Here is a 94,401-nt window from a genome sequence, read left to right as displayed (position 1 = left end):
ATCAGTGCGGTGAGGGGTCCCGCGGGGGCTTGCGGTGGGGGGCGCCATCAGTGCGGTGAGGGGTCCCGCGGGGGCTTGCGGTGGGGGGCGCCATCAGTGCGGTGAGGGGTCCCGCGGGGGTGGGCCTGCGGGTGGGGGCCTGTAGGGGGTCGGTGATGGTGGGGGCTAAGGCACGGGGGTGAGGGACGGGGTGTCCTCCTTTGAGGCGGGGGTGGGGGTCGGGGTGGTGCGGGACGGGAGGAGGAGGGCTGCTGCCAGGGCGGCGGTCAGGATGGCGGCGCCGACCCAGAGGGCCGGGGTCAGGCCGTTGACGAACTGGGTGCCGGAGCCGTAGCCGCCCTGGGCGGCGAAGATCGAGCCGAGGACGGCGACGCCGAGCGAGCCGCCGACCTCGCGGAGTGCGTTGTTCGCGCCGGAGGCGATGCCCTGCTCGCGGGGGGCGACGCTGGACATGACCACGCTGGTCGCCGGTGCGATGAAGAGCGCCATGCCGGCCCCGGAGATGATCAGCGCGGGCAGCTGGGCGGCGTAGGAGACGTCGGGCGACAGGATCGTCGCGAACCACCCGAGGCCGATGGCCTGGAAGGCGAGTCCCGCGGCGACGACGGGCCGGCCGCCGATGCGGTCGGACAGGAACCCGGCGATCGGCGCGACGATCATCGGCATACCGGTCCAGGGCAGCATGCGCAGCCCCGCCTCGGTCGGGCTGTAGCCGAGCACCGTCTGCAGGAACTGGCTGAGCAGGAAGATCGACCCGAACATCCCGGCGAACATCAGCGAGCTGGAGATGTTGATCGCGCTGAACTGCCGGCCCCGGAAGAGCCGCATGGGCAGGATCGCGTTGCGGGCGGTCATACCGTGCCGGACGAAGGCCGCCACCAGGATCGCGCCGCCGATCAGCCCGGACAGGACGCGCGCACTGGTCCAGCCGTGGGCGGTCGCGTTGACCAGGGCGAAGACGATGCCGAACAGGCCGAGGCTGATCAGTACGGTGCCGCGGCCGTCGAGCCGCGCGCCGGGCGCGGTGGACTCGGCAAGGCGCAGCCGGGCGAGCGGGATCAGGGCCAGGCCGAGCGGGACGTTCAGCCAGAAGATCCACTGCCAGGAGATGTGCTCGGTCAGGCTGCCGCCGATGAGCGGGCCTGAGGCGACCGCGAGGCCGTTGACCGCGCCCCATATGCCGAAGGCGGCACCGCGGCGTTCCGCCGGGACGGCCGCGCTGAGCAGGGTGAGGGTCAGCGGCATCATGATGGCCGCGCCGACGCCCTGGACGGCCCGGAAGGCGATGAGTTCGTTGATGCCGGGCGCGAGGGCCGCGGCGGCGGAGGCACCGGTGAAGATCGACAGGCCGGTGATGAAGAGCTTGCGGCGGCCGAAGCGGTCGCCGAGTGACGCGCCGAACATCAGGAGCACGGCGAAGGTGAGTGTGTAGGCGTTCACCGTCCATTCGAGGTCGGAGAGCGCGCCGCCGAGGTCCTTCCTGATCGACGGCAGTGCGGTCGTCACGACGAGGTTGTCGAGTGCCGCCATGAATCCGGCGACACTGGTGATCACGAGCGCCCATGCCGCGGTGGCGGGCCTGCGGGCCGCGGCTGTTGTGGGCGTGGCTTGCTTGTCCAGCTTGGCCATTGCCTTGCTCTCCCTACTCCCCATGGTGGGTCTTCTCTGGGACCCTTGGTTAGTTATTGATGACTAACTTCGACGGGCAAAAAAACGGCCGGCCGCCGGGAACGGCCGGCGCTCGCTCACTCCGGCCTGGAGGACTCGTAGAAGCCCTCCCAGACGCGGTGGTCTGCGGGAAAACCCAGCGACACCAGGGTGTTGATGAGCATCCCGTAGGCCAGGAACGTCGTGGTCTCGTCGGCGTCCGCGGACAGCTCGACCTGGACGGTGTCCCACAGCTGCATCCAGGACGCCCTGATCGCCTCCCCGAAGGCCCGGTCGCCCGACGCCTCCGCGGCGGCCACGGCGACGTAGGTCTGCATCTGCATCAGCAGCTTCTCGGGGTCCTCGTGGATCATCCGCTGGTACGCGTTCCCCATCGCGTGCAGCCTCTCCTCCGCCGGCACACCCTCGGCCGCCTCGGCGAACAGCCGGCGTGTGGTGTCGATGCAGCGCTGCGAGGCCGCAAGGAAAATGGCCTGCTTGTTCGGGAAGAGCCGGAAGAGGTACGGCTGCGAGACGCCGACCCGGCGGGCGATCGCCTCGGTGGACGTCCCCTCGTAGCCGCCGTGTGCGAACTCGCTCAACGCCGCACGGATGACGCTCTCGCGTCGCTCTTCTGCGCTCATCCTGACCATGGGTCTTAAGTTAGTGGTCAATCACTACCTTGTCAACCTGGGGGCGGGTTCTCGTGGGTGAGGAAAGTCGTAAGGACCGCCCGTCTTTGTGGGCGGTCCTTACAGGGGGGTGTTCCGGCGGGCGGGCTCAGGCGAGGCGGACCACTGCCCGGGACATGCCGAGCACCTTCTGGCCCGCGGACATGGCGACCAGGTCGACGCGGACCTGGTTGTCGTCCATCTTCACCGCGACCTTCGCCGTGACCTCGATCAGCGCGCCCTCGTCGTCGTTCGGCACGACGACCGGCTTGATGAAGCGCACCCCGTAGTCGACGACCGCACCCGGGTCGCCGACCCAGTCGGTCACCACACGGGCCGCGGACGCCATCGTGAACATGCCGTGCGCGATCACGTCGGGCAGCCCGACCTCGCGGGCGAACTTCTCGTTCCAGTGGATCGGGTTGAAGTCGCCGGACGCGCCCGCGTACTGCACCAGCGTCGCCCGGGTGACCGGGAAGCTCTGTGCGGGCAGCTCGGTGCCGACCTCGACCTCGTCGTACGCCACGGTCGCCGCCATCACGCGTCTCCGTCCTGCTCGGGGTCGGCCGCGCGGGCCACCAGCTTCGTCCAGGCCGTCACCACGTGCTCGCCCGAGGCGTCGTGGACCTCGCCGCGGACTTCGAGGACGTCGTTGCCCGCCAGGGACTTCACCGACTCGATGGTGGACGTCACGGTGAGCCGGTCGCCGGCGCGCACCGGGCGCGTGTAGGAGAACTTCTGGTCGCCGTGCACCACCCGGCTGTAGTCAAGACCCAGTTCGGGGTCGGCGATGACCAGGCCGGCCGCCTTGTACGTGATCGCGAAGGCGAAGGTCGGCGGCGCGACCACGTCCGGGTGGCCGAGCGCCTTGGCGGCCTCGGGGTCCGTGTACGCCGGGTTCGGGTCGCCGATCGCCTCGGCGAACTCGCGGATCTTCTCCCGGCCCACCTCGTAGGCGGGAGTGGGCGGGTAACTCCGCCCGACGAAGGACTGGTCCAGAGCCATCGGCACCTCGGGTGTTTCGGGTGAAGGGGAAAGCACCGCGAGGCCGTCCCCGGTGTGGACGGGGACGGCCTCGCGGTTACGGCCTGGTACTGCTGGTGCTGCGAAGGGGCGTCAGCGCGTCTCGCGGTGCGCGGTGTGCGCGTTGCAACGCGGGCAGTGCTTCTTCATCTCAAGACGGTCCGGGTCGTTGCGCCGGTTCTTCTTGGTGATGTAATTCCGCTCCTTGCACTCCACGCAGGCCAGCGTGATCTTCGGGCGGACGTCGGTGGCGGCCACGTGAGTGCTCCTTGACGAACGGGTTGATGAACACAGAAAGAGTAGCCGATCGAGGGACCGATCCCGCAATCGGCTACGCAGAGTAGCGGCGACCGGACTTGAACCGGTGACACAGCGATTATGAGCCGCTTGCTCTACCGACTGAGCTACGCCGCTGCGACGAACCGACCCCCGCCGGCGAGGCGGGGACCCGATCCATCAGAGCCCCAATACGGAATCGAACCGTAGACCTTCTCCTTACCATGGAGACGCTCTACCGACTGAGCTATTGGGGCGAGCGAGGAAGACATTACACGGTCCGCTGCGATACGTGAAATCCGTATCCGGCAGGGCACATCGGGCTCAGCGGACACCCGCACCACCCGGCGCATCAGTACGACTAATGCACTCCTCCCGGGTGTCCTGCCGCGACCTGCCGGACGTGCGCGCGGCCGACCCCTAGGCTCGACCATGCGTGACCGGCCGGTGACTCCCCCGGCTCCCGGACGGTCCCGTTTCAGGCAGCCGGAGACTCCCCACCTGCACGTATTCGCCGCCTGTACCTGTTTCGTCGTCTGTACCTGTTCGCCGCCTGTATCTGCTTGCCAGCCCACCCGCCCGAACCTCCACTGCCTCCCACGCCCGTTCCGCACCCGTCCCCCCGGGCGGGAGGCACCCCAGCACCGGAGGAGCGCGATGACCGACAGCCCGCGCGGTACCGCCGCCGAGACCGCCACCCTGCTGCTGTGCAGCGCCCGCCTCACCGACGGGCGGACCGTCGACGTCCGGCTGAGCGGACCGCGGATCGAGGCCGTCGGCACCGCGGGCAGCCTCGCCGCACCCGGCTCCGCCGCCCGCCAGGGCGGCGGCACCCGTATCGACCTGCGCGGCTACCTGCTGCTGCCCGCGCCCGCCGAGCCGCACGCTCACCTCGACCTCGCCCTGACCGCTGCCGCGGCCGCCGGCGGCCCGCCGCCCTCCGACGCCGCCGACGTCCAGCGCCGCGCCACCGAGGCAGCCCTGCTGCAACTCGGCCACGGCGCCACGGCCGTACGCAGCCACGTACGCGTCGGCGACGTCCACGGGCTGCGCGCACTCGAAGCGGTGCTCCAGGCCCGGCGGGCGCTGCGCGGCCTGGTCGACGTCCACGCCGTCGCCGTACCGCGGCTGCTCACCGGGACCGCGGGCGCCGACGGGCTCAGCATGCTGCGGGACGCCCTCAAGATGGGCGCGTCCGCGGTCGGCGGCTGCCCCGACCTCGACCCCGACCCCAGCGGGCACGCCGAGGCCGTCATCGGCCTCGCCGCGGAGTTCGGCGTCCCCGTCGACCTGCACACCGCCGCGGCCGACCCGGCCCGCCTCGCCCGGCTCGCCGCCATGGCCGGCGGCCTGCGCCCCGGGGTCACCCTCGGCCCGTGCCACGGGCTCGGCACGCTGCGGCCCGACGCGGCCGTGTCCGCCGCGGAACGGCTCGCCGCCGCCGGGATCTCCGTCGTCGCCCTCCCGCAGGGCGGCTGCGGCGGCCTGGAGACCGTCCGGCGCGGCGCCGCGGGCCTGCACACCCCCGTACGGCTGCTGCGCCGCGCCGGCGTCCCCGTCGCGGCGGGCAGCGGCGCACTCGCCGACCTGGCCAACCCCGTCGGCCGCGGCGACCCCCTGGAGGCCGCGTTCCTGCTCGCCTCCCACGGCGAGGCCGAGCCGCTGCGGGCCTACGACCTGATCAGCACTCAGGCCCGCGCCGTCCTCGGCCTGCCCGAGGTACGCGTCGAGGCCGGCTTCCCCGCGGAGCTGCTCGCCGTACGCGGCGACACCGTCGAGGGCGTGCTCGCCCTCGCCTACAGCCGCATCGTCATCCACCACGGGCGGGTCGTGTCCCGCACCAGTGCGGTACGCGAATACTGCGACACCTCCTCCGACCCGGCCTTCGACCTCCCCCGCCAATCCCACCGCGAACCCTGAACTTCCCCCCGGGCACGGCCGGGTGACCCCCCTCCCCGCCGAGGGCGCGCGTCTTCCGGGTGCCCCCGATGCGCGGGGTGCCCCCGCGCGCAGCGGTGCGGCCCCCTTGCGCAGGGCGGCGAGCGTTCGGGGGACTTCCTGTCTGAGACGGACCACCCGCCGGTGGGGGCTGAGCGCGCAGTTCCCCGCGCCCCCAGATGGGCACCCCCACCGCGCACGGTGAGCGTTTTTCAGGGGCGCCCCCTAGGTAAAAGCCCCCCGGCCGCGGGGGTTGAGGGGGCGCCCCTTCGGTAGGACGGCAACCCATAGGGGCGCGGGGAACTGCGCGGCCAACCCCCACCGGGGGCGCGGGGCGTCACCGGCCGAGAGGGGCAACTCCTGTCGGAGACGGACCACCGGCCGGTGGGGGCGCGGTCTTGCGCCAGGGGCACCCGGACGGCGTGGTTCGGGGCCGGGGTGGGCGGGAGGACGTACCGTCGGGGGATGCGGACCGTAATTGCCGGCGGGCACGGACAGATCGCGCTGCGCCTCGAACGCCTCCTCGCCGCCCGGGGCGACACCGTGGCGGGGCTGATCAGAAATCCGGCCCAGGCGGACGACCTGGCGAAGGCCGGCGCCGAGCCGATCGTGCTGGACCTGGAGTCGGCGTCAGCCGACAGCGTGGCGCAGGCCCTGCGGGGCGCGGACGCCGCCGTGTTCGCGGCGGGCGCGGGGCCGGGCAGCGGGGTGGACCGCAAGCAGACCGTCGACCGCGACGCGGCCGTACTCCTCGCCGACGCCGCAGAACGCGCCGGCGTGCGCCGCTTCCTGGTCGTGTCGTCGATGGGCGCGGACGCCGGGTCCACGTACAGCGAACCGGTGTTCGCGGCGTATCTGCGGGCGAAGGGCGCGGCCGACGACGCGGTCCGGGCGCGTACGTCCCTGGACTGGACGATCCTGCGCCCGGGCGCGCTGACCGACGAGCCGGGGACGGGGAAGGTGCGGCTGGCGGAGCGTACGGGGCGCGGGTCCGTGCCGCGGGACGACGTCGCCGCCGTCCTGGTCGCGCTGCTGGACACCCCGGCGACCGCGGGCATGACGCTGGAGCTGGTCTCCGGCGACACCGCCGTCGCCTCGGCGGTCAGCGGCCTCGGCTGAAGAGGTCGTGGGCGGCCCTGAGCACCACCTCGGGCCGCTCCTCGTGGACGAAGTGCCCGCAGCCGGGGACGACTTCGACGGTGAGGTCGTCGGCGTACCGCTCGTACCCCGGCATCAGGCTCGGCGGCAGGACGAAGTCCTTCTCCCCCGCGAGGATGTGCGCCGGCGTGCTGAGCCGCAGCTTCTTGTAGCTGCCGAGCACCAGGCGGCGGATGTCGCGCAGCGCGTACGCACGGTGCATGGCCTCGCCGGCCCGTGCGCGGCGCGGCTCCGCGGTGGAGCGGGTGAACTCGGCCATGGCGGCCGCGTCCCGGGCGGCCGGGTCGACGATGCCCTTGCGCAGCAGAAGCCGCGTCAGACCTGGTACGTGGCGGAGCACGAAGCGGCCGACCAGCGGGGCCTCCAGCGGTGAGGTGTACCAGTAGCGCCAGGCCTGCGGGATGGCGCGGCGGTGCAGCGGCCAGGGGTGGACGGCGTTGACGGCGAGCAGGTGGGTGACGCGTTCGGGGGCGCGCAGGCAGAGCATGAAGGCGGTCCAGGCACCGAATTCGTGCGCAATGAGCCGCGCCTTGTCGACGCCGAGCGCGTCCATGACGGCGAGGATGTCCGCCACGCGGGTGTCGGTGTCGTAGCCCTTGGCGGGGGTGTCGGACCAGCCGAAGCCGCGCAGGTCGATGCACAGGACGCGGTGGTCCGCGGCCAGTTGCGGGATGACGCGGCGCCAGGCGTACCAGTGCTGGGGAAAGCCGTGCACCAGGACGACGGTGCCGCCCGGTGCGTCCTGCCGGCCGGCCTCCGCAACGTGCAGGGCGACGCCGTCGCCTATGTCCACGCGGCGGTGCCGTATCGCCGGCATGCCGGCGACCTCGGGCATCGGGGGGCGTTCTGCGAGTGCGCTGCTCATGGGCGCTCCTTGGGCTGCGATGTGGTGTCGCTTTCCGGAGGGGGCGGGGGGCGGAAAGGTTCCACCGGCCGCGGGCGGACACACATTCGGGTGATCCGCCCGGCGTGTCACGCCCGGCTCGGCCATGGCGCCGCCACTGTGAGAATCAGGCGGGTGGTCTGTCACGACAGCGTGGGACATCCGCGGCGTGGTGGGAGGTGTGCCGTGGTCTTCAACGGCTTGTGGCAGACGGTGCAGCGGGCGATCGAGTCCCAGGAGAAGACGGCCCGGCTGATCGCCATCCTGATCACGATGGGTGCCTGCGCGGCTCTCTTCGCCTGGCTGTGGCGGGCCTGAAGCTCGCGCACTGCGTATACGAGTGGGCCGGGCGGGTGAAAGGCCTGGTGCCTTCAGGCACCCCGCGCGGCTTTCGCGCATCCTTGCGGCGCTTTCCGGATACACAGTGCGCGCCATGTCAGCCCGAGTGTGAGGCCCGACCATGTTCAAAGCCGCGCTGCGGATCGCCTGCGCCACCACCCTTGCCGCCGCCTCGTTGACCTTCGCCTCGTCCGCCGGGGCCACGACGGAGCCGCTGCCCGGCACCCCGGAGCAGATCCGGGACACCGGAGCGTGCGGCCCCACCGGCGGGTACAGCCCGTCGGACTGGCGGCAGACGACGACGGACCGCTCGATCCAGTCCAAGGTGGAGGTCGCCGCGGTCCGCGAGGACTGGTACTGGCGGCACGACGTCAACACCCTCTGGCGCGGCGACACCCGTCCCGACCCGCAGGCCATCTTCCAGAGCGGCTTCACGGCCAAGGGCACCGACCTCAGCCCCCTGGCCAAGTGGATCATCGGCGGCGGCGGCCAGAACACCGCCCACCTGAGCACCAGTTGCGACCGCTGGGTCGCCCAGGGCTTCGCCACCGGCGGCGGCAAGGACGGCTGGGTCTACGCGATCCAGGCGCCCGGCGGCATCGACGTGAACGAGACCGCCCGGATGACCGGCATCCAGTCCCAGTACCTGTGGAACAAGGAGATCGACTTCCCCGGCGGCATCCAGTCCCGCTTCATCGAGGGCGCCTGCCAATACCACTGGGCAGGCGCGGACCCCGAGACGAACGTGAACATCTACAAGAACCTCGGCTGCGTCACCAACCCGGCCTTCCGCCCGGTCTCCCAACGCCAGCCCCTCGCGAGCTAGCCCACCCGCCCACGCGGGAAGGTCCCCGAGAGGCCTAAAACAAAGGTCCCCGGCCTGCATCGATGCAGGTCGGGGACCTTTTCCATGTGGCGGCACGTGGATTCGAACCACGGTAGGCTAAGCCGACGGATTTACAGTCCGCTCCCATTGGCCACTCGGGCATACCGCCATGGGATGACGCCCCGGGCAGGGTCCGCTGTGGGCGGTGGTCCGTGGCGACGACGTAAACGATACCTGATGCGCGGGGGTGGTTCGCCACTGGATTGATCAGCGCGCTGAGGGGGGTGCGGTGGCTAGGGTGGTGGGTGACGGGTCGGCGACGGGCCGTGGGAAAGATTGATCGATGGAACGCTGATGGAACACAGTCAAGGAGCCCACTGAAGATGGCCGACTCCAGTTTCGACATCGTCTCGAAGGTCGAGCGGCAGGAGGTCGACAACGCCCTCAACCAGGCCGCGAAGGAGATCTCGCAGCGCTACGACTTCAAGAACGTCGGGGCGTCGATCGCGTGGTCGGGCGAGAAGATCCTCATGGAGGCGAACTCCGAGGAGCGCGTGAAGGCGATCCTGGACGTCTTCGAGACGAAGCTGGTCAAGCGCGGGATCTCGCTCAAGGCGCTGGACGCGGGTGAGCCGCAGCTGTCCGGCAAGGAGTACAAGATCTTCGCGTCGATCGAGGAAGGCATCTCGCAGGAGAACGCCAAGAAGGTCGCGAAGATCATCCGCGACGAGGGGCCGAAGGGCGTCAAGGCCCAGGTGCAGGGTGACGAGCTGCGGGTCAGCTCGAAGAGCCGGGACGACCTGCAGGCTGTGCAGGCGCTGCTGAAGGGCAAGGACCTGGACTTCGCGCTGCAGTTCGTGAACTACCGCTGAGCCGCCAGGGCCGCTCGGGGCCGTCGGGGCGCTCGTGGCGCACCGGCGGCCCCTCCTGGCGCGGCCGCTCGCAGAGGGCTACTGGGCGGCCTGGAGCTGCTTGACCACGGCGAGTGCGTCGTCGATGTGGCCGCCGATGTTCGTCATCGAGGAGAAGGCATGCCGGATGACGCCCTCGCGGTCGATGACGTAGGTGATGCGGCCGGGCACGACGCCGCCCAGGGTCGCGGCGCCGTACTGCTTGCGTACGGCGCGGCCGGCGTCGGAGAGCAGGGTGAAAGGCAGCTCGTGGCGGCCGGCGAACTTCTCGTGGGAGGCGACCGAGTCGGAGCTGACGCCGATGACGACGGCTCCTGCGTCGGTGAAGCTCTCGTAGCTGTCGCGGAAACTGCACGCCTCGGCGGTGCAGCCGCGGGTGTTGTCCTTGGGGTAGAAGTAGAGCACCACGACCTTCTCGCCCAGGAAGTCGCTGAGGGCCACCCGCTGCCCCGACTGGTCGGGGAGGGTGAAGTCCGGTGCCTTGTCGCCGACTTGCAGGGTGCCCATGGGTCATCTCCTTGACGTCTCGGCATCTTTGCCGGTCGGCGTCCATCCTCGCTCAGCCCGGGGCGCGGCGGACCAGGGCGTCGGCTGCGCCGGGCGGGGCCGGGCAGGCCCCGGCGGGCTCAGCGGGTCGCGAAGGGCTGGTCGCTGGGGACGATCTCGCGGCCGAGCGGCATCAGCGACAGCGGGATGAGCTTGAAGTTGGGGATCGCCAGCGGGATGCCGATGATCGTGATCGCCAGGGCGATGCCGGTGACGATGTGGCCCAGGGCCAGCCACCAGCCGGCCAGGATCAGCCACAGCACGTTGCCGACCAGGGAGCCCGCGCCGGCGTCGCGGCGCTCGACCGTGGTGTAGCCGAACGGCCAGAGCGCGTACACACCGATACGGAATGCGGCGATGCCGAAGGGGATGCCGATGATGGTGATGCACAGGATGAGCCCGGCCAGGAAGTAGCCGAGGCACATCCACAGTCCGCAGAGCACCAGCCAGATGATGTTCAGAATCGTCTTCATCAGGGACGGCCTGCCATCTGTTCGAGGCGGGAGATGCGCTCAGCCATCGGGGGGTGGGTCGAGAACAGCTTGGACGCGTCACCCGGGCGGAAGGGGTTTGCGATCATCATATGACTGGCGGTCTCCAGGCGCGGCTCGGGAGGAAGCGGGAGCTGCTTGGTGCCCGCGTCGAGCTTGCGGAGAGCGGAGGCCAGGGCCAGCGGGTCGCCGGTGAGCCGGGCGCCTGAGGCGTCGGCCTCGTACTCCCGGGAGCGGGAGACGGCGAGCTGGATCATGGAGGCGGCGATCGGGCCGAGGATCATCATCAGCAGCAGGCCGAGGATGCCGGGGCCCTCGTCGTCGTCGGAGCGGCCGATCGGGATCAGCCATGCGAAGTTGACCAGGAACATCACCACGGAGGCGAGGGCGCCGGCGACCGAGGAGATGAGGATGTCCCGGTTGTAGACGTGGCTCAGCTCGTGGCCGATGACACCGCGCAGCTCGCGCTCGTCGAGTATGCGCATGATGCCCTCGGTGCAGCAGACCGCGGCATTGCGCGGGTTGCGGCCGGTGGCGAAGGCGTTGGGCGCCTCGGTCGGCGAGATGTACAGCCGCGGCATGGGCTGCCGGGCGGCCGTCGACAGCTCCCGTACGATCCGGTAGAGCGCGGGTGCCTCGAACTCGCTGACCGGGCGGGCACGCATCGCGCGTAGAGCCAGCTTGTCGCTGTTCCAGTACGCGTACGCGTTGGTGCCCAGGGCGATGACGAGCGCCACGATGAGCCCGGTCCGGCCGAAGAAGCTGCCGATGACCAGGATGAGTGCGGACAGAACGCCGAGAAGAACGGCGGTCTTCAACCCGTTGTGCCGGCGGTGCACGTGCGCCCTCCAGATTCTGCGGTGTGGCGGGTGGGGGTGCTCCCCCAAGGAAAACCTCCCGCTCTTCTCAACGCCACCCGGGCGGCGCTAGTTCCCTTGTGCGTTTCGGCGCGCACGGACAGCTACGGGTGCACAAGTGCCCCGAAAACCGGCGAAGAACCCCCGACGGACCCCGGGGCGGACCCTGTGACGGACCCTGGAAGGGTCAGAGCAGGGCGCCCTGGGCATAGCGCAGGATCAGCTGCGGTGCGCCCGACAGAGCGACGCCCGCCACCGCCGTGACCGCGACGGCAAGGCCGAGCCCCGCGGGCGTACGGACCGCGGCAGCGCCCGCGCCCGCACCCGTGTCCGCATCCGCCGCCACCGCGGGCTCGGGCGCCGCGGTGAAGAGCAGTGCCGTCCAGCGCAGGTAGTAGACCAGCGCGATGACGACGTTCACGGCCATGATCACGGCGAGCCAGCCGTGCTGCGCGCCGACCGCGGAGGAGAAGACGGCGACCTTGGCGAAGAGCCCGATGACGCCGGGCGGGAGCCCGGCCAGGCACAGCAGGAAGAAGGCCAGCGCAAGGGCGGCGGCGGGGCGGGAGGCGTACAGGCCCCGGTAGTCGGTGAGGCGGCTGTGCGGGGCCGTGCGCTCGACCAGGGCGACGACGGCGAAGGCGCCGAGGTTGACCACCGCGTACATCAGCGCGTACGCCACGGTGGTGCCGATCTCGTGCGCCGGGTCGTCGGCGGAGCCCGCGGCGGCCATCGGGACCAGCAGGTAGCCCGCCTGGCCGATGGAGGACCAGGCCAGCAGCCTTACCGCGCCGCGGGGCACGTCGGGGCGCTGGCGCAGGGCGCCGACATTGCCGACGGTCATGGTCAGCGCGGCCAGTACCCCGATCGCGGGACCCCACACATGGGCGTACGGGCGGAAGGCGACGACGGTGACCAGGATCAGCCCGGAGAAGCCGGCCGCCTTGCCGACGACCGACAGGTACGCGGCGACCGGCAGCGGGGCGCCCGCATAGGTGTCGGGCACCCAGAACTGGAAGGGCGCGACGGCGAGCTTGAAGGCGAAGCCGACCAGGGTGAGGGCGACGCCCGCCCTGGCCAGGGTGTGCAGCTGGTCGGGGGTGTGGGTGAGGCCTTCCGCGACGGCGGTCAGCTGCAGGGTGCCGGTGGCGGCGTAGACGAAGCTGATGCCGAGCAGCGAGACCGCGGTGGCGGTCACCGAGGTCAGGAAGAACTTCAGCGCGGCCTCGCCGGCCAGCCGGTCGTCCCGGCGCAGGCCCACCAGGGCGAAGGCTGGCAGCGTCGTCACTTCGAGGGCCACGATGAGGGTGGCCAGGTCGCGGGAGGCGGGCAGGAGGGCGGCGCCGGCCGCGGAGGACAGCAGCAGGAACCAGTACTCGCCCGCCGGGATCTTCTCCCGCGTGTTGATCGACAGCAGCGCGGTGAGGGCGGCGCCGCCCAGCACCAGCACCTGGACGACGAGGGTGAAGTGGTCGGCCGCGTACGAGCAGCCGCCGCCGGTCTCCGGCTGGCAGAAGGTCGTGCGGTGGCCGTCGCGCAGCGGGATGACGGTGAGGGCCGCGGCGGCGAGCCCGGCGGCGGTGACCCAGCCGAGCAGCGGTTTGCGCCCCTGCGGCAGGAAGAGGTCGGCGACCAGGACGGCCACGGCGAGCGCGGCCGGGACGATGACGGGGGTGAGCGCCGTCCAGTCGACGGGCTGCACGAGGGATGCCATCAGTGGCCTCCGAGCAGGGAGCGTACGGCCGGTTCTGTGAGCCCGAGCAGGGCGGCGGGCCACAGGCCGGCCAGGACGGTGAGGGCGGCCAGCGGTGTCCAGGCGGCGAACTCGTACGCCTTTACGTCGGCGAGCGCGGGCTGCAGCTCGCTGGTCTCCCGGTCGCCCATGCAGACCCTGCGGACCACGGTGAGCAGGTAGCCGGCGGTCAGCAGGGTGCCGAAGGCGGCCAGCGCGGTGAAGGTGAGGTAGGCGGGGCGGCTGAGGTCCGCGCCGGGCTTGAAGGCGCCGAACATCGCGAGCATCTCGCCCCAGAACCCGGCCAGGCCCGGCAGGCCGAGCGAGGCGACGGCGGCGAAGGCGAGCAGGCCGCCGAGCCGGGGGGCGCGGCCGTAGAGGGCGGCGCCGCCGCGTCCTGCGAGCTGGTCGAGGTCGCTGGAGCCGTAGCGGTCCTTGATCGCGCCGACCAGGAAGAAGAGCAGGCCGGTGATCAGGCCGTGGGCGATGTTGGCGAAGAGCGCGCCGTTGACGCCCGTGGGGTTGAGCGAGGCGATGCCGAGCAGCACGAAGCCCATGTGGCCGACGGAAGAGTAGGCGATGAGGCGCTTGAGGTCGCCGCCGTTGCCGCGGCGGGCGAGGGCGAGGCAGGCGAGCGAGCCGTAGATGATGCCGACGACGGCGAAGGCGGCCAGGTAGGGGGCGAAGGTCTGTATGCCGCCCGGGGTGTCGGGCAGCACGATCCGCACCAGGCCGTAGGTGCCCATCTTCAGCAGCACACCGGCGAGCAGCACCGAGCCGACCGTGGGGGCGGCGGTGTGGGCGTCCGGGAGCCAGCTGTGCAGCGGCCACATCGGGGCCTTGACCGCCAGGCCGAGGCCGATGGCGAGGACCGCGATCAGTTGCGTGGAGTGACTGAGGTGTGACCCGTTGTCAGTGGCGAGTGTCACCATGTCGAATGTGCCCGCCTTCACGCCGATGAGGAGCAGGCCGAGCAGCATGATCACGGAGCCGAGGAGGGTGTAGACGATGAAGCGCAGGGCGGATCGTTCCCGGTCGCCGCCGCCCCAGCGGGCGATCAGGAAATACATCGGGATGAGGACCGTCTCGAAGGCCAGGAAGAACAGCATCAGGTCGAGGACGGAGAAGGTGGCCAGCGTGCCCCCTTCCAGCAGGAGCAGCAGCGCCACGAAGGACTTGGCCGAGCCGCCGGCCGGCAGGTGGAAGTAGGAGTAGAGCGCGCACAGGAAGGTCAGCAGCGCGGTCAGTACCAGGAGGGGGAGCGAGATGCCGTCGATGCCGAGGTGGAGGTGGATCCTCAGTGCGGGGATCCAGTTGAGGTCGGTGCTCGCCTGCATCGTGGCCGGGTGGTCGTGGTCGAAGCCGGCCGCGAGCACGACGGAGAGGACCAGGACGGCGCCGGTCACGGTCACCCCGTGCCGCAGCACGGCCTGGTCGGGGCCGCGGCCGCGCAGACCGGGGGGCGGCGGGAGCAGGGCGCCGACGGCGCCGAGCAGCGGCAGCACCACGATCGCCGCGAGGACGTACTGGAGGGCGGTGTCGTTCACTGGTTCTCAGCCTCCGACGGCGACGAGGACGGCGAGCACCACGGCGCCGGCCAGCAGCGCGCTGAGGTAGGTCTGGACGTTTCCGTTCTGCGCCCTGCGGACGGCGGCGCCGAGCAGTCGCGGGGTGCCGCCGGCGGCGCGGACGTAGGTCTCGACGACCTCGCGGTCCAGGAAGCGGACCAGGTTCGCGGCGGCGAGCACCGGGCGGACGAAGAGCGCGCTGTAGACGGCGTCCAGGCGGAAGCCGTGGGCGGCGAGCGGGTGCAGTCTGCCCAGCAGCAGCCGGCCCGGGTCGCCGGGGTCGTCGGCGGCGGCGATGTCGCCGTAGACCTCCTGGTGGGTCGCGGTCGCCTCGGCCTCGACCAGGGCGGGTTCCGCGTCCGGGTCGGCGGTGACCACGGCGCCCACCGGTACGGCCATGCGGGTCGCCGACGACGCCGACCAGGCGCCGTAGGTGACCAGGACGCCGACGAGGGCCAGGCCCGTGCCGAGGACGGAGGTGAGCAGGGTCGGGCCGAGCGGGGCGCCGCCGAACCAGTCGGGCAGCTCGCGGTAGGTCAGGCCGCCGAAGGCCAGGGTGGGGACGGCCAGCACCCACAGCACGGTGGTCATCACGACCGGCTGCCTGCCGTGGTCGGGGGCGTCGGGGCCGCTGCCGCGGAAGGCCAGCAGGAAGAGCCGGGCCGCGTAGCCGGCGGTGAGCAGGGCCGCGGTCAGTCCGGCGACGAGCACGGTCCAGCCGACGGCGGACGGCACGTGGGCCGCGTCGCCGGAGGAGGCGTGCTCGGCGGCGCGCAGCACCGACTCCTTGGAGAAGAAGCCGGTCAGCGGAGGGAGGGCGGCGAGTGCGGCGAGGGCCAGGCCCATCGTCCACATGGCGTCGGGGACGCGCTTGCCGAGCGAGCCCATGCGGGACATCGCGGTGAGCGAGTTGGTGCCGGCGGCGTGGATGACGACGCCCGCGCCCAGGAAGAGCAGCGCCTTGAAGGCGCCGTGCGACAGGAGGTGGAAGACGGCGGCGTCGCGGTCGCCGACGGCCAGCGCCCCGGCCATGTAGCCGAGCTGCCCGATCGTGGAGTAGGCCAGCACGCGTTTGATGTCGTCCTGCGCGAGGGCGGCAAGGCCCGAGCCGACCATCGTGACCGCGGCCATCGCGGCGAGCACGGCCAGCGCGGCGGCCGACGCGGTGAAGACCGGCAGCAGCCTGGCGACCAGGTAGATGCCGGCCGCGACCATCGTGGCCGCGTGGATCAGCGCGGACACCGGGGTGGGTCCCGCCATCGCGTCGGGCAGCCAGGTGTGCAGCGGGAACTGCGCGGACTTGCCTGCGACACCGGCGAGCAGCAGCAGTGCGACCACGGTCGGGTGGTGCAGCCGGCCCTCGGCGGCGGCGGCCAGGATGCCGTCGATACGGAAGGTGTGCGCGTCGGAGGCGAGCGCGAACACCCCGATCAGGAAGGGGACGTCGCCGAGCTTGGTGACCAGGAAGGCCTTGATCGAGGCGGCGCGGGCGGCCTCGGTCTCCCAGTGGTGCCCGACCAGGAAGTAGGAGCAGATGCCCATGACCTCCCAGCCCACCAGCAGCACCATCAGGTCGCCGGTGTAGACGACCAGCAGCATCGCGGAGGTGAAGAGCGAGACCAGGGCGGCGTAGGAGGGGTAGCGGGGGTCGTCGCGCAGGTAGGAGACGGAGTAGAGCTGCACGCAGGTCGCGACCAGGCCGACCAGGACGGCGATCAGGACCGAGAAGCCGTCCAGGTGCAGGGCGAGGTCGATCGGTACGGACCCGGTGGCGGTCAGCCGGTGGGCCGCGTCGGTGGGGGCGCCGGTGCCCTGCCGGGCGGCGGTGACCGCAGCGAGCACGAAGGATGCCGCGGTGGGCAGGACGGCCAGCGGGCGTACGAAGCCGGGTGCGCGCCGGCCGAGCAGCAGTCCTGCGGCCGCGCCCAGGAAGGGCAGGAGGGGTACGAGCGCGGCAAGGGCGGTCAGGGTCACGCGGAGGCCTCGGCCTTCTCGTCGTCGGCCGCCGGTGTCGGCGTGGCGTCGGATGCGTCGGGTGCGTGCGGTGCGCCGGGGCCGCCGTGCGGTTCCGCGAGGCCGGTGAGCCGGTCGACGTCGGAGCTGCCGCGGTGGCGGAAGACCAGCAGCACGATCGCCAGGCCGAGGCCGATCTCGGCGGCGGCGATGGTGATGGTGAAGAGGGTCAGCGCCTGGCCCGCGTGCACGGTGTCGCGCAGCCAGACGTCGAAGGCGACCAGGTTGAGGTTGACGGCGTTGAGCATCAGCTCGACGGACATCAGGACGAGGATCGCGTTGCGGCGGGCGAGCACACCGTAGAGGCCGACGCAGAAGAGGAGGACGGCCAGGACGGCGGGATAGGCGAGGTGCATCAGCTCTGCTCCTTGCCGGTGGCGGAGTCGGCCGGGGAGCCGGCGCCCGTCGTGGCCCCGCCCGGGGAGCCGGCGTCGCGGCGGGAGAGCACGATCGCGCCGACCAGGGCGGCGAGCAGCAGCACCGACAGGGCCTCGAAGGGCAGCACCCAGTGCCGGAAGAGGCTCTCGCCGGTGGCGTGCGAGGAGCCCTGCGCGACCCCGTGGAGGTCGACCCAGGTGGTGCGGAAGGCGTCCACCACCACCCACACCAGGGCGGCAGCGGCGGCGAGCGCGACACCGAGGGCGACCAGCCGGTTCTCGGAGTCGGCGTCCGGGGAGCGGCCGATGGGCGCCTTGGTCAGCATCAGGCCGAAGAGGAGGAGGACGACGACGGAGCCCACGTAGATCAGCACCTGCACCCAGGCGATGAACTCGGCGGTGAGCAGCAGGTACTCCACGGCCAGGCCGCCGAGCGCGACGACCAGCCACAGGGCGGCGTGCACCAGCTGCCGGGTGGTGACGGTCAGCAGGGCCGCGCCGAGGGTGGCAAGGCCGATCAGCACGAAGGTGATCTCGACGCCGGTCGGGGACAGGAAGCCGGGGTGGGCGGCGGCGCTGAGGTTCACGCGTCTCCCTCGTCCTGGTCGTCCCTGCTGCCCTGGTCCCTGCGGGCCGCCTCGGCGGCTGCCGCGGCCTTCTCTGCCGCCTTGCGGGCGGCGGCGATCTCCTTCGGCTCCTCGGCCGCCGGGTCGAGCGCGGGCGGAGCGGGCACCGTCCACATCCAGTCGCGCAGTTTGTCGCGTTCGTGGGTGAGGTCGAGGATGTCGGTCTCGGCGTACTCGAACTCCGGTGACCAGAACAGCGCGTCGAAGGGGCACACCTCGATACAGATACCGCAGTACATGCACAGAGAGAAGTCGATGGCGAAACGGTCCAGGACGTTCCTGCTGCGCTCGCGCCCGCCGGGGGCGGCCGGCGGCGCGGTCTCCTTGTGCGAGTCGATGTAGATGCACCAGTCGGGGCACTCGCGCGCGCACAGCATGCAGACCGTGCAGTTCTCCTCGAACAGCGCGATCACCCCGCGGCTGCGGGGCGGCAGTTCGGGAAGCGCGTCCGGGTACTGGGCGGTGACCGTGCGCTTGGTCATGGTCCGCAGCGTGACGGCCAGGCCCTTGGCCAGGCCGGAGCCGGGAATGCCGGGAATTCCGGGAAGGGGTGCCATGGCTAGGAGATCACCACCTTGACGACGCCGGTCAGGGCGATCTGGGCGAGGGACAGCGGGATGAGCACGGTCCAGGCGAGCTTCTGCAGCTGGTCCTCGCGCAGCCGCGGGTAGCTGACCCGCAGCCAGATCACCACGAAGGCCAGCAGCGCGGTCTTGACCAGCGTCCACACCCACCCGGCGCTGCCCGACCAGGGGCCGTGCCAGCCGCCGAGGAAGAGCACGGTGGTCAGCGCGCAGAGCACGACGATGCCGGCGTACTCGGCGAGCAGGAACAGCGCGAAGCGCAGCCCGGTGTACTCGGTGTAGGCGCCGAAGATGATCTCGGAGTCGGCCACCGGCATGTCGAAGGGCGGGCGCTGGAGCTCGGCGAGCCCGGCGGTGAAGAAGACGACGCCGCCGACCAGCTGCCAGGGCGTCCACCACCAGTGGTAGCCGTCGAGGATGCCGGGCAGCGACAGGGTGCCTGCGGCCATCGCGACCGAGGCGGCGGTCAGCAGCATCGGCAGCTCGTACGCCATCAGCTGGGCGGCCGTGCGCAGGCCGCCGAGCAGCGAGAACTTGTTCGCCGACGCCCAGCCGGCCATCAGCGAGCCGAGCACGCCGACGCCCATCACGGCCAGGACGAAGATCAGCCCGGCGTCCAGGGTCTGCCCGACGAAGCCGTCGGGGCCGACCGGGATCGCGATGAGCACCAGCAGGTACGGCAGCAGGGCCACGGCGGGCGCGAGCTGGAAGACCCGGCGGTCGGCGTCGGCCGGGACGATGTCCTCCTTCTGGGCGAACTTCACCCCGTCCGCGACGAGCTGCGCCCAGCCGTGGAAGCCGCCGGCGTACATGGGGCCGAGCCGGCCCTGCATGTGCGCCATGACCTTGTGCTCGGTCTGCCCGACCAGCAGCGGGAAGACCAGGAAGACGACGAGGACGGCGACCAGCCGCAGGACGACGTCGAGCGTGTCGTTCATGCGGTGTCGCCTCCTTCAGCGGGCGGTTCCTCAGGGGTGGGCGGCTCGGCGGCGGGCGGCTCTTTCGGGGCCGGCGGCTCCTTGGGGGCCGGCGGCTCGGCAGAGGCAGGGCGCTGCTGCCAGGGGGCGTCCGGGGTCTGGCTCGCGGAGCCCTCCGTGACGCTGCGGTTGCGGCGGGCGGGGCGCTCGCCGGGGGCCGCGGCGCCGCGGGCGGCACGCGCCGGGCGGGCGGGGGCCGGCGGGAGCTGGCCCTTGAGCGGACCCCACTCGTTCGGGTCCGGCACTCCCGGCGGCTGCATCTGCCGGCGCTTGGGGCCGCCGTCGTGCGACTCGCCCGGCTCCTTCGCGCCCGGCCAGGCCTTCGCGACCCGGGCGGCGAGCACGAAGTCCTTGCGCAGCGGGTGCCCCTCGAACTCCTCGGGCAGCAGCAGCGGCGCCAGCCCGGGGTGCCCGGTGAAGGCGACGCCGAACATCTCGTACGTCTCGCGCTCGTGCCAGGCCGCGCCCGGATAGACGCCGGTGGCGCTGGGCAGGGCGGGGTCGTCGTGGCCGACGGTCGTCCGCAGCAGCAGCCGCCGCACGGCCGTACGCGTACCCGCCGCAGGACCCGTATCCGCAGCCGCCGCCGGACCCGTGCCCGTAGCGGCCGAGCCCAGCGCCGCCACGTGCGCGCACACCCGGAAACCCGTGCCCGGCTCGTCGACCGCGCTGAGCCAGTCGAAGAAGGTGCAGCCCAGCTCGTCGCGGGCGGCGGTCAGCGCGTCCAGCCACGCCTCGGGCGGCACGTCGACCGTCAGCAGGCCGTACGCCTCCTCGGCCGTGGCGCCCGCGCCGAAGATGTCCGCGGCCTCGCGCGGCAGCCACCCGGTCACTTGGTGTCCCCGGAACCGGAACCGGAACCCGGGGCGGGGGCCGGCGGGGTGACGAGCCCGCTGGTGAGCGCCTGCACCGACGGCTTCGCGGGCGCGTACCGCTCCCCCGTCGACTCGCGGGCGATCTTCTCCTGGAGCTTGAGGATGCCCTGCAGCAGCGCCTCGGGCCGCGGCGGGCAGCCGGGCACGTACACGTCGACCGGGATGATCTGGTCGACGCCCTTGGTCACCGAGTACGAGTCCCAGTACGGGCCGCCGCAGTTGGAGCAGGCGCCGAAGGAGATGACGTACTTGGGCTCGGGCATCTGCTCGTAGAGCCGCTTGACGGCCGGCGCCATCTTGTCGGTCACCGTGCCCGACACGATCATCAGGTCGGCCTGCCGCGGCCCGGGCGCGAAGGGGATCACGCCGAGCCGGATGAAGTCGTGCCGGGACATGGACGCGGCGATGAACTCGATGGCGCAGCACGCGAGACCGAAGTTGAAGACCCACAGGCTGTAGCGGCGGCCCCAGTTCAGGACCACCTTCATCGGCTCCGGCGCGAGGCGGGCCAGCGGGCCGAGCCGGCGCGGCTCGGGGAGCGGCTGGGCCGGTGGGGCGGGGTCCGGGGTCATGTCCATTCCAGGACGCCCTTCTTCCAGGCGTAGAGCAGCCCGACCGCCAGGAAGCCGATGAAGACGAACATCTCGACCAGCGTCGCGCCCCCGTAGCCGGGTGCGGCGAAGACCGTGGCCCAGGGGAAGAGGAAGATCGCGTCGACCGCGAAGATCACGTACAGGAAGGAGTACACGTAGTAGCGGATCTGGGTGTGCGCCCAGTCACCGCCGACCGGGTCGACCCCGCACTCGTAGGTGAGCATCTTCTCCGGCGTCGGCACGACCGGCCGCAGCAGGCGGCCGGAGGCGAAGGCGACGCCGACGAAGAGCACACCGACGACCGCGACAAGGCCGACGACCGAGTAGCCGTGGAAGTAGTCCACGTCCGTCCGCCCCTCGTTGACTCGTTCGCTCGTTCACTCATCGACCGGTGGTGTCCAGCGGTCCGGTGGATCTTTAGCCGATCTATACGGAGGGAGTCTAGGCCCTGGCCTGATCGGCACCGCCCGCCGCGTCCCGTCCGCGCCCGACCTGGGGATAACCCCACCCAGGTCCGGCCCACTCCCCCCATGGCGCGGCACACCCCTTCTTCGGCAGGCTGGGGGCCATGAACGCCTCGCCGCCCTCCCGCCACCCCGGCGCCACGGCCGCGGCGGCCCACCCGGCCGACCCGGCCGGCAGTGCCGCCCTCCCGCCGCCGCGTTTCGCCTTCGACGCCGTGACGTGGAAGGAGATCCTCAACCTGCTGCTGAACCTGCCGCTGACGATCGCCGGCTTCGTCTACGTCGTGACCACGATGTCGGTCGGTGCGGGGCTGTCCGTCACCGTCGTCGGACTGCCCGTGCTCGCCTTCAGCCTGCTCGGCTGCCGCCTGCTGGGCAGGCTGGAGCGGGCCAGGGCGCGGGCGCTGCTGGGCGTGCAGGTGGAGGAGCCGCGCCCGCTGCGGCCCGGCACCTTCGGCTTCCTGCCCTGGCTGTGGATGACGCTCAAGGACCCGGTGGCCTGGCGGACCGCGCTGTACCTGGCGATCGGTCTCCCCTGGGGGATCTTCACCTTCACCGTGACGCTGACCTCGCTGTTCGTGGCCTGGCCGGTGCTGCCGTGGCTCGCCCGCGGCATGTCGTCGGTGGACCGGGCGCTGGTGCGCGGGCTGCTGCAGCCCTCGGACGAGCTGGAGAGGCGGATCGCCGAGCTGGAGTCCGACCGCGGTGTCGTCGTCGACACCGCCGCCGCCGACCTGCGGCGCATCGAACGCGACCTGCACGACGGCGCCCAGGCCCGGCTGGTCGCCCTCGCCATGGACCTGGGCCTGGCCAAGGAGAAGCTGCTCGAAGACCCCGAGGCCGCGGCCCGCATGGTCGGCGAGGCGCACGGTGAGGTCAAGATCGCCCTGCAGGAGCTGCGCGACCTCGCCCGCGGCATCCACCCGGCGATCCTCACCGACCGCGGCCTGGACGCGGCCCTGTCGTCGGTCGCCACCCGCTGCACGGTCCCCGTCGCGGTCACCGTCGACCTGGTTGCAAGACCCGCGGAGGCGATCGAGGGCATCGCGTACTTCACCGTCTCCGAGCTGCTGCAGAACGTCAGCAAACACAGCGGCGCCGCCCGCGCATCGGTGGACGTGTGGCGCACCGACGACCGGCTGATGATCCAGGTGCGCGACGACGGGCGCGGCGGGGCCGACGTGTCGGCCGGGTCGGGGCTCGCGGGCCTGGCGGAACGGCTCGACTCCGTCGACGGGCTCTTCGTCGTGGCCTCCCCGGTCGGCGGGCCGACCGTCGTCACCGCGGAACTCCCCTGGCGGGACCGCGACTTCCGGCGCTGACCGTCCTGTCCGCCGCGTTCTTCCAGGGGCGCCCTCCACCGCGGAGGGCGCCCCTGCACGCGCCGGGCCGACGGTGGGCGTCAGGGCAGGTAGGGATAGCCCCACCCCCAAGAGACCGATCCGCACCATGGGGGCGGCGGCGGGGAGACGCCAAGGTGGTGGGTATGACGAGCAGTGCGGAAAGGACGGTCCCGACCATGGCGTACGGCTACCAGCCCGAGGAGCAGCCGCGGCACCGCGTCCCGGCCGCGGTTCGCGCCCCCTTCGAGGCCAGGACATGGCGCGAGTTCGGGTACGCGCTGCTCAACCTGCCGATGGCGATCACCGGCTTCGTGTGGACCGTCACGATGCTCTCGCTCAGCGCGGGCCTGCTCATCACCTTCGTCGGCCTGCCCCTGCTGGTGCTGACCCTCGGCGGCTGCCGGGCCATCGGCCGGGTCGAACGCGGGCGGGCGCGCTCGCTGCTCTTCCTCGACGTGGACGAGCCCGGCCCGGTCCGCAGCAAGGGCCGCGGCTTCCTCGCCCGGATGGGCGCGCAGCTCGGCAGCGGCGTCAACTGGCGGCACGTGGTCTACACACTGCTGCACTTCCCCTGGGGCATCGCCACCTTCTCCCTGTCCCTCAGCCTGTTCACCTACGGCTGGGGCCTGTTCACCTACCCGCTGTGGCGGTGGATCTTCCCCGTCTACTTCGGGCAGGACGGCCTGCAGATCTACGGCAGCGACGACGGCCACCACGGCTGGTGGCTGCACACCCCCGCGGACATGGCGCTCGCCGTCACCGTCGGCGGGCTGCTGGTCCTGCTCACCCCCTGGGTGATCCGCGGCATGGCGCACGTGGACCGCATTCTCGTCACCGGCCTGCTCGGCCCCTCCCGGCTCGACGACCGCGTCACCGAGCTGGAGTCCGACCGCGGCATCGTCGTCGACACCGCGGCCGCGGACCTGCGGCGCATCGAGCGCGACCTGCACGACGGTGCCCAGGCCCGGCTGGTCGCCCTCGCGATGGACCTCGGCCTGGCCAAGGAGAAGCTGCTGGAGGACCCGGCGGTCGGCGCGGCCATGGTCGAGGAGGCGCACGGCGAGGTCAAGATCGCGCTCCAGGAGCTGCGCGACCTCGCCCGCGGCATCCACCCGGCGATCCTCACCGACCGCGGGCTCGGGCCCGCGCTCTCCGCGGTCGCGGCACGGTGCACCGTGCCGGTGGAGGTCACCGTCGACCTGCCGGCCAGGCCGGTGCCCGCGATCGAGGGGATCGCGTACTTCACGGTGTCGGAGCTGCTGCAGAACGTCAGCAAGCACAGCGGCGCCGCGCGCGCTTCTGTCGACGTGTGGCAGGTCGAGGACCGCCTGATGCTCTACGTGTACGACAACGGGCGAGGCGGCGCCTCGCTCTCCGCCGGGTCCGGGCTGGCCGGCCTGGCCGAACGGCTCGACTCCGTCGACGGGGTCCTCGCCGTCGACTCCCCCGCGGGTGGCCCCACCCGCATCACCGCCGAGCTCCCCTGGCGAGCCTGACCACTCGCCGGCCGCGGCGGCTCGGGCGGTTCTCCTCCCGCAGGGGGGTGCGCTTCCGCGGGCCGCGGCGGCTGTACGGCTCCCCTCCGGTGAGGGGGCAACCCCAGGGGCGCGACGCCCGCTACTACCGGGGGTCGACGGCGAGCAGCGTCTTGCCGACGGTGCTCCCTGCGGCCATGGCGGCGAGTGCGTCGCCGGCCTGCGCGAGCGGGACCTCGGCGGTGACGTCGAGCCGTATCGCGCCGGAGGTGAGGAGGGCGAAGGCGGACAGGGCGTGGCCGCGGACGGTGCGGGGGGCGCGGCGGGCGAGGTCGCCGATGTTGTAGCCGGTCAGTGAGCGGTTGCTCTTCCAGAAGGGCAGCACTGGCAGGGTGAGGTCGGGTTCGCGGGCGGCCTCCCCGTAGACGGCGAGCCGTCCGAAGGGCGCCAGCAGGGCGAGGCTGGCGAGCCGGGTCCTGCCGCCGACGGGGTCGAGGACGACGTCGAGGTCGCGCAGCCGGTCGGCGAAGGCGTCCCTGAGGTGGACGGCGTCGTAGCCGAAGCGCTTGGCGTAGGCGGCCTTCTCGGCGGAGCCGACGGTGCCGTAGACGGCGGTGGCGCCCAGTGCGCGGGCGATCTGTGCGGCGGCGGAGCCGACGCCGCCGGCCGCCGCGTGGATGAGGACGGTGTCGCCGGCCCGCAGCCTGGCGGCGCCGACCAGGACACCGTAGGCGGTGGTCAGGACGAGCGCGGCGCCGCCGGCGTCCCGCAGGGACGTCCCGTCGAGCGGGAAGGTGAATTCGGCGGGCGCGACGGCGTACTCGGCGTATCCGCCGCCGTCCGGCAGGTAGGCGGCGACGGGGTCGCCGACCGCGAGCGAGCTGACGCCGGGGCCGAGCGCCGCGACCTCGCCGGAGACTTCGAGGCCCGGCACGTCGATGCCGCGCGGTCCTTGGGGCGGCCCGAAGTCGCCCAGCACGTGCTGGAGTTCGCCGTAGTTGACGCCCGCGTAGGCGACCCGGACGAGGACCTGCCCGGCGCCGGGCACGGGGGCCGGCAGGTCGAGCGACCGCAGCACCCCGGGGTCGCCGTTGACGTCGAATCCGACCGCGTGCACGCGCACTCCTCTCCCTGGCCGCCGCGAGGGATCGCGGCGCCCACCCGGCTGCCGGGCGCAACCTTGCCCACGGCAACCGTATTCCCCATTCGCCTGCCGTTGCTGGGATGCTGGTCGGGACAGTCGACACGGGGGAGCTCGGACGGGTGGAGGACAAGGTGCGCGTGGTCATCGCCGAGGATTCGGTCCTGCTGCGGGAGGGCCTGACGCGGTTGCTGACCGACCGCGGCCACGACGTGGTGGCCGGGGTAGGCGACGCGGTCGGGCTGATCAAGGCGGTGGACGAGCTGGCCTCGCAGGGCGCGGCGCCGGACGTGGTCGTCGCGGACGTGCGGATGCCGCCCACCCACACGGACGAGGGCGTGCGCGCGGCCGTACAGCTGCGCAGGGACCATCCGGAGGTCGGCGTCCTCGTTCTGTCTCAGTATGTGGAGGAGCAGTACGCGACGGAGCTGATCGCGGGGAGCAGCAGGGGGGTCGGATACCTGCTGAAAGACCGGGTCGCGGACGTTCGGGAATTCGTGGATGCCGTGGTCAGAGTGGCTGAGGGCGGTACGGCCCTGGACCCGGAGGTGGTGGCGCAGCTGCTGGGCCGCAGCCGTAAGCAGCATGTCCTCGCCAATCTCACTCCGCGAGAACGGGAGGTGCTGGGCCTGATGGCTGAAGGACGCACGAATTCAGCCGTCGCCAAGCAGCTTGTGGTAAGCGATGGGGCGGTGGAGAAGCACGTCAGCAACATCTTCCTGAAACTGGGACTCGCCCCGAGTGACGGGGATCACCGTCGCGTACTGGCGGTGCTCACGTACCTCAACTCCTGAGGTACGCGGCCTCCGTCGGGGATTTTGTCTCAGTGGATGGGACGGCATCTCACATCACAAGACAATTGATCGTACGCGCGGCTCCCAGATCGCGGGACGTCCGGGGAAGGCGACCCTTACCGCCGTACGATGACCGATGAGCCGCCGCCTCGAAGGAGGTCCGTTTCCGTGACCAGCCAGGTCAGCAGCCCCATCACCGCGGGCACCGCGGATGAGCCGCACGTCGTCGTCGACGTACTCGGTGAACAGCGCAAACCGGCCAAGGAGACCAGGCAACTGGACCGGGTGATCATCAGGTTCGCCGGTGACTCCGGTGACGGCATGCAGCTCACCGGCGACCGTTTCACCTCAGAGACGGCGTCCTTCGGCAATGACCTGTCGACCCTGCCGAACTTCCCGGCCGAGATCAGGGCGCCCGCAGGCACCCTCCCCGGGGTGTCGTCCTTCCAGCTGCACTTCGCCGACCACGACATCCTCACGCCGGGCGACGCGCCCAACGTGCTGGTCGCGATGAACCCGGCCGCGCTCAAGGCGAATCTGGGCGACCTGCCGCGCGGCGCGGAGATCATCGTCGACACCGACGAGTTCACCAAGCGCGCGATGGCCAAGGTCGGCTGGGCGGCCAGCCCCCTGGAGGACGGCTCGCTCGGCGCCTTCGCCGTGCACCCGGTGCCGCTCACGACCCTGACGCTGGAGGCCCTGAAAGACTCCGGGCTGGCCCGCAAGGACGCCGAGCGGGCGAAGAACATGTTCGCGCTCGGCCTGCTGTCGTGGATGTACCACCGCCCGACGGAGAACACCGAGGCCTTCCTGCTGCGGAAGTTCGCCAAGAAGCCGGACATCGCGGCGGCCAACGTCGCGGCCTTCCGCGCCGGGTGGAACTTCGGCGAGACCACCGAGGACTTCGCCGTCTCCTACGAGGTCGCCCCTGCCTCCGCGGCCTTCCCCAAGGGCACCTACCGCAACATCTCCGGCAACCTCGCCCTGTCCTACGGGCTGATCGCCGCGTCCAAGCAGGCGCAGCTGCCGCTCTTCCTCGGCTCGTACCCGATCACCCCGGCCTCCGACATCCTGCACGAGCTGTCCCGGCACAAGAACTTCGGTGTGCGCACCTTCCAGGCCGAGGACGAGATCGCCGCGATCGGGGCGGCGCTCGGCGCCTCCTTCGGCGGGGCGCTCGCCGTCACCACGACCTCGGGACCCGGTGTGGCGCTCAAGTCCGAGACGATCGGGCTCGCGGTGTCGCTTGAACTCCCGCTGCTGGTGGTCGACATCCAGCGCGGCGGCCCCTCCACGGGCCTGCCCACCAAGACCGAGCAGGCCGACCTGCTCCAGGCGATGTACGGGCGCAACGGCGAGGCGCCGGTCCCGGTGGTCGCACCCGCGACCGCGGCCGACTGCTTCACCGCCGCGCTGGAGGCCGCCAGGATCGCCCTGACCTACCGCACCCCGGTCTTCCTGCTCTCCGACGGCTACCTGGCCAACGGCTCCGAGCCGTGGCGCATCCCGCAGCTCGACGAACTGCCCGACCTGCGGGTCGAGTTCGCCTCGGGACCCAACCACACCGACGCCGACGGCACCGAGACGTTCTGGCCCTACCTGCGCGACCCGCAGACCCTGGCCAGGCCCTGGGCGGTGCCCGGCACCCCCGGGCTCGAACACCGCATCGGCGGCATCGAGAAGCAGGACGGCACCGGAAACATCTCCTACGACCCGGCCAACCACGACCTCATGGTCCGCACGCGCCAGGCGAAGGTCGACGGCATCGCCGTACCCGACATCGAGGTGGACGACCCCTCGGGAACCGCCCGCACCCTCGTCCTGGGCTGGGGCTCGACCTACGGCCCGATCACCGCGGCGGTGAGGCGTATCCGCCGCGAGGGCGGTCAGGTCGCGCAGGCCCACCTGCGGCACCTCAACCCCTTCCCCGGCAACCTGGGCCAGGTCCTCAAGGCCTACGACCGGGTCGTCGTCCCGGAGATGAACCTCGGTCAGCTGGCGCATCTGCTGCGCGCCAAGTACCTGGTCGACGCACGGTCGTTCACGCAGGTGACAGGGCTGCCGTTCAAGGCCGAGCAGCTCGCTGCGGCAGTCACAGCGATCATGGAGGAGAACGCTGATGTCGACGTCTGAGGCGTTGTCGCTGGTGCCCAAGGCGGCCGGCAAGCAGACGATGAAGGACTTCAAGTCCGACCAGGAAGTGCGCTGGTGCCCCGGCTGCGGGGACTACGCCGTCCTGGCCGCCGTCCAGTCCTTCATGCCCGAACTAGGCCTGGCCCGCGAGAACGTGGTCTTCGTCTCCGGGATCGGCTGCTCCTCGCGCTTCCCGTACTACATGAACACGTACGGCATGCACTCCATCCACGGCCGCGCCCCCGCCATCGCCACCGGCCTGGCCACCTCGCGCCGCGACCTGTCCGTGTGGGTCGTCACCGGTGACGGCGACGCGCTGTCCATCGGCGGCAACCACCTCATCCACGCGCTGCGGCGGAACGTCAACCTCAAGATCCTGCTGTTCAACAACAGGATCTACGGGCTGACCAAGGGGCAGTACTCGCCGACGTCCGAGACCGGGAAGATCACCAAGTCCACGCCGATGGGCTCCCTGGAGGCGCCCTTCAACCCGGTGTCGCTGGCGATCGGCGCGGAAGCCTCCTTCGTGGCCCGCACCATCGACTCCGACCGCAAGCACCTGCAGTCCGTGCTGCGGGCCGCCGCGGACCACCCGGGGACCGCGCTGGTGGAGATCTACCAGAACTGCAACATCTTCAACGACGGCGCGTTCGAGGCGCTCAAGGACTCCGCGACCGCGCAGGAGGCGGTCATCCGCCTCGAACACGGCGAGCCCATCCGCTTCGGTGCGCCCGCCGAGGACGGGCTCGGGTCCAAGGGCGTCGTCCGCGACCCCGCCACGGGTGAGCTGTCCGTCGCGGACGTCGCGGAGGTCGGTACGGACCGCGTCCTGGTCCACGACGCGCACACCCCCAACCCGGCCGCCGCCTTCGCCCTCTCCCGCCTCGCCGACCCCGACACGCTGCACCACACGCCGATCGGTGTGCTGCGCAACGTGGCCCGGCCGGTCTACGACACGGACATGGCCGATCAGCTGGATCGGGCCGTCTCCCTTCACGGCGAGGGCGACCTCGCCGGCCTCCTCTCCGGCACCGACACCTGGACGGTGCCGTAGCCTCCCTCTCCGCCACCCCCCGCCGGCCGGTGGTCCGTCTCCGAACCGAAGAGCCCCTTCGCGCCGGTGACGACCCGCGCGCCCGGTGGGGGCTTGTCGCGCAGTTCCCCGCGCCCCTTATGGCTTGCCCTCTGCGCGAGAGGGTGAGCGTTTTTCAGGGGCGCGGGGAACTGCGCGACAAGCCCACCACTCGCCGCGGGTCCGGAGTGGACCGGACCGCCCCTTTGGGGCGGTGACGGCCGGCGCCCCGGCGGAAGGGGTACGTCAGGGTGGCCAGGAGGAGGAAGGGCGGGAGGAAGAGCGCTGCGAGGAAGGGCATCGGGGGCTCCCGGGGGACTGGGGGGAACCACCGTGCGGGGGGCCGGGGTTGTACCGGGTTGGCCCGGGGGAGGTGGGCCGGTGAACGCCGGACAACGAGGGGTTGGCCCGGGACAATGGCGGGGTGGGGCAGGACAGGGGCGGGCGGCCGTTCGGGCCGATACGGGCGGAGACCCGGGAGGCACAGGCGCTGGCCGAGTTCCTGCGGGAGCTGGTCCGCGGAAGCGGCAGGTCGCTGGAGAGCCTGACCGGCCCGCTGGGGGTGTCGACCACCACGATCGGCGTGTACCTGGGCGGCAAGGTGCCCAGGGAGCGCTTCGTCACGTCACTGGTCGCGGCGACCAGCGGCCGGCACGCGGACCGCGTACGGGCGCTGTCCCTGCTGCGGGCGGCCCTGTCGCCCGCCCCGGTGCGGCCGCCGGAGCAGTCGGCGCCGGCGCAGGTCGCCGAGTTGCAGGGGCAGTTGATCGAGGCGTACCAGCGGCTGACTCGGGCGCAGGACCAGCGGGACGAGCTGCGGGAGGCCGCGGACAACTACGGCCGGCTGGTCATGGTGCTGTGGACGATGGTGCACTTCCTGCGGCGCCGGGTCGACGGCCTGACCCGGGAGCGCGAGGAGCTGCGCAACAGGGCCGCGGACTCACCCTGGTTGGAGCAGTCCGCGCGTGAACTCGCCCGCGCCCAGGGCCAGGAGAGCCGGGCGGTGGCCCGGCTCGACGGTGCTCAGGAGATGCGGCGCCGCGCCGAGGACATGCTCGCCCGGGTCATCGACCAGGTGGGGCGGCTGAGCCAGGAGCTGGAGGAGCTGCGGGCGGGCGCGGGGCTCGGCCCCGGCGAGGTAAGGGACCCGGAGCGCCCGCCCGTACCGGTGGAGGTGGCGCCGGTGACCGAGGACATCGACCGCGCCCTGAACAGGGCCGACGAGATCAGCGCGGAGAGCGCCCGCACCCTGGAACGTATCGGCCGGGAACTGGACGCACCGGTCGGGGCCGAGACGGCGCCCGCAGTCCCCGCGGTGTCCGCGGTGCCCGCGCGCGAGCAGATCGCGGTGGTCCACGCGGCGGAGGACACCCTGTGGGCCGAGTGGGTGGGCTGGCTGCTCACCGCCGCGGGCTTCGACGTGCTGTCCCGGCAGCTCGGCGGCACGCCGGATCCGTACGGGCCGCAGCCGGCCGTCCTGGTCTGGTCCGCGGCCACGCAGCGGCACCGGGCGGCGGCGCCGACCTACGTACCGCGGCTGGTCGTCCTGCAGGTGGCCGGCGCGTCCCCCGTCCGGTGGGGGGCGTCCGCGGTGAACCTGGCCACGCTGGGCGAGACCGCGGCGAGCGAGGCGGTGCACCAGGCACTGGGCCTGGAGCCGCCGGAGCAGCTGCCGCAGCCCGGGCGCGGCGGGCGGCGCCCGGCCTTTCCCGGGGACTTGCCGAGGATCTTCAACCTCCCGTCGCGCAACGCGGAGTTCACCGGCCGCGCCGGGCAACTGGCCGAGCTGCGCGAGCGGTTGCGCCCGCAGCTCTTCCCGGACGACCAGCCGTCGTACGAGCCGCCGCGGTACACGACCATGCCGCAGGCGGTGTGCGGGCTGAGCGGTGTCGGCAAGACGCAGCTGGCCCTGGAGTACGCGCACCGGTTCGCCGCCGAGTACGCCGTGGTCTGGTGGATCTCCGCAGAGCAGTCCGAGTCGATCGCGGCCTCGCTCGCCGAACTCGCCTTCCGCCTGGGCGAGTCGCCCGAGGAGACGCAGAACCTGGCGGAGGCCGCGCAGTCCGCCCTCGACGCGCTGCGCCGGGAGCCGCAGGGCCGCTGGCTGGTGGTGCTGGACAATGCCGACGACCCCGACGCCGTCATGCCCTACCTCCCCTCGGGCCCCGGCGACGTCCTGGTCACCAGCCGCAACAGGACCTGGAATCTGCGCACGGGTGTCCTGGAGCTGGACGTCTTCACCGTCGAGGAGGCGGTGGACCACCTGCTGCGGCGCCTTCCCGGTGTCGGACGTGAGGACGCGTCCGAACTCGCCGCCGAGGTGGGCCACATACCCCTGGCCGTGGAACTGGCCGCGTCCTGGCTGTACGAGACGGCGACGCCGGTCGGCACGTACATCGAGCAGCTGCGGGAGCAGACCGTCCTGGCGCTGAGCGCCGTCACGCCGGCCGATTCGCCCGTGGCGTTCGGCGCCCCGTGGCAGGTGGCCTTCATGCGGCTGCTGCGCGACATGCCGGCAGCCGCGCGGCTGCTCCAGCTGTGCTCGTTGATGTCCGCCGAGCCCGTGTCGGTGCAGCTCCTGTACGGCGACCGGATGGTCGAGGCGCTGCTGCCCTACGACGAGCGGCTGCGGGACCGGCTGATGATGGGCCAGGTGCTGCAGAGCCTGCGGCGGTACGGACTTGCGGTCTTCGACAGCGCCAAGGGCACCGTCCAGGTGCACCGGCTGGTCCAGGCGGTGGTCAGGAACGACATGGGCGACCAGGAGCTCGAAGACGTACGGCACACCGTCCACCGCGTCCTGGCGGGGGCGCGTCCCGCGTTCGGCGGCACCGACGACCGCGCCAACTGGCCGCTCTACGCCCGTGTCTGGCCGCACCTGGGCGCGTCAGGGGCGGCGGCCTGCCCCGACCCGGAGACCAGGGAGCTGTTCATCGACCGGGTGCACTACCTGTGGCAGCGCGGCGAGTTGTCCATGGCCGAGCAACTCGCCCGCGAACTGACCCGGCGGTGGGAGGAGTTGTTCGGCGAGCGGGACCGGCAGTTGCTGCGGCTGCGCTCACAGCTGGCCGCGGTCCTGCGCAGCCAGGGGCGTTTCACGGAGTGCCTGCCCCTGGACGAGGACGTGCTCGCCCGTATGCGCGAGGAACTGGGCGAGGACCATCCGCAGACGCTGCGGACCGCGGGTGCCGTCGCCGCCGACCTGCGGGTGCTCGGCCGCTTCCGCGAGGCCCTGGAACTCGTCGTGGACGCCCGGGCGAGGATGCAGGAGATGATGGGCGAGGACCACCCGGACGCACTGGCCCTCAGCCACAGCCACGCCGTGGACCTGCACATCGCCGGGAGCTACCAGGCGGCCCGGCGGCTGAACGAGGAGGTGGCCCGGTCGTCCACCACGGTCCTGGGCCAGTGGCACCCGCAGACCTTCGACGCACTCGCCGCCCTGGGCGCGGACCTGCGGGCGCTCGGCGAATACGCCGAGTCGGTGGCGCTGCTGCGCGACCTGGCGGAGGCGCCGGAGGAGGACCCGCAGGGTCCTGCCGCGCTGGCCCGGGCCACCTCACTGGCCCTGTCGCTGCGCCGGGCCGGGCAGGACGAGGAGGCACGCGAACTGCTGCGGCAGACCCACACGGCCTACCGGGAGCGCTACGACGACGCCCTGCCCGGCGCCCTGGCGTGTGCGCTGGCCCTGGCGTCGGCCCGTGCGGATGCAGGCGAAACGGAGGCGGCGCTGGAGCTCGGCCGGGCCGTCCACGAGCGCGTGACGGCCTCGCTGGGCGCCGACCACCCCTCGGCCCTGGTGTGCGCCCACAACCTCGCCGTGCACCTTCGGCAGGGCGGCCAGGCCTTGCAGGCGGTGGAGCTGAGCCGTACCGCCGCGGAGGGGCTGCGGGCCGCGCTCGGGGAGCATCCGTACGCCATGATCGCCCAGGTGACGCTGGCGAACGCGACGGCCGAGGCCGGCGACCCGGGCGCGGCGGTCCCGCTCACCCGCGAGAGCCTCGACTGGCTGAGCTGGCGGCTGTCCCCCGAGCACCCCGACGTCATGGTGGTCAGCGCCGACCTGGCGGTCGCCGTACGCGAGGCGGGCGTCTTCGGTGAGGCGATGGTGCTGCGGGACGACGCGGTGGCGGACCTGGCCCGCGTCCTGCCCGACGGGCACCGCTGGCTGTCGGCGGCCAGGGCGGGGCGCAGGATCGACCGGGACCTGGAGATGTTCCCGCAGTGACACGTACACGGGTCACGGCCAGGCGGCGGTCCTCCCGGCGTCAGACGCGTGCCGCGTCGTAGGCCGACTGGGCCTCGGCCACTGCCGCGACCCGGGACTCGGTCCACACCGCGAGCGCCCGCACCTTGCCTGCGGCCTCGCGGCCGAGGTCGGTCAGGTCGTAGTCGACGTGCGGCGGTATGACGGGGCGGGCGCGGCGGCGTACGAAACCGTCGCGCTCCAGGGTCCGCAGCGTCTGCGTCAGCATCTTCTCGCTCACGTCCCCGATGCCGTCGCGCAGTTCGCTGAACCGCAGGCTCTCGGCGTCGAGCAGGGCGGCGAGCACCAGGACGCCCCACCGGCTGGTGACGTGTTCGAGAATGGCCCGCTCAGGGCAGCTCACCTTCATGTATGTACCGTACGTCAAGGTGGGTACTTTCCATAAGTTAGCGTGCCGGTTACGGTGATCACGACCGCAAGGAACGCCACCCCCTGGAGATCCACCGTGAGCATCGTCGTCACCGGAGCCACCGGCCACCTCGGCCGCCTCGTCATCGCCGACCTGCTGGAGCGCGGGGTCGAGCCCGCCGGCATCGCCGCCGTCGTGCGGCGGGCGGACAAGGCCGCCGACCTCGCCGCGGGCGGCGTGCAGGTGCGGGTGGCCGACTACGACAACCCCGCGAGCCTCAAGGGCGCCTTCGCCGCGGGCGACCGCGTCCTGCTGGTCTCGGGCAACGAGGTCGGCCGCCGCATCCCGCAGCACACCGCCGTCGTGGACGCGGCAGCCGAGGCCGGCGTGGCGCTGCTGGCGTACACCGGCGTGCTGGGCGGCCCCGCGGCCGACTTCGTCCTGGCCGACGAGCACAAGGCCACCGAGGAGCACATCCTCGCCTCGGGCCTGCCGTACGTCTTCCTGCGCAACGGCTGGTACACCGAGGTCTACACCGCGAACCTGCCCGCCGTACTCGAACACGGCGTCGTGATCGGCAACGCGGGCGACGGCCGGGTCTCCTCCGCCGCGCGGGCGGACTACGCTGCGGCGGCAGCGGCCGTGCTGGCCGGCGAGGGCCACGAGAACAAGGCGTACGACCTGAGCGGCGACACCGCCTGGAGCTTCCCCGAGTACGCGGCCACCGTCGCCGAGGTCGCCGGCCGCGAGGTCGCCTACCACGACGTGAGCGCCGAGGAGCGGCAGGAGATCCTGGTCGGCGTCGGGGTGCCGGCCGACTTCGCCGCGGTGCTGGTCGACGTGGACCGGGCGATCGGGCGCGGCCTGCTGGCCGGCACGAGCGGCGAGCTGGCCCGGCTGATCGGCCGCCCGACCACGCCGCTGCGGGAGACCGTCGCGGTGGAGGTGCGCGCACTCGGCGCCTGAGCGCCCCGGCGGCTGAATGCCCGAGCGCATCTGCTCCCACCGAGTCGTCAGGACCAATACGCGATACGGGCCTGGCAGTGCGGTCGTCCTGCCGCTACCGTCGGACTGCCGCCCGTACCCGCACCGCGTACGGCGGGTGTGGGGAGGACGAGGCGATGGGCGAGAACCGGGCAGGGCTGGTCTACGGTTTCGCGGCCTACGGGCTGTGGGGGCTGTTCCCGCTGTACTGGCCGCTGCTCGAACCCGCGGGCGCGGGCGAGATCCTGGCCCACCGGATGGTGTGGTCGCTGGTGGTGGTCGCCGTCATCCTGCTGGCGCTGCGCCGGTGGGCCTGGATCGCCGACGTCGTGCGCGAGCCGCGCCGGCTCGCCCTGCTCGCGCTCGCCGCGACCGTGGTGTCGGTGAACTGGGGCATGTACATCTGGGCGGTCAACGCCGGCCACGTCGTGGAGACCTCGCTCGGCTACTTCATCAACCCGCTGGTGACCATCGCGCTCGCCGTCCTCGTCCTGCACGAGCGGCTGCGGCGCGTGCAGTGGGCGGCCGTCGGCATCGGCGCCGTCGCGGTCGCGGTGCTCGCGGTCGGCTACGGGCGGCTGCCGTGGATCGCGCTCACCCTTGCGCTGTCCTTCGGCACCTACGGCCTGGTCAAGAAGAAGGTCGCCATGGGCGGCCTGGAGTCGCTGGCCGCGGAGACCTCCGTGCAGTTCCTGCCCGCGCTGGCCTTCCTGCTGGTCCTCGGCTCCCGCGGCGACTCGACCTTCACCCACCACGGGCCCGGCCACGCGGGCCTGCTCGCACTGTCCGGCCTGGTCACCGCGGTGCCGCTGGTCTGCTTCGGCATGTCGGCGAACCGGCTGCCGCTGTCCACGCTCGGCCTGCTGCAGTACCTGGCGCCGGTCTTCCAGTTCCTGATCGGCATCCTGCACTTCCACGAGACGATGTCGACCGAGCAGTGGATCGGCTTCCTGCTGGTCTGGTCGGCGCTGGTCCTGCTGACCGCCGACGCCGTACGCAACGCCCGCCGCACCCGTGCCGCCGCCCCGCTCCCGGCGACCGCCCCCGCGGCGGACGCCGCCGACCCGGCCGCGGCCCCCGCGGGCACCCCGTAGACCCTGCGGGCGGGGCGGTGTGATCCGGATCGCTTGACGGTGCTTTGGATGCGCGCGCAATATATGCACATGCATGACTTCACGGGGCGACGCTTCCTCTTCCTCCTCGGCAGCACCCGCAGCGGCGGCAACACCGAGGCCCTGGCCCAGCAGGCGGCGGCGCAGCTGCCCTCCGACGTCGAGCAGCACTGGGTGCGGCTCGCGGAGATGCGGCTGCCGGACTTCGCCGACCTGCGGCACGACGGCGACGGCTCCTACCCCGCGCCCACGGGCCACGCCCGCACTTTGCTCGACGCCACCCTGGAGGCGACCGACGTGGTCGTCGCCTCGCCGCTGTACTGGTACTCGGTCTCGACGCCGACCAAGCAGTACCTCGACCACTGGTCGGGCTGGATGCGCGTACCCGGGGTCGACTTCCGCTCCCGGATGGCAGGCCGCACCCTGTGGGGCGTCACCGCACTGGCCGGCACCGACTACTCCGACGCGGACCCGCTGGTCGGCACCCTGGAGAAGACCGCCCGCTACATGCGGATGGACTTCCGCGGTGTGCTGCTGGCCAGCGCCACCCGCCCCGGCCAGGTCGCCGACGACCACGACGCGGCGCTGCGCGCGAAGACCTTCTTCACCCCCTGACGCTCCACCCCCCGGCAGGCGCCGCCCCCGCATACGTCCGCCCCGCACGGCCACCGGGCCTTGCGGGGCGGACGCCGGCTACGGCACGTCAGGAGAACGTGCAGGTGATGGAGCCGTTGGGCAGGTTGATACCGGACGAGGAGTTGGCGGTGAAGCCGAACGTGGTGTTGCCGTCCGGTGCGATCGTCCCGTTGTAGGCGGCGTTGGTGACGCTCGCATTGCCGTTGCTGGTGGTCAGCACGCCGTTCCACAGACTGGATATCTGTGTCCCGTCACCTGGCTTCCAGGTCACGGTCCAGTGGCTCGACGGTGAGGTGCCGTGGTTCATGACCTCGACCGATCCCTGGAAGCCGCCGCTCCAGGAGTTGGTCACCGAGTACATGGCCATGCAGTCGCCGTCGACCGGCGGCATGGAGGTCGGGGGCTGGGACGTCGGCGGCTGCGAGGTGGGCGGCTGCGACGTCGGGGGCTGGGACGTGGGGGGCTGGGAGGTCGGGGGCTGGGAGGTGGGCGGCGTGGTGGAGCCGTTGTGGATGCCGGTCACCTCGCCGTGGCCGCCGTCGAAGGCGATGTCGGAGCAGGAGAAGAAGTTCTCGTTGCTGTCCGAGCGCACCCACTGGATGAACAGCAGGGCATCGCCGGTACGACCCGAGGGCAGCGCCTGGTCCCAGTAGTAGTGGCCGCCGTCAGCACCCGGCGAGCCCACCGCGGGCGGGTTGGTGCTGCTGCCGATGTCCACCAGGTCGGCCCACGCCAGCGGAGTGGTCGGGGACCAGCCCTGCTTGGTCACGTAGACATGGAAGGTGCCCGGGTGCGCGGCCCAGTTGCTGTACTGCAGCTGGATCGTCGACCCGGAGGTCAGGTGCGTCCTGGGCCAGTCGTCCCGGGCCGCGTTGTAGGCGGAGAAGTCGTACGGCGACTTGTTGCCCGCGCTGCAGATCGTCCCGTCGGGCACATAGCCCACGTTGCGGCCGCCCGCATTGGAGTCGAGCACCGCGAACCAGTTGTACAGCGGTGTCGTCCCGCTCTGGGCGACGGCCGCGGCACACGCCGGGTTGGTGGGCACGAGCGCGCCCGTCGAGGTCTTGGCGTCCTCGTAGCACAGATACGTCCGCGAGCCCGGCGACATGGCCACGCCGTGCGCCTGCGCGGAGCCCTGAGTGAGGAAAACGATGCCGAGCGCCGAGACCAGCGTGGCCAGCACGGCCATTAAGGAGAGCTGTCTGTTTCTCTTCAAGGTGGTGACCTTTCCGGCAACGTCCCCGAGGCCGTGGTCCACCGCAGCCGGGTCCTCAGGGGCGGAGTGGGGGGAATGTCATGGGCACGCACATGGGAGCGCTCCCATGCCGTGAAGCTAACAGCCCAACCAGGGCCTGTAAACAGCCGCGGGCCAGGTCGGTGGCCCGGGGCCGTTCAGGACGTGATGTCGCGGGTCGTGAAGCGCGCCCAGGCGGCGGAGCCGAAGACGGCGGCGTAGAGGGCCTGGAGGGCGAGGTTCTTGACGATGCCGTCCCATATGACGGGTGCGCGCATCACGTCGGCGAAGCTCAGCCAGTAGTGCGGGAAGAGATAGGGCTGCAGTGCGTGCAGCTGCGGGATGTTGTTGACGATCTGGATGGTGATCAGCAGGCCGACCGTCGCCGCCATCGCGCCGATGCCGCTGTCGGTGAGGGTTGAGATGAACAGCCCCAGCGCGGCCAGCCCGATCAGCGACGACGCCACCAGCAGCGCGATCAGCAGCCCGCGCAGGATGCCGTCGGACAGCGAGACGGTGTTGCCCGACAGCAGGGTGACGTCCCCGACCGGGAAGAGGGAGAAGCCCACGACCACCGCCGACAGCACCACCACCAGTGTCGCCGCCACGCAGAAGGTCAGCACCGAGGCGTACTTGGCCAGCAGCAGCCGGGTGCGGCCGGCCGGGGCGACCAGCAGATAGCGCAGGGTGCCGGTGCTGGCCTCGCCGGCCACCGCGTCGCCCGCCACCACGCCGATGGCCATCGGCAGGAAGAACGGCAGGGTCGCGGCGAGCGAGGCGAAGGCCAGGAACAGCCCGTTGTTGCTGATCTGTTCGAGGAACGCCGGGCCTCCCCCGTCACCGCCCCCGACCGAACTCCCGTCCCTGGTCTCGATCCTGACCGCGATGCCGACAAGCAGCGGCACCCCCGCCAGCACGGCCAGCAGCGCCAGGGTCCGCACCCGGCGGAAGACGATCAGCAGCTCGGAGCCGAACAGCCCGAGCGTCCACACCGCCCGGCCCGCCCGGGGTGCGGGTGGCGCGGGAAGGCGCTCCCGCCCGCTGTCCTGCCGCCCCACCAGGGGCTGCCCCTGCTCGCCGTCCTGCAGGCCGGGGCCTGCGGTGGTCTCAGCCCGCGACATCGAAACCCTCCCCCGTCAGTGCCACAAACGCATCCTCCAGCGACGCCCGCTGCACCCCGAAGCCGCGCACCCGCACCCCCGCGGCGACCAGGGCGGCATTCAGCTCCGCCAGGTCGGGCGGCTCCGCGGGCAGCTCGCCGGTGACCTCGCCGGTGTGCGGGTCGGTCACCAGGTCCGTCACCCCGTGGCCGGCCAGCACCTCAGTGGCCCGCGCCGGGTCGGGGGTGGTGACCGCCAGCCGGCCGCGGGTGCCCGCGGACAGGTCGGCCACCGGCCCCTGGGTGATCAGCCGGCCGCGGGCCATCACCGCGGCATGCGAGCAGACCTGCTCGATCTCGTCCAGCAGATGCGACGACAGGAAGACCGTGGTGCCGTCGCCGGCCAGCTCCCTGACCAGTGCCCTGATCTCCCGCATGCCCTGCGGGTCCAGGCCGTTGGTCGGCTCGTCCAGCACCAGCAGCTCGCGCGGCTGGAGCAGGGCGGACGCCAGCCCGAGCCGCTGCTTCATGCCGAGCGAATACGCCTTGGCCTTCTTCCTCGCCGCCGCGGTGAGCCCGACCCGGTCGAGCGCGGAGCCCACCCTGGCCTTCCGGGTGCGCGGGTCGGCCGTCGGGTCGGCGGCGTCGATACGGATCAGGTTGTCCTGGCCGGACAGGAAGCCGTAGAGCGCCGGCCCCTCGATCAGCGCGCCGACCTTGGGCAGCACGCTGCGGGTCGAGCGGGGCATGGGGCGGCCGAGGACGCGGGCGCTGCCCGCGGTCGGCTCGATCAGGCCCATCAGCATGCGGATCGTGGTCGTCTTGCCCGAGCCGTTGGGGCCCAGGAAGCCGAACACGCTGCCGCGCGGCACCTGGAGGTCCAGGCCGTCCACGGCCAGGGTGCCCCGGTACTGCTTGGCCAGACCGCGGGTCTCGATCACCACGTCGGCGCCCTGGCCGTCCGCGGCGGGCGGCTGGTCCATCGCACTCCTTCGTCAGCGGTCGATACGTCAGCGGTCAGGTCGGTCAGAGGTCGGGGCGGGCAGCGGCCGGAATCGTCAGCCGCCAGGTCCCGTCAGCGGTCGGGCCGGTGAGGGACGCCCCCGGGGGTGGTGGCCCCGCCGGGTGGCGGGGCCACCGGGGTCATCGTGCGGCGCCGCTCGCGGCTGCGGTCAGCGCGGACTGGTCGACCGCACCGGCGTAGACCGTGCCGTCCTGCGTGAGCAGGACGTTGACCAGCCGGGTGTGGAAGAGCGTGCCGGTGCCGAAGGAGCCGCTGACCTGCTTGCCGAAGCCGCCGAGCAGCGAGGCGGCCCCGCCCTTGGCGTTCTTCTCCGGGGCCGCGGGCAGCGCGCCCTTGGCCTTGAAGACGGCGACGGTGTCCCAGCCGGACCCGATGAAGGTCGGCTCGCCGAGGCCCGACATCCCCTCGGGCGACTTCTGCTCGCGGGCGGTGTCACGGCCCTCGGTGACCTTCGCGCCCTTGGGCGGGGTGAAGGAGAAGGTGCTCGCCGACGGCTTGTCGAAGCTCACCTTCGTGTAGCCGATGTCGATGGCCGCCTTGCCCTTGCCCTTGGGCTGGAGGCTGAACTTCAGCGGCACCCCGGTCTTGGAGTCGACCGCGATCCTTATCGAGTCGACCGTGGTCGCCGACGCGTGCTGCGGGCGGATCAGCAGCTCGTAGGCGCTGCGGCCGGCCACCCTCGCGGTGCCGTCGGGGGTGATGGTCGCGGTGCCCTGCGCTGCTTTGAGGACCTGCTGTGCCGCGGCCTGCGGTGTCGCGGGGAAGGCGTCGGACGGCGCCTGCCGCGGGTGCGCCCGGTCCTCGCCCGCCTCGGCCGGCGCGGTGGCGTGGTAGGCCTCGTTGGACGCGCTGTCGTACGCCCACACCTGCGAGCCGTTGTGGATCAGGCTGTACTCGGCGGCGGACTCGATGATCGAGACCTTCTGCCGGTCCTGGCCGTCCACCGCCACATGCAGGGTGTGGCTGCCGATGAGCAGCTGGGTGAACTGCCGCTGCGGGTCGGCCCGCGAGCCGTCGCGCGAGCCCGTCGAGGGCGGTGCCACAGCGCCGCCGAACAGCGAGCTGCCGCTGCCCCCTGACAGCACCGAGGGCAGGCCCAGGTCGGTGCTGATCTTGACCGTGCCGTCCACCGTCTGGGTGTCGGACGCCGCGATCTTGGTGATGATCTGTTCGGCCGTGAGCGACGGCAGGGACGGGTCGCCGCTGTCCGCGAGCGCCGGAACCAGTCCGATGGTCGCCGCGGTCACACCCACGACCGCCACCGGGACGGCATAGCGCACCGCCTTGCGCCCCCGCCGCCCTCCTCCGGGCTCGTGCGCCTCCGGCTGTGCCGGTTGGATCAGTGCCATTACGTCTCTACCTCCGTCGTCAGCGGCGGTTTGCTGTACTGCACTCGTCCACTCCCCAGGCCATTGTCGCCCGGTCCGCCCCGAAGTGGTCTGTATCCATCTCACCAAATCGGTCGCCCCGCCACATCAGCCCCCGGGGCCAACTCCGTGTACAACCGCGGGATGACGGACTCCGCGTCCCGTACACGTTCCGGCGTAACAGCCCTGACCCCTTCTCAGGGTCGCCGGGGCGCTGCGAGCAGGCAGCGGGCGGGCCGGCGAGCCGTCGACGGGCCCGGCCCGGCCCGGCCCGGCCGGAGGAGTCAGCCGGCCCGGTGCACCACGGCGTCGCACAGCCCGGCGAGCGCCTGCTTGGCCGGCCCTTCGGGCAGCGGCGCCAGCGCGGTGCGCGCCTCCTCGGCGTACCGCAGCGAGTCGCGGCGGGCCTGGTCGAGGGCCGGGTGGGCGCGCAGCATGCCGAGCGCCTCCGCGTGCAGGCGGTCGTCGGTGAGGTCGCCGTCGAGCAGTTCGATCAGCCGCCGGTCGTCGGCCGAGACGGCGCCGCCGGCCAGGGCGTACTGCTTGCGCACGTGCAGCACCGGCAGCGTCGGGATGCCCTCGCGCAGGTCGGTGCCGGGGGTCTTGCCCGACTCGTGGCTGTCGCTCGCGATGTCCAGGACGTCGTCGGCGAGTTGGAAGGCGATGCCGATGCGCTCGCCGAACTGGGTCAGGGTGTGCACGACCGCCTCGTCGGCGCCCGACATCATCGCGCCGAACCGCGCGGAGACCGCCATCAGGGAGCTGGTCTTGCCGGCCAGCACCTCCAGGTAGTGGTCCAGCGGGTCGCGGCCGTCGCGCGGGCCGACGGTCTCCAGGATCTGCCCGGTCACCAGGCGTTCGAAGGCCTCGGCCTGCACCCGGACGGCCTCGGGGCCGAGGTCGGCCAGGATGTGCGAGGCGCGCGAGAAGAGGAAGTCGCCGGTCAGCACCGCGACCGAGTTGCCCCAGCGGGTGTTGGCGCTGGGCACACCGCGGCGGGCGTCCGCCTCGTCCATGACGTCGTCGTGGTAGAGCGTGGCCAGGTGGGTCAGCTCGACGACCACCGCGGCCGGCACGACGCCGGGTGCGAAGGGGTCGCCGAACTGGGCGCCGAGCATCACCAGGAGTGGCCGGAAGCGCTTACCGCCGGCCTGGAGCAGATGCCGGGCGGCGTCGGTGATGAACGGGACGTCGCTCTTGGTGGCCTCCAGGAGGCCTTCTTCCACCGCCGCGAGTCCGGCGCCGATGTCGGCGTCCAGAGCGGGGTCCCACACGCTCAGCCCGAAGGGTGGCCCGACGACGTTCACGAGGGGTGCTCCTGTCGCTGATCTGGCTTCTGGCGGGGTTCTGGGACGGCGCTTCGCGGGCGGCTCCGCTGGCGCTGACGTGGTGCTCGGCTCGTATTGCGTACACGGGCAGCGTAGCCGGTCGGCTGTGGATCACCGCCGGGGCATCGCCCTACGCCGGGGCGCACGGGGCTGCGGCGGGGGCAGCGGGGCAGGCGGCGCCCGGCGGCGTACGGGAGGCCGTGCACCGTCGCTCCGCGTATGATCCTGATCGCGGTGTTTCGAGGCGGTACGACCCACCTGCGGTACGGCCACCGGGTGAACGCCGGGCGGCATCCCGCCGACCGGTGAACGTTCACCGACACGTAAGACCATCTCGTCACACGGCCAACTAAAATCGCCGCAGCACCATGTGACATGTCCTCTCATCGGGGTAGACCTCAACGGGAAAAAATCCCGCCGGAATCCCCGAGGGAAATCGAAGAGGAGGTGGATCGATGACAGCCGAACTGCCGGAGGACGAGGCAGAGGCGCATGTGCGCGGCGTCTGTTTCAAGACCGGGCCGCCCATGCGGACCGGGGTGGAACTTGAGTGGCTTGTACATGACCGCTCTGATCCCCGAAAGCTGATAACCGCCGACCGGCTGGACGCGGCACTCGCCCCGGTCGAAGTGCCCGGTGCAATGCCACGGGGCAGCAGGATCACCCGCGAACCGGGTGGCCAGGTGGAGCTGAGCTCCCCGCCCGCAGGTTCGCTCGCCGAATGCGTCGAGGCGATGGCCGCCGATGTCGCGGCCCTGCGCGAGGCCATGGACCGCGCGGGCCTGGTCCTGACGGGCCTGGGCCTCGACCCCTACCGGACCCCGCCGAGGATTCTGGACGACCCCCGCTACACGGCGATGGAGTGCTTCTTCGACCGTGAAGGCCCCTGGGGCCGCACCATGATGCGCCGTACGGCGTCGCTCCAGGTCAACCTGGACAGCGGGGACGACTCCGGCGGGATCACCGGCTACCGGCAGCGCTGGGAGCTGGCGCACCGCATAGGCCCCGTCCTGGTGGCGGCCTTCGCGAACTCGCCGCTGAGCGACGGGCGCCCCACCGGCTGGGTCTCCACCCGGCAGGCGACCTGGGGCGCGATGGACGCGGGCCGCACCCGCCCGCCCGACCACGACCCCGACCCGCGCGCCGCCTGGGCGCGTTACGCGCTGGACGCGCATGTGCTGTGCATACGCGGCGCCGGCGCCGACTGGACCGCACCCCCAGGGCTCACTTTCCGCGACTGGGTGCGCGGCAAGGCCCCTGGGCTGCGCCGGCCGACCGCCGCCGACCTCGACTACCACCTCAGTACGCTCTTCCCGCCCGTCAGACCGCGCGGCTGGCTGGAACTGCGGATGACCGACGCCCAGGCAGGCGACGCCTGGGTGGTGCCGACCGCGCTCGCGGCGGCCCTGCTGGACGACCCGGTCGCCGCCGACGCCGCATATGCGGCCACGGAACCGCTGTGCCCTGACGGGCAGCCCCTTCCACCCGACGACATCTGGCGGCGAGCCGCCCGGATCGGCCCCGCCGACCCGGACCTCGGCAAGGCCGTCCGCGCCTGCTTCACCGCCGCGGAGAGCGCCCTCGCGCGCACCGACAGCCCCGCGGCACTGCGAGCGGCGGTCGCCGCATTCGCCGAGCGCTACGCAGAGCGTGGCCGATGTCCCGCACACGACCAGTTGGACGCGCTGTCGCGCGTCTGACCTTCCGGAAGGTATGTCGTGACAAACCCCCGCACCACCAGTACCAGCAGTACGTCCCCCGACGCGGCCACTCCTGCCGCACCGGGCTCTTCCGCCGCAGCAGCCACCCAGGCACCGTCCGCAAGGGCGCTCGCGGCCCTGGAGACCGCACGGCGGCGCACCGAGTCGCTCACCGACTGCGTCGACGAGCACGACCTCACCGCCCAGCACTCCCCCCTGATGTCGCCGCTGGTCTGGGATCTCGCCCACATCGGCAACCAGGAGGAGCTGTGGCTCGTCCGGGAGGCCGGCGGGCGCCCCGGGCTGCGCCCCGACCTCGACCACGTCTACGACGCGTTCAGGACCCCGCGCGCGGACCGCCCGGCCCTGCCGCTGCTCGGCCCGGCGGAGGCCCGCGCGTACATCGCCGCGGTGCGCGAGCAGACCGCGGAGGTGCTCGCCGCCGTCGACACCGGCCACGACCAGCCCGAGCGGCTGCTGGCCGACGCCTTCGTCTTCGGCATGCTCGCCCAGCACGAGCAGCAGCACGACGAGACGATGCTCGCCACCCACCAGCTGCGCGTCGGCCCGCCGGTCCTCGACGCCCCCGAGCCGCCGCCCGCGCCCGCCGACGTGGCCCTGCTGCCGCCCGAGGTCCACATACCCGGCGGCCCCTTCACCATGGGCACCAGCACCGAGCCGTGGGCGCTGGACAACGAACTGCCCGCGCACGCCGTCGACGTGCCCGGCTTCTGGCTGGACACCGTGCCGGTCACCAACGGCGCCTATGCAGAGTTCATCGCCGCGGGCGGCTACGACGACCCTGCCTGGTGGACGCCGGAGGGCTGGCGGCACGTCCGCGAGGCCGGCCTGGTCGCGCCGCTGTTCTGGGAGCAGGACGGCGAGGGCTGGACCCGGCGCCGCTTCGGCCGCACCGAGCCCGTACCGGCCGACGAGCCGGTGCTGCACGTGTGCTGGTACGAGGCGGACGCGTACGCCCGCTGGGCGGGCCGCAGGCTGCCCACGGAGGCCGAGTGGGAGAAGGCCGCCCGGCACGACCCGGCGACCGGGCGCTCGCGCCGCTACCCCTGGGGCGACGCGGACCCGGGTCCGGAACACGCCAACCTCGGCCAGCGCCACCTGCGCCCCGCCCCCGCCGGCAGCTACCCGCAGGGCGCCGCCCCCAGCGGCGCGCGTCAGCTCATCGGCGACGTGTGGGAGTGGACCGCGTCGGACTTCCTGCCCTACCCGGGCTTCACGGCCTTCCCCTACAAGGAGTACTCCGACGTCTTCTTCGGCCCCGACTACAAGGTCCTGCGCGGCGGCGCCTTCGGCGTCTCCCCGGTGGCGGCCCGCGGCACCTTCCGCAACTGGGACTACCCGATCCGCCGGCAGATCTTCGCGGGCTTCCGCACCGCGAGGGACGACGGGGACAGCGGCACGGCGGCACAAGGCGGCGGGCGCGGCTGATGTGCCGCCACCTCGCCTACGTCGGGCCGCCCGCCACCCTCGAACGGCTGCTCGTCAGACCCGCGCACGGCCTGTACGAGCAGTCGTGGCAGCCGCGGCGGCAGCGCTACGGCACGGTCAACGCCGACGGTTTCGGCGTCGGCTGGTACCCCCTGGACCAGGAGGACGACACCGGCTTCACCTTGCCGGTGCGCTACCGGCGGGCCGTGCCCGTGTGGGCGGACGCCAATTTCGCCGGTATGGCCGCGGCCATACGCAGCGGCGCCGTCCTCGCCGCGGTGCGGTCGGCCACCGCGGGCACCACGCAGGACGAGTCGGCCGCCGCGCCCTTCACCGACGGCCGCTGGCTCTTCAGCCACAACGGGGCCGTCAGGGACTGGACGCGGCTTCCCACCGGCCTTGCCGAGTCGGAACTGCTCGGCATGGAGGCGCGCAGCGACTCGGCGGCGCTGTGGGCCATGCTCAAGGCCCTGCTGCGGCAGGGCCAGCCACCAGGCGGCGCCCTGGCGTCGGTCGTCCGCAGGGTCGCGGCGGCCCGCCCTGACGCACGGCTCAACCTGCTGCTCACCGACGGCCGCACGATCGCCGCCACCGCATGGGGCGACACCCTCTGGTACCGCACAGGCCCGGGAGCGGCGCTGGTCGCCTCCGAGCCGGACGAGGAGCCCGCACGGGCCGCCGGCAGCGAGGACGCCGGGGACGCCGGTACGGACGCCGGCAAGCCAGCCGGTTCGGACACCCAAGGCACGGACACCGCGAGCCCGCCCGGGCTCGGCGAGTGGCGGGAAGTCCCCGACCGCTCGCTGCTGCTGGCCACCACCGCAGGAGTACGGATCATCCCGCTGCGCCCCCCGGGGGCCGCCGACCGCAAGGAGCGACACCGCATGGCAGAGAGCCGCTTCACCCTCGACGACCGGCTGCCCGCCGGCTACTTCACCGACTCGCTGCACGCCGACGTCCGCAAGGGCCTGAGCGAGCCGCCCCGCACCCTGCCGCCGAAGTGGTTCTACGACAAGCGCGGCAGCGACCTCTTCGAGGAGATCACCCGGCTCCCCGAGTACTATCCGACCCGCGCCGAGCAGGAGATCCTCACCCGCCGCGCCCCCGAGATCGCCGCACTGACCCGGGCGAGCACCCTGATCGAGCTGGGTTCCGGCTCCTCCCGCAAGACCCGGCTGCTGCTCGACGCGCTCACCGCCGGCGGCAGCCTCGTACGCTACGCACCCCTCGACGTGAGCAGTTCCGCACTGGCGGAGGCGGGCGAGGCGATCTGCCGCGACTACCCCGGGCTGGCCGTCACCGCGACCGTCGCCGACTTCGAGGGCGGGCTGCCGCTGTCGGACGAGCCCGGTCCGCGGCTGCTGGCCTTCCTCGGCAGCACCATCGGCAACTTCGACGCCGACCAGCGCCGCGCCTTCTACCGCACCCTGGCGCTCGCGCTGAGCAGCGACGACGTGCTGCTGCTCGGCGCGGACCTGGTCAAGGACCCGGACGTGCTGGTCCGCGCCTACGACGACGCGCAGGGCGTCACCGCCGACTTCAACAAGAACGTCCTGTACGTGCTCAACCGCGAACTGGGCGCCGACTTCGACCCCGATGCCTTCGAGCACGTCGCGCTGTGGAACGCCGAGGAGGAGCGCATCGAGATGCGGCTGCGCTCCCGCACCGCACAGACCGTCAAGATCCCCGACCTCGACCTGAGCCTGGACCTCGCGGCGGGCGAGGACCTGCGCACCGAGCTGTCCTGCAAGTTCCGCCGCGAGTCCCTCACGGCGGAACTGCACGAGGGCGGCTTCACCGTCCGCCAGTGGTGGACCGACCCCGACCGCCGCTTCGCCCTCCTCCTGGCGGTCCCCAACTAGCCGCCGCCTCCGATACGGCTGACCCCTGGCGCACTGCGGGCGCCGGGGGTCAGCTCCGTCCGGGGCGCCTTTCGTCCAGGACCTGGATTGCCGCCGCCAGGTCGCGGGTCAGCGGGTGGGCGTCGCCGAGGTGCTGGCGGCACCACTCCAGGCCGAGCCGCGGCCCGGCCGACGGCAGCGGGCCGCCCCGGGCGACGGCCGCCATCAGGCTCTGGAGCCACTCCAAGTCGCGGTCATCGTCGATGACCCCCTCGGCGTTGCCGTACGCGGTCAGCGAGGCGGGCGACAGCGCGACGAAGGCCTCGATGCCCGACTCCATCGCCGCCGACGTGAGCCGCACCCGCAGGCCCTCCGAGTCGGGCGTCGCCTCACAGGCCCGCTCGCCGAGCCGCACACCGGCCTCACCGCGGCCCTGCCCCAGCAGCTGAAACGCTGCCCGGGCGAAGAGCTGGGCCGTCGGCCCGGTCACGTCCGCGAGCGGGACCTGCCGCGACAGCGCGAGCACATGCCGGACGAACTCGTCCGGGTCGGGCACGGACCGCCCGCCGACTCCTTCGGCGTACGCGGTCAGCAGCAGAACGGCCAGATCCCGGCCGTCAGCCGCAGTCGCGTGGGAGCCGTCCGCCATGTGGACGCGGCGCCCCCTCCAGTCGATCCGGAAGGCCCCTTCGACGGCGGGCTGCCGGAAGACGTCGGTCAGCAGGTTCGGCGCCCACAGTGCCCCCAGCACCTCGAAGCTCACCGGGGAGTCCAGCCAGGGCAGGACGCTGAGCAGTTGGACCGTCGCGGCGCCGACGGCGTCAGAGACGCTGCCCGTGGCCTCCTGGGGGTGCGGGCCGGTCACTGCGGTCTGGTTCCACTCCCGGCCCTGCTCGACGCGGATCGACCGGTGGTGCAGGTTGCCGTACGGGCCGTCGAGCAGCAGGATCCGCGCGCCGATGCCGGTCAGCTCGTCCAGCACGCGCTGCTTCTCCGGTCCCGTCACCTCGGCGGCCCGGCCGTCGAGCACAACGAGCCACCGGGTGACCGAGGCGCCGGGGGCGGACCTGCGCAGGCGTACGTAGTCGTACGAGTCCATGAACCTGGGCAGTTCCCGTACGTCGAGCCAGACGACCCGTTGCAGGCTCGGACGGTTGCGGTGGACGTACTCGGCCGCGACCTTGACGGGGCCGTCCGCCAGCCCCTTCACCACGACGGTCCCGATCGCCGGCTCGGACTGGATGAGCTGTTCGAGCCGGGCCAGCGCGTAGTCCTGGTCGAAGGTCAGGAAACCGGGGCGTGGCGGTGCGGGCCACCCAACTGTGGTCGGCGGCTCGGCGGTGAGCGGCGGACCGGCGTACGCGGCCGGGGAGAACAGGGTGAGCAGGCCCGCGACGGGCTCCATGGCGCGGTCGGACCGCCGGCCGCCGGCCGCGGCAGGCGTGACCAGTCCGACCAGCGTTCCGTCGTGGAAGACCGCGCCGCCCTGGTCGGAGACGCCGGAGGTCAGCCGGTAGGGGGCTCCGTCCGCGCCGCCCGGCCGCAGGACCGCGGCCACGAGCGGACCGCCGCGCCCGAAACGGGTCTCCCAGATCTCCAGGAGGCCGCGCCCCGCAGGTGTTCCGTGGGGCTCCACGACCGCCAGCACTGTGGCCAGGGTGACGGTGGCGGCATCGGGTCCGCCCGCGAAGGTCCCCCACGGGCAGGGGGGAGTGGGCGGTGGGGACCACAGGTCGGTGATCGAGAGCAGCCGCACAGGACCGTCGCTCTCCAGCTGCCGGGCGGGCACCCAGCTGCCCCCACCGAGGTCGGGGTGGAGGTGGACGTGGAAGTCGATGGCGCCCGCGGGTACGGAGTCCGGGGCGATGGTGAGGACAAGCCCTTCGTCCACCAGGTAACCGCAGGTGGCGACATCCGTGCCGTGCGCGCGTACCGCCACCACGTACTCGGCGGCCGGGTGCGCGCTCATCTCCACGGGAGCGGGAGCGGGAGCCGGGCCGGGCGCGGGCGCGGGGCGCGGGACCTCCGCGAAGGGCGTGCCGCCGACCGGCAGGGACAGCGTGCCGGTCGCGGACGCGATCACCGCGGGGAAGTCGCCGGAGCGGCCCAGGCGCGGGGTGATGAAGTCGGACACGGCGTCCACCGTGCGGCGGGCGTCGTCGGCGGGGACGACCATGCGCAGCAGCGGGCGGAGCTCGGGGGCGAAGGTGTAGACGTCGAAGCCGGCCAGCGGCCGGTCCACGTGCATCACGCCGCTGAGCAGCACCTCGGCGAGGCAGGACGGGCCGCTGCCGGGCAGGGCCGCGGCCTGGACGACGCGCATCACCGGGAGGGTGAGCGGGTCGACGGCGGCCAGGTGGGCGGCGAGTTCGTAGGCCTCGGGGCTGACCGCCTCCTGGAAGGCGACGAGCCGGGCCGCCGCGGTGCCGGGCGGGGCGGCGGGCAGGGGCGGTACGGGCGGGGCGGCGGCGTCCACGACGCGCAGGGTGGCCGAGCCGCCGTGTGCGCCGATCAGTTCGGCCCAGGGGGCCAGTGACCAGTCGGCGAGTTCCAGTACGGGGACGGGCAGCCGGAGCGGCTCTGCCAGGTGCGGCGGCAGCCACGGGTCGTAGGCGCGCAGGTGGTGGTTGGCGGGGGCGGGGCGGCCGGCGCGGACCCGCAGGCGTTCCGCGGGCAGTGCGGTGCCGGGCCACAGGCGTACGGGAAGGGGGTCGAGGACCGCGGTGGGCGCCTTGCGCGCCCAGCGGGCCAGGACGCGCTGGGCCTCGCCCGAGCGCCAGGCCGGTCCCACGCCGTCGGTGACGGCGAGCACGACGGTGCGGTCGCCGTCCACGACGGCGGAGTTGACGGGTGTGGTCGCGAAGCCGCAGCGGCGGACGGTACGGAAGATGCCGGACGTGCCCAGCACCCGGGTGAGTTCGGCGAGGGTGTCCTGCCACACCCGCAGCGACAGGCCGTCGTCCACGGCGAGGACGAGGTCGAGCCAGCGGGCGCGTTCCGGGCGCAGGACGACGTCGAGGCCGCCGGTCTCGGCGATGGCCTCCGCGGTGGCGGCCTCGTCCAGCTCGTAGCGGTGCTGCGAGGACACCCGCCGCTTGAGCGGGCGCAGGGCGCGTACGACCGACAGCGGGTCGGGCAGCCCCGGCACACCGGGGATGCGGACGGCAGCGGCGCCGGTGCCGGGCCGCGGGTCGGCGAGCGCGTAGACCGGGGTCCTGGCGGCGCCGGGCGGGGGCTGTGGCGGGCGCGGGGCCGGTGGGGGCTCCGGGTCCCCCTGCGGGGGCTGCGCGGGCGTCTGCGGCGGCTGTACGGGCTCGGGCCGGCGTCCGGGTGCGGTGTCGCTGCCGGGAGGGGCAGGGGGCGGCGCCGCGAGGGCCAGCCACAGGGCGTCGGCCAACTCCTCAGCGTTCAGGTCGAGTCCTGCACCCGCCAGGGCGGTGTGCAGCCGCCCCACGCTCGTCGTCCCGGGCCTACCGCCCTCCCCCGTCGTGGAGTTCACGCAGCACCGCCTCCCGCACGTGCCGGGTGTCGGGGTGGACGCCCTGCTGCAGCAGGTGGACGGCGTGCAGCAACTGGTCGGTGGCCAGGCCCCCCAGCTCGCGGCGGACGACGAAGGCCGCGATCAGCTCCTCGACCTTCGGCCAGTGCTCGGCCAGTGCGTCGGCGCCGGACGCGGCGAAGTGGGCGCGGACGATGTCCTGGAGCTGGCCGGCGTCCGGCTCGGGCAGTTCGAGGCGGACGCAGCGGCGCAGGAAGGCGGCGGGGAAATCGCGTTCGCCGTTGCTGGTGATGACCACGAGCGGGAAGTCGGCGCACCGCACCGAGCCGTTGTGGACGGTCACGCGCTCCCGGGAGCCCTCGGTGAAGACGGGAACGCCCTCGGGGCCGTCCGGCAGCCGGGCCAGTTCCGGGATGGTGAACTCGCCCTCCTCCAGCACGTGCAGCAAGTCGTTGGGCAGGTCGACGTCGCTCTTGTCCAGCTCGTCGATCAGCAGCAGCCGCGGCCGGCCCCGGTGCCGGGTGGCGAGCGCGGTGCCGAGCGGGCCGAGCCGGACGTAACTGCCCACGCCCGCCTGCCCGTCGGGGGCCTGCGGCCCGGGCGCCTCGTTGCGGAGCCGGCCGATGGCGTCGTAGCGGTAGAGCGCGTCGGTCAGCGTGGAGCGGGTGTTGACCGGCCACACCAGGACCGGGCCGAGGCCGAGTTCGTCGGCGACGGCGTAGGCCAGCGAGGACTTGCCCGTGCCGGGGTTGCCGGTGACCAGCAGCGGGCGGCGCAGCCGCAGGGCCGCGTTGACGACGTCCACCTGCTCGGCGCCGATCAGGTACGGGCGCCGCTCGCGGGCCGTGCGGCCGCCTGCCGCCGGGCGCCGCCAGGGCGGGGCCTCGGGCAGTGCGACACCGTCCGGGTAGTGCTCGCCGGTGCCGCGGAAGAGGCGTTCCGGGCGCGGCTCGGGGTCGCCGCTCACACGGCACCGCCTTTCGTCGTCTGGGTCGTCGCCCTCGGGGCCACCGGGGTGTTCACGGGAGCGGCGCCGGTTCCGCCAGGCCCGCGGTGCGCGGGTCCCAGCGCGGGTCCTCCCACAGCAGCGCCAGGTGGGCGCCGAGCATCCTGTCGTCCTTGCGGGCGGTGAAACGCTGCCGCCTGACCGCCTCACGCAGGTCGCGCCGCCAGTCGCCGCCGGTCAGTTCCAGCAGCGCGCCGGTGGTGCCGTCGCCCGCGCCCTGCCGGTGCCAGAGCATCACCGGCACCCCGTAGTGGCGGCACAGCCGCACCATCGGGTCGATCTCGCCCGGCGCGCACGCGGCGATCACCAGGGCCGCGTCCCGGTCCTCGCCGAGCAGGTCGTCGGCGTGGTCCACGTCCTGCACCACGCTGGCCGCAGAGCCCGCGCAGCCCCAGCGGCGCTCCCACGGGCCGCGCGAGGGCTGCCGCTGGCCGCGCAGCACCACCACGTGGTCCATGCCCAGCAGCCGCGGGCCCAGGTCGGGCACCGGGATCGGCCAGCGGTCGAAGGGCAGGCCGAACGAGCCGTGCTCCAACAGGAATTCGACCCCGGCGTTGTCGCCGTGCTCGGCCAGCATGCGCACCGCCTCGGCCAACTGGCCGCACAACTCCTCGTGGCCGCGCGGGGTGTCCACCGCCGACCACGTCGACAGCGGCTGGTCGTCGCCGTCGTAGAGCCGGATGACGTAGCAGAAGGCGTCGCCCTTGCCGCGGTCCCACAGCCACACCCGCACCACCGGGCGGCCCGCGGCCCGGCTGCCCGCACGGGCCTTGGCGTCGGCCCGCACCTGGTCCAGGGCGCCCGGCAGCACCCGGAGCCGCGCCGCCACCCGGTCGTCCAGCTCGCGCAGCTCCTCGCGCACGCCCGCCCGCAGGGCCGCGACCTCCTCCGCGACCTGCAGCAGCGGCGGCATCACGCCCGGCTCGGCCGTACGGTTCTCCAGGCAGTCCAGCAGGGCCGCGGTGTCCGGCACCCGCTCCGAATGCAGCGGCAGATACGGGACGGCCGCCCGTGCCGCCGCCAGCAGTTCCGGCAGCGGCACACCCGCGAGCAGCCCGGCCAGCCGGGCGTGGTCCTCGGGGCCGAGCAGCCGTACCGGGCAGGCCCGCGCCACCACCGCAGCCAACCGGGCCTCGGTGTAGCCCGGTTCGCCCGCGGCGGGCCTGGCGGCCGGCTCGGTGAACGCGTCCCGCAGCGCGGGCAGGCCGCGGGGGTGTGCCAGGGCCGCGTCGGCGGCGTCCTCGGGGCGCGCGGGTGGGCGGGACAGGCCCAGCGACCAGGCCAACCGGTTCGCGCCGCGCCGGAAACGCTCCTCGGGCAGCGCCGCCAGCGCCTCGGCCGCCTGCTGGTGCAGCCACTCCTGGCGGGGGTCACGCGGCCCCGCCGCGGCCAGGCCCGCGGCGGCCAGCGCCTCGCGCACCGCGGCGGGGGCGAGGGCGTAGTAGCGGCGCACCTCGGGCTCGACGCTCACCATGAGGCCGACGGCCGCGCCGGACGCGGAATCCCACAAGGGGCTTCCGCTGTAGCCGTGCCGGACCGGGACCTCCGAGCTGCCCGGGTCGAGCAGCAGCCACGGGCCGAGCGGTTTCTGCACCAGGACGTCGACGGCGGTGCGGCCGTCGCCGCTGGCGTACCAGACCCAGGCGGTGCTGCCCATCGCCGCGTCGGCGAACCGTACGGGGGTCGGGCGCGGGGCGCCCTCCGGCAACCGCAGCAAGGCCAGGTCGCCTTCCCAGCGGCCAGGCCGGGCGCTCGGCCGCGCCGGGGTCCAGCTCAGCAAGGTGGGGCGGTACGTCTCCGCCCCTGTCCCGTGCGCCGGGAGTGTCAGGGTGAGACCTGCGAGGTCGGCGTCCGAGGGCTCCTCGGCGGCGAAGCGGTCGCGGCCCAGGGCCGCGTTCACGACGTGCGCGCACGTCAGGACGATGCCGTCGCCCACGACGACGCCGGCCCCCGCCGGGGCGCCTCCGGCTGGGCGCACCACAACCCATGCGGCTTGCACCGCGGCATCCGGGTCCCGCTCCCCCATCCCCCCACTCTGCCAGAAGTCCCCTTGCTCGCAAGGGGACTTCCCCCTGAGGGGGCGCCCTTGCGCAGGGCGGCGAGCGTTTTTCAGGGGCGCGGGGAACGGCGCGACCAACCCCCCACCGGGCGCGCGGGTCGTCACCGGCGCAAAGGGGCTGTTCCTGTCGGAGACGGACCACCCGCCGGTGGCGGGCTGAGCGCGCAGTTCCCCGCGCCCCTATATGGCGCCCTCCCAGGCAAGGGCACCCCCCGCCGGTGAGGCGGTGCCGCTGCGGCCGGCGATGCCTTTCAGGGGCGCGGGGAACGGCGCGACCAACCCCCACCGGGCGCGCGGGTCGTCACCGACCCGAAGGGGCTGTTCCTGTCGGAGACGGACCACCCGCCGGTGGTGGGTTGCGCGCGCAGTTCCCCGCGCCCCTATATGGCGCCCTCCCAGGCAAGGGCGCCCCCCCGCCGGTGAGGCGGTGCCGCTGCGGTCGGCGGTGCCTTTCAGGGGCGCGGGGAACGGCGCGACCGACCCCCACCGGGCGCGCGGGTCGTCACCGGCGCAAAGGGGCTGTTCCTGTCGGAGACGGACCACCGGCCGGTGGTGGGTTGCGCGCGCCCACATGGCGGCAGCCGCAGATGCGGCCACCCCTGCCGGTGGGCCGGCGGGGAAAGGGGACCCCCCGGGTGCGGGTCGGGGGACCTGCAGCCGGGGGGACGGGGGGAAGCAGCCCGCAGGGGCTAGCGGACGAAGATGCCCGCCTTGTCGGCCAGGTCGAGGAAGTACTGGGGGGCCAGGCCCAGGACGAGGGTGACGGCTACTCCGACGGCGATGGCCGTCGAGGTCATCAGGGAGGGGACCGCGACGGTCGGACCGTCGGGCTTGGGCTCCGAGAAGAACATGAGCACGATCACCCGGATATAGAAGAACGCGGCGATCGCCGACGAGATGACGCCGACGATGACCAGCGGCATGGCCCCGCCTTGTGCCGCCGCGGTGAAGACCGCGAACTTCCCCGCGAAGCCGGACGTGAGCGGGATGCCCGCGAAGGCGAGGAGGAAGACCGCGAAGACCGCGGCGACGAGCGGGGAGCGGCGGCCGAGCCCGGCCCACCGCGACAGGTGCGTGGCCTCGCCTCCGGCGTCGCGGACCAGCGTGACGACGGCGAAGGCGCCGAGCGTCACGAAGGAGTAGGCCGCGAGGTAGAACAGGACGGAGGAGATCCCGTCAGGGGTGGTGGCGATGACGCCGGCGAGGATGAAGCCGGCGTGGGCGATCGAGGAGTACGCCAGGAGCCGCTTGACGTCGGTCTGGGTGACCGCGATGACCGCACCGGCCAGCATCGTGAGGATCGCGACGCCCCACATGACGGGACGCCAGTCCCAGCGCATGCCGGGGAGCACGACGTACAGCAGCCGCAGCAGCGCCCCGAAGGCGGCGACCTTGGTGGCGGACGCCATGAAGCCGGTGACCGGGGTGGGCGCGCCCTGGTAGACGTCGGGCGTCCACATGTGGAAGGGCACGGCTCCGACCTTGAAGAGCAGGCCCATGGCGACCATGGCGAGGCCGATGAGCAGCAGCGCGTCGTTGCCTGTGGTGTCGGCGAGCGCCGGGTTCATCGGGGCGGTGCCGTCGATGACCGACGAGATGCCGGAGTACGAGACGGTGCCGGCGTATCCGTAGAGCAGGGCGATGCCGAACAGCAGGAAGGCCGAGGAGAAGGCGCCGAGCAGGAAGTACTTGACGGCGGCTTCCTGGGACATCAGGCGGTTGCGGCGGGCCAGCGCGCACAGGATGTACAGCGGCAGCGAGAAGACCTCCAGGGCCACGAACAGCGTCAGCAGGTCGTTGGCGGCCGGGAAGATCAGCATGCCGCCGACGGCGAACATCAGCAGCGGGAAGACCTCGGTGCTGGTGAAGCCGGCCCGCACGGCCGCCTTCTCCTGGTCGCTGCCGGGCACGGCGGAGCCCTGCGCGGCGAAGGAGTCGACCTGGTTGCCGTGCGCCCGGGGGTCGAGCCGGCGTTCGGCGAAGGTGAAGATCGCGACGAAGCCGACCAGCAGGATGGTGCCCTGGAGGAAGAGCGCGGGGCCGTCGACGGCGACCGCCCCCATGGCCGCGATGTGCGCCTTGGTGGTGCCGTAGCCCTTGTCGGCCAGTGCCACGATCGCCGCGAAGGCGGCGGCGAGGCCGAGCGCGGCCAGGGCGACCTGGGCGGTGTAGCGGGACCTGCGGGGCAGGAAGGCCTCGACCAGCACGCCGAGCGCCGCGGCCCCCAGGACGATCAGGACCGGCGACAGCTGGGCGTACTCGATGTGCGGCGTGGGGAACTTGTCGGCGACTGGCGCCGCCGTTGTCCACAGGCTGTGGACGGAGGATGCGCTCACTTCTTCGCCTCCAGCGCGGGCTTGGGGTCGGTCTTGTGCACGTCGGAGAGCGTGTGGTGCACCGAGGGGTTGACGATGTCGGTGACCGGCTTGGGGTAGACGCCCAGGAAGAGCAGCAGGGCGATCAGCGGGGTGACCACCAGCAGTTCACGGGCCTTGAGGTCGGTCATGCCCTCGATGCCGGCCTTGACGGGGCCTGTCATGGTGCGCTGGTAGAGCACCAGGACGTACAGCGCGGCCAGCACGATGCCCAGCGTCGCGATGATGCCGAGGACGGGGTAGCGGCTGAAGGTGCCGACCAGGACCAGGAACTCGCTGACGAAGGGCGCGAGGCCCGGCAGCGAGAGGGTGGCGAGGCCGCCGATCAGGAAGGTGCCGGCCAGGATCGGGGCGACCTTCTGCACACCGCCGAAGTCGGCGATGAGCCGGGAGCCGCGCCGGGTGATCAGGAAGCCGGCGACCAGCATGAGCGCGGCCGTCGAGATGCCGTGGTTGACCATGTAGAGCGTGGCGCCGGACTGGCCCTGGCTGGTCATCGCGAAGATGCCCAGGATGATGAAGCCGAAGTGCGACACGGACGCGTAGGCGATCAGCCGCTTGATGTCGCGCTGGCCGACGGCGAGCAGGGCGCCGTAGATGATGCTGATCAGCGCGAGCACCAGGATCACCGGGGCCGCCCACTTGGACGCCTCGGGGAAGAGCTGGAGGCAGAAGCGCAGCATCGCGAAGGTGCCGACCTTGTCGACGACCGCGGTGATCAGCACGGCGACCGGTGCGGTGGACTCGCCCATGGCGTTGGGCAGCCAGGTGTGCAGCGGCCACAGCGGGGCCTTGACCGCGAAGGCGAAGAAGAAGCCGAGGAAGAGCCAGCGCTCGGTGGACGTCTCGATGTCCAGCTTGCCGCTGGCGCGGGCCGACAGGATCTCCTGCAGGGAGAAGGTGCCGGTGCCCAGCTGGTGGGCGGTCACGACGTACAGGCCGATGACCGCGGCCAGCATGATCAGGCCGCCGGCGAGGTTGTAGAGCAGGAACTTCACGGCCGCGTAGGACCGCTGCCGTGCCGCCTCCTCCTCGCCTCCCGCGTGGGCGCGGTCGCCGAAGCCGCCGATGAGGAAGTACATCGGGATGAGCATGGCTTCGAAGAAGATGTAGAAGAGGAAGACGTCGGTGGCCTCGAAGGAGAGCACCACCATGGCCTCGACCAGCAGGATCAGCGCGAAGAAGCCCTGGGTGGGCCGCCACCGCCGGTTGGGGTTGGCGTCTTCGAGCGGGTCGGCGTCGTGCCAGCCGGCCAGCATCACGAACGGGATCAGCAGGGCGGTCAGCGCGACCATGACGACGGCGATGCCGTCGACGCCGAGGTCGTAGCGCAGCCCGAAGTCCTTGATCCAGGCGTGCGACTCGGTCAGCTGGTAGCGGTCGCCGTCCGGGTCGAACCTGACCAGGGCGACGGCCGCGAAGACCAGCGTGGCGAGCGAGAACAGCAGCGCCGTGTACTTGGCGGTGGTCCGCTGGGCGGCGGGCACCGCAGCGGTGACGACCGCACCCACGGCGGGCACCGCGGCGGTCACGGTGAGCAGGGGAAAGGACATGATCAGACCGCCCTCATCAGGAGAGTCGCGGCGACCAGTACCGCGGTGCCGCCGAGCATCGAGACGGCGTACGAGCGGACGTAGCCGTTCTGCAGCTTGCGGAGCCGCCCTGACAGGCCGCCGACCGAGGCGGCGGTGCCGTTGACGACGCCGTCGACCAGGGAGTGGTCGAGGTAGACCAGCGAGCGGGTGAGGTGCTCACCGCCGCGGACCAGCACGACGTGGTTGAAGTCGTCCTGGTAGAGGTCGCGGCGGGCCGCCCTGGTGGCGAGCGAGCCGCGCGGCGCGACCGCGGGGACGGGCCGGCGGCCGTAGATCAGCCAGGCGATGCCGACGCCGACGACCAGGCACACCATCGTGGCGCCGGTGACGGTGCCGGCGCTGACCGGCGAGTCGCCCTCGGAGTGCCCGGTGACCGGCTCCAGCCACTTCAGGAAGCGGTCGTTGATGCTGAAGAAGGCGCCGGCGAAGACCGAGCCGAAGGCCAGGATGATCATCGGGATGGTCATCGAGGACGGCGACTCGTGCGGGTGCGGCTCGTGGCCCTCTGCGTCCGGCTGCCAGCGCTTCTCGCCGAAGAAGGTCATCAGCATCACGCGCGTCATGTAGAAGGCGGTGATGGCCGCGCCCAGCAGGGCCGCGCCGCCGAGGATCCAGCCCTCGGTGCCGCCCTTGGCGAAGGCGGCTTCGATGATCTTGTCCTTGGAGAAGAAGCCGGACAGGCCGGGGAAGCCGATGATGGCCAGGTAGCCGAGGCCGAAGGTGACGAAGGTGACCGGCATGTACTTGCGCAGGCCGCCGTAGCGGCGCATGTCCACCTCGTCGTTCATGCCGTGCATGACCGAGCCGGCGCCGAGGAACAGCCCGGCCTTGAAGAAGCCGTGGGTGACCAGGTGCATGATCGCGAAGACGTAGCCGATCGGGCCGAGCCCGGCCGCCATGATCATGTAGCCGATCTGCGACATCGTGGAGCCGGCCAGCGCCTTCTTGATGTCGTCCTTCGCGCAACCGACGATCGCACCGAAGAGCAGCGTGACCGCGCCGACGGTGACCACCGCGGTCTGCGCGTCGGGCGCCGCGTTGAAGATCGCACCCGAGCGGGTGATGAGGTAGACGCCCGCGGTCACCATGGTCGCCGCGTGGATGAGGGCCGAGACCGGGGTCGGGCCCTCCATCGCGTCGCCGAGCCAGGACTGCAGCGGCACCTGCGCGGACTTGCCGCACGCGGCGAGCAGCAGCATGAAGCCGATGCCGGTGATCGTGGCGTGCTGCGTGGTGGACGCCTGCTGCGCCTGCGGCAGCACCTGGTTGAAGGCGAAGGAGCCGAAGGTGGTGAACATCAGCATGATCGCCACCGACAGGCCGATGTCGCCGACCCGGTTGACGATGAAGGCCTTCTTCGCCGCGGTCGCCGCGCTCGGCTTGTGCTGCCAGAAGCCGATCAGCAGGTACGAGGCCAGGCCCACGCCCTCCCAGCCGGCGTACAGCAGGAAGTAGTTGTCGGCCACGACCAGCAGCAGCATCGCCGCGAGGAAGAGGTTGAGGTAGCCGAAGAAGCGGCGGCGGCGCTCGTCGTGCGCCATGTAGCCGATCGAGTAGATGTGGATCAGGGTGCCCACACCGGTGATCAGCAGCACGAACGTCATCGACAGCTGGTCGAGCTGGAAGCCGACGTCGGCCTGGAAGCCGTCGACGGGGACCCAGGTGAACAGGTGCGAGTTCAGGGTCCGCGCGTCGGCGTCCTTGCCCAGCATGTTGGTGAACAGGACCGCGCCGAACACGAAGGACAGCAGCGCGAGCAGCGTGCCGATCCAGTGGCCGACGCGGTCGAGCCGCTTGCCGCCGGTCAGCAGGACGCCCGCGCCGAGCAGCGGCGCCGCGACGAGCAGTCCGATCAGGGTTTCCACTGTCGCAGCCCCTCTACAGCTTCATGAGATTGGCGTCGTCGACCGAGGCCGAGTGGCGGGAACGGAAGATCGACACGATGATCGCGAGCCCGACCACGACCTCGGCGGCGGCCACGACCATCGTGAAGAAGGCGATGACCTGCCCGTCGAGGTTGCCGTGCAGCCGGGAGAAGGTGACGAACGCCAGGTTGCAGGCGTTCAGCATCAGCTCGACGCACATGAAGACGACGATCGCGTTGCGCCGGATCAGGACACCGGCGGCGCCGATGGTGAACAGCAGCGCCGACAGGTACAGGTAGTTGGCCGGATTCACTTGGCGCCCTCCTCGGCCCGGTCGTTGTTCTCGGCCCGGCCGGCGGAACCGACCGCGGGGCGCGGCTCGTCGCGGCCGAGCCAGCGGTCGGAACTCTGCTCCAGTTCGGCCAGCCGCCGCATGGCGTCACCCGACACGTCGCGGACCTGGCCGCGCTCGCGCAGGGTGGAGCTGACCGACAGCTCGGAGATCGTGCCGTCGGGCAGCAGTGCGGGGATGTCGACCGCGTTGTGCCGGGCGTAGGTGCCGGGCGCGGGCAGCGGGGTGACCTGGCGGCCCTCGCGCACCCGGGTCTCGGACAGCTCGCGCTGGGTGCGGCGCTCCTCGGTGCGCTCCCGGTGGGTGAGCACCATCGCGCCGACGGCCGCGGTGATCAGCAGGGCGCCGGTGATCTCGAAGGCCCACACGTACTTGGTGAACAGCAGGTGCGCCAGGCCCTGGACGTTGCCGCCGTCGGCCGCGTTGGCGGCGCCGGTGCCGGCGAAGGTGTCCAGCGAGGCGTTGGCGATACCGGCGATCAGCAGGATGCCGAAGCCGAACCCGCACACGGCGGCCATGATGCGCTGGCCCTTGAGCGTCTCCTTGAGGGAGTCCGCCGCGGTGATGCCGACCAGCATGACCACGAAGAGGAACAGCATCATGATCGCGCCGGTGTAGACGACGATCTGGACGACGCCCAGGAAGTACGCGCCCTGCGCCAGGTAGAAGACCGCCAGGATGATCATCGTGCCGGCCAGCGACAGGGCGCTGTGGATGGACTTCTTCATCAGGACCGTGCCCAGGGCGCCGAGCACGGCGACCGTGCCCAGGATCCAGAACTGCACGGCCTCACCGGTGGAGGTCTGGGAGGCGGCGGCTGCCGCGAGCGGCATCATGCCTCGGCCCCCGTTCCCGCCGGAGCAGAACCGCCGGGGGCGGTGATCTCGGCGTCCTCCTGGACCGCTGCTGACTCGTCGGCGTTCTCGACGGTCTCGTCGGGCTTCTCGCCCTTGGAGACCGCGACCTGCCGTACGGTGCCGGGCGCGGCCTCGGTGACCAGGCCGCGGTAGTAGTCGCCCTCGTCCATGCCGGGGAAGATCGAGTGCGGCGACTCGACCATGCCCTCCTCAAGCCCCGCCAGCAGCTGCTCCTTGGTGAAGATCAGCGACTCGCGGGTCCTGTCGGCGAGTTCGTACTCGTTGGTCATGGTCAGCGCGCGGGTCGGGCACGCCTCGATGCACAGCCCGCACAGGATGCAGCGGGCGTAGTTGATCTGGTAGACGCGGCCGTAGCGCTCACCCGGGGAGTAGCGCTCCTCGTCGGTGTTGTCCGCGCCCTCCACGTAGATCGCGTCCGCCGGGCACGCCCAGGCGCACAGCTCGCAGCCGACGCACTTCTCCAGGCCGTCCGGGTGCCGGTTGAGCTGGTGGCGGCCGTGGAAGCGCGGGGCTGTGGGCTTCTTGTACTCGGGGTACTGCTCGGTCAGCCGCTTCTTGAACATGGCCTTGAAGGTCACGCCGAAGCCTGCGACCGGGCCGAGGAACTCAGGCATCGCCGTCCTCCTGCTTCTCCTGCTCCGGGGCGTCCTGGCCGGATGCGCCGACGAGTTGGGGCTCCGCCCGGCTGGGGCGGCGCGGCACCCGCTGCACCTGCTGCCCTGGCAGCGGCGGTACGGGGTAGCCGCCGGCCATCGGGTCGAACCTGTCCGGCGGGGCCAGCAGCCCGCCCTCGCCGGGCTTCTTCTTGTCCTCGCGGTCCCTGAGCAGGTCCGCGAGCAGCGAGATCAGCAGCAGTACGAGCACCGCGCCGGCGATGTAGAGCACGATCTTGCTGAAGTCGTAGCCCTCGTTGCGCATCGCGCGGACCGCGGCGACCAGCATCAGCCAGACCATCGAGATCGGGATGAGCACCTTCCAGCCGAGCTTCATCAGCTGGTCGTAGCGCACCCGGGGCAGGGTGCCGCGCAGCCAGATGAAGAAGAACAGCAGCAGCTGGACCTTGACGACGAACCAGAGCATCGGCCACCAGCCGTGGTTCGCGCCCTCCCAGAAGGTGCTGATCGGCCAGGGGGCACGCCAGCCGCCGAGGAAGATCGTGGTGGCGACCGCGGAGACCGTCACCATGTTGACGTACTCGGCGAGCATGAACAGCGCGAACTTGATCGAGCTGTACTCGGTGTTGAAGCCGCCGACCAGGTCGCCCTCGGACTCGGGCATGTCGAAGGGCGCCCGGTTGGTCTCGCCGATCATCGTGCAGATGTAGACCAGGAAGGAGACCGGCAGCAGGATCACGTACCAGCGGTTGTGCTGGGCGCCGACGATCGTCGAGGTCGACATCGACCCGGAGTAGAGGAAGACCGCCGCGAAGGACAGGCCCATCGCGATCTCGTAGGAGATCATCTGGGCCGACGCGCGCAGGCCGCCGAGCAGCGGGTAGGTCGAGCCGGACGACCAGCCGGCCAGCACGATGCCGTAGATGCCGACCGACGCCGTGGCCAGGATGTAGAGCAGGCCGATCGGCAGGTCGGTCAGCTGCAGCGCGGTGCGCTGCCCGAAGATCGACACCTCGTTGTCCGCGGGGCCGAAAGGCACCACGGCGAAGGCCATGAAGGCGGGGATCGCCGCCACGATCGGGGCGAGGATGAACACCACCTTGTCGGCCCGCTTGACGGTGATGTCCTCCTTGAGCATCAGCTTCACACCGTCGGCGAGCGACTGGAGCATGCCCCAGGGGCCGTGCCGGTTGGGGCCGATGCGCAGCTGCATCCACGCGACGACCTTGCGCTCCCAGACGATCGAGAACAGCACGGTCAGCATCGCGAAGGCGAAGCAGAACACCGCCTTGAGGAGGATCAGCCACCAGACGTCGTTGCCGAAGAAGGACAGGTTCTCCGTGGTGGCGGCCAGCTGGGTGCCGCCGAGCACTGATGCGCTCATGAGGACGCCTCCGCAGAGATCGCTACGACCTGGCCCGGGCGGGCACCGACGTCGGAGCCGACGCCGGAGCCCGTCGAGTTGAGCGGGAGCCAGACCACGTGGTCGGGCATCGGGGTGACGGCCAGCGGCAGCGTGGTGGTGCCCGCCGGGCCGGTCACGGTGAGCGGTGCGCCGTCCTTGGCGCCCAGCTCCTCCGCGGTCGCCGCGGACAGCCGGGCGACCGCCGCGTGCCGGGTGGCGGCCAGCGCGTCGTCGCCGTCCTGCAGCCGGCCCTGGTCGAGCAGCAGCCGGTGCCCGGCGAGCACCGCCTGGCCCGGCTCGGGCCTGGGCAGCGGCACCGCGGACTCCAGCGGCGCGGGGCCGTAGGAGCCCGACCACCCGGAGAGGCTGTCCAGTTCGGCGCGCGCGGACCTGACGTCGGACAGGCCGAGCTTGACGTCGAGGGCGTCGGCCAGCATGGTCAGCACCCTCGCGTCGGGCAGCTGGTGCCTGCTGGTGGCCTGGTCGGGCTTGATGGCCGCCTCGAACATCCGCAGGCGGCCCTCCCAGTTGAGGAAGGTGCCGGCCTTCTCGGCGACCGCTGCGACCGGGAGCACCACGTCGGCGCGGTCGGTGACCTCGCTGGGGCGCTGCTCCAGGCTGACGACGAAGCCGACCGCGTCCAGGGCCGCGCGGGCGCGGGCCGGGTCGGGCAGGTCGGCGACCTCGACGCCGCCGACGAGCAGCGCACCGATCTCGCCGGTGGCGGCCGCCTCCAGGATGTCGCCCGTGTCGCGGCCGAAGCGGCCGGGCAGCGTGGGCAGTCCCCACACCCGGGACACCTCGTCGCGGGCGCGCGGGTCGGTGACCGGGCGGCCGCCGGGCAGCAGCCCGGGCAGTGCGCCGGCCTCGACCGCGCCGCGCTCGCCGGCCCGGCGCGGGATCCACGCCAGGGCGGCGCCGGTGGCGGTGGCCAGCCGGATCGCCGCGGTGAGCCCGCCGGGTACGGCCGCGAGCCGCTCGCCGACCAGGATGACGGCGCCTTCGGTACGCAGCGCGTCCGCGGCCTGCCGCCCCGCCTCGTCCAGGCCGACTCCGCCGGCGAGGGCGTCCATCCACTCGGCTTCGGTGCCGGGTGCGGCCGGCAGCAGGATGCCGCCCGCCTTCTCCAGGCCGCGGGTGGTGTGGGTGGCGAGCGCGTACGCCTGCTGCTTCCGCTTGCGGTGCGCCTTGCGGAGCCGCAGGAAGACCCCGGGGGCCTCCTCCTCGGCTTCGAGCCCGGCGAGCAGCACCGCGGGTGCGGCCTCCAGCTTGGCGTTGGTGACGCCGCTGGAGTCCAGGTCAAGGCCTCGGCCCGCGACGGCGGCGGCCAGGAAGTCGGCCTCCTCGGCGGAGTGGGCGCGGGCGCGGAAGTCCACGTCGTTCGTGCCGAGCACAACCCGGGCGAACTTGGCGTAGGCGTAGGCGTCCTCGACGGTGAGCCGCCCGCCGGGCAGGACCGCGGCCCTGCCGTGCGCCGCGGTCAGGCCGGCCGCGGCGGCGGCGAGCGCCTCGGGCCAGGAGGCCGGGGCCAGTTCACCGTCGGCGCCGCGGACCAGCGGGTGGGTCAGCCGCTCGGGCCGCTGGGCGTAGCGGAAGCCGAAGCGGCCCTTGTCGCACAGCCACTCCTCGTTGACCTCGGGGTCGTTCGAGGCGAGCCGCCGCATGACCTTGCCGCGCCGGTGGTCGGTGCGGGTGGCGCAGCCGCCCGCGCAGTGCTCGCACACCGAGGGCGACGACACCAGGTCGAAGGGCCGGGAGCGGAAGCGGTACGCGGCCGAGGTCAGCGCGCCGACCGGGCAGATCTGGATGGTGTTGCCGGAGAAGTACGACTCGAAGGGGTCGCCCGCGCCGATGCCGACCTGCTGCAGCGCCCCGCGCTCCAGCAGCTCGATCATCGGGTCGCCCGCGACCTGGTTGCTGAAGCGGGTGCAGCGCGCGCACAGCACGCAGCGCTCGCGGTCGAGCAGCACCTGCGCCGAGATCGGCACGGGCTTTTCGAAGGTGCGCTTCTTGCCCTCGAAGCGCGAGTCGGGGTCGCCGACCTGCATCGCCTGGTTCTGCAGCGGGCACTCGCCGCCCTTGTCGCAGACCGGGCAGTCCAGCGGGTGGTTGATGAGCAGCAGCTCCATCACCCCGCGCTGCGCCTTCTGCGCGACCGGCGAGGACAGCTGGGTGCTGATGACCATGCCGTCGGTGCAGGTGATGGTGCAGGAGGCGACCGGCTTGCGCTGGCCCTCGATCTCCACGATGCACTGCCGGCAGGCGCCGACCGGGTCGAGCAGCGGGTGGTCGCAGAAGCGCGGGATCTCGATGCCGAGCATCTCGGCGGCCCTGATCACCAGGGTGCCCTTGGGCACCGAGATCGGGTTGCCGTCGACGGTGACGGAGACCAGGTCCTCCGGCGGCACCGCGGGCTGCCCCGCGCCGGAGGACGCACTGCTTGTGGTGACGGTCACGCGTGGGCCTCCGTACGGTACTTGTCGGCCCAGGCGGTGGAGCGGGCCGGGTCGAAGGGGCAGCCCTTGCGCTCGATGTGCTCCTCGTACTCCTCGCGGAAGTACTTGAGCGAGGAGAAGATCGGCGCGGCGGCGCCGTCGCCGAGTGCGCAGAAGGACTTGCCGTTGATGTTGTCGGCGATGTCGTTGAGCTTGTCCAGGTCCGAGATGTGCCCCTTGCCGGCTTCGATGTCCCGGAGCAGCTGGACGAGCCAGTAGGTGCCCTCGCGGCAGGGGGTGCACTTGCCGCACGACTCGTGGGCGTAGAACTCGGTCCACCGGGTGACCGCCCGCACCACGCAGGTGGTCTCGTCGAAGCACTGCAGCGCCTTGGTGCCGAGCATCGAGCCGGCGGCGCCGACGCCCTCGTAGTCCAGCGGCACGTCGAGGTGCTCGTCGGTGAACATCGGGGTCGACGAGCCGCCCGGCGTCCAGAACTTCAGCCGGTGGCCCGGGCGCATCCCGCCGCCCATGTCGAGCAGCTGGCGCAGGGTGATACCGAGCGGCCCCTCGTACTGGCCGGGGCGGGCGACGTGCCCGGACAGCGAGTAGAGCGTGAAGCCCGGGGACTTCTCGCTGCCCATCGACTTGAACCAGTCCTTGCCGCGCTGCAGGATCGCGGGAACCGACGCGATGGACTCGACGTTGTTCACCACAGTGGGGCAGGCGTAGAGCCCCTCGACAGCGGGGAAGGGCGGCCGCAGCCTGGGCTGGCCGCGCCGCCCCTCAAGGGAGTCGAGCAGCGCGGTCTCCTCACCGCAGATGTAGGCGCCGGCGCCTGCGTGCACGGTGAGTTCGAGGTCGAAGCCGCTGCCCTGGATGTTCGTGCCCAGATAGCCGGCCGCGTAGGCCTCGCGGACGGCTTCGTGCAGCCGGCGCAGCACCGGCACGGTCTCACCGCGGAGGTAGATGAAGGCGTGATGCGAGCGGATCGCGTAGCACGCGATGATCATGCCCTCGATGAGGGAGTGCGGGTTGGCGAAGAGCAGCGGGATGTCCTTGCAGGTCCCGGGCTCCGACTCGTCCGCGTTGACCACCAGGTAGTGCGGCTTGCCGTCGCCCTGCGGGATGAACTGCCACTTCATGCCGGTGGGGAAACCCGCGCCGCCGCGGCCGCGCAGACCGGAGTCCTTGACGTAGGCGATGACGTCGTCGGGCGCCATCGCGAAGGCCTTGGACAGCGCCTGGTAGCCGTCGTGCCTGCGGTAGGTCTCCAGCGTCCATGAGCGCGGGTCGTCCCAGAAGGCGGACAGTACGGGCGCGAGCAGCTTCTCGGCCGGTTCCACGGTCATCACTCGCCGTCCTCCACACTCGCGTCGCCGGTGTCGGTCGGGGACTCGGCGCGCTGGCCGACCACCCGGGCCGGGGCCTCGCCGCGGTGCAGCCGCAGGCCCGCGAGCGACGCGGGACCCGCGCCGCCGCTCGCCTCGACGGCGCCCTCGCGGGTGTCGGGGAAGCCGGCCAGGATGCGGGCAGTCTCCTTGTACGTGCACAGGGGGGCGCCGCGGGTGGGGCGCACCTCGCGTCCTGCGATGAGGTCGTCGACCAGCTGGCGGGCCGACTCGGGGGTCTGGTTGTCGAAGAACTCCCAGTTGACCATCACCACGGGAGCGAAGTCGCAGGCCGCGTTGCACTCGATGTGTTCGAGGGTGACCTTGCCGTCCTCGGTGGTCTCGTCGTTGCCGACGCCCAGGTGCTGCTTGAGCTCGTCGAAGATGGCGTCGCCGCCCATGACCGCGCACAGCGTGTTGGTGCAGACCCCGACCTGGTAGTCGCCGCTCGGCTTGCGGCGGTACATGGTGTAGAAGGTCGACACCGCCGTGACCTCGGCGGTGGTCAGGCCGAGCATCTCGGCGCAGAAGCGGATGCCGGTACGGGTGACGTGGCCGTCCTCGGACTGCACCAGGTGCAGCAGCGGCAGCAGGGCGCTGCGCGAACCGGGGTAGCGGGCGATCACCTCCCGGGCGTCGCTCTCCAGCCGGGCGCGCACGTCGGCCGGGTAGTCGGGCGCGGGCATCTGCGGGATGCCCAGTGACACGTCGGTCATCGGTCGACGCCTCCCATCACGGGGTCGATGGACGCCACCGCGACGATGACGTCGGCGACCTGGCCGCCCTCGCACATCGCCGCCATGGACTGGAGATTGGTGAAGGACGGGTCGCGGAAGTGCACCCGGTAGGGCCGGGTCCCGCCGTCGCTGACGGCGTGCACGCCCAGTTCGCCCTTCGCGGACTCCACGGCCGCGTAGGCCTGGCCTGCCGGCACCCGGAAGCCCTCGGTGACCAGCTTGAAGTGGTGGATCAGGGCCTCCATCGAGGTGCCCATGATCTTCTTGATGTGGTCCAGGCTGTTGCCCATGCCGTCCGGGCCGAGCGCGAGCTGCGCGGGCCAGGCGATCTTCTTGTCCTCGACCATGACCGGGCCGGGGGCGAGCCGGTCCAGGCACTGCTCGACGATCCGCAGGCTCTCGTGCATCTCGGCCAGCCGCACCAGGAAGCGCCCGTAGGAGTCGCAGGTGTCGGCGGTGGGGATGTCGAAGTCGTAGGTCTCGTAACCGCAGTAGGGGTCGGACTTGCGCAGGTCGTGCGGCAGGCCCGCGGCCCGCAGGATCGGCCCCGTCGCGCCGAGCGCCATGCAGCCGGTCAGGTCGAGGTAGCCGACGTCCTGCATCCGGCCCTTGAAGATCGGGTTGCCGGTGGCGAGCTTGTCGTACTCGGGCAGGTTCTTGCGGAAGGTCTTCACGAACTCCCGCACCTGGTCGATCGCGCCGGGCGGCAGGTCCTGCGCGAGGCCGCCGACGCGGACGTAGGCGTGGTTCATCCGGAGCCCGGTGATCAGCTCCAGGATGTCCAGGATCATCTCGCGGTCCCGGAAGCCGTAGATCATGATCGTGGTGGCACCCAGCTCCATGCCGCCGGTGGCGATGCACACCAGGTGCGAGGAGATCCGGTTCAGCTCCATGAGCAGCACCCGGATGACGGTCGCCCGGTCCGGCACCTGGTCGGTGATGCCGAGCAGCTTCTCGACGGCCATGCAGTACGCGGTCTCGTTGAACAGCGGCGTCAGGTAGTCCATCCGCGTCACGAAGGTGGAGCCCTGGACCCAGGTCCTGTACTCCATGTTCTTCTCGATACCGGTGTGCAGGTAGCCGATGCCGGAGCGCGCCTCGGTGACCGTCTCGCCGTCGATCTCCAGGATCAGCCGCAGCACCCCGTGGGTGGAGGGGTGCTGGGGACCCATGTTGACGATGATCCGCTCGTCGTCGGACTTGCCGACGGTCTCGGCCAGCTCGTCCCAGTCGCCGCCGGTGACGGTGAAGACCTTGCCCTCTGTCGTCTCGCGCTCTTCCGCCTGCTGCGGTGAGGCGTAGCCGTTCGTCATGAGTACGACCTCCGCTGGTCGGGAGCCGGGATCTGGGCACCCTTGTACTCGACGGGGATGCCGCCGAGCGGGTAGTCCTTGCGCTGCGGGTGGCCGGGCCAGTCGTCCGGCATCATGATCCGGGTGAGCGCCGGGTGGCCGTCGAAGACGATGCCGAAGAAGTCGAAGGTCTCGCGCTCGTGCCAGTCGTTGGTGGGGTAGACGCTCACCAGCGACGGCAGGTGCGGGTCGGCGTCGGGGACGCCCACTTCGAGCCGGATCAGCCGCCCGTGGGTGAGCGAGCGCAGGTGGTAGACGGCGTGCAGCTCGCGGCCCTCGTCGCCGGGGTAGTGCACCCCGCTGACGCCGGTGCACAGCTCGAAGCGCAGCGCCGGGTCGTCGCGCAGCGTGCGGGCGACCCGCACCAGGTGCTCGCGGGCGATGTGGAAGGTCAGCTCGCCGCGGTCCACGACGGTCTTCTCGATCGCGTCGGCCGGCGGCAGGCCCTGCTCGTCCAGGGCGCCTTCCAGCTCGTCGGCGATCTCGTCGAAGACGCCGTCCTTGCCGCCGTACGGCCGGGTGCTCGCGCCGGGCAGCCGCACGGTGCGGACCAGGCCGCCGTAACCGGAGGTGTCGCCGCCGTTGTTGGCGCCGAACATGCCCTTGCGGACGCCGATGACCTCGCCCGCGCCCTGCTCGCGGGGGGCGGGGACGGCCCCGTTGCCCTGCTGCCCGTTCGGTTGGTCGGTCATCGCAGGAGCCCCTTCATCTCGATCGTGGGGAGCGCCTTGCGCGCGGCTTCCTCCGCCTCGCGGGCGGCCTCCTCGCGGTTCACGCCGAGCTTGCCGCCCTGGATCTTCTCGTGCAGCTTGAGGATCGCGTCGAGCAGCATCTCGGGGCGCGGCGGGCAGCCGGGCAGGTAGATGTCGACCGGCACGATGTGGTCGACGCCCTGCACGATGGCGTAGTTGTTGAACATGCCGCCGCTCGATGCGCACACGCCCATCGAGATGACCCACTTGGGATTCGGCATCTGGTCGTAGACCTGCCGCAGCACCGGCGCCATCTTCTGGCTCACCCGGCCCGCGACGATCATCAGGTCGGCCTGCCGCGGCGACCCGCGGAAGACCTCCATGCCGAAGCGGGCCATGTCGTAGCGGCCGGCTCCCGTGGTCATCATCTCGATGGCGCAGCAGGCCAGGCCGAAGGTGGCCGGGAAGACCGACGCCTTACGTACCCAGCCCGCCGCGGTCTCCACCGTCGTGAGCAGGAATCCGCTCGGCAGTTTCTCTTCGATACCCATGCGTAGGCTCCCTGGTCCCCTCGGTCCCTAGTCCCATTCCAGGCCGCCGCGCCGCCATACGTACGCGTAGGCGACGAAGACGGTGAGCACGAAGAGGAGCATCTCCACGAGCCCGAACATCCCCAGGCGGTCGAAGGTGACGGCCCAGGGGTAGAGGAAGACGATCTCGATGTCGAAGACGATGAACAGCATCGCCGTCAGGTAGTACTTGATCGGGAAGCGTCCGCCGCCGGCCGGCTGCGGTGTCGGCTCGATGCCGCACTCGTACGCTTCCAACTTGGCCCGGTTGTACCGTTTCGGCCCGATGATCGAGGCCATGAAAACGGAGAAGATCGCGAAGCCGGCCGCGATGCCCCCCAGGACGAAAATGGGCGCGTAGGCGTTCACCGTCCCCCGCTCCTTCCAGTCGGCAGTGACTGACATGTTCGGACCGTGACTCGTGGTGTGGTCCGCATCACCTTCGGCGACCAAGATCGCGTCCATGTGAGGCAGTTCACAAGCCCAAGTCGCCTGCATCCTATGCCTCCCGGTCTGTGATCTGCGACACGGGGTACGAGCGGACCTTTGTGATCTCCACCACCTGACCAATGATCATGAAGTCGGATGAGCGGTGATCATGGGGTGGATCGCCCGCAAACGATCACTTCACATCACATCCATGTTAATTCTCGCTGGTCAGAGACGTGCGCTCATTATCAAGCGACCTGGGCGGCGGGCAAATTGGAGTTGGACGCGGCCTCGTGATAGCAGCGCACCGGATCGCCAACAGCCCCTCGCCGTCGAGGAATCGCACGCGTGAATGCGTGCACGAGCACATAGGTGACCTGCCATATGAAAATGCATCAAACCGCCCGATCAGCAAGATCATGAAACGGGCATTTGAGCCGTGAGCACGTCAACTGTGGCGCATCACACCTTTGTTGAACGGAACCTTTCATTCCTGATAGCCAGAGACGCATGCCCCAGAACAGACCGCGGACCCCCGCGTCCGCCTCCCGTACCCCCGCCGGTTCGCATACCGGCCGCCGGCGGCACGCCGCACCGTCGAGTCCCAACTGGACGCGCCGGGCCGGAATCGTCGGCGGTGTCGTCAGCGCGATCGCACTCAGCGGTGCGGCCGCTCCGGCCATAGCCGACAACCACTCCGGCGGCTCGCACGGCCGCTCCTCCGAGACCGGCAACGTCTCGGCCCGTACGCTGTCCACCTCGCTGTCCACTCCCGTCACAGGGGAGCAGGCCGCCGACGCGATCGCGCAGGACGCGATCGAGATGTCGATCGCCGCGGACCGCCAGGAAGCAGCCGACCGCGCCGCCGCGCAGGCCAAGGCGGCAGCCGCCGCCGCAGCCGCCAAGCACAAGGCCGCCGTCGCGGCCAAGGCCGCCAAGGCGCGGGCGACCGCCAGCGCGCTGGCCGCCTCCCGCTCGGCCAAGCGGGCCGCGCTCTCCGCTTCCGCCTCGCCGGCGTCCACCTCTTCCACCGCGGCTGCGGTCGCGCCCTCCGGCACCAAGGTCGAGAAGCTGATCGCCTTCCTCAAGGCGCAGATCGGCAAGCCGTACGTGTACGGGGCGACAGGACCCGACTCCTACGACTGCTCCGGCCTGACCCAGGTCGCCTACGCCACCGTCGGCGTCGAACTCCCCCGCACCTCGCAGGAGCAGTCGACGGTCGGCACCCCGGTGTCGCTGAACAGCCTCAAGGCCGGCGACCTGATCTTCTGGGGCGGCGAGGGCAGCGCCTTCCACGTCGGCGTCTACATAGGCAACGGCCAGTACCTCGACGCGGCGAACCCGTCGTCGCCGGTCGGCATCAAGCAGATGGTGGACTACGAGCCCGACTGGGCGGTCCGCGTCCTCTGAGGCCCCGGCTCTCCTTGTTTGTGTCCCCGGTCCGGTCCTGCCGGACCGGGGGCACCGCTCGCGTCCGGCTCAGACGAGCCAGCGGCCCGCCTTCATCAGCAGGCGGCCCTTCAGCTCGGGAACCGTGCCCCAGGCACGCAGCTGCTCCAGGTCGACGCGGTAGAAGTCGTAGCCCTGCTCCTTGCGCGGGTCCCAGCCGTCCTTGGCGGCGAAGGCGTCACCCACGCCGTCGGGCAGCTCCTCGGCGGTGAAAGCGGTGGCCGAGCCCTCGATGTGCACGACGTCGCGCGTCGTCCCGAGGCACAGCCGCACCATGCCGGACGCGGCGAGGTTCGCGCCGGTCGGGTTCTCCGGCCGGGTCGACAGCCACACCGCCTCCCCGTCCCACAGGTACGTCAGCGGCACCAGCGTCGGCACCCCGCCCGCGTCGGCCGTCGCGACCCACACGTCGAGCTCGGTCTCCAGCAGACGCACGGCATTGCGCCTGCGCTCCTCACGACTGCGCGGCCCGGCAGGCTGTTCGTTCTCCGTCATGCCACCCGACGCTATCCCCGCCCGGCCCGGGCCACATCGGCCCGCAGACGTAGGTCCCCCCTAGGCTGCGGTTCATGGCCGCACGCATCGACCTCACTCTTGACGCCGTGCACGCACCGACGCTCGCCGCCTTCTGGAAGACGGCACTCGGTTACGTGGACGAGCCGCCGCCCGCGCCCTTCGCGACCCGCGAGGAGTGGCACGCCAGCTTCGGCCTCCCCGAGGACGACTCCGTGGACGACGGCGCCTGGCTCTGCGACCCCGCCGGGGTCGGTCCGCGGCTGTCCATCCTGGCGGTGCCCGAGCCCAAGACCGCCAAGAACCGCCTCCACCTGGACATCCGCGTCCCCGGCCACGGCACCGCCGCCGAGCGCTGGCAGCGCGTCGAGTCCGAAGCCACCCGCCTCACCACCGCCGGCGCCCACGTCCTGGCCCGCTTCGAGGGCCACCACATCGTGATGACGGACCCGGAGGGCAACGAATTCTGCGTGGCAGCCGGCCCTTCGACCTGACCGAGGCCACCGGCGGCCGGTGGCGTCAGCGCGTTTCCCAGGTATGCGCTCCCGGGTGGGCGAGGAAGTGGGCGCAGGCGTCGGAATGGGGGGAGGTCGTGGGGCAGTCGGGGCGGATCCAGAAGGAATCCGGGAGTTCGTCGTCCTGCCAGCGGGTCCAGAGGGCGCCCATTATCGGGGCCGGGAAATGGTCGTACAGGAGGGCGTAGTGCTCTCCGTCGGTGTGCGGCGCCAGAACGCACGCCAGGTCCTCCTCGACCAGCCTGCGGTCGATCGACGGATACGTCTGGAGCACTTCCCTGCGCATCTGCGGCGGCAGAATACTCGCCGACTCGCACTGCTGCCCAAGCGAATTCACTGCTCCACCTCTCCCCACACGGCCTTTCCCTCGGACGTCACGTCCACCCCCCAATTCCGCCGCGTGCAGGCGTTCACAATCCGTAACCCCCGGCCGCGCAGGTCGTCGCAGTCCGTGGCCGGGCTCATCCGCGGCAACCGCGCAGCGTCGGCGTCATGCACCTCGATCCGTACTCCGCACCCGCCGGCGAGCCTGCGGAAGCGCGTCCCAACGGTGCCGTCACCGTTCCGCGAGTGCTCCACGGCGTTCGACAGCAGCTCCGACAGCACGAGGGTCGAGTCATCGACCAGCTCCACCAACCCCCAGAGCTGCAACGTCTCCCGCAACTGCCCGCGCGCACTACGCACCGACGCCGCACTCTGCGGCCACTGCTGAGCGACCGTTTCGCCGTCGCACACCGCGTGCCTCAGCCTCTCACTGCTCACCGCATGACTCCCTTCCGTAGCATTGCCACTACCCAGAGCCCACAGAGTGACCTACAGTCGGTTACCACTCAACGTGTGGAAACTGGCGGGAGAGTCGGTGGCGGCATGGTCAACATCAAGGAACTGCACCCGGACAGCAGCCCGCAGGCCGCGTTCGGCGCGCGCTTACGCAGTTCGCGCGAGGCACGGGGCTGGACCCAGGACGACCTGGCCGACCGCATGGACTATTCCAGCAAGCACATATCGGCCATCGAAACTGCCCGCAGGGAATCAACTCTTCGCTTCGCGCGCAGCGCCGATGCCGCCTTCGGCCTGGCGGGTACCGCCGACTCCTTCGAGCGGGAGTGGCGCGAGCTGCGCAGCGGCAGCCTGCTGGAGGGCTTCCCCGAGTACGTGGAGTACGAGGGCCGCGCCGTGGAGATCCGGCTCTACGAAGTCGGGATCATTCCGGGGTTGCTCCAAACCCCCGAGTATGCCGCGACCTTGGCGGAGGCTGACCTTGCGCGCGGGATGATCACGCCTGAACAGGCGAGCGAACGCATAACGCTCGTTGCTGACCGGCAGGCCGCACTGGCTCGGAACCCGCTGCCCCAGGTCTTCGTCGTGCTGGACGAAAGCTGCATCCGGCGACCGATCGGCCCGCCAGAGGTCATGGACGCCCAGTTCTCTCGCTTGATCCAGTTCGCGGGCATGCCGAACAGCGTGCTGCACGTAGCACCGTTCAGCATGGGGGTGCGGCGGCCGCTGAACTATCCGGTCACGGTGCTGACCTTGCCCAACCGTTCACTCATGTCGTACGCGGAGTCTGCCCAGCACGGGCACCTGGAGCGGGAAATGACGTTCGTACTTCCCATGTTGGCGGCCTACCATCAACTGCAGGCCGAGGCCTTGTCCCAGGCAGAGTCCGTGACCATGATCGAGCAGTTGCGAAAGGGCATCCCGTGACGATCGAATCTCCCCGCTGGTTCAAGTCCACCTACAGCGACCACGGCGGCCAGTGCGTCGAGGTCGCCACCAACCTCGCAACCCTTCACGGCACTGTCGCCGTGCGCGACTCCAAGGACCCCATTGGGCCGGAACTCAGCTTTCCCGCCGACTCGTTCGGCGCTTTCATAGCAGGCGTGAAGGCCGGGCAGTTCGGCACGGTCTGACCCACCCCGAGGCGAAGGGGCACGCCGTGACCGAAACCCCCCGCTGGTTCACGTCCTCCTACAGCGACAACGGCGGCGCTTGCGTCGAGATCGCCACCAACCTCGCACCTACCCACGGCGTGGTCGCCGTGCGCGACTCCAAGGACCCCGCCGGTCCGACCCTCCGCTTCCCGGTGGCGGCCTTCGGCGCCTTCGTCGCGGGCCTCAAGACCGGCGGCCTCCGAGGGGGCGCGTCGTGACCGACGAGACAACCCGCTGGGTCACGTCGTCCTACAGCCAGAACGGCGGGCAGTGCGTCGAGGTGGCCGTACCTACAGGCCGCCTCGACACCGTTCCCGTACGGGACTCAAAAGACCCGGACGGACCGGCGCTAACCTTCTCGCTGGCGGCGTGGGCCGCCTTCGTTTCCGGCGTGCGGAATGGTGACTTTCCGGGCGTCTGAAGGATCGCCGGGAGGGTGAATGACCGTCTTTGATCTGGCCGAGCGGCGGGGGTGGGCCGGGAAAGCCGGGGTCTTTGCCGGGAGTTTCGGGAAATTGTGCGGGTATGCCGTAGGGCCGCTGCTCGATGCCGCCGGGGTCGGGGGCGGGGTGCGGGTGCTGGACGTCGGGACGGGGGGTGGGGCCGCGGCCCGGGCCGCCTGGGCGCGCGGGGCCGGGGTGGTGGCCGTGGACGCGGAGAGCAGCATGGTCGAGCGGGCCTCCCGCGCCGTGCCGGAGGCCGATGTGCGGCTGGGGACGCTGCCGGAGCTGCCCTTCGAGGACGGGGAGTTCGACGCCGTCGTCGCCAACTTCGTGGTCAACCACGTAGGCCAACCGCGGCGCGCCCTCGCGGAGTTGCGGCGGGTGGCGCGGCCCGGCGGCCGGGTGGCCGTCACGATCTGGACGGCGCCGCCTGCCGCGGGGCAGGCCCTGCTGGGGCGGGCCGTGCAGGCCGCGGGGGCCACCAGGCCGGACCACCTGCCCGCGCTGGACCCGGCGGACGACTTCCCCCGGACCGAGCAGGGCTTCGCCGGCCTGCTCACCGAAGCGGGCCTCACGAACGTCAACTGCCGCACCCTGGCCTGGAATCACCGGACCACTCCCGAGGAGTGGTGGGGCGGCGCGATCGGCGGGGTCGGGACGATCGGGCAGATCATCAGCAGCCAGCCCCCGGAGCTGATATCCGCGATAGCCGAACAGTTCGCCGTCCTGAGCAAGGAGTTCGCCGCCGACGACGGCACCCTCGTCCTGCCCCACACCGCCCTCCTGGCCCACGGCCTGGCGTAGCAACCGAGTTGCGGTCGAGCCCCCTGGACTCCCAGGGGGCTCACCCTTTTCCCACAAGGCTCACATTCGCCGATCACCGCCGAACAGAATACGCAGAACCCTTATGGCACGGTGCCGCACATCCGCGTCCGCGTGCGCAACAGCAACAATTGCCAACGCGCTGACAAGTGCCGCCAGAGTCTGCATCGCCAATGATCCGGGTTGAATGTTCTCCACCGCCAGACAGTAACCCGCCGTACAGAGCACTCCCCGCCCGAAGTGCCAATTAACAGAAGTTGTTCACGCTGGACCGCGCCGCGTGTTATGGACCCCCGCCCCGCGGGATCGCGCACCGCTACGATGCGGAAGATGTTCGAGTTCCTGCGCCGGGGCGACCGCCTGGCGGCCCGCGACCGGGTCGCGCGGCGGCTGCGTGAGGCCAACGAGCTGCTCGCTCCCGAGCACGGTTACGGGGCAGTCGCCGTCGACACGTATCTCGTGCACTACCGGCTGGGCGAGGCCTTCGACTGCCTGGTCGAGATCTCCGGCGACGAGGAACCGCCGCGCTTCTGGTCGCTGTTGGGCGACTCGCTCGCCGACCTCACCGCCTTCCCCGCCCTCGGGGTGCCGAAGGCGGGCAACGCCGAGGAGTGCCGCAGGCGTCGGCATCTGTCCGAGGGGTGACATTCGCCGGGGGGACGCCCGCTGTTCACCAGGGAAGCCCGCCGGATTTCATCTGGCGGGCAAAGTTTTTAGCCATGAAACTTCGTACGCTGACCCAGCGCTCCACCACCGCGTCGCTCGGCATAGCCGCCGCCGTGGCCACAACGATCCTGGTCGCGCCGCAGGCGCAAGCCGCCCCGACCTACTGGCAGTTCAAGTCCGCAGCCACCGGCACGTGCCTGTCCGCGGGGACGACCGGCGTCACCTTCGCGTCGACCTGCACGGGTGCCACCAACCAGCAGTGGGACTTCGTCACCAACGACCCGAGCGGCTACAACGAGCTGAAGAACCGGCTCACCGGGCAGTGCCTCGACACCTACAACGGGTCGTCGGTGAACGGCACGACGATGGACCCGTGCACCTGGAAGGGCGGGCAGCGCTGGCACTTCGACTACACCACCGGGTCGTTCACCTCGGCGCTCACCTGGGGTGGCGTCAACCTGAAGCTGCGCGCCGAAGGCACCCGCATCTTCGCGGGACAGGAGCCGGCCGCCTGGGACGGCTGGCACAACTGACGCCGCCACTCGTACGAACCGGTCCCCTGGACGTCCGCACCGCGTCACCGCCGGGTGCCCGTCACGGCACAAGTGGGCGACAGGGGAACGGTTCCGCCTCCACTGCCGGTAGTCTCCATGCCGCCAGCAGCAACGACGGGGACGAGGCGGTCGAAGATGAGTGGGGCGGGGTCCAGCGAGGTGTTCCAGCCGCTTGAGGCGGACGATCCGGCATCGGTCGGGACGTACCGGATCGCGGCGAAGCTCGGGGCCGGCGGGATGGGCAAGGTCTACCTGTCGCACACCCCGGCCGGGCGGCCGGTCGCCATCAAGGTGATCAGGCCCGAGTTCGCCGAGGACCCGGAGTTCCGCCGGCGCTTCAAACAGGAGGTGCAGGCCGCGCAGCGGGTGCAGGGGCTGTACACCGCCCCGGTCATCGACAGCGACGCGGACGGGGCGCGCCCGTGGCTGGCCACGGCCTTCGTGCCGGGGCCGACGCTGTCGTCGGCGGTCTCCGGGCACGGGCCGCTGCCCGTGCCGACCGTCCTGCTGCTGGTCGCGGGCATCGCCGAGGCGCTGGAGGCCGTGCACGGGGCGGGACTTGTGCACCGCGACCTCAAGCCGTCGAACGTGCTGCTCGCCTCCGACGGCCCCCGGGTCATCGACTTCGGCATCGCCCGCGCGGCCGACGCCACCGCCCTGACCGGCAGCGGCGTCACCATCGGGACACCGGCCTTCATGTCGCCCGAGCAGGCCGCGGGGCGCGAGATCACCCCGGCGACCGACGTGTTCGCGCTCGGCCAGGTGGCGGCGTACGCGGCGCTGGGCTCGCCCGCGTACGGCGACGGGCCGTCGCACGCGGTGCTCTACCGCATCGTCCACGAGGAGCCCGACCTCGCCACCCTCCCCGCCGAACTGCGGCCCCTGGTGAGCCGGTGCCTGGCCAAGGAGCCGGGTGAGCGTCCTTCGCTGGCCGAGGTCGTGCGGCTGTGCCAGGCCGCGTCGCAGCAGACGGAGCTGCGCAGGCCCGAGCAGTGGCTGCCGGGTGCGCTGGCCGCGGAGATCCCGGCCCGGCACGCGGCCCCGGGCTCGCCGGCCGGGACGCCCGCGCCCGCCGCGGCGGCCCCGCAGACCCCGCCGCCGCCGGTGACCCGGCCCGACGTGGCCCAGCCGGCGCAGCCGCCCACGCCGCCGCCGGCTCAGCCTCCCGCCCAGCCGGCGACTCAGCCCGCCGCCGCGGCCCAGCAGACACCGCCGCCCGCCGCGCAGCCCCCGGTGCACCCGCCGACGCAGCCCGCGTCGACACCGCCCCAGGGCCAGCCGCAGGTGCAGCCGGTGCAGCCGCCGTACGCCCAGCAGCCCCCGGTCCAGCAGCCCCCCGTCCAGCAGCAGCAGCCCGCCCAGCACCCGGCGTACGGCTACCCGCAGCAGCACCAGCAGCAGGGCTTCGGCGCCCCGCCCGCGATGCAGCAGCACGCGATGCACCAGCCCCCGCCCGGCCCGCAGCAGCCGAAGCGCAAGACCAAGCGCAACGTCCTGCTGGCCTCGGTGGCGGCCCTGGTGCTCATCGCCGGTGCGGTGGCCGGCACGCTCGCGCTGACCGGCGGCAAGGACGACCCGGAGGCCAAGGGGACGACCCCGCCGGTCACTTCGGGTGCGCCGGTGGACAACCCGACAGACGCGCCCACCTCGGACGCCCCGACGTCGGAGGCGCCGACCAGTGCCGCCCCGCCCTCTCCCGAGTCGCACCCCGGCATCCAACTGGCGGACGGCTACCACCTCGTGCTCGGCGACCCGGACCTCAAGCCTCTCCATGGCATGGACGAGGACATGTACTACTACTGCAGCTCGATGGAGAACGAGTGCCACTTCGCCACGGACTTCACCAAGTTCGTGCTGCTCGACAAGGGTGAGGAAGGCTCGCTCGACACCTGCCTGAAAGACACCCGCTACACGACGGAGATCGTCCTGGCCCGCCTGTCGACCGGTTCGCAGTTCTGCGCCACCACCGACAGCACGGTCGCGCTGATCACCTTCCAGCGCGCCTCGAAGAGCACCGAGGCGAGCACGTACGTGGTGATCGACGTGACGATCTGGCGCAACGCGATCCCGCCGTCGAACGACGAGTGACGGCGGACGGCGAGTGACGACCGACGACTGACGACGGGCCGCGGGCGGTGAAGTCCGCGGCCCGTCCGCGTGTCAGGCGCGCGGGGCGATCTTGGTGAGGCCGTTGATGACGCGGTCCATCGCGTCGCCGCCCGTCGGGTCGGTCAGGTTGGCCAGCAGCTTGAGGGCGAAGCGCATCAGCATCGGGTGCGTCAGGCCGCGCTCGGTGCACAGCTGCAGCACCTTGGGGTTGCCGATGAGCTTCACGAAGGCGCGGCCGAGCGTGTAGTAGCCGCCGTAGGTGTCCTTGAGGACCTTCGGGTAGCGCTGCAGGGCCAGTTCGCGCTGCGCCGGGTTGGCGCGGGCGTGCGCCTGCACGATCACGTCGGCGGCGAGCTGGCCGGATTCCATCGCATAGGCGATGCCCTCGCCGTTGAAGGGGTTGACCAGGCCGCCCGCGTCGCCGACCAGCAGCAGGCCGCGGGTGTAGTGCGGCTGGCGGTTGAAGGCCATCGGGAGCGCGGCGCCGCGGATCGGCTGCGTCATGTTCTCCTCGGTGTAGCCCCAGTCCTCGGGCATGCCGGCGACCCACGCCTTCAGCACCTCGCGCCAGTCCAGCTCGCGGAAGGCGGCGGAGGAGTTGAGGATGCCCAGGCCCACGTTGGACGTGCCGTCGCCGAGGCCGAAGATCCAGCCGTAGCCGGGCAGTTGGCGGGGCTGGGCGCCGCGCCGGTCCCACAGTTCGAGCCAGGACTCCAGGTAGTCGTCGTCGTGCCGCGGCGAGGTGAAGTACGTACGCACGGCGACGCCCATCGGCCGGTCCTCGCGCCGGTGCAGGCCCATCGCGAGCGACAGCCGGGTGGAGTTGCCGTCGGCGGCGACGACCAGGGGCGCGTTGAAGACCACCGGGGTCTTCTCCTCGCCGAGCTTGGCCTGCACGCCGGTGATACGCCCGGTGCGCTCGTCGGTGATCGGGGCGCCGACGTTGCACCGCTCGTACAGCCGGGCGCCCGCCTTGACCGCCTGCTGCGCGAGCAGGTCGTCGAAGTCCTCGCGCTTGCGGACGAGTCCGTAGTCCGGGTACGCGGCCAGCTCCGGCCAGTCCATCTCCAGGCGCAGGCCGCCGCTGATGATGCGCAGGCCCTTGTTGCGCAGCCAGCCCGCCTCCTCGGAGACGTCGATGCCCATCGACACCAGCTGCTTGGTCGCGCGGGGCGTGAGCCCGTCGCCGCAGACCTTCTCGCGCGGGAAGGCGGTCTTCTCCAGCAGCAGGACGTCGAGGCCCGCCTTGGCCAGGTAGTACGCGGTCGTCGAACCGGCGGGGCCCGCGCCGACGACGATGACGTCGGCGGTGCGCTCGGACAGGGCGGTGTCGGGCACGGTGGCACTCCCGTTCGGGGCGAGGACGGCTATCCGGTGCCCGGGCCGCGGCCCGGGCTGCCCAAGAGTCTATGAGCAGCCCCGGCCGCCCGGCTCCGGCGGGGCGTCCGCGCGTCCTACAGGTGGCGCCCGCCGCCCTCTTCGCGCCGGGTCCTGTCGTCGTCCTTGGCGAGCCGGTCCGGCTGGACGACGCCCAGGTCGTGCACCTCCTGCTGCTGCGGCGGCGCCTGCTGCGGCACGTACGGGGACGGCGCCGGATACGGGTACGCGGACGGGGGCGCGTACCCGTACGGCGACGGCTGCGGCGGGACCGTACCGGCCGCCCCTGGCGGTGCCATGCCCAGGGCGCGGCGGACGTACGGCGCGAGCAGCACGCCGCCCGCGGACCACAGCGCCGCGAACAGCAGCGACTCCGGCATCGCCGAGCCCACGGAAGAACCGGCGGACCCGAAGTCGCCCCCGACGGCGCCCGCGACACTGCTGCCCCCGCTGGCGATGCCGCCGACGGTGACCAGGGCGGCGAACATCACCGTGAAGACGCCCGCCACCGCGAACTGTTCGGCCCGCTCCCTGCTGCGGGCGCTCGCGATCACCCCGATCGCCAGCGCGCACAGCAGCCCGCCGAGCAGCGCGAGCACCGTCGACCAGCCGTGCCAGATGTGGCCCAACTGCGACAGGCCGAAGGGCTGGTGATGGTAGTCGCGCCCACTGGCACTGGTCTCGTGGAAGCGCAAGGGTGCGCCCCAGCCCAGCGCGAGCGCGGACAGGCCCAGGTTGGGCAGGACGACACCGAGGACGACCAGGGCGTTGCCGTTGACGCCGTTGTCCATGTTGGCCAGGGCGATGACGAGGACGACGGCGCTCGCGAACAGCACCGTCACCAGCAGCGCCACCGACGCGGCGCCGACCACCCGCCAGGCGGCGGCGAAACGCGCCCGCAAGGCGGGGCCGTGGAGCACGGCAAGCGCCGTCACCAGGCTGATCACGAACGACCACAGCAGCACCCGGAAGGGGCCGCTGTGCAGCGTCCTGCCCTCGATGCTCGGCTGCGCCACGAAGGCCAGCACGGTCGCCGCCGCCGCGCCGAGCAGCGCGACCCGCACCGCCGCCTCGGGTCCTGCCCCGCCGGGGCGGCGGCGCACCTGGCGCAGCACCAGGACCAGGGCGAGCACCCACAGCAGGGTGAAGGTCAGCGGCAGCACCGACAGCGACGCGGAACCCGCGTCGGACGAGCAGGCGTCGCTGTAGTCGGTGCCGTCGTAGAAGTCGGAGTCGTCGCCGTAGTCGGAGTCGTCGCCGTAGTAGTCCGAGCAGTCCGAGCCGCCCGAGCCGAACGCCGTGTCGCGGGCGTCGACGCTCACATGGCCGCCCAGGCCCTGCACGGCCAGCGTCAGCGCGATACGGCTGCGCTTGAACCAGCTGACCGCCGAACCGCGGAAGGCGTGCTGCGACCACGTCCCCAGAACGCCCGCCAGCACCAGCAGCACCAGCGCGGGCACCACCGCAGCCAGCAGCGCCCCGTCCCAGCGGCCCGCGAAGACCCGCCGCACGAACTGCGCGGCGGGCGAGGGCCGCGAGGGGGCGGGCGCGGGAGGCGCTGGCGGCGGATACGCCGGTCCCGCGCCGGGATACGTCGCCGTGGGCGCGTAGGCGGGCGGCGGGACGGGAGGCGGCGGGGCCGCATAGGTGGGAGTCGGCGGCGCCGCGGGCGGCGGGGGCGCGGCGGGAAGCTCCCGGCCGCACTTCGCGCAGAAGCGCGCGGCGGGGTCGGACACCGGATTCCCGCACGCGGGACAGAACGACATGGGCCACTCCGGGAGTCGGGGGGATCGGGACTCCCCAGCACAGACACCGCAGACTAGGGGGCAGTTCCCCTCCGCCGCACCGGAATACCGCAGTCCACCACGGCTCAACTGCCGTCGGCGGCCGCCTTCTTCGCCCGGTGCAGCGCCACGATCCCGCCGGTCAGGTTCCGCCAGGCCACCGAGGACCAGCCGGCGCCGCGCAGCCGCCCGGCCAGGGCACGCTGGTCGGGCCACTCGCGGATGGACTCGGCCAGGTAGACGTACGCGTCCGGGTTGCTGCTCACCGACTTGGCGACCGGCGGCAGCGCGCGCATCAGGTACTCGGTGTAGACCGTGCGGAAGGGGGCGAAGGTGGGGTGGCTGAACTCGCAGATCACCAGCCGCCCGCCGGGCCTGACCACCCGCAGCATCTCGCGCAGCGCCGCGTCGGTGTCGTGCACATTGCGCAGCGCGAAGGAGATGGTGACGGCGTCGAAGGCGCCGTCGGCGAAGGGCAGCCGGGTCGCGTCGCCGGCCGTCAGCGGCAGCTCCGGGTGCCGCTTCTTGCCCTCGCGGAGCATGCCGAGGGAGAAGTCGCACGGGACGACCGCGGCGCCCGCCGCGGCGAAGGGCAGCGAGGACGTGGCGGTCCCCGCGCCCAGGTCGAGCACCCGCTCCCCCGGCGCCACCTCCAGCGCCTGCGCGACGGCCCGCCGCCACAGCCGGGTCTGCCCCAGCGACAGCACGTCGTTGGTCAGGTCGTACTTGGCGGCGACGTCGTCGAACATCGCGGCCACTGCCTGCGGCTGCTTCTCCAGGGATGCACGTGTCACCCTCCCGACCTTACGCCCCCGTGGGGGCGCCCCCGCGTTCGGGCGATGCGCATCCCCCTTGCGCAGGGTGAGCGTTTTCAGGGGCGCGGGGAACTGCGCGCCCAGCCCCCACCGCGCGCGCGGGTCGTCACCGTCCGAAAGGGGCTGTTCCTGTCGGAGCCGGACCACCGGCCGGTGGGTGGTTGCGCGCGCAGTTCCCCGCGCCCCTGGTGGTTGCCCCCTTGCACAAGGGGCAGGCAGGGGTCAGCGGTCGGCCAGGAGCTTGAGTTCGGGGTGGGCGGTGCCGCCCGGGATGGCGGTGCTGGAGAGGTGGGAGACCACGTGGTCGTCCACGGGGTCGTCGGCCGGGTCGTCGTGGACGACGAGGTGCTCGTAGGTCGTCGCGCGCTGCGCCGGCACGCGGCCGGCCGCCCGGATGAGATGGATCAGCTCCATCCGGTTGGAGCGGTGCTTGGCCCCGGCCGACGAGACGACGTTCTCCTCCAGCATCACCGAGCCGAGGTCGTCCGCCCCGTAGTGCAGCGACAACTGCCCCACCTCCTTGCCCGTGGTGAGCCACGAGCCCTGGATGTGGGCGACGTTGTCGAGGAAGAGCCGGGCGATCGCGATCATCCGCAGGTACTCGAACAGCGTGGCCTGCGTCTGGCCCTTGAGGTGGTTGTTCTCCGGCTGGTACGTGTACGGGATGAACGCCCGGAAGCCGCCCGTGCGGTCCTGGACGTCGCGGATCATCCGCAGGTGCTCGATGCGCTCGGCGTTGGTCTCGCCCGTGCCCATCAGCATGGTCGATGTCGACTCGACGCCCAGCCCGTGCGCGGTCTCCATGATCTCCAGCCACCGCTCGCCCGACTCCTTGAGCGGCGCGATGGCCTTGCGGGGCCGCTCCGGCAGGAGTTCGGCCCCGGCGCCTGCGAAGGAGTCCAGGCCGGCCGCGTGGATACGGCGGATGGCCTCCTCCGCGCTGACCCCGGAGATCCGCGCCATGTGCTCGACCTCGGACGCGCCCAGCGAGTGGATCACCAGCTGCGGGAACTCCCGCTTGATCGCGGCGAAGTGCTCCTCGTAGTACTCGACGCCGTAGTCGGGGTGGTGGCCGCCCTGGAACATGATCTGGGTGCCGCCGAGTTCGACGGTCTCCGCGCACCGGCGCAGGATGTCGTCCAGGCCGCGGCTCCAGCCCTTCTCCGCGTCCTTGGGAGCCGCGTAGAAGGCGCAGAACTTGCACGCGGTGACGCACACGTTCGTGTAGTTGATGTTCCGCTCGATGATGTACGTCGCGATGTGCTCGGTCCCGGCGTACCGGCGGCGGCGTACGGCGTCCGCCGCGGCCCCCAGCGCGTGCAGCGGGGCGTCGCGGTAGAGGTCGAGGGCCTCTTCCGGGGTGATGCGGCCGCCGTCGGCGGCGCGTTCGAGGACGGCTGCGATGTCGCTCACCAGGGAGGTCCCTTCCGGACGGGGCATGACGAGGGGCGTGACCACGGACCAGGCCAGCGTACGCCGACCGCGGGGTCAGGCCGGTGGGAGGAGGTCGACCCGGGCCTCGGGCGGGAAGCCGACCCGGCGGGCGAACTCGTGCAGGCCCGCCAACTGCTCTGCCCCGAGCGAGAAGTCCAGGGTCGTGAAGTAGCGGCGCAGCAGGTCGGCGTCGAAGGCCTCCCAGTGCGCGGCCTGCTCGGCGATCTTCTCGACCTCCTCCAGCGACAGGTCGCGCGAGGCCAGGAAGGCGCGGTGCACGTCGTGCACGGCCTCGGGGTGCGCGGCCAGGTAGTCGCGGCGCACCGCCCAGATCGCGAAGACGAAGGGGAGCCCCGTCCAGTCCTTCCACATCTGGCCGAGATCGTGCACCGCAAGGCCCAGCCGGGGGGCGTCGTGCAGCGAGGCGCGCAGCGCGGCGTCGCCGATGAGGACGGCGGCCTGCGCCTCCTGCATCATCAGCGCCAGGTCGGGCGGGCAGCGGAAGTAGTCGGGCGCGACCCCGTAACGCTCCGTGAGCAGCAGTTCGGCGAGGCGTACCGACGTACGGCTGGTGGAGCCCAGGGCGACCCGCTCGCCGTCGAGCCGGTCGAGCGGCAGCTGGCTGACGATCACGCACGACATGACGGGGCCGTCGCAGCCGACCGCGATGTCGGGCAGTGCGACCAGTTCGTCGGCGTGCCGCAGGTACTCCATGAGGGTGACGGGACCGATGTCCAGGTCACCGTCTATGAGCTGCTTGCTCAGCTTCTCCGGGGTGTCCTTGGTGAGCTGGATGTCGAGCAGCGTTCCGGTTCTGGCCAGGCCCCAGTAGAGCGGGACGCAGTTGAGGAACTGGATGTGGCCGACCCTGGGCCGGGTCGGGCCGCCGCCGTCGGTACGCGCAGAAGTGTCCACCTGGTGGACGCTACTCCTGGTGTCTGCGCCACCCGTGCACGGCCCCCCGGGCGTCACCTTTCGGACACCCGGGCGACCCCCAAAAACGGATCTTGGGACCCTTCCCCGGCCGAGACCCACCGTGCTAGGCTCATCGCAAGTTGCAGTTTGGTTTCCCTTGCAGTACAGAGCCTGCGGAGCATGTAACCCGCAGGCTTTTGTAGTTTTCAGACTTCGCAGTTGCAGGTTCTGGAGCAGGGCAACCCTTTGGGCCCAAGGAGGGCTTTATGGCTACCGGAACCGTGAAGTGGTTCAACGCTGAAAAGGGCTTCGGCTTCATCGCCCAGGACGGCGGCGGCCCGGATGTCTTCGTCCACTACTCCGCGATCAACGCCTCCGGCTTCCGCTCCCTCGAGGAGAACCAGCCGGTGACCTTCGACGTCACGCAGGGCCCGAAGGGTCCGCAGGCGGAGAACGTCACCCCGAACTAGTCCTCACTAGTCCGGCCGACGGCGCATCGCGCCCAGAACCTGCAGTACCAAGGGGCCGCCTCACTCCGGTGAGGCGGCCCCTGCCTTCTGCTCCACCACCTGCCGCTCACCGCTTCCTGCGGTACAGCTCCTCGATGTCGGCGGCGAAGTCCCTGGCCACGGCGGCCCGCCTGAGCTTCATCGACGGGGTCAGATGGCCGGCCTCCTCGGTGAAGTCCGCCGCCAGCACCCGGAAGCGGCGGATCGACTCGGCCTGCGACACCGACGCGTTCGCGTCGTCCACCGCCTTCTGCAGCTCGGCCAGCAGCTCCTCGTCCTCCACCAGCTCCTTCGGCGCCAGCGCCTCCTTGTGCCGCATCCGCCGCCAGTGCGCCAGGCCGTCGGGCTCCAGCGTGACCAGGGCGGTCACATACGGGCGGTTGTCGCCGACGACCATGCACTGGCCGACCAGCGGATGCGCCCGCAGCCGGTCCTCCAGCGGCGCCGGGGCCACGTTCTTGCCGCCCGCGGTGATGATGATCTCCTTCTTGCGGCCGGTGATCGTCAGATAGCCCTCCGCGTCCAGCTCGCCGATGTCGCCGGTCGGGAACCAGCCCTCAACGGCGGGGAAGGCGCCCTCGTCGTTCCAGTACCCGGCGAAGACCTGGCCGCCGCGCAGCAGCACCTCGCCGTCCTCGGCGATCCGCACCGCCGTGCCGGGCAGCGGCCAGCCCACCGTGCCCAGCCGCGGGCTCAGCGGCGGGGTCACCGTGGCCGCCGCGGTGGTCTCGGTGAGGCCGTAGCCCTCGAAGACCAGCACACCGGCGCCCGCGTAGAAGGCGGCCAGCCGGCTGCCCAGCGGCGAGCCGCCGCAGATCGCGTACCGCACCTTGCCGCCGAGCGCGGCCCTGATCCGCCGGTAGACCAGCGGGTCGTACAGCGCCCGCGCCAGCCGCAGCCCCAGCCCCGGGCCAGGCCCCGTACCGGTCTGCCGGGCGACCGCCGCGGTGCCGTACGCCTGCGCGATCCGGGCCGCCCGGTCGAAGGACGCCGCCCGGCCGATCTTCTCCGCGGTCGCGCGGCCGGTGTTGTACACCTTCTCCAGCACGTACGGGATCGCCAGCAGGAAAGTGGGCTGGAAACCGGCCAGATCCGCCAGCAGGTCCTCGGTGGCGATGCTCGGCGCGTGCCCGAGCCGCACCCGCGCCCGCAGGCAGCCCACGGCGACCATCCGCCCGAAGACGTGCGACAGCGGCAGGAAGAGCAGCGTCGAGGCCGGCTCGGTGCTCACCGACCTGAAGACCGGGTGCAGCAGCTCGGTGGCGTTGTCGACCTCGGCGAAGAAGTTGCCGTGGGTGAGGATGCAGCCCTTCGGGCGGCCCGTCGTGCCCGAGGTGTAGATCAGCGTCGCGACCGTCTCCGGCGCCATCGACTGCCGCCTCGACGTGACCAGCGCGTCGGGCAGCGTACGGCCGTCCGCCGCCAGCTGCGCCACCGCCCCGGTGTCGAGCTGCCACAGCTCCCGCAGCTCCGGCAGACTCGTACGCACCGCGCTGACCATCCTGGCCTGCGCCACGTTCTCCACGACGCACGCGGTCGCGCCCGAGTCCGCGAGGATCCACTCGCACTGGGACGCCGACGAGGTCGGGTAGATCGGCACCGTGATCAGGCCCGCGGCCCAGCCCGCGAAGTCCAGCAGCGTCCACGCGTACGACGTCCGCGCCATCACCGCCAGCCGGTCCCCCGGGCGCAGCCCGGCCGCGACGAGCCCCTTGGCCACGGCCAGGACCTCGTCCCTGAACTCCGCCGCCGTCACGTCCCGCCACCGCCCGTCCGCACCCTTGCGGCTCATGACCACGTCCGAGGGTGCCTCGGCTGCGTTCGTGAACGGTATGTCGGCCAGGCTGCCCCGCTTCGGCGGGTCGACTATCGGCGGGACGGCCGCCTGCCTCACCCTTCCGCCTTCGGCGGTCAGTTGCGGTACGCCCTGGGCGGGCGGCGTTCCTTGAGGTCGTGCCATGCGGCGGCTCCTAGAAACATGAGGGTTGAGGGTTCCCCTTGCGGGGGGCTTCTCTTCCGCAGAGGGCGAGCGTTTTTCAGGGGCGCGGGGAACTGCGCGCTCAGCCCGCCATCGGCCGGTGGTCCGTCTCCGGACCGAAGAGCCCCTTCGGGTCGGTGACGACCCGCGCCCCCGGTGGGGGCTGAGCGCGCAGTTCCCCGCGCCCCTGATGTGGTGACGGTCCGTCGTCGTGTGACCGCACACCCAAGAGGGGGTGCCCCTGCGTCGGGCGGTGCTTTTCAGGGGCGCGGGGAACTGCGCGCGCAACCCACCACCGGCCGGTGGTCCGGCACGGGCCGAACAGCCCCTTCGGGTCGGTGACGACCCGCGCCCCCGGTGGGGGCTGAGCGCGCAGTTCCCCGCGCCCCCGGGGGGTGCCCTCCCGGGCTAGGGGGAGGTGAGGACGGCGGTCACGCCCTGGCCGCCGGCCGCGCAGATGGAGATGAGCCCGCGCCCGGGGCGCCCCCGGGAAGAGAGGAGTTGGGCGAGGGTCGCCACGATCCTGGCTCCGGTGGCCGCGAAGGGATGCCCCGTGGCGAGGGAGGAGCCGGCGACGTTCAGGCGGGAGCGGTCGACCGTCCCGAGGGGGGCGTCGAGCCCGAGCCGGTCGAGGCAGTACGCCTTGTCCTCCCACGCGGCCAGCGTGGCGAGCACCTGCGAGGCGAAGGCCTCATGGACCTCGTAGAAGTCGAAGTCGCCGAGCCCGAGCCCGGCTCGGTCCAGCATCCGGGGCACGGCGTAGACGGGCGCCATGAGCAGCCCTTCCGCACCCGAGGTGTAGTCGACGGCCGCCGTCTCGTACGCGGTCAGGAAGGCGAGCGGTTCGAGGCCGTGCGCGGCGGCCCACTCCTCCGAGCCGAGCAGGACGACGGCGGCCCCGTCGGTCAGCGGCGTCGAATTGCCCGCCGTCATCGTGCCGTCGGGGCCGCCGTAGACCGGGCGGAGCCTGGCCAGCTTCTCGACCGTCGAGTCGGGGCGCAGGTTCTGGTCGCGGGTGAGGCCGCGGTAGGGCGTGACGAGCGGGTCGAAGAAGCCCCGCTCGTATGCGGCGGCCAGGTTGCGGTGGCTGGCGGCGGCCAGTTCGTCCTGTTCGCGGCGGCCGATCCGCCAGCGCTCGGCGGTGAGGGCCGCGTGTTCGCCCATGGACAGCCCGGTGCGCGGCTCGGCATTGCGCGGGATGTCCGGCTTGAGGTGCCGCGGCCTGACCGCGGCAAGTGCGCGGGCGCGCCCGCCGAGTGTGGTGGCGCGGCGGGCGGCGAGCAGCGTCCTGCGCAGCTCGTCGTTGACGCCGAGCGGCGCGTCGCTCGTGGTGTCGGCACCGCCCGCGATCCCGGAGTCGATGACGCCGAGCGCGATCTTCGCGGCGACCGCGAAGACCGACTGCAGGCCGGTGGCGCAGGCCTGCTGGACGTCGTAGGCCGGGGTCGTCGGGTCGAGTACGGAGCCGAGCACGGTCTCCCGGGCGAGGTTGAAGTCCCGGCTGTGCTTGAGGACCGCGCCGGCCGCGAACTCGCCGACCCGCGCGCCTTCGAGTCCGGTGCGGGCGGCGAGCCCGTCGAGTGCGGCGGTGAGCATGTCCTGGTTGGACGCGGTGGCGTAGGGGCCGTCTGAGCGCGCGAAGGGGATGCGGTTGCCGGCGATGACGGCGACCCGGCGGACGGTCTGCATGCGGTCTCCCGAACTTCCGATCTGCGTGACTCACCAGTAGCCTTACCGCCGGTAAACTTACTCCAGAGTAAGGAGAAGGCCAATGGCCGACCGCTATCTCCGCCTCACCGGCACGGCCCCCGGCCGCTTCGTCACCCGCCGCCTCGGCCTTCCGCAGCCCGCCGCCCTGCGCCGCTGGTCGCCGCAGACCCCTGACCTGCCGGGACCCGTCCTGCGGCTCACCGCGGGCGAGACACCGCAGCCCGGTACGTACGGCGGCATCGTCCTCGACGCGACCGCCGTCACCGACCCGGCCGACCTGCAGGACGTGCACACCGCCCTGCACCCGCTGGCCCGCTCGCTCACCCCCTGCGGCCGCATCGTCGTACTCGGCGCCCGCCCGCAGGACGGCGACCTCGCACATGCCGCCGCCCAGCAGGCACTTGAGGGCTTCGTCCGCTCCCTCGGCAAGGAGATCGGCCGCGGCAGCACCGTCCAGCTCGTGCGGCTCGCACCCGGCGCCGCCGCCGAGTCCACCCTGGACTTCCTGCTCTCCCCCAGGTCCGCGTACGTCAGCGGGCAGGTCGTGGAGGTCGGCCCGGCGCCCGAGGTGCCCGCGGGCGGCACCAGGACCGCGCTGGTCACCGGCGCCGCCCGCGGCATCGGCCTGGCCGTCGCCGAAACCCTCGTACGCGACGGGGCACAGGTCGTACTCCTCGACGTGCCGCAGGCCGCCGACGCGCTCACCCGGGCCGCCGCCCGGCTCGGCGGCAGCGCACTCCCGCTCGACGTCACCGCGCCCGACGCCGGCGAACGCATCGCCGCCGCACTGCCCGACGGCCTCGACGTCCTCGTCCACAACGCCGGCATCACCCGCGACCGCAGACTCGCCAACATGTCGGCCGACCGCTGGGACACCGTCATCGACGTCAACCTCGGCAGTGTGCTGCGCACCACCGGGCACCTGCTCAAAGCCGGCACGCTCAACGAGCACGCCAGGATCGTCGGCACCGCGTCCATCGCCGGCATCGCCGGCAACGTCGGGCAGACCAACTACGCCGCCTCCAAGGCCGGGATCATCGGATACGTCCGCGCGCTCGCCGCCGACGCCGAGGTCCGCGAGCGCGGCATCACCGCCAACGCGGTCGCGCCCGGCTTCATCGAGACCACGATGACCGCGGCCGTGCCGCTGGTCATCCGCGAGGCCGGGCGCCGCATGAACTCCCTCGCCCAGGGCGGGCAGCCCGTCGACGTCGCAGAAACCGTCGCCTGGCTCGCGGCCGCCGGCTCCGGCGGGGTCAACGGGCAGGTCGTCCGGGTCTGCGGCCAGTCCCTGCTCGGCGCCTGACATGGCGCCGCTGCTGCTCACACTCGGCCGGGGCGTCGTCACCGGGCTCGGCAAGCGCCCGTCCGCGGGCGCGGACCTGCCGCGCGAACGGCTGACCAGGTCCGCCGTCCGCATCGACCCCGCGCGGCTCGCCGCGTACGCCCGCGTGTGCGGATACCCGCCGGGTGGGGGGTTGCGGGGTGGGGGGCTGCCGCTCACCTACCCGCACATCCTCGGATTCCCGCTCGCCGCGCGGCTCATGGCCGCGCGGGCCTTTCCGCTGCCGCTGCTCGGGCTGGTGCACACGTCCGTCACCATCACCTCCGACGGTGCGCTCACTGCCGGCGACCGGCCGGACCTGGCCGTCCACGCCACCGGCCTGCGGCCGCACCGGCGGGGAACGGAGGTCACCGTGGTGACCTCCGCCAGCCTCGGCGGTGCGGTGGTGTGGGAGGACCGCAGCACCTACCTGGCCAGGCACCATGTCCCTGCCCAGGAGGACGCGGACCCCCCGCCTCCCCCCGGCCCCGGTGGTCCCGCCCTGCCGGTCGTGGCGCGCTGGCCGCTGCCGGCCGGGCTCGGGCGGCAGCACGCCCGGGTCAGCGGCGACTACAACCCGATCCACCTGTCCGCGCTCACCGCCCGCCCCTTCGGCTTCCCCCGCGCCATCGTCCACGGCATGTGGTCGGTGGCCCGCTGCGCGGCGCAATTCCCCGCGGCGCGCGGCATCTCCGCGCGCTTCCACCACCCCGTCCTCCTCCCCTCGACGGTCGAGTTCGCCGCCACCCCCACCACGTTCCAACTCCGCACCCCCCCTTCCGGCCCCCTCCACGTCACGGGCCACGTGACCCCGTAACTCGCCCGGCGGGGGCTGGTCGCGCAGTTCCCCCGCGCCCCTAATGGCTTGCCCTCTGCGGCAGGGCCGAGCACCCAGGGGCGCGGGGAACGGCGCGCGCAACCCACCACCCGCCGGTGGTCCGGTACGGACCGAACAGCCCCTTTGCGCCGGTGACGACCCGCACGCCCGGTGGGGGCTTGGCGCGCAGTTCCCCGCGCCCCTGAAAAACGCTCACCGCCCTGCGCAAGGGCGCCCCCCTCCGCCCGAGGGGTGCCCTTGCCCGGGAGGGCGCCATACAGGGGCGCGGGGAACTGCGCGACCAGCCCACCACCCGCCGGTGGTCCGGCACGGACCGAACAGCCCCTTTGCGTCGGAGACGACCCCCGCGCCCCTGAGGGGCGCCGCCTTGCGCGGAGGAAGGCCGGGCTAAGGAGTGGGGTCGGTCAGGGAGTCCGGGGGGAGGGTGGAGAGGGTGGTGAGGGCTTCGAGGAAGGGTGCCCGGAGGGTTGGGGGGAGGTGGCGGGCGAGAAGCGCGTTTTCGCGGGCCTGAATCGCGGCCTGCGCCGCACCCCGTACGCGGCGGCCCTCAGGCGTGAGGGCCAGCAGGCGGACCCGCCGGTCCGCGGGATCAGGCGTGCGCGTGATGAGCCCGCGGTCGTCGAGGTCGGCGAGGACCTCGATGATCCGGGTCTTGTCGGCCCCGATGGCCTCGGCGAGAGCCGCCTGGCTGCGCAGCGGCTGCTCCCCGAGCCCGAGCAGCACGGTGTACGCCCACATCGTGAGCCCGTGCTCCCGCAGCAACGGCACCTCCGCCGCGGCCAGCGCCCGGCCGAGCGGCACGATCATGGCGGCGAGGTCCTTGCGGGGCGTGGCGGACATCCGAAAGTGCTCCCTTGACAGATAATGTGCACGAGCACACGATAAGCACATGCGTACTAACCTGGGCCGCATCCGGGCCCTCGACGCACGGGCGGTCGCGCTCAGCTCCGGACTCGTCAGGGCCTCGACCGTAGCCGATCTGCCGCGGCCGACCCCGTGCGCAGGCTGGGACCTTGCCGACCTGCTCGCGCACATGACCGCACAGCACCGCGGGTTCGCCGCCGCCGCACGGGGGGACGGCGGCGACACCGCGGCCTGGGCGGTCACCGCGAGCACCGACGCGGTGGCCGCCCACGAGGCCGCCGCCACCGATGTCGTCGCCGCCTTCGCCGGCGTCAGCGACGCGGAAGTGCCCTTCACCCTCCCGGAGTTCACCACCGCGACGACCTTCCCCGCCGGGCAGGCGATCGGCTTCCACTTCCTGGACTACGTCGTCCACGCCTGGGACGTCGCCGCCACCCTCGGGGTTCCCTTCACCGCCGACGCGGACCTGCTGGAGGCGGCGCTCCCCCTGGCCCTCGCCGTCCCGGCGGCGTCCACGGCCTTCGCACCGGAACTGCCCGCCGCGGACGGCAGCGGGACCCTGGCCCGTATCCTCAGCCGGCTCGGCCGGACTCCTCGCGCGCAGGACCTTCGACGCGCCCCGTGACCGCCTGGGACAGGCCCGACCAGGCGAAGGTCATGAGGGAGGCGGCCAGTTCCCTGCCGGTGGGCGCCGGGTCCGGGGCGGTCGCCGCCCACCCGGCCAGCGACTCGGCGGCGCCGACCAGCGCGTGGGCGTACGCGGCGACGTCCCGCGAGCCGCACGCCGCCGTGAGCAGGGCGGCGACGAAGTCCACGATCTCGGAGCGCAGCACGGCGACCTCCGCCGCGAAGGGCTCGCCGACGGTACGGGC

General features: G+C 72.2%; 87 protein-coding genes, 3 tRNA genes and 1 pseudogene (1 of these 91 running past the window's edge). 32 read left to right on the top strand and 59 right to left on the bottom strand.

The annotated features are described in order from the left end of the window. Positions 1 to 165: 165 nt before the first annotated feature. From JT723_RS24995 to JT723_RS24965, 7 genes are all read right to left on the bottom strand, one after another. Positions 166 to 1,629, bottom strand: coding sequence for a DHA2 family efflux MFS transporter permease subunit (locus JT723_RS24995; protein ID WP_205047020.1), 1,464 nt, complete (start codon positions 1,627 to 1,629; stop codon positions 166 to 168). Between the two features lie 116 nt (positions 1,630 to 1,745). After that, positions 1,746 to 2,300 (bottom strand): TetR/AcrR family transcriptional regulator, encoded by a 555-nt coding sequence (locus JT723_RS24990; RefSeq protein WP_205047019.1) that lies wholly within the window; start codon positions 2,298 to 2,300, stop codon positions 1,746 to 1,748. 127 nt (positions 2,301 to 2,427) lie between these two features. After that, complete coding sequence (locus tag JT723_RS24985) at positions 2,428 to 2,856, bottom strand: MaoC family dehydratase (RefSeq protein WP_205047018.1); 429 nt, start codon at positions 2,854 to 2,856, stop codon at positions 2,428 to 2,430. After that, positions 2,856 to 3,323: a MaoC family dehydratase N-terminal domain-containing protein gene (locus JT723_RS24980; protein ID WP_205047017.1), complete on the bottom strand. Its 468-nt coding sequence runs from the start codon at positions 3,321 to 3,323 to the stop codon at positions 2,856 to 2,858. The genes JT723_RS24985 and JT723_RS24980 overlap by 1 nt, the downstream gene beginning before the upstream one ends. Before the next feature lie 111 nt (positions 3,324 to 3,434). Beyond that, complete coding sequence (gene rpmG, locus JT723_RS24975; RefSeq protein WP_004571794.1) at positions 3,435 to 3,599, bottom strand: 50S ribosomal protein L33; 165 nt, start codon at positions 3,597 to 3,599, stop codon at positions 3,435 to 3,437. 83 nt (positions 3,600 to 3,682) lie between these two features. After that, positions 3,683 to 3,755, bottom strand: a tRNA-Met gene (locus JT723_RS24970). 46 nt (positions 3,756 to 3,801) lie between these two features. Then, positions 3,802 to 3,874 (bottom strand) — tRNA-Thr (locus JT723_RS24965). A gap of 400 nt (positions 3,875 to 4,274) precedes the next feature. Here JT723_RS24965 and JT723_RS24960 point away from each other — a divergent pair. Together JT723_RS24960 and JT723_RS24955 are read left to right on the top strand one after the other, a co-directional pair. After that, positions 4,275 to 5,537: an amidohydrolase family protein gene (locus JT723_RS24960; protein WP_205047016.1), complete on the top strand. Its 1,263-nt coding sequence runs from the start codon at positions 4,275 to 4,277 to the stop codon at positions 5,535 to 5,537. A 483-nt stretch (positions 5,538 to 6,020) separates the two neighbouring features. Then, positions 6,021 to 6,674: an NAD(P)H-binding protein gene (locus JT723_RS24955; protein ID WP_205047015.1), complete on the top strand. Its 654-nt coding sequence runs from the start codon at positions 6,021 to 6,023 to the stop codon at positions 6,672 to 6,674. Here JT723_RS24955 and JT723_RS24950 read toward each other — a convergent pair. Beyond that, positions 6,658 to 7,578: an alpha/beta fold hydrolase gene (locus tag JT723_RS24950; RefSeq protein ID WP_205047014.1), complete on the bottom strand. Its 921-nt coding sequence runs from the start codon at positions 7,576 to 7,578 to the stop codon at positions 6,658 to 6,660. The two genes, JT723_RS24955 and JT723_RS24950, sit on opposite strands and share 17 nt — an antisense overlap. Before the next feature lie 204 nt (positions 7,579 to 7,782). On the opposite strand from JT723_RS24950, the gene JT723_RS35920 reads away from it, so the two are divergent. Beyond that, positions 7,783 to 7,914: a hypothetical protein gene (locus tag JT723_RS35920; RefSeq protein ID WP_259441953.1), complete on the top strand. Its 132-nt coding sequence runs from the start codon at positions 7,783 to 7,785 to the stop codon at positions 7,912 to 7,914. A gap of 142 nt (positions 7,915 to 8,056) precedes the next feature. Then, on the top strand, positions 8,057 to 8,761 hold the full coding sequence (locus JT723_RS24945; protein WP_205047013.1) for a scabin-related ADP-ribosyltransferase: 705 nt from the start codon (positions 8,057 to 8,059) through the stop codon (positions 8,759 to 8,761). Between the two features lie 87 nt (positions 8,762 to 8,848). Here JT723_RS24945 and JT723_RS24940 read toward each other — a convergent pair. Then, a tRNA-Tyr gene (locus tag JT723_RS24940) sits at positions 8,849 to 8,930 on the bottom strand. Between the two features lie 214 nt (positions 8,931 to 9,144). On the opposite strand from JT723_RS24940, the gene JT723_RS24935 reads away from it, so the two are divergent. Further along, positions 9,145 to 9,633: a YajQ family cyclic di-GMP-binding protein gene (locus JT723_RS24935; protein WP_033177755.1), complete on the top strand. Its 489-nt coding sequence runs from the start codon at positions 9,145 to 9,147 to the stop codon at positions 9,631 to 9,633. 78 nt (positions 9,634 to 9,711) lie between these two features. Here the strand turns inward: JT723_RS24935 and JT723_RS24930 are convergent, their stop codons facing one another. The 13 genes from JT723_RS24930 to JT723_RS24870 all read right to left on the bottom strand — a co-directional run bounded on the left by JT723_RS24930 (position 9,712) and on the right by JT723_RS24870 (position 21,255). After that, on the bottom strand, positions 9,712 to 10,179 hold the full coding sequence (locus JT723_RS24930) for a peroxiredoxin (RefSeq protein ID WP_205047012.1): 468 nt from the start codon (positions 10,177 to 10,179) through the stop codon (positions 9,712 to 9,714). A gap of 119 nt (positions 10,180 to 10,298) precedes the next feature. After that, complete coding sequence (locus JT723_RS24925; protein ID WP_205047011.1) at positions 10,299 to 10,691, bottom strand: YccF domain-containing protein; 393 nt, start codon at positions 10,689 to 10,691, stop codon at positions 10,299 to 10,301. Then, a complete protein-coding gene (gene htpX, locus JT723_RS24920) occupies positions 10,691 to 11,548 on the bottom strand; it encodes a zinc metalloprotease HtpX (RefSeq protein ID WP_205047010.1) in 858 nt (285 codons plus the stop codon). Before htpX ends, JT723_RS24925 begins: the two co-directional genes overlap by 1 nt. A 205-nt stretch (positions 11,549 to 11,753) precedes the next feature. After that, positions 11,754 to 13,280 carry an NADH-quinone oxidoreductase subunit N gene (locus tag JT723_RS24915; protein ID WP_205047009.1) on the bottom strand — a complete coding sequence of 509 codons (1,527 nt, stop codon included), beginning with the start codon at positions 13,278 to 13,280 and terminating at the stop codon, positions 11,754 to 11,756. Next, complete coding sequence (locus JT723_RS24910) at positions 13,280 to 14,845, bottom strand: complex I subunit 4 family protein (RefSeq protein WP_205047008.1); 1,566 nt, start codon at positions 14,843 to 14,845, stop codon at positions 13,280 to 13,282. The genes JT723_RS24915 and JT723_RS24910 overlap by 1 nt, the downstream gene beginning before the upstream one ends. A gap of 6 nt (positions 14,846 to 14,851) precedes the next feature. Then, a complete protein-coding gene (locus JT723_RS24905) occupies positions 14,852 to 16,840 on the bottom strand; it encodes an NADH-quinone oxidoreductase subunit 5 family protein (RefSeq protein WP_205047007.1) in 1,989 nt (662 codons plus the stop codon). Next, a complete protein-coding gene (gene nuoK, locus JT723_RS24900; RefSeq protein WP_205047006.1) occupies positions 16,837 to 17,235 on the bottom strand; it encodes an NADH-quinone oxidoreductase subunit NuoK in 399 nt (132 codons plus the stop codon). Before nuoK (JT723_RS24900) ends, JT723_RS24905 begins: the two co-directional genes overlap by 4 nt. Next, positions 17,235 to 17,843 (bottom strand): NADH-quinone oxidoreductase subunit J family protein, encoded by a 609-nt coding sequence (locus JT723_RS24895; protein WP_205047005.1) that lies wholly within the window; start codon positions 17,841 to 17,843, stop codon positions 17,235 to 17,237. Before JT723_RS24895 ends, nuoK (JT723_RS24900) begins: the two co-directional genes overlap by 1 nt. Further along, complete coding sequence (locus JT723_RS24890) at positions 17,840 to 18,421, bottom strand: NuoI/complex I 23 kDa subunit family protein (RefSeq protein WP_205047033.1); 582 nt, start codon at positions 18,419 to 18,421, stop codon at positions 17,840 to 17,842. Before JT723_RS24890 ends, JT723_RS24895 begins: the two co-directional genes overlap by 4 nt. A 20-nt stretch (positions 18,422 to 18,441) precedes the next feature. Next, positions 18,442 to 19,404 carry a complex I subunit 1/NuoH family protein gene (locus tag JT723_RS24885; RefSeq protein WP_205047004.1) on the bottom strand — a complete coding sequence of 321 codons (963 nt, stop codon included), beginning with the start codon at positions 19,402 to 19,404 and terminating at the stop codon, positions 18,442 to 18,444. Beyond that, entirely contained in the window at positions 19,401 to 20,276 is an 876-nt protein-coding gene (locus tag JT723_RS24880; RefSeq protein WP_251512345.1) for an NADH-quinone oxidoreductase subunit C, read from the bottom strand. The genes JT723_RS24885 and JT723_RS24880 overlap by 4 nt, the downstream gene beginning before the upstream one ends. Beyond that, positions 20,273 to 20,896 (bottom strand): NADH-quinone oxidoreductase subunit B, encoded by a 624-nt coding sequence (locus tag JT723_RS24875; RefSeq protein WP_205047003.1) that lies wholly within the window; start codon positions 20,894 to 20,896, stop codon positions 20,273 to 20,275. Before JT723_RS24875 ends, JT723_RS24880 begins: the two co-directional genes overlap by 4 nt. Next, the gene (locus JT723_RS24870; RefSeq protein ID WP_205047002.1) at positions 20,887 to 21,255 is read right to left on the bottom strand and encodes an NADH-quinone oxidoreductase subunit A; all 369 of its coding nucleotides are present in this window, start codon (positions 21,253 to 21,255) and stop codon (positions 20,887 to 20,889) included. Before JT723_RS24870 ends, JT723_RS24875 begins: the two co-directional genes overlap by 10 nt. A gap of 224 nt (positions 21,256 to 21,479) precedes the next feature. Here JT723_RS24870 and JT723_RS24865 point away from each other — a divergent pair, with 224 nt between their 5' ends. Both JT723_RS24865 and JT723_RS24860 read left to right on the top strand, forming a co-directional pair. Beyond that, positions 21,480 to 22,697, top strand: a complete 1,218-nt coding sequence (locus JT723_RS24865) for a sensor histidine kinase (protein ID WP_205047001.1) — start codon at positions 21,480 to 21,482, stop codon at positions 22,695 to 22,697. Between the two features lie 164 nt (positions 22,698 to 22,861). Then, entirely contained in the window at positions 22,862 to 24,214 is a 1,353-nt protein-coding gene (locus JT723_RS24860; RefSeq protein ID WP_372441377.1) for a sensor histidine kinase, read from the top strand. A gap of 124 nt (positions 24,215 to 24,338) precedes the next feature. Here the strand turns inward: JT723_RS24860 and JT723_RS24855 are convergent, their stop codons facing one another. Continuing rightward, positions 24,339 to 25,310 (bottom strand): quinone oxidoreductase family protein, encoded by a 972-nt coding sequence (locus JT723_RS24855; protein ID WP_205047000.1) that lies wholly within the window; start codon positions 25,308 to 25,310, stop codon positions 24,339 to 24,341. A gap of 158 nt (positions 25,311 to 25,468) precedes the next feature. Between JT723_RS24855 and JT723_RS24850 the strand changes: the two genes are divergently transcribed. From JT723_RS24850 to fxsT, 4 genes are all read left to right on the top strand, one after another. Then, positions 25,469 to 26,128 (top strand): response regulator transcription factor, encoded by a 660-nt coding sequence (locus tag JT723_RS24850; RefSeq protein WP_033177913.1) that lies wholly within the window; start codon positions 25,469 to 25,471, stop codon positions 26,126 to 26,128. 168 nt (positions 26,129 to 26,296) lie between these two features. Beyond that, the gene (locus JT723_RS24845; RefSeq protein WP_205046999.1) at positions 26,297 to 28,261 is read left to right on the top strand and encodes a 2-oxoacid:acceptor oxidoreductase subunit alpha; all 1,965 of its coding nucleotides are present in this window, start codon (positions 26,297 to 26,299) and stop codon (positions 28,259 to 28,261) included. Further along, positions 28,248 to 29,315 (top strand): 2-oxoacid:ferredoxin oxidoreductase subunit beta, encoded by a 1,068-nt coding sequence (locus JT723_RS24840; RefSeq protein ID WP_205046998.1) that lies wholly within the window; start codon positions 28,248 to 28,250, stop codon positions 29,313 to 29,315. The genes JT723_RS24845 and JT723_RS24840 overlap by 14 nt, the downstream gene beginning before the upstream one ends. Positions 29,316 to 29,757: 442 nt before the next feature. Beyond that, on the top strand, positions 29,758 to 33,561 hold the full coding sequence (gene fxsT / locus JT723_RS24835) for an FxSxx-COOH system tetratricopeptide repeat protein (RefSeq protein WP_205046997.1): 3,804 nt from the start codon (positions 29,758 to 29,760) through the stop codon (positions 33,559 to 33,561). 40 nt (positions 33,562 to 33,601) lie between these two features. Here the strand turns inward: fxsT and JT723_RS24830 are convergent, their stop codons facing one another. Beyond that, positions 33,602 to 33,949, bottom strand: a complete 348-nt coding sequence (locus tag JT723_RS24830) for a winged helix-turn-helix transcriptional regulator (RefSeq protein WP_205047031.1) — start codon at positions 33,947 to 33,949, stop codon at positions 33,602 to 33,604. 96 nt (positions 33,950 to 34,045) lie between these two features. Between JT723_RS24830 and JT723_RS24825 the strand changes: the two genes are divergently transcribed. From JT723_RS24825 to JT723_RS24815, 3 genes are all read left to right on the top strand, one after another. Further along, entirely contained in the window at positions 34,046 to 34,915 is an 870-nt protein-coding gene (locus tag JT723_RS24825; protein ID WP_205046996.1) for an SDR family oxidoreductase, read from the top strand. Between the two features lie 155 nt (positions 34,916 to 35,070). After that, entirely contained in the window at positions 35,071 to 36,027 is a 957-nt protein-coding gene (gene rarD / locus JT723_RS24820; RefSeq protein ID WP_205046995.1) for an EamA family transporter RarD, read from the top strand. A gap of 69 nt (positions 36,028 to 36,096) precedes the next feature. Further along, positions 36,097 to 36,660 (top strand): flavodoxin family protein, encoded by a 564-nt coding sequence (locus JT723_RS24815; RefSeq protein WP_205046994.1) that lies wholly within the window; start codon positions 36,097 to 36,099, stop codon positions 36,658 to 36,660. 88 nt (positions 36,661 to 36,748) lie between these two features. Here JT723_RS24815 and JT723_RS24810 read toward each other — a convergent pair whose 3' ends face one another. From JT723_RS24810 to JT723_RS24790, 5 genes are all read right to left on the bottom strand, one after another. Then, positions 36,749 to 37,870: a lytic polysaccharide monooxygenase gene (locus JT723_RS24810; RefSeq protein ID WP_205046993.1), complete on the bottom strand. Its 1,122-nt coding sequence runs from the start codon at positions 37,868 to 37,870 to the stop codon at positions 36,749 to 36,751. Between the two features lie 203 nt (positions 37,871 to 38,073). Then, positions 38,074 to 39,036 (bottom strand): ABC transporter permease, encoded by a 963-nt coding sequence (locus JT723_RS24805; protein WP_205046992.1) that lies wholly within the window; start codon positions 39,034 to 39,036, stop codon positions 38,074 to 38,076. Further along, positions 39,023 to 39,997 (bottom strand): ABC transporter ATP-binding protein, encoded by a 975-nt coding sequence (locus tag JT723_RS24800; protein WP_205046991.1) that lies wholly within the window; start codon positions 39,995 to 39,997, stop codon positions 39,023 to 39,025. The genes JT723_RS24805 and JT723_RS24800 overlap by 14 nt, the downstream gene beginning before the upstream one ends. Positions 39,998 to 40,157: 160 nt before the next feature. Next, positions 40,158 to 41,387 carry a LolA family protein gene (locus JT723_RS24795; protein ID WP_205046990.1) on the bottom strand — a complete coding sequence of 410 codons (1,230 nt, stop codon included), beginning with the start codon at positions 41,385 to 41,387 and terminating at the stop codon, positions 40,158 to 40,160. A gap of 302 nt (positions 41,388 to 41,689) precedes the next feature. Beyond that, positions 41,690 to 42,712 (bottom strand): polyprenyl synthetase family protein, encoded by a 1,023-nt coding sequence (locus JT723_RS24790; protein ID WP_205046989.1) that lies wholly within the window; start codon positions 42,710 to 42,712, stop codon positions 41,690 to 41,692. Positions 42,713 to 43,188: 476 nt separating this feature from the next. On the opposite strand from JT723_RS24790, the gene egtA reads away from it, so the two are divergent. The 4 genes and pseudogenes from egtA to egtD all read left to right on the top strand — a co-directional run bounded on the left by egtA (position 43,189) and on the right by egtD (position 47,744). Next, positions 43,189 to 44,433, top strand: a complete 1,245-nt coding sequence (egtA, locus tag JT723_RS24785) for an ergothioneine biosynthesis glutamate--cysteine ligase EgtA (RefSeq protein ID WP_205046988.1) — start codon at positions 43,189 to 43,191, stop codon at positions 44,431 to 44,433. Between the two features lie 18 nt (positions 44,434 to 44,451). Next, positions 44,452 to 45,882 carry an ergothioneine biosynthesis protein EgtB gene (gene egtB, locus JT723_RS24780; RefSeq protein WP_205046987.1) on the top strand — a complete coding sequence of 477 codons (1,431 nt, stop codon included), beginning with the start codon at positions 44,452 to 44,454 and terminating at the stop codon, positions 45,880 to 45,882. Further along, positions 45,882 to 46,484 (top strand): annotated as a pseudogene (egtC, locus tag JT723_RS35440) (ergothioneine biosynthesis protein EgtC); the annotation flags it as partial. The gene egtB and the pseudogene egtC, both read left to right, overlap by 1 nt. 282 nt (positions 46,485 to 46,766) lie before the next feature. Continuing rightward, entirely contained in the window at positions 46,767 to 47,744 is a 978-nt protein-coding gene (gene egtD / locus JT723_RS35435) for an L-histidine N(alpha)-methyltransferase (RefSeq protein ID WP_240166149.1), read from the top strand. Positions 47,745 to 47,793: 49 nt separating this feature from the next. Here egtD and JT723_RS24770 read toward each other — a convergent pair whose 3' ends face one another. From JT723_RS24770 to JT723_RS24690, 17 genes are all read right to left on the bottom strand, one after another. Continuing rightward, complete coding sequence (locus JT723_RS24770) at positions 47,794 to 51,222, bottom strand: SAV_2336 N-terminal domain-related protein (protein ID WP_205046985.1); 3,429 nt, start codon at positions 51,220 to 51,222, stop codon at positions 47,794 to 47,796. Beyond that, on the bottom strand, positions 51,194 to 52,189 hold the full coding sequence (locus tag JT723_RS24765; RefSeq protein WP_251512343.1) for an AAA family ATPase: 996 nt from the start codon (positions 52,187 to 52,189) through the stop codon (positions 51,194 to 51,196). The genes JT723_RS24770 and JT723_RS24765 overlap by 29 nt, the downstream gene beginning before the upstream one ends. A gap of 52 nt (positions 52,190 to 52,241) precedes the next feature. Further along, positions 52,242 to 54,206 (bottom strand): VMAP-C domain-containing protein, encoded by a 1,965-nt coding sequence (locus JT723_RS24760; RefSeq protein WP_205046984.1) that lies wholly within the window; start codon positions 54,204 to 54,206, stop codon positions 52,242 to 52,244. A 770-nt stretch (positions 54,207 to 54,976) separates the two neighbouring features. Next, a complete protein-coding gene (nuoN, locus tag JT723_RS24755; RefSeq protein ID WP_205046983.1) occupies positions 54,977 to 56,623 on the bottom strand; it encodes an NADH-quinone oxidoreductase subunit NuoN in 1,647 nt (548 codons plus the stop codon). Beyond that, complete coding sequence (locus tag JT723_RS24750; RefSeq protein ID WP_205046982.1) at positions 56,620 to 58,215, bottom strand: NADH-quinone oxidoreductase subunit M; 1,596 nt, start codon at positions 58,213 to 58,215, stop codon at positions 56,620 to 56,622. Before JT723_RS24750 ends, nuoN begins: the two co-directional genes overlap by 4 nt. A gap of 2 nt (positions 58,216 to 58,217) precedes the next feature. Beyond that, entirely contained in the window at positions 58,218 to 60,122 is a 1,905-nt protein-coding gene (gene nuoL, locus JT723_RS24745) for an NADH-quinone oxidoreductase subunit L (RefSeq protein ID WP_205046981.1), read from the bottom strand. A 13-nt stretch (positions 60,123 to 60,135) separates the two neighbouring features. Continuing rightward, entirely contained in the window at positions 60,136 to 60,435 is a 300-nt protein-coding gene (gene nuoK / locus JT723_RS24740) for an NADH-quinone oxidoreductase subunit NuoK (protein ID WP_033177728.1), read from the bottom strand. Next, positions 60,432 to 61,310: an NADH-quinone oxidoreductase subunit J gene (locus tag JT723_RS24735; RefSeq protein ID WP_372441376.1), complete on the bottom strand. Its 879-nt coding sequence runs from the start codon at positions 61,308 to 61,310 to the stop codon at positions 60,432 to 60,434. The genes nuoK (JT723_RS24740) and JT723_RS24735 overlap by 4 nt, the downstream gene beginning before the upstream one ends. Beyond that, positions 61,307 to 61,966: an NADH-quinone oxidoreductase subunit NuoI gene (nuoI, locus tag JT723_RS24730; RefSeq protein WP_205046980.1), complete on the bottom strand. Its 660-nt coding sequence runs from the start codon at positions 61,964 to 61,966 to the stop codon at positions 61,307 to 61,309. Before nuoI ends, JT723_RS24735 begins: the two co-directional genes overlap by 4 nt. After that, positions 61,959 to 63,350, bottom strand: a complete 1,392-nt coding sequence (nuoH, locus tag JT723_RS24725; RefSeq protein ID WP_205046979.1) for an NADH-quinone oxidoreductase subunit NuoH — start codon at positions 63,348 to 63,350, stop codon at positions 61,959 to 61,961. The genes nuoI and nuoH overlap by 8 nt, the downstream gene beginning before the upstream one ends. After that, positions 63,347 to 65,827, bottom strand: a complete 2,481-nt coding sequence (locus JT723_RS24720; protein ID WP_205046978.1) for an NADH-quinone oxidoreductase subunit G — start codon at positions 65,825 to 65,827, stop codon at positions 63,347 to 63,349. Before JT723_RS24720 ends, nuoH begins: the two co-directional genes overlap by 4 nt. Beyond that, entirely contained in the window at positions 65,824 to 67,158 is a 1,335-nt protein-coding gene (gene nuoF, locus JT723_RS24715) for an NADH-quinone oxidoreductase subunit NuoF (protein WP_205046977.1), read from the bottom strand. Before nuoF ends, JT723_RS24720 begins: the two co-directional genes overlap by 4 nt. Next, positions 67,158 to 67,913, bottom strand: coding sequence for an NADH-quinone oxidoreductase subunit NuoE (nuoE, locus tag JT723_RS24710; protein ID WP_205046976.1), 756 nt, complete (start codon positions 67,911 to 67,913; stop codon positions 67,158 to 67,160). Before nuoE ends, nuoF begins: the two co-directional genes overlap by 1 nt. Then, on the bottom strand, positions 67,910 to 69,247 hold the full coding sequence (locus JT723_RS24705) for an NADH-quinone oxidoreductase subunit D (protein WP_205046975.1): 1,338 nt from the start codon (positions 69,245 to 69,247) through the stop codon (positions 67,910 to 67,912). Before JT723_RS24705 ends, nuoE begins: the two co-directional genes overlap by 4 nt. Then, positions 69,244 to 69,978 carry an NADH-quinone oxidoreductase subunit C gene (locus JT723_RS24700; RefSeq protein ID WP_205046974.1) on the bottom strand — a complete coding sequence of 245 codons (735 nt, stop codon included), beginning with the start codon at positions 69,976 to 69,978 and terminating at the stop codon, positions 69,244 to 69,246. Before JT723_RS24700 ends, JT723_RS24705 begins: the two co-directional genes overlap by 4 nt. After that, positions 69,975 to 70,529: a NuoB/complex I 20 kDa subunit family protein gene (locus tag JT723_RS24695; protein WP_033177720.1), complete on the bottom strand. Its 555-nt coding sequence runs from the start codon at positions 70,527 to 70,529 to the stop codon at positions 69,975 to 69,977. The genes JT723_RS24700 and JT723_RS24695 overlap by 4 nt, the downstream gene beginning before the upstream one ends. A 27-nt stretch (positions 70,530 to 70,556) precedes the next feature. Further along, positions 70,557 to 70,916 carry an NADH-quinone oxidoreductase subunit A gene (locus JT723_RS24690; RefSeq protein WP_033177906.1) on the bottom strand — a complete coding sequence of 120 codons (360 nt, stop codon included), beginning with the start codon at positions 70,914 to 70,916 and terminating at the stop codon, positions 70,557 to 70,559. A gap of 570 nt (positions 70,917 to 71,486) precedes the next feature. Here JT723_RS24690 and JT723_RS24685 point away from each other — a divergent pair. After that, positions 71,487 to 72,386 carry a C40 family peptidase gene (locus tag JT723_RS24685; protein ID WP_205046973.1) on the top strand — a complete coding sequence of 300 codons (900 nt, stop codon included), beginning with the start codon at positions 71,487 to 71,489 and terminating at the stop codon, positions 72,384 to 72,386. A 69-nt stretch (positions 72,387 to 72,455) separates the two neighbouring features. On the opposite strand, the gene JT723_RS24680 is transcribed toward JT723_RS24685, so the two are convergent. After that, the gene (locus tag JT723_RS24680) at positions 72,456 to 72,920 is read right to left on the bottom strand and encodes a pyridoxamine 5'-phosphate oxidase family protein (RefSeq protein WP_205046972.1); all 465 of its coding nucleotides are present in this window, start codon (positions 72,918 to 72,920) and stop codon (positions 72,456 to 72,458) included. Between the two features lie 74 nt (positions 72,921 to 72,994). Here JT723_RS24680 and JT723_RS24675 point away from each other — a divergent pair, with 74 nt between their 5' ends. Further along, the gene (locus tag JT723_RS24675) at positions 72,995 to 73,432 is read left to right on the top strand and encodes a VOC family protein (RefSeq protein ID WP_205046971.1); all 438 of its coding nucleotides are present in this window, start codon (positions 72,995 to 72,997) and stop codon (positions 73,430 to 73,432) included. Between the two features lie 25 nt (positions 73,433 to 73,457). On the opposite strand, the gene JT723_RS24670 is transcribed toward JT723_RS24675, so the two are convergent. Then, positions 73,458 to 73,739 carry a hypothetical protein gene (locus JT723_RS24670; protein ID WP_205046970.1) on the bottom strand — a complete coding sequence of 94 codons (282 nt, stop codon included), beginning with the start codon at positions 73,737 to 73,739 and terminating at the stop codon, positions 73,458 to 73,460. A gap of 47 nt (positions 73,740 to 73,786) precedes the next feature. Continuing rightward, positions 73,787 to 74,215, bottom strand: coding sequence for an ATP-binding protein (locus JT723_RS24665; RefSeq protein WP_205046969.1), 429 nt, complete (start codon positions 74,213 to 74,215; stop codon positions 73,787 to 73,789). Positions 74,216 to 74,320: 105 nt separating this feature from the next. Here JT723_RS24665 and JT723_RS24660 point away from each other — a divergent pair, with 105 nt between their 5' ends. Genes JT723_RS24660 through JT723_RS24640 form a run of 5 tightly spaced genes read left to right on the top strand, consistent with a single transcriptional unit; the run spans position 74,321 to position 76,634 of the window. Then, positions 74,321 to 75,160 carry a helix-turn-helix domain-containing protein gene (locus JT723_RS24660; RefSeq protein WP_205046968.1) on the top strand — a complete coding sequence of 280 codons (840 nt, stop codon included), beginning with the start codon at positions 74,321 to 74,323 and terminating at the stop codon, positions 75,158 to 75,160. Beyond that, positions 75,157 to 75,366 carry a DUF397 domain-containing protein gene (locus JT723_RS24655; protein WP_205046967.1) on the top strand — a complete coding sequence of 70 codons (210 nt, stop codon included), beginning with the start codon at positions 75,157 to 75,159 and terminating at the stop codon, positions 75,364 to 75,366. The genes JT723_RS24660 and JT723_RS24655 overlap by 4 nt, the downstream gene beginning before the upstream one ends. A 26-nt stretch (positions 75,367 to 75,392) precedes the next feature. Further along, positions 75,393 to 75,605, top strand: a complete 213-nt coding sequence (locus JT723_RS24650) for a DUF397 domain-containing protein (RefSeq protein ID WP_205046966.1) — start codon at positions 75,393 to 75,395, stop codon at positions 75,603 to 75,605. Next, on the top strand, positions 75,602 to 75,808 hold the full coding sequence (locus tag JT723_RS24645; protein WP_205046965.1) for a DUF397 domain-containing protein: 207 nt from the start codon (positions 75,602 to 75,604) through the stop codon (positions 75,806 to 75,808). Before JT723_RS24650 ends, JT723_RS24645 begins: the two co-directional genes overlap by 4 nt. A gap of 19 nt (positions 75,809 to 75,827) precedes the next feature. Beyond that, the gene (locus JT723_RS24640; protein WP_205046964.1) at positions 75,828 to 76,634 is read left to right on the top strand and encodes a class I SAM-dependent methyltransferase; all 807 of its coding nucleotides are present in this window, start codon (positions 75,828 to 75,830) and stop codon (positions 76,632 to 76,634) included. Between the two features lie 60 nt (positions 76,635 to 76,694). On the opposite strand, the gene JT723_RS24635 is transcribed toward JT723_RS24640, so the two are convergent. Beyond that, entirely contained in the window at positions 76,695 to 76,850 is a 156-nt protein-coding gene (locus JT723_RS24635) for a hypothetical protein (protein ID WP_205046963.1), read from the bottom strand. Between the two features lie 132 nt (positions 76,851 to 76,982). Here JT723_RS24635 and JT723_RS24630 point away from each other — a divergent pair, with 132 nt between their 5' ends. From JT723_RS24630 to JT723_RS24620, 3 genes are all read left to right on the top strand, one after another. After that, entirely contained in the window at positions 76,983 to 77,297 is a 315-nt protein-coding gene (locus JT723_RS24630; RefSeq protein WP_205046962.1) for a hypothetical protein, read from the top strand. A 74-nt stretch (positions 77,298 to 77,371) separates the two neighbouring features. Then, positions 77,372 to 77,851 carry an RICIN domain-containing protein gene (locus tag JT723_RS24625; RefSeq protein WP_205046961.1) on the top strand — a complete coding sequence of 160 codons (480 nt, stop codon included), beginning with the start codon at positions 77,372 to 77,374 and terminating at the stop codon, positions 77,849 to 77,851. A gap of 156 nt (positions 77,852 to 78,007) precedes the next feature. Continuing rightward, positions 78,008 to 79,960, top strand: a complete 1,953-nt coding sequence (locus tag JT723_RS24620) for a serine/threonine-protein kinase (RefSeq protein WP_205046960.1) — start codon at positions 78,008 to 78,010, stop codon at positions 79,958 to 79,960. Between the two features lie 72 nt (positions 79,961 to 80,032). Here the strand turns inward: JT723_RS24620 and JT723_RS24615 are convergent, their stop codons facing one another. From JT723_RS24615 to JT723_RS24595, 5 genes are all read right to left on the bottom strand, one after another. After that, positions 80,033 to 81,319: a geranylgeranyl reductase family protein gene (locus JT723_RS24615; RefSeq protein ID WP_205046959.1), complete on the bottom strand. Its 1,287-nt coding sequence runs from the start codon at positions 81,317 to 81,319 to the stop codon at positions 80,033 to 80,035. A gap of 116 nt (positions 81,320 to 81,435) precedes the next feature. Then, positions 81,436 to 83,124, bottom strand: coding sequence for a zinc ribbon domain-containing protein (locus JT723_RS24610; protein WP_205046958.1), 1,689 nt, complete (start codon positions 83,122 to 83,124; stop codon positions 81,436 to 81,438). 104 nt (positions 83,125 to 83,228) lie between these two features. Continuing rightward, positions 83,229 to 83,936 carry a demethylmenaquinone methyltransferase gene (locus JT723_RS24605; RefSeq protein WP_205046957.1) on the bottom strand — a complete coding sequence of 236 codons (708 nt, stop codon included), beginning with the start codon at positions 83,934 to 83,936 and terminating at the stop codon, positions 83,229 to 83,231. Positions 83,937 to 84,179: 243 nt separating this feature from the next. Next, a complete protein-coding gene (mqnC, locus tag JT723_RS24600) occupies positions 84,180 to 85,397 on the bottom strand; it encodes a cyclic dehypoxanthinyl futalosine synthase (RefSeq protein WP_205046956.1) in 1,218 nt (405 codons plus the stop codon). A 48-nt stretch (positions 85,398 to 85,445) separates the two neighbouring features. Then, entirely contained in the window at positions 85,446 to 86,306 is an 861-nt protein-coding gene (locus JT723_RS24595) for a menaquinone biosynthetic enzyme MqnA/MqnD family protein (protein ID WP_205046955.1), read from the bottom strand. 266 nt (positions 86,307 to 86,572) lie between these two features. On the opposite strand from JT723_RS24595, the gene JT723_RS24590 reads away from it, so the two are divergent. Then, entirely contained in the window at positions 86,573 to 86,776 is a 204-nt protein-coding gene (locus JT723_RS24590; RefSeq protein WP_033177709.1) for a cold-shock protein, read from the top strand. Between the two features lie 106 nt (positions 86,777 to 86,882). Here the strand turns inward: JT723_RS24590 and JT723_RS24585 are convergent, their stop codons facing one another. Beyond that, the gene (locus tag JT723_RS24585; RefSeq protein ID WP_205046954.1) at positions 86,883 to 88,775 is read right to left on the bottom strand and encodes an AMP-dependent synthetase/ligase; all 1,893 of its coding nucleotides are present in this window, start codon (positions 88,773 to 88,775) and stop codon (positions 86,883 to 86,885) included. 426 nt (positions 88,776 to 89,201) lie between these two features. Then, a complete protein-coding gene (locus tag JT723_RS24580) occupies positions 89,202 to 90,482 on the bottom strand; it encodes an acetyl-CoA C-acetyltransferase (protein ID WP_205046953.1) in 1,281 nt (426 codons plus the stop codon). Positions 90,483 to 90,564: 82 nt separating this feature from the next. On the opposite strand from JT723_RS24580, the gene JT723_RS24575 reads away from it, so the two are divergent. Together JT723_RS24575 and JT723_RS24570 are read left to right on the top strand one after the other, a co-directional pair. Further along, the gene (locus JT723_RS24575) at positions 90,565 to 91,809 is read left to right on the top strand and encodes a 3-oxoacyl-ACP reductase (RefSeq protein WP_205046952.1); all 1,245 of its coding nucleotides are present in this window, start codon (positions 90,565 to 90,567) and stop codon (positions 91,807 to 91,809) included. Position 91,810: 1 nt separating this feature from the next. Next, positions 91,811 to 92,644 carry a MaoC family dehydratase gene (locus JT723_RS24570; RefSeq protein WP_205046951.1) on the top strand — a complete coding sequence of 278 codons (834 nt, stop codon included), beginning with the start codon at positions 91,811 to 91,813 and terminating at the stop codon, positions 92,642 to 92,644. 408 nt (positions 92,645 to 93,052) lie between these two features. Here the strand turns inward: JT723_RS24570 and JT723_RS24565 are convergent, their stop codons facing one another. Beyond that, on the bottom strand, positions 93,053 to 93,505 hold the full coding sequence (locus tag JT723_RS24565) for a MarR family winged helix-turn-helix transcriptional regulator (protein WP_205046950.1): 453 nt from the start codon (positions 93,503 to 93,505) through the stop codon (positions 93,053 to 93,055). A 49-nt stretch (positions 93,506 to 93,554) separates the two neighbouring features. Between JT723_RS24565 and JT723_RS24560 the strand changes: the two genes are divergently transcribed. Beyond that, a complete protein-coding gene (locus tag JT723_RS24560) occupies positions 93,555 to 94,154 on the top strand; it encodes a TIGR03086 family metal-binding protein (RefSeq protein ID WP_205046949.1) in 600 nt (199 codons plus the stop codon). Here the strand turns inward: JT723_RS24560 and JT723_RS24555 are convergent. Then, positions 94,102 to 94,401, bottom strand: the end of a protein-coding gene (locus JT723_RS24555; protein WP_205046948.1) for a TetR/AcrR family transcriptional regulator. It continues 342 nt past the right edge of the window; 300 of the gene's 642 nt are visible here — the last part of the coding sequence; its start codon lies beyond the right edge, outside the window — the gene reads right to left on this strand; its stop codon occupies positions 94,102 to 94,104. The two genes, JT723_RS24560 and JT723_RS24555, sit on opposite strands and share 53 nt — an antisense overlap.

The organism is Actinacidiphila bryophytorum, from assembly GCF_016916835.1.
In the GTDB taxonomy this organism is placed as follows: Bacteria; Actinomycetota; Actinomycetes; order Streptomycetales; family Streptomycetaceae; genus Actinacidiphila; species Actinacidiphila bryophytorum.
This window is presented reverse-complemented; position numbering and strand designations above follow the sequence as displayed.

Excerpts from the sequence above, each read along its gene's own strand:
- JT723_RS24995 (WP_205047020.1), bottom strand. The coding sequence starts at position 1,629 with ATGGCCAAGCTGGACAAGCAAGCCACGCCCACAACAGCCGCGGCCCGC.
- JT723_RS24990 (WP_205047019.1), bottom strand. The coding sequence starts at position 2,300 with ATGGTCAGGATGAGCGCAGAAGAGCGACGCGAGAGCGTCATCCGTGCG.
- JT723_RS24985 (WP_205047018.1), bottom strand. The coding sequence starts at position 2,856 with ATGGCGGCGACCGTGGCGTACGACGAGGTCGAGGTCGGCACCGAGCTG.
- JT723_RS24980 (WP_205047017.1), bottom strand. The coding sequence starts at position 3,323 with ATGGCTCTGGACCAGTCCTTCGTCGGGCGGAGTTACCCGCCCACTCCC.
- JT723_RS24960 (WP_205047016.1), top strand. The coding sequence starts at position 4,275 with ATGACCGACAGCCCGCGCGGTACCGCCGCCGAGACCGCCACCCTGCTG.
- JT723_RS24955 (WP_205047015.1), top strand. The coding sequence starts at position 6,021 with ATGCGGACCGTAATTGCCGGCGGGCACGGACAGATCGCGCTGCGCCTC.
- JT723_RS24950 (WP_205047014.1), bottom strand. The coding sequence starts at position 7,578 with ATGAGCAGCGCACTCGCAGAACGCCCCCCGATGCCCGAGGTCGCCGGC.
- JT723_RS24945 (WP_205047013.1), top strand. The coding sequence starts at position 8,057 with ATGTTCAAAGCCGCGCTGCGGATCGCCTGCGCCACCACCCTTGCCGCC.
- JT723_RS24935 (WP_033177755.1), top strand. The coding sequence starts at position 9,145 with ATGGCCGACTCCAGTTTCGACATCGTCTCGAAGGTCGAGCGGCAGGAG.
- JT723_RS24930 (WP_205047012.1), bottom strand. The coding sequence starts at position 10,179 with ATGGGCACCCTGCAAGTCGGCGACAAGGCACCGGACTTCACCCTCCCC.
- JT723_RS24925 (WP_205047011.1), bottom strand. The coding sequence starts at position 10,691 with ATGAAGACGATTCTGAACATCATCTGGCTGGTGCTCTGCGGACTGTGG.
- JT723_RS24915 (WP_205047009.1), bottom strand. The coding sequence starts at position 13,280 with ATGGCATCCCTCGTGCAGCCCGTCGACTGGACGGCGCTCACCCCCGTC.
- nuoK (WP_205047006.1), bottom strand. The coding sequence starts at position 17,235 with ATGCACCTCGCCTATCCCGCCGTCCTGGCCGTCCTCCTCTTCTGCGTC.
- JT723_RS24885 (WP_205047004.1), bottom strand. The coding sequence starts at position 19,404 with ATGAACGACACGCTCGACGTCGTCCTGCGGCTGGTCGCCGTCCTCGTC.
- JT723_RS24875 (WP_205047003.1), bottom strand. The coding sequence starts at position 20,896 with ATGGACATGACCCCGGACCCCGCCCCACCGGCCCAGCCGCTCCCCGAG.
- JT723_RS24865 (WP_205047001.1), top strand. The coding sequence starts at position 21,480 with ATGAACGCCTCGCCGCCCTCCCGCCACCCCGGCGCCACGGCCGCGGCG.
- JT723_RS24860 (WP_372441377.1), top strand. The coding sequence starts at position 22,862 with ATGACGAGCAGTGCGGAAAGGACGGTCCCGACCATGGCGTACGGCTAC.
- JT723_RS24840 (WP_205046998.1), top strand. The coding sequence starts at position 28,248 with ATGTCGACGTCTGAGGCGTTGTCGCTGGTGCCCAAGGCGGCCGGCAAG.
- JT723_RS24830 (WP_205047031.1), bottom strand. The coding sequence starts at position 33,949 with ATGAAGGTGAGCTGCCCTGAGCGGGCCATTCTCGAACACGTCACCAGC.
- rarD (WP_205046995.1), top strand. The coding sequence starts at position 35,071 with ATGGGCGAGAACCGGGCAGGGCTGGTCTACGGTTTCGCGGCCTACGGG.
- JT723_RS24815 (WP_205046994.1), top strand. The coding sequence starts at position 36,097 with ATGCATGACTTCACGGGGCGACGCTTCCTCTTCCTCCTCGGCAGCACC.
- JT723_RS24810 (WP_205046993.1), bottom strand. The coding sequence starts at position 37,870 with ATGGCCGTGCTGGCCACGCTGGTCTCGGCGCTCGGCATCGTTTTCCTC.
- JT723_RS24805 (WP_205046992.1), bottom strand. The coding sequence starts at position 39,036 with ATGTCGCGGGCTGAGACCACCGCAGGCCCCGGCCTGCAGGACGGCGAG.
- JT723_RS24800 (WP_205046991.1), bottom strand. The coding sequence starts at position 39,997 with ATGGACCAGCCGCCCGCCGCGGACGGCCAGGGCGCCGACGTGGTGATC.
- JT723_RS24795 (WP_205046990.1), bottom strand. The coding sequence starts at position 41,387 with ATGGCACTGATCCAACCGGCACAGCCGGAGGCGCACGAGCCCGGAGGA.
- egtA (WP_205046988.1), top strand. The coding sequence starts at position 43,189 with ATGACAGCCGAACTGCCGGAGGACGAGGCAGAGGCGCATGTGCGCGGC.
- egtD (WP_240166149.1), top strand. The coding sequence starts at position 46,767 with ATGGCAGAGAGCCGCTTCACCCTCGACGACCGGCTGCCCGCCGGCTAC.
- JT723_RS24750 (WP_205046982.1), bottom strand. The coding sequence starts at position 58,215 with ATGTCCTTTCCCCTGCTCACCGTGACCGCCGCGGTGCCCGCCGTGGGT.
- JT723_RS24735 (WP_372441376.1), bottom strand. The coding sequence starts at position 61,310 with ATGATGCCGCTCGCGGCAGCCGCCGCCTCCCAGACCTCCACCGGTGAG.
- nuoI (WP_205046980.1), bottom strand. The coding sequence starts at position 61,966 with ATGCCTGAGTTCCTCGGCCCGGTCGCAGGCTTCGGCGTGACCTTCAAG.
- nuoH (WP_205046979.1), bottom strand. The coding sequence starts at position 63,350 with ATGAGCGCATCAGTGCTCGGCGGCACCCAGCTGGCCGCCACCACGGAG.
- nuoF (WP_205046977.1), bottom strand. The coding sequence starts at position 67,158 with ATGACCGTGGAACCGGCCGAGAAGCTGCTCGCGCCCGTACTGTCCGCC.
- nuoE (WP_205046976.1), bottom strand. The coding sequence starts at position 67,913 with ATGACCGACGTGTCACTGGGCATCCCGCAGATGCCCGCGCCCGACTAC.
- JT723_RS24705 (WP_205046975.1), bottom strand. The coding sequence starts at position 69,247 with ATGACGAACGGCTACGCCTCACCGCAGCAGGCGGAAGAGCGCGAGACG.
- JT723_RS24700 (WP_205046974.1), bottom strand. The coding sequence starts at position 69,978 with ATGACCGACCAACCGAACGGGCAGCAGGGCAACGGGGCCGTCCCCGCC.
- JT723_RS24695 (WP_033177720.1), bottom strand. The coding sequence starts at position 70,529 with ATGGGTATCGAAGAGAAACTGCCGAGCGGATTCCTGCTCACGACGGTG.
- JT723_RS24685 (WP_205046973.1), top strand. The coding sequence starts at position 71,487 with ATGCCCCAGAACAGACCGCGGACCCCCGCGTCCGCCTCCCGTACCCCC.
- JT723_RS24680 (WP_205046972.1), bottom strand. The coding sequence starts at position 72,920 with ATGACGGAGAACGAACAGCCTGCCGGGCCGCGCAGTCGTGAGGAGCGC.
- JT723_RS24675 (WP_205046971.1), top strand. The coding sequence starts at position 72,995 with ATGGCCGCACGCATCGACCTCACTCTTGACGCCGTGCACGCACCGACG.
- JT723_RS24670 (WP_205046970.1), bottom strand. The coding sequence starts at position 73,739 with ATGCGCAGGGAAGTGCTCCAGACGTATCCGTCGATCGACCGCAGGCTG.
- JT723_RS24660 (WP_205046968.1), top strand. The coding sequence starts at position 74,321 with ATGGTCAACATCAAGGAACTGCACCCGGACAGCAGCCCGCAGGCCGCG.
- JT723_RS24640 (WP_205046964.1), top strand. The coding sequence starts at position 75,828 with ATGACCGTCTTTGATCTGGCCGAGCGGCGGGGGTGGGCCGGGAAAGCC.
- JT723_RS24630 (WP_205046962.1), top strand. The coding sequence starts at position 76,983 with ATGTTCGAGTTCCTGCGCCGGGGCGACCGCCTGGCGGCCCGCGACCGG.
- JT723_RS24625 (WP_205046961.1), top strand. The coding sequence starts at position 77,372 with ATGAAACTTCGTACGCTGACCCAGCGCTCCACCACCGCGTCGCTCGGC.
- JT723_RS24620 (WP_205046960.1), top strand. The coding sequence starts at position 78,008 with ATGAGTGGGGCGGGGTCCAGCGAGGTGTTCCAGCCGCTTGAGGCGGAC.
- JT723_RS24610 (WP_205046958.1), bottom strand. The coding sequence starts at position 83,124 with ATGTCGTTCTGTCCCGCGTGCGGGAATCCGGTGTCCGACCCCGCCGCG.
- mqnC (WP_205046956.1), bottom strand. The coding sequence starts at position 85,397 with ATGCCCCGTCCGGAAGGGACCTCCCTGGTGAGCGACATCGCAGCCGTC.
- JT723_RS24590 (WP_033177709.1), top strand. The coding sequence starts at position 86,573 with ATGGCTACCGGAACCGTGAAGTGGTTCAACGCTGAAAAGGGCTTCGGC.
- JT723_RS24585 (WP_205046954.1), bottom strand. The coding sequence starts at position 88,775 with ATGGCACGACCTCAAGGAACGCCGCCCGCCCAGGGCGTACCGCAACTG.
- JT723_RS24580 (WP_205046953.1), bottom strand. The coding sequence starts at position 90,482 with ATGCAGACCGTCCGCCGGGTCGCCGTCATCGCCGGCAACCGCATCCCC.
- JT723_RS24575 (WP_205046952.1), top strand. The coding sequence starts at position 90,565 with ATGGCCGACCGCTATCTCCGCCTCACCGGCACGGCCCCCGGCCGCTTC.
- JT723_RS24570 (WP_205046951.1), top strand. The coding sequence starts at position 91,811 with ATGGCGCCGCTGCTGCTCACACTCGGCCGGGGCGTCGTCACCGGGCTC.
- JT723_RS24565 (WP_205046950.1), bottom strand. The coding sequence starts at position 93,505 with ATGTCCGCCACGCCCCGCAAGGACCTCGCCGCCATGATCGTGCCGCTC.
- JT723_RS24560 (WP_205046949.1), top strand. The coding sequence starts at position 93,555 with ATGCGTACTAACCTGGGCCGCATCCGGGCCCTCGACGCACGGGCGGTC.